At 36.7% G+C, this 115343-nt stretch carries 85 protein-coding genes, 7 tRNA genes and 8 pseudogenes (1 of these 100 cut by a window edge); 23 read left to right on the top strand and 77 right to left on the bottom strand.

The features are described 5' to 3' along the window. Positions 1–663, top strand: partial view of a nucleoside triphosphate pyrophosphohydrolase gene (gene mazG / locus BscR1v2_RS02825; protein ID WP_078689678.1) — the 3' portion only. Its footprint begins 159 nt before the window's first position; only the last 663 of its 822 coding nucleotides appear in the window; its start codon lies beyond the left edge, outside the window; it ends in the stop codon at positions 661–663. A 49-nt stretch (positions 664–712) separates the two neighbouring features. Here mazG and BscR1v2_RS02820 read toward each other — a convergent pair whose 3' ends face one another. Beyond that, positions 713–1087 (bottom strand): iron-sulfur cluster assembly accessory protein, encoded by a 375-nt coding sequence (locus BscR1v2_RS02820; RefSeq protein ID WP_078689677.1) that lies wholly within the window; start codon positions 1085–1087, stop codon positions 713–715. 294 nt (positions 1088–1381) lie between these two features. On the opposite strand from BscR1v2_RS02820, the gene BscR1v2_RS02815 reads away from it, so the two are divergent. Next, positions 1382–1458, top strand: a tRNA-Pro gene (locus tag BscR1v2_RS02815). A gap of 407 nt (positions 1459–1865) precedes the next feature. Here BscR1v2_RS02815 and BscR1v2_RS02810 read toward each other — a convergent pair. Beyond that, the gene (locus tag BscR1v2_RS02810) at positions 1866–2366 is read right to left on the bottom strand and encodes an Hsp20 family protein (protein ID WP_010703674.1); all 501 of its coding nucleotides are present in this window, start codon (positions 2364–2366) and stop codon (positions 1866–1868) included. A gap of 637 nt (positions 2367–3003) precedes the next feature. On the opposite strand from BscR1v2_RS02810, the gene cpdR reads away from it, so the two are divergent. Continuing rightward, positions 3004–3366 carry a cell cycle two-component system response regulator CpdR gene (gene cpdR / locus BscR1v2_RS02805; protein ID WP_078689676.1) on the top strand — a complete coding sequence of 121 codons (363 nt, stop codon included), beginning with the start codon at positions 3004–3006 and terminating at the stop codon, positions 3364–3366. Positions 3367–3473: 107 nt separating this feature from the next. Then, positions 3474–3548: transfer RNA gene (locus BscR1v2_RS02800), tRNA-Val, on the top strand. Positions 3549–3728: 180 nt separating this feature from the next. Here the strand turns inward: BscR1v2_RS02800 and BscR1v2_RS08415 are convergent. From BscR1v2_RS08415 to BscR1v2_RS02785, 4 genes are all read right to left on the bottom strand, one after another. After that, positions 3729–3857, bottom strand: a complete 129-nt coding sequence (locus tag BscR1v2_RS08415) for a hypothetical protein (protein WP_257787980.1) — start codon at positions 3855–3857, stop codon at positions 3729–3731. 989 nt (positions 3858–4846) lie between these two features. Then, on the bottom strand, positions 4847–6223 hold the full coding sequence (locus tag BscR1v2_RS02795; RefSeq protein ID WP_078689675.1) for an amino acid permease: 1377 nt from the start codon (positions 6221–6223) through the stop codon (positions 4847–4849). Positions 6224–6680: 457 nt separating this feature from the next. Beyond that, on the bottom strand, positions 6681–8219 hold the full coding sequence (gene hutH / locus BscR1v2_RS02790; protein ID WP_078689674.1) for a histidine ammonia-lyase: 1539 nt from the start codon (positions 8217–8219) through the stop codon (positions 6681–6683). A gap of 668 nt (positions 8220–8887) precedes the next feature. Further along, a tRNA-Arg gene (locus BscR1v2_RS02785) sits at positions 8888–8964 on the bottom strand. Between the two features lie 224 nt (positions 8965–9188). Here BscR1v2_RS02785 and BscR1v2_RS02780 point away from each other — a divergent pair. Both BscR1v2_RS02780 and BscR1v2_RS02775 read left to right on the top strand, forming a co-directional pair. Then, on the top strand, positions 9189–9962 hold the full coding sequence (locus BscR1v2_RS02780; protein WP_078689673.1) for an NAD kinase: 774 nt from the start codon (positions 9189–9191) through the stop codon (positions 9960–9962). Positions 9963–10102: 140 nt separating this feature from the next. Beyond that, on the top strand, positions 10103–11515 hold the full coding sequence (locus BscR1v2_RS02775; protein ID WP_078689672.1) for a DEAD/DEAH box helicase: 1413 nt from the start codon (positions 10103–10105) through the stop codon (positions 11513–11515). Between the two features lie 76 nt (positions 11516–11591). On the opposite strand, the gene gltX (BscR1v2_RS02770) is transcribed toward BscR1v2_RS02775, so the two are convergent. The 6 genes from gltX (BscR1v2_RS02770) to rpiA form a co-directional block, all read right to left on the bottom strand. Further along, the gene (gene gltX, locus BscR1v2_RS02770) at positions 11592–12974 is read right to left on the bottom strand and encodes a glutamate--tRNA ligase (RefSeq protein WP_078689671.1); all 1383 of its coding nucleotides are present in this window, start codon (positions 12972–12974) and stop codon (positions 11592–11594) included. Positions 12975–12984: 10 nt separating this feature from the next. Continuing rightward, positions 12985–14661 (bottom strand): NAD+ synthase, encoded by a 1677-nt coding sequence (locus tag BscR1v2_RS02765; protein ID WP_078689670.1) that lies wholly within the window; start codon positions 14659–14661, stop codon positions 12985–12987. 122 nt (positions 14662–14783) lie between these two features. Further along, positions 14784–16163, bottom strand: coding sequence for a class II 3-deoxy-7-phosphoheptulonate synthase (locus BscR1v2_RS02760; RefSeq protein ID WP_078689669.1), 1380 nt, complete (start codon positions 16161–16163; stop codon positions 14784–14786). 74 nt (positions 16164–16237) lie between these two features. Then, positions 16238–17626 carry a glutathione-disulfide reductase gene (gene gor / locus BscR1v2_RS02755; protein ID WP_078689668.1) on the bottom strand — a complete coding sequence of 463 codons (1389 nt, stop codon included), beginning with the start codon at positions 17624–17626 and terminating at the stop codon, positions 16238–16240. 193 nt (positions 17627–17819) lie between these two features. Further along, complete coding sequence (locus tag BscR1v2_RS02750) at positions 17820–18374, bottom strand: DUF2059 domain-containing protein (RefSeq protein ID WP_078689667.1); 555 nt, start codon at positions 18372–18374, stop codon at positions 17820–17822. A gap of 89 nt (positions 18375–18463) precedes the next feature. Beyond that, a complete protein-coding gene (gene rpiA, locus BscR1v2_RS02745) occupies positions 18464–19168 on the bottom strand; it encodes a ribose-5-phosphate isomerase RpiA (protein WP_078689666.1) in 705 nt (234 codons plus the stop codon). Between the two features lie 531 nt (positions 19169–19699). On the opposite strand from rpiA, the gene bfr reads away from it, so the two are divergent. After that, on the top strand, positions 19700–20182 hold the full coding sequence (gene bfr / locus BscR1v2_RS02740; RefSeq protein ID WP_007477650.1) for a bacterioferritin: 483 nt from the start codon (positions 19700–19702) through the stop codon (positions 20180–20182). A 90-nt stretch (positions 20183–20272) separates the two neighbouring features. Here the strand turns inward: bfr and BscR1v2_RS02735 are convergent, their stop codons facing one another. Continuing rightward, entirely contained in the window at positions 20273–22570 is a 2298-nt protein-coding gene (locus BscR1v2_RS02735) for a ComEC/Rec2 family competence protein (protein ID WP_078689665.1), read from the bottom strand. Positions 22571–22681: 111 nt separating this feature from the next. Between BscR1v2_RS02735 and gltX (BscR1v2_RS02730) the strand changes: the two are divergent. From gltX (BscR1v2_RS02730) to BscR1v2_RS02705, 6 genes and pseudogenes are all read left to right on the top strand, one after another. Continuing rightward, positions 22682–24108: pseudogene (gene gltX, locus BscR1v2_RS02730) on the top strand (glutamate--tRNA ligase). 261 nt (positions 24109–24369) lie between these two features. Further along, entirely contained in the window at positions 24370–25659 is a 1290-nt protein-coding gene (gene gltA / locus BscR1v2_RS02725; RefSeq protein WP_078689664.1) for a citrate synthase, read from the top strand. A 415-nt stretch (positions 25660–26074) separates the two neighbouring features. Next, the gene (locus BscR1v2_RS02720) at positions 26075–26827 is read left to right on the top strand and encodes a transporter substrate-binding domain-containing protein (protein ID WP_078689663.1); all 753 of its coding nucleotides are present in this window, start codon (positions 26075–26077) and stop codon (positions 26825–26827) included. Between the two features lie 71 nt (positions 26828–26898). Continuing rightward, positions 26899–27612, top strand: coding sequence for an ABC transporter permease (locus BscR1v2_RS02715; RefSeq protein ID WP_010703653.1), 714 nt, complete (start codon positions 26899–26901; stop codon positions 27610–27612). Positions 27613–27616: 4 nt separating this feature from the next. Further along, positions 27617–28324 carry an ABC transporter permease gene (locus tag BscR1v2_RS02710; RefSeq protein WP_078689662.1) on the top strand — a complete coding sequence of 236 codons (708 nt, stop codon included), beginning with the start codon at positions 27617–27619 and terminating at the stop codon, positions 28322–28324. A gap of 80 nt (positions 28325–28404) precedes the next feature. Continuing rightward, positions 28405–29184: an amino acid ABC transporter ATP-binding protein gene (locus BscR1v2_RS02705; protein ID WP_010703651.1), complete on the top strand. Its 780-nt coding sequence runs from the start codon at positions 28405–28407 to the stop codon at positions 29182–29184. Positions 29185–29202: 18 nt separating this feature from the next. On the opposite strand, the gene lpxB is transcribed toward BscR1v2_RS02705, so the two are convergent. The 13 genes and pseudogenes from lpxB to BscR1v2_RS02640 all read right to left on the bottom strand — a co-directional run bounded on the left by lpxB (position 29203) and on the right by BscR1v2_RS02640 (position 43384). Continuing rightward, entirely contained in the window at positions 29203–30387 is a 1185-nt protein-coding gene (lpxB, locus tag BscR1v2_RS02700) for a lipid-A-disaccharide synthase (RefSeq protein ID WP_078689661.1), read from the bottom strand. Further along, positions 30380–31252 (bottom strand): LpxI family protein, encoded by an 873-nt coding sequence (locus tag BscR1v2_RS02695; RefSeq protein WP_078689660.1) that lies wholly within the window; start codon positions 31250–31252, stop codon positions 30380–30382. Before BscR1v2_RS02695 ends, lpxB begins: the two co-directional genes overlap by 8 nt. A gap of 2 nt (positions 31253–31254) precedes the next feature. Next, entirely contained in the window at positions 31255–32079 is an 825-nt protein-coding gene (lpxA, locus tag BscR1v2_RS02690; protein WP_078689659.1) for an acyl-ACP--UDP-N-acetylglucosamine O-acyltransferase, read from the bottom strand. A 10-nt stretch (positions 32080–32089) separates the two neighbouring features. Beyond that, on the bottom strand, positions 32090–32569 hold the full coding sequence (gene fabZ, locus BscR1v2_RS02685) for a 3-hydroxyacyl-ACP dehydratase FabZ (protein WP_078689658.1): 480 nt from the start codon (positions 32567–32569) through the stop codon (positions 32090–32092). Between the two features lies 1 nt (position 32570). After that, positions 32571–33617, bottom strand: coding sequence for a UDP-3-O-(3-hydroxymyristoyl)glucosamine N-acyltransferase (gene lpxD / locus BscR1v2_RS02680; protein ID WP_078689657.1), 1047 nt, complete (start codon positions 33615–33617; stop codon positions 32571–32573). A gap of 68 nt (positions 33618–33685) precedes the next feature. Then, positions 33686–36082, bottom strand: coding sequence for an outer membrane protein assembly factor BamA (gene bamA, locus BscR1v2_RS02675; protein WP_078689656.1), 2397 nt, complete (start codon positions 36080–36082; stop codon positions 33686–33688). A gap of 230 nt (positions 36083–36312) precedes the next feature. Next, the gene (gene rseP / locus BscR1v2_RS02670; protein WP_078689655.1) at positions 36313–37464 is read right to left on the bottom strand and encodes an RIP metalloprotease RseP; all 1152 of its coding nucleotides are present in this window, start codon (positions 37462–37464) and stop codon (positions 36313–36315) included. Between the two features lie 16 nt (positions 37465–37480). After that, positions 37481–38296: a phosphatidate cytidylyltransferase gene (locus BscR1v2_RS02665; RefSeq protein ID WP_078689654.1), complete on the bottom strand. Its 816-nt coding sequence runs from the start codon at positions 38294–38296 to the stop codon at positions 37481–37483. 827 nt (positions 38297–39123) lie between these two features. Then, on the bottom strand, positions 39124–39684 hold the full coding sequence (frr, locus tag BscR1v2_RS02660) for a ribosome recycling factor (protein ID WP_078689653.1): 561 nt from the start codon (positions 39682–39684) through the stop codon (positions 39124–39126). A 36-nt stretch (positions 39685–39720) separates the two neighbouring features. Continuing rightward, positions 39721–40440 (bottom strand): UMP kinase, encoded by a 720-nt coding sequence (pyrH, locus tag BscR1v2_RS02655; protein WP_078689652.1) that lies wholly within the window; start codon positions 40438–40440, stop codon positions 39721–39723. Positions 40441–40588: 148 nt separating this feature from the next. After that, complete coding sequence (tsf, locus tag BscR1v2_RS02650) at positions 40589–41512, bottom strand: translation elongation factor Ts (protein ID WP_078689650.1); 924 nt, start codon at positions 41510–41512, stop codon at positions 40589–40591. A 106-nt stretch (positions 41513–41618) separates the two neighbouring features. Continuing rightward, positions 41619–42394 (bottom strand): annotated as a pseudogene (gene rpsB / locus BscR1v2_RS02645) (30S ribosomal protein S2). A gap of 165 nt (positions 42395–42559) precedes the next feature. Next, positions 42560–43384 carry a cell envelope integrity EipB family protein gene (locus tag BscR1v2_RS02640; RefSeq protein ID WP_078690299.1) on the bottom strand — a complete coding sequence of 275 codons (825 nt, stop codon included), beginning with the start codon at positions 43382–43384 and terminating at the stop codon, positions 42560–42562. A 153-nt stretch (positions 43385–43537) separates the two neighbouring features. Between BscR1v2_RS02640 and BscR1v2_RS02635 the strand changes: the two genes are divergently transcribed. Beyond that, complete coding sequence (locus BscR1v2_RS02635; RefSeq protein WP_078689648.1) at positions 43538–43999, top strand: RidA family protein; 462 nt, start codon at positions 43538–43540, stop codon at positions 43997–43999. A gap of 146 nt (positions 44000–44145) precedes the next feature. Continuing rightward, positions 44146–44568, top strand: coding sequence for an HIT family protein (locus tag BscR1v2_RS02630; protein ID WP_078689647.1), 423 nt, complete (start codon positions 44146–44148; stop codon positions 44566–44568). An 8-nt stretch (positions 44569–44576) separates the two neighbouring features. Here the strand turns inward: BscR1v2_RS02630 and clpA are convergent. Further along, positions 44577–46935: pseudogene (gene clpA / locus BscR1v2_RS02625) on the bottom strand (ATP-dependent Clp protease ATP-binding subunit ClpA). A 13-nt stretch (positions 46936–46948) separates the two neighbouring features. After that, entirely contained in the window at positions 46949–47308 is a 360-nt protein-coding gene (gene clpS / locus BscR1v2_RS02620) for an ATP-dependent Clp protease adapter ClpS (protein ID WP_153301972.1), read from the bottom strand. Between the two features lie 234 nt (positions 47309–47542). On the opposite strand from clpS, the gene BscR1v2_RS02615 reads away from it, so the two are divergent. Then, positions 47543–48892, top strand: coding sequence for a D-alanyl-D-alanine carboxypeptidase (locus BscR1v2_RS02615; RefSeq protein WP_078689644.1), 1350 nt, complete (start codon positions 47543–47545; stop codon positions 48890–48892). 32 nt (positions 48893–48924) lie between these two features. Then, complete coding sequence (locus BscR1v2_RS02610) at positions 48925–49203, top strand: hypothetical protein (RefSeq protein ID WP_078689643.1); 279 nt, start codon at positions 48925–48927, stop codon at positions 49201–49203. A 472-nt stretch (positions 49204–49675) separates the two neighbouring features. Here BscR1v2_RS02610 and BscR1v2_RS02605 read toward each other — a convergent pair. The 14 genes and pseudogenes from BscR1v2_RS02605 to BscR1v2_RS02540 all read right to left on the bottom strand — a co-directional run bounded on the left by BscR1v2_RS02605 (position 49676) and on the right by BscR1v2_RS02540 (position 66879). Further along, positions 49676–51072 (bottom strand): annotated as a pseudogene (locus tag BscR1v2_RS02605) (L-serine ammonia-lyase). Positions 51073–51425: 353 nt separating this feature from the next. Then, positions 51426–52103: a nitroreductase gene (locus tag BscR1v2_RS02600; protein WP_078689642.1), complete on the bottom strand. Its 678-nt coding sequence runs from the start codon at positions 52101–52103 to the stop codon at positions 51426–51428. Between the two features lie 683 nt (positions 52104–52786). Next, complete coding sequence (gene rpoC / locus BscR1v2_RS02595) at positions 52787–56998, bottom strand: DNA-directed RNA polymerase subunit beta' (protein ID WP_078689640.1); 4212 nt, start codon at positions 56996–56998, stop codon at positions 52787–52789. A 171-nt stretch (positions 56999–57169) separates the two neighbouring features. Beyond that, positions 57170–61318 (bottom strand): DNA-directed RNA polymerase subunit beta, encoded by a 4149-nt coding sequence (rpoB, locus tag BscR1v2_RS02590; protein ID WP_078689639.1) that lies wholly within the window; start codon positions 61316–61318, stop codon positions 57170–57172. 282 nt (positions 61319–61600) lie between these two features. After that, the gene (rplL, locus tag BscR1v2_RS02585) at positions 61601–61972 is read right to left on the bottom strand and encodes a 50S ribosomal protein L7/L12 (protein WP_078689638.1); all 372 of its coding nucleotides are present in this window, start codon (positions 61970–61972) and stop codon (positions 61601–61603) included. A gap of 103 nt (positions 61973–62075) precedes the next feature. Further along, complete coding sequence (rplJ, locus tag BscR1v2_RS02580; protein ID WP_078690298.1) at positions 62076–62594, bottom strand: 50S ribosomal protein L10; 519 nt, start codon at positions 62592–62594, stop codon at positions 62076–62078. Between the two features lie 358 nt (positions 62595–62952). Continuing rightward, entirely contained in the window at positions 62953–63651 is a 699-nt protein-coding gene (gene rplA, locus BscR1v2_RS02575) for a 50S ribosomal protein L1 (protein WP_078689636.1), read from the bottom strand. Between the two features lie 4 nt (positions 63652–63655). Further along, entirely contained in the window at positions 63656–64084 is a 429-nt protein-coding gene (gene rplK, locus BscR1v2_RS02570) for a 50S ribosomal protein L11 (RefSeq protein WP_010703624.1), read from the bottom strand. A 154-nt stretch (positions 64085–64238) separates the two neighbouring features. Continuing rightward, entirely contained in the window at positions 64239–64769 is a 531-nt protein-coding gene (nusG, locus tag BscR1v2_RS02565) for a transcription termination/antitermination protein NusG (protein WP_034990066.1), read from the bottom strand. A gap of 17 nt (positions 64770–64786) precedes the next feature. After that, entirely contained in the window at positions 64787–65002 is a 216-nt protein-coding gene (secE, locus tag BscR1v2_RS02560) for a preprotein translocase subunit SecE (protein ID WP_078689635.1), read from the bottom strand. A gap of 220 nt (positions 65003–65222) precedes the next feature. Next, positions 65223–65298, bottom strand: a tRNA-Trp gene (locus tag BscR1v2_RS02555). Between the two features lie 47 nt (positions 65299–65345). Next, positions 65346–66521, bottom strand: a complete 1176-nt coding sequence (gene tuf, locus BscR1v2_RS02550) for an elongation factor Tu (protein WP_007477058.1) — start codon at positions 66519–66521, stop codon at positions 65346–65348. A 174-nt stretch (positions 66522–66695) separates the two neighbouring features. Then, positions 66696–66769 (bottom strand) — tRNA-Gly (locus tag BscR1v2_RS02545). A 26-nt stretch (positions 66770–66795) separates the two neighbouring features. Then, positions 66796–66879, bottom strand: a tRNA-Tyr gene (locus BscR1v2_RS02540). A 204-nt stretch (positions 66880–67083) separates the two neighbouring features. Between BscR1v2_RS02540 and BscR1v2_RS02535 the strand changes: the two genes are divergently transcribed. Next, the gene (locus BscR1v2_RS02535; RefSeq protein ID WP_078689633.1) at positions 67084–67914 is read left to right on the top strand and encodes a TrmH family RNA methyltransferase; all 831 of its coding nucleotides are present in this window, start codon (positions 67084–67086) and stop codon (positions 67912–67914) included. Here the strand turns inward: BscR1v2_RS02535 and BscR1v2_RS02530 are convergent. From BscR1v2_RS02530 to BscR1v2_RS02500, 7 genes are all read right to left on the bottom strand, one after another. Then, positions 67904–68641, bottom strand: coding sequence for a rhomboid family intramembrane serine protease (locus BscR1v2_RS02530; RefSeq protein WP_078689632.1), 738 nt, complete (start codon positions 68639–68641; stop codon positions 67904–67906). The two genes, BscR1v2_RS02535 and BscR1v2_RS02530, sit on opposite strands and share 11 nt — an antisense overlap. A 121-nt stretch (positions 68642–68762) precedes the next feature. Beyond that, a complete protein-coding gene (locus tag BscR1v2_RS02525) occupies positions 68763–69230 on the bottom strand; it encodes a hypothetical protein (protein ID WP_236829011.1) in 468 nt (155 codons plus the stop codon). A gap of 157 nt (positions 69231–69387) precedes the next feature. Next, positions 69388–69813, bottom strand: a complete 426-nt coding sequence (locus BscR1v2_RS02520) for a DUF2155 domain-containing protein (protein WP_078689630.1) — start codon at positions 69811–69813, stop codon at positions 69388–69390. A gap of 83 nt (positions 69814–69896) precedes the next feature. After that, positions 69897–70292: an NADH:ubiquinone oxidoreductase subunit NDUFA12 gene (locus tag BscR1v2_RS02515; RefSeq protein WP_078689628.1), complete on the bottom strand. Its 396-nt coding sequence runs from the start codon at positions 70290–70292 to the stop codon at positions 69897–69899. Between the two features lie 196 nt (positions 70293–70488). Further along, on the bottom strand, positions 70489–71988 hold the full coding sequence (gene gatB / locus BscR1v2_RS02510) for an Asp-tRNA(Asn)/Glu-tRNA(Gln) amidotransferase subunit GatB (RefSeq protein WP_078689627.1): 1500 nt from the start codon (positions 71986–71988) through the stop codon (positions 70489–70491). Between the two features lie 122 nt (positions 71989–72110). Then, positions 72111–73538 carry a trigger factor gene (tig, locus tag BscR1v2_RS02505; protein ID WP_078689626.1) on the bottom strand — a complete coding sequence of 476 codons (1428 nt, stop codon included), beginning with the start codon at positions 73536–73538 and terminating at the stop codon, positions 72111–72113. A 132-nt stretch (positions 73539–73670) separates the two neighbouring features. Next, positions 73671–73753 (bottom strand) — tRNA-Leu (locus BscR1v2_RS02500). 177 nt (positions 73754–73930) lie between these two features. On the opposite strand from BscR1v2_RS02500, the gene trmFO reads away from it, so the two are divergent. Next, a complete protein-coding gene (gene trmFO / locus BscR1v2_RS02495) occupies positions 73931–75331 on the top strand; it encodes a methylenetetrahydrofolate--tRNA-(uracil(54)-C(5))-methyltransferase (FADH(2)-oxidizing) TrmFO (RefSeq protein WP_078689625.1) in 1401 nt (466 codons plus the stop codon). Between the two features lie 475 nt (positions 75332–75806). Here the strand turns inward: trmFO and BscR1v2_RS02490 are convergent, their stop codons facing one another. The 7 genes and pseudogenes from BscR1v2_RS02490 to BscR1v2_RS02460 form a co-directional block, all read right to left on the bottom strand. Next, positions 75807–76085: an HU family DNA-binding protein gene (locus BscR1v2_RS02490; protein ID WP_078689623.1), complete on the bottom strand. Its 279-nt coding sequence runs from the start codon at positions 76083–76085 to the stop codon at positions 75807–75809. A 245-nt stretch (positions 76086–76330) separates the two neighbouring features. Next, a pseudogene (gene lon / locus BscR1v2_RS02485) lies at positions 76331–78753 on the bottom strand (endopeptidase La). Positions 78754–78925: 172 nt separating this feature from the next. Continuing rightward, positions 78926–80200, bottom strand: a complete 1275-nt coding sequence (clpX, locus tag BscR1v2_RS02480; RefSeq protein ID WP_010703611.1) for an ATP-dependent Clp protease ATP-binding subunit ClpX — start codon at positions 80198–80200, stop codon at positions 78926–78928. 216 nt (positions 80201–80416) lie between these two features. After that, complete coding sequence (gene clpP, locus BscR1v2_RS02475) at positions 80417–81049, bottom strand: ATP-dependent Clp endopeptidase proteolytic subunit ClpP (protein WP_034990064.1); 633 nt, start codon at positions 81047–81049, stop codon at positions 80417–80419. Positions 81050–81987: 938 nt separating this feature from the next. After that, positions 81988–83364, bottom strand: a complete 1377-nt coding sequence (trkA, locus tag BscR1v2_RS02470) for a Trk system potassium transporter TrkA (RefSeq protein WP_078689622.1) — start codon at positions 83362–83364, stop codon at positions 81988–81990. 3 nt (positions 83365–83367) lie between these two features. Further along, complete coding sequence (gene ntrX, locus BscR1v2_RS02465) at positions 83368–84723, bottom strand: nitrogen assimilation response regulator NtrX (RefSeq protein ID WP_078689621.1); 1356 nt, start codon at positions 84721–84723, stop codon at positions 83368–83370. Positions 84724–84762: 39 nt separating this feature from the next. Next, a complete protein-coding gene (locus BscR1v2_RS02460; protein WP_078689620.1) occupies positions 84763–86976 on the bottom strand; it encodes a sensor histidine kinase NtrY-like in 2214 nt (737 codons plus the stop codon). A gap of 169 nt (positions 86977–87145) precedes the next feature. Between BscR1v2_RS02460 and rirA the strand changes: the two genes are divergently transcribed. Both rirA and BscR1v2_RS02450 read left to right on the top strand, forming a co-directional pair. Then, positions 87146–87559, top strand: coding sequence for an iron-responsive transcriptional regulator RirA (gene rirA / locus BscR1v2_RS02455; RefSeq protein ID WP_078689619.1), 414 nt, complete (start codon positions 87146–87148; stop codon positions 87557–87559). 67 nt (positions 87560–87626) lie between these two features. Then, positions 87627–88820 carry a bifunctional 2-C-methyl-D-erythritol 4-phosphate cytidylyltransferase/2-C-methyl-D-erythritol 2,4-cyclodiphosphate synthase gene (locus BscR1v2_RS02450; protein ID WP_078689618.1) on the top strand — a complete coding sequence of 398 codons (1194 nt, stop codon included), beginning with the start codon at positions 87627–87629 and terminating at the stop codon, positions 88818–88820. A gap of 449 nt (positions 88821–89269) precedes the next feature. On the opposite strand, the gene BscR1v2_RS02445 is transcribed toward BscR1v2_RS02450, so the two are convergent. The 13 genes and pseudogenes from BscR1v2_RS02445 to tpiA all read right to left on the bottom strand — a co-directional run bounded on the left by BscR1v2_RS02445 (position 89270) and on the right by tpiA (position 102613). Then, positions 89270–89731 carry a type II toxin-antitoxin system RatA family toxin gene (locus tag BscR1v2_RS02445; RefSeq protein ID WP_010703604.1) on the bottom strand — a complete coding sequence of 154 codons (462 nt, stop codon included), beginning with the start codon at positions 89729–89731 and terminating at the stop codon, positions 89270–89272. An 11-nt stretch (positions 89732–89742) separates the two neighbouring features. Further along, entirely contained in the window at positions 89743–90696 is a 954-nt protein-coding gene (gene lipA / locus BscR1v2_RS02440; RefSeq protein WP_010703603.1) for a lipoyl synthase, read from the bottom strand. 76 nt (positions 90697–90772) lie between these two features. Then, positions 90773–92233: a dihydrolipoyl dehydrogenase gene (lpdA, locus tag BscR1v2_RS02435; RefSeq protein WP_078689616.1), complete on the bottom strand. Its 1461-nt coding sequence runs from the start codon at positions 92231–92233 to the stop codon at positions 90773–90775. 216 nt (positions 92234–92449) lie between these two features. Then, positions 92450–93777: pseudogene (locus tag BscR1v2_RS02430) on the bottom strand (pyruvate dehydrogenase complex dihydrolipoamide acetyltransferase). A 16-nt stretch (positions 93778–93793) separates the two neighbouring features. Continuing rightward, positions 93794–95146, bottom strand: coding sequence for a pyruvate dehydrogenase complex E1 component subunit beta (locus BscR1v2_RS02425; protein ID WP_078689614.1), 1353 nt, complete (start codon positions 95144–95146; stop codon positions 93794–93796). Between the two features lie 16 nt (positions 95147–95162). Beyond that, positions 95163–96203 (bottom strand): pyruvate dehydrogenase (acetyl-transferring) E1 component subunit alpha, encoded by a 1041-nt coding sequence (gene pdhA, locus BscR1v2_RS02420; RefSeq protein WP_078689613.1) that lies wholly within the window; start codon positions 96201–96203, stop codon positions 95163–95165. Positions 96204–96331: 128 nt separating this feature from the next. After that, positions 96332–96661, bottom strand: coding sequence for an FtsB family cell division protein (locus tag BscR1v2_RS02415; protein ID WP_078690297.1), 330 nt, complete (start codon positions 96659–96661; stop codon positions 96332–96334). Positions 96662–96817: 156 nt separating this feature from the next. Next, positions 96818–97216 (bottom strand): TM2 domain-containing protein, encoded by a 399-nt coding sequence (locus BscR1v2_RS02410; RefSeq protein ID WP_078689611.1) that lies wholly within the window; start codon positions 97214–97216, stop codon positions 96818–96820. Positions 97217–97336: 120 nt separating this feature from the next. Next, positions 97337–98605: a phosphopyruvate hydratase gene (gene eno, locus BscR1v2_RS02405; protein ID WP_078689609.1), complete on the bottom strand. Its 1269-nt coding sequence runs from the start codon at positions 98603–98605 to the stop codon at positions 97337–97339. A gap of 79 nt (positions 98606–98684) precedes the next feature. Further along, the gene (gene kdsA, locus BscR1v2_RS02400) at positions 98685–99518 is read right to left on the bottom strand and encodes a 3-deoxy-8-phosphooctulonate synthase (protein WP_078689607.1); all 834 of its coding nucleotides are present in this window, start codon (positions 99516–99518) and stop codon (positions 98685–98687) included. Between the two features lie 36 nt (positions 99519–99554). Beyond that, the gene (locus BscR1v2_RS02395; protein WP_078689606.1) at positions 99555–101183 is read right to left on the bottom strand and encodes a CTP synthase; all 1629 of its coding nucleotides are present in this window, start codon (positions 101181–101183) and stop codon (positions 99555–99557) included. A gap of 129 nt (positions 101184–101312) precedes the next feature. After that, positions 101313–101768, bottom strand: a complete 456-nt coding sequence (secG, locus tag BscR1v2_RS02390) for a preprotein translocase subunit SecG (RefSeq protein WP_078689605.1) — start codon at positions 101766–101768, stop codon at positions 101313–101315. A gap of 86 nt (positions 101769–101854) precedes the next feature. After that, the gene (gene tpiA / locus BscR1v2_RS02385; RefSeq protein WP_078689604.1) at positions 101855–102613 is read right to left on the bottom strand and encodes a triose-phosphate isomerase; all 759 of its coding nucleotides are present in this window, start codon (positions 102611–102613) and stop codon (positions 101855–101857) included. A gap of 151 nt (positions 102614–102764) precedes the next feature. Here tpiA and BscR1v2_RS02380 point away from each other — a divergent pair, with 151 nt between their 5' ends. Further along, positions 102765–104651 (top strand): peptidyl-prolyl cis-trans isomerase, encoded by a 1887-nt coding sequence (locus tag BscR1v2_RS02380; protein WP_078689602.1) that lies wholly within the window; start codon positions 102765–102767, stop codon positions 104649–104651. A gap of 102 nt (positions 104652–104753) precedes the next feature. On the opposite strand, the gene BscR1v2_RS02375 is transcribed toward BscR1v2_RS02380, so the two are convergent. The 8 genes and pseudogenes from BscR1v2_RS02375 to BscR1v2_RS02340 all read right to left on the bottom strand — a co-directional run bounded on the left by BscR1v2_RS02375 (position 104754) and on the right by BscR1v2_RS02340 (position 113661). After that, complete coding sequence (locus tag BscR1v2_RS02375) at positions 104754–105614, bottom strand: phytoene/squalene synthase family protein (protein ID WP_078689601.1); 861 nt, start codon at positions 105612–105614, stop codon at positions 104754–104756. Beyond that, positions 105611–105997 (bottom strand): Mth938-like domain-containing protein, encoded by a 387-nt coding sequence (locus BscR1v2_RS02370; RefSeq protein ID WP_010703589.1) that lies wholly within the window; start codon positions 105995–105997, stop codon positions 105611–105613. The genes BscR1v2_RS02375 and BscR1v2_RS02370 overlap by 4 nt, the downstream gene beginning before the upstream one ends. Positions 105998–106440: 443 nt before the next feature. Then, positions 106441–106899 (bottom strand): preprotein translocase subunit YajC, encoded by a 459-nt coding sequence (gene yajC / locus BscR1v2_RS02365; protein WP_078689600.1) that lies wholly within the window; start codon positions 106897–106899, stop codon positions 106441–106443. Positions 106900–108033: 1134 nt separating this feature from the next. After that, positions 108034–109200: a M23 family metallopeptidase gene (locus BscR1v2_RS02360; protein WP_078689599.1), complete on the bottom strand. Its 1167-nt coding sequence runs from the start codon at positions 109198–109200 to the stop codon at positions 108034–108036. A gap of 191 nt (positions 109201–109391) precedes the next feature. Beyond that, positions 109392–110051 carry a protein-L-isoaspartate(D-aspartate) O-methyltransferase gene (locus BscR1v2_RS02355; protein WP_078689597.1) on the bottom strand — a complete coding sequence of 220 codons (660 nt, stop codon included), beginning with the start codon at positions 110049–110051 and terminating at the stop codon, positions 109392–109394. 133 nt (positions 110052–110184) lie between these two features. Continuing rightward, positions 110185–111462: a serine--tRNA ligase gene (gene serS, locus BscR1v2_RS02350; protein ID WP_078689596.1), complete on the bottom strand. Its 1278-nt coding sequence runs from the start codon at positions 111460–111462 to the stop codon at positions 110185–110187. Positions 111463–111501: 39 nt separating this feature from the next. Beyond that, positions 111502–111861, bottom strand: a pseudogene (locus BscR1v2_RS08180) (twin-arginine translocase subunit TatC); the annotation flags it as partial. A gap of 766 nt (positions 111862–112627) precedes the next feature. Next, positions 112628–113661, bottom strand: a pseudogene (locus BscR1v2_RS02340) (glycoside hydrolase family 3 N-terminal domain-containing protein). 830 nt (positions 113662–114491) lie between these two features. Between BscR1v2_RS02340 and BscR1v2_RS02330 the strand changes: the two are divergent. Beyond that, positions 114492–115343, top strand: a complete 852-nt coding sequence (locus BscR1v2_RS02330; protein WP_078689594.1) for a 23S rRNA (adenine(2030)-N(6))-methyltransferase RlmJ — start codon at positions 114492–114494, stop codon at positions 115341–115343.

Raw genomic sequence — 115343 nt, 5'->3', positions numbered from 1 at the left:
AACCGAATAGATCTTTGTGACGAATTGGGTGATCTTCTCTTACAGATAGTTTATTATGCTGCGATTGCTAAGGAGGAAGGTAGCTTTTCTTTTGATGATGTTGTTTATGCTATTACTGCAAAAATAATTCGCCGCCATCCTCATGTTTTTGGAAATGCAGAACAAAGAAACTTAGATTTTCCAGAGAATGCATGGGAACATATCAAAAAAATAGAAAAAGCTGAACGGAAACAACGGCTCAAAGAGGCAGGTTTACCAGACGATACACCAACAGGCTATCTTGCACAAGTAAAGCAAACTCAACCAGCAGATCGAGAAGCACTTGCTTTACAAAATATGGCTGCTAAAGTAGGCTTTGATTGGCGTAAGAAAGATAAAGTCTTCAAAAAAATAAAAGAAGAAATCAATGAACTTAAAGAAGCAATTAAGGCTGATAAAGCTTTAGAAATAGAAGCTGAATTTGGTGATCTTTATTTTGCCATACTTAATCTTGCACGCCATTTGAAAATTGATCCCCAAAAGGCATTAAAAAAAACAAATATAAAATTTAGAAATCGCTTCACCTATATTGAAGAAAGTCTATCAAATCAGTCAAAAAAATTGATTGACGTATCTTTAAAAGAAATAGAAGCTCTTTGGAATGAAGCTAAAAATACACAATAAGAAAATAAACTAACGGCCCCCTACTTTACTAAATGCAATCTCACAAAACTCAATGAGTTTCATATATTTCATTCAATTTATTTTGTGAAGCAGGACGAATTTCTACTGATTCACCGCACCCACATGCTGAAATTTGATTGGGATTGTTGAATATAAAACCAGAACGAAGTGTGGTTACTTCATAATCTACCTGTGTTCCTAATAAAAACAATATTGCATCGCGCGCAATAAAAACGCGAGCACCATCAATTTCAACAACATCTGCATCGTGCATTTCTTCTTTTGCGAGAGTAATTGTATATTCCATTCCCGCACAGCCACCTTTTTTGATGCCAATAAGAATACCACACGCATTTTTTGTTTTCATAATATCTTTAATGCGATCTATTGCAACTTCTGTCAAACTTATTACCGAACGACCCATCGTTCACTTTTCCCTTACCAAACAAGTATTTTTAATGACTTTATCTACGATAATTTCATTTTTTGATACATTAAAAACAAAATAACAAGACACAAATTGGAACGTTTAACCCTTTCTGTAAACTTGAGCTTTGATTTCTTATTTCAAATCTACTCCGAGATGAAGTATCAAAATCTCATTTTTACTTTTTTAAGCTTTTTCTCAAAGCAGAAAAAAGGCGTTTCATTAGATTTTACTCTGTTTGTTTTTTCTCTTGCCTTTAAAGAGACAGTCGTTTAGTCGTTTTGGACAGTTCGGAGCGTAGCGCAGCCTGGTAGCGCACTTGACTGGGGGTCAAGGGGTCGTGGGTTCGAATCCCGCCGCTCCGACCATTTTTATGCTCTACTTATAAAAAGTAAGAAATATACATTTTTTCAAATCAGAATAATCGTTTTGATACCTACTTTAGTATATACAATAAACACGCTTACTCTAATCTAATATCTTGCTGCCTTATCAAACATTCTATTGAACTATCAAAAAATCGTTGCTCATATAAATAGCTATTAGGAAGTAAGTTATAATATTTATCACAGTTACTAATTGATCTACAGAAATCATCCTGCCTTTAGCTACATTTAATCCATCTCTATTATCTTGTATTATTGAAAATAATGCTATTATTCACAATCATTATTTACGCAACAAACACTTTTAATTAAATAGCTTTTTTATCAGCAGAAAATAAAAAACGCGAGACTTTTGCCTCGCGTTTTTGAATATCTTTAAAAATTATAATTTATTCTGTTGTTTCAACTTCTAAACTCGCTTTATGTATATTATGACCATTGCTACTTTTAGCAACAGATGGCGACGCTTGTTGTACAACTATCTTCTTGGGTTTTAATTCAGCTGGCATTTCTCTTTTAAGCTGGATATGAAGAAGACCATCTCTTAATTCTGCTCCTATGACCTTAACATGATCAGCTAAATGAAAACGCCTTTCAAAAGCACGCGAAGCAATTCCTCGATAAAGGAATTCTCGCCCTTCATTATCATTTTCAGGTATTTTCTCACCTTTAATAGTTAGCTGGTTACAATGCGTTTCAATATCGATTTCATTTAAAGAAAAACCAGCAACAGCCATAGAAATCCGATAAGAGTCCTCACTTAAACGCTCAATATTATATGGTGGATAAGAAGAAACATCATCCGGTTGTGTTCTGGAATCAAACCAGTTTAAAAGATGATCAAAACCTACTGTTGAACGATAGAATGGTGAAAAATCTACTTGACGCATAATTGCCCTCCTTTAGAGCGACTATAATTAATTTACAAAGTCTCCAAATGGCAGACTTTCTTACAAACCAACAATCCCATCATGGCGATTGTGATATTTATTTGGTAATCAATCTTTTCCATTTCAACTCTTTTGTATTTTAATTCATAAAAGAGAGCAAAAATAAGGATAACTGTTTTTTATTTCTTCATCACCATCACAATTTAGTATTAAGTTCCTTTTTGTTAGTATTAAATGCTTTCTTGGTTTTAACGCTATTGATAAGAGAAATATAGCTTTTTGCATTGATTTAAGAACTTCAGTAAGAAAGTTTTTTACCTATCTTTTTCTCTTTGAATAATCAAAATTCGGGAGGAAAAATGAGATTAAACGCATATATCTTACAATTTACATTACTAAAAACAGGTAATACCGACAGTTCAAAATATATAAAATACCCAGTCTTCTTCCAATGTCATACATATTTTAAATTGAATTCAACTAAGAACAACATTATGTATCCTTGACAAATATGCAACAGTTAACCATTTTGCTATTCATTCTAATTATAAAATATTTTACCGCTTTTTTATAAATACTTTATATCGTATACACTAGTATAGCGAAAAACTGATAAATGGAGCAATTGGACATAATCATGAAACGAATCTTGCTCGCGGAAGATGATAATGATATGCGCCGCTTTCTAGTAAAAGCACTAGAACGTGCAGGTTATGAAGTCATCGACTTTGATAATGGTGCTAGTGCATATAAACGTCTACAAGAAGAGCCATTTTCTCTTCTACTCACTGATATTGTGATGCCAGAAATGGATGGAATTGAGTTAGCACGACGTGCCACTGAAATTGATCCTGATTTACGAGTTATGTTCATTACAGGTTTTGCAGCAGTTGCTTTAAACTCAAATAATGATACCATTCCTGATGCTAAAGTGCTCTCTAAACCGTTTCATTTGCGTGAATTAGTTAGCGAAGTTGAAAAAATACTTATAGCTGCTTAACAGAACATTTTCTGTAAATTATCTGCATTTAACCAAATAAAAAATTAAATCAGACATTGACGTTTATAATTCTATATGCAGTATGCGCGTATACACCATCGTTGAATGGGCGTGTAGCTCAGCGGGAGAGCACTACGTTGACATCGTAGGGGTCACAGGTTCAATCCCTGTCACGCCCACCATTTATTTTTACGTTTCTACATTCGTTTGATTTTATTATTGTTTTTAAAGGTCCTAGATAAATAATAAGGTTAGGGAATAAGATTTTCTCAACATAAACTTGTTTTGTATTACATCACAGTTACAAGATGAATAGAAGATCTAATAACGGAAAAAATTCCAGCTTATATTGCTAATGAAATTCAGGAGACTACAGTTACTGTCATCAAATCCACAGGTCTTACTACATCAGATGCGTGTGGATATTCATGACCAGCATTGCTAGGAACAAGTGTTACCACTTGATTTCTTCCAATCCATCCCTGAAACATTACACAAAGCTATTAAGTTGCTAAAACAAATCGTGTTGAACGTACATCATTAAACAGTTTACGAAATATGATCCGCGACGACAAAGCTAAAGAAGCTTACGAAGCAATCTTAGTTAGCTATGTGGAAAATCGTTTATATTCAATCATTCTGCAGAGACCTTAAAGGCAAAAGTAGGTATGTCAATAATGCATTAGAGGTGGATTTGTCGCTTGTGACTAAAGCATTAGCAAAAAATAAACCACTAAAGATATACTAGCGAAATCATGCATTAACGATCAAAGGTATAAGTGTTGTAATTATCATATCAAACCAGATTTGATTTTGATCTATGGAAAGCCAAACATTAAAACACTCAGAATTCCAACGGCTTGGTTTTTACTTTGAATTATATTTATAACGAGATCCAAATCTATGGAAAATTTTATACCGATAATAGCAGCATATTCATCTAAACACTGCTTTTACCTGTTAGCATATAGTCTTTAAGTTATCATGAACCAATAAGCTTAGCATCATACAAATAAGCTCAACTAATGCAGCATATTATGATGTAATAATTGTATAAATGCGTTAGATAACAGAATGAACATAAATTCTACTATAACAATTCAAGTGGTAATTAGTTATTCCCCTTTTTATTTAAGGTGATTATCTTAATATGGAAGCAAGAAAAGTTAAGATGCGAATTTGATATATTTGTATGAGGGTTGTAAATTTATAAATAATAATTATGCCCTCCTCAGCTATTTAAAACATTTTATGAAAAAATTCATTTAAATGAATATAAATAATACATAAAATAACTTTCACATATACCATAATATGCTAATTTTATCAGTAATATAGAATTTCCATAAAGTAGATTTTCACTCACTCAATCACAAAAACTCGGTTTGCCAATGAAATTGGTGCTTATAATATTTACCGCATTTGCAATGACTATGTATCAATAATAGCAAAAGTTCCTTGTTATTAATAAATGAAAAACTCAATTTTTACAGATAGTTTTTTTACTTTTTTTATTTAAAAAATTAAGTATGTAAAAACAAACTACAAGCCAACTAATCCAAGCTACTCCTATGATTAAAACTGGTCGTGTATCACCAAAAAAGCATAACAAAATGAAAACAAAAATCATAAACAAAATAGCAAAAATCGATCCTATTGGCCAAAATGGAATCGGAAATTTCAGATTATGCTGTTCTTCTCTGGGCATTTTAAGTCGCATAAAAATTTGCGAAAGCAAAATCATCACCCAAACGAAAACTGTCGCAAATGTTGCCATTGCTGCAATAAGAAAGAAAAGTTGATCGTGATAAAAATAATTAAGAACAACACCAAAAAGAAATATGACAAATATTAGTAAAATAACAAAAATTGGTACACCGTTTTTTGACAAACATTGAAATTTCTTAAATGCATAGCCTTCTTGTGACAGCCCATGAATCATGCGGCTAGCACCATACATCTCGCTATTAATGGCTGAAACAGCTGCTGTAACAACCACAACGTTAAGAATATTAGCTGCTGATGAAATACCAAGATTTTCAAAAATTGAAACAAAAGGACTATCAATAAAACTAATTTTATTCCAAGGATAAAGTATCATTAAAACCGTTAAAGTCATAACGTAAAATAGTAAAATTCGAATCGGAATAGAATTAATTGCTTTTGAAATAGTTTTATTAGGATCTTGCGTTTCCATAGCCGCTATTCCAACAATCTCTACCCCACCAAAAGAAAAAACAACAACGCTAAAGCAAGCTAAAAAACCAAACCAACCATTGGGAAATATACCACCATTTTGCCATAAATTATGAATGGTGGGTTGCGCCCCCATATTCCAATTAAATACAATAATTGCTAGACCTAAAACAATCATAACAATAATAGCAATTACTTTGATAGAAGACAGCCAAAATTCTAGCTCACCATATACTTTTACTGCCGCTAAATTAATAGCAGTAATGATAAGTGTAATGCTCAATGTCCAGATCCAAGGAGAAACACTAGGATACCAAAACCCCATATAAGTGGCAAAAACTGTGATATCAGCTAAACCAACAAGAACCACTTCAAAAACATATGTCCACCCTGTTAAAAAACCAGCCAAAGGTGATATATGATTTGCAGCATAACGGGCAAAAGAACCTGGCAAAGGATTATGAATAATCATCTCACCTAGAGCCCGCATCACCATAAAAACAGCTAAACCCGCAACACAATACGCAATAAGAACACTTGGACCAGCAAGATTAATTGCTTGTGCAGACCCGTAAAAAAGACCTGTTCCGATAGCAGACCCGAAAGCTAAAAATATAACCTGACGTTTATTCATACCTCGTTTAAGTTGGTTTATTGACATTTTTTTCCTTTTTCAAATGCTATATAATCCTTATAAAGGCGCAAATTTTCAGACTAACAAGCACCGAAGCCGACTGAAATGCAAAAAACCTTAATGGATCTGAAAGATTTTGAAATTTCTATTTTTTCATCTCATAAAAAATATAATATCATAACGGTTAAAATGCATAATCATTATATATGACGATGCAATTTGCACTGTTCATAACAAAAAATTATATTCTTTTTGTTCTCTCAGTTTTAAGAGGTGTTGATAATAAATAATGCCTTTTTTATGATGCTTTCGATGTATTGCCATTACATTATTACAAATCCAATCATAGAAATGATGAATACGCTCGTTTAACTTATAAATCGTCTCTACTTACTTAATCGGTTTAATATATCATCTGACACAAAACCTATATGAGGAAAGCCTAGAAAATATAATGAGCTTTTGCTTAATCTTAAAATAAATATTATTTCAGCTCCAATTGTGGAAAAATTGTTTCTAGTAAAACAGATAACAAATGTCCCCCACTTACAAGTACATGCACCTTTTCAAGATCTACAGCCATATAACGATCCGCTTTAAGAGTGGTGATATTCTTACGTAAATATTCCATAACAGACTGCAATAAAGGGCTTGTTTTTAGAGGAGAACGGCATTCAATTCCCTGTACTGCAACAAGTGTTTCAATACCAATAATAGTAAAAAGATTGTCGCTCATAGCTAATAATCGACGAGCACCATGGCAAGCCATTGAAACATGATCTTCCTGATTTGCTGAAGTTGGTGTTGAATCAACCGAAGCGGGATATGCCATTTGTTTATTTTCAGACATTAAAGCAGCTGCTGTTACTTCAGCGATCATGAAACCTGAATTAAGGCCTGCGTTTTGTACTAAAAAAGCAGGAAGCCCATAGGAAACTGCTGGATCAACCATAAGAGCAATACGTCTTTGAGAAATTGAACCTATTTCACATAAAGCAAGCGCGATCTGATCAGCAGCAAAAGCCACAGGTTCAGCATGAAAATTTCCACCCGATACAACTGCACCGTTGCTTAAAATTAATGGATTATCTGTTACTGCATTTGCTTCAATAATTAGTGTTTTTGCTGCTGCTGTAAGAATATCAAAACAAGCACCCATAACTTGTGGTTGGCAACGTATACAATAAGGATCTTGAACACGTTTATCATCATGCAAATGCTCTACCCGAATTCCTGAACCTTCTATCAGTTTTTCTAATGTTTGCGATACAACAATTTGCCCATGATGGCCACGTAAAATGTGGATATCGGGATGAAATGGAGCCGTTGAGCCCATAATGGCATCTGTAGACATTGCGCCAGAAAGAAGCCCTCCACACAATGCCCGATAAGCGTGAAAAAGACCTGCAAGTGCAAGTGCTGTTGAGGTTTGAGTGCCATTGATAAGAGCTAAACCTTCTTTTGCTTCTAAAACAATAGGCGATAACCCTGCTTTTTCTAAAGCATCTGCTCCACTCATACGAATATTTTGAAAGAACGCTTCTCCTTCACCTATCATAACAGCTGCCATATGAGCAAGTGGAGCTAGATCACCTGATGCACCAACTGATCCCTTTTCAGGAATGACAGGAATAACTCCCTTTTCAAGCATATTTTCTAATAAATGCACTAATTCCAGACGAACACCAGAAACCCCTCGTCCAAGCGAAATAAGCTTTAATGTCATTATCAAACGTACAATATTTTCAGCTAAAGGAGCCCCTACACCACAACAATGTGATAAAATAAGATTTCTTTGTAAAATGACCATATCATCTACATCAATTTTAATGGAAGCTAACTTTCCAAAACCGGTATTAATGCCATAAACTGGCTCATCACCCGCAGCAATTTCAGCAATGCGTGCCGCCCCCTTCTTGATAGCTAGGTGGGTATCTTCATGAAGTTTGCTTATTTTACCACCCCAATAAACAGATTCAAGTTCGCTAAGTGTTACCTCGCCTGGCTTGAGTATAATCGTCATAATCTTCTTTCTTATTAATCTAGTATAATGTAAGATTAGCGTCTTGCTTATGAAAAAATATCACAGCTCTATACAGCTTGTATTTATTTTATCAAAAATAATACTAGGTCATTAAAATTTAATATCAAATATTATAGTGAATATACCTAATCTATAAGCATGATTTTTAAACGTCTCAATAATAAAATGCCTATAAAATGCCGCGTAAATAGAGATAATTATTATGAAGTTAAAAACTAACAATACATCAACGAAAACTGTTGCATTAGATTAGAATATCTTAGCCAGTTTTATAATTAATTGATGACAGCAAATATATTAAAATAGCGTCATCAATTGTAAAATTGGTGCTTTAATATAATGAAACTAATCTACTATTTTACTAATGAATATTAATTTTAACAAAAATATTGTTAGAATAATTTGTCTATTAATATAGTTCTGTAAAGTATTATATTTCAGATATTTTGCAGATACAAAAGCTTCAAAACTTTATAAATAAAAACTTTGCTTAGTTTTTTATAAAATAACAAGCACACAATAAAGAAAAATTTCCTTATATTTTTAAGCAGCGGCTGTTCAATCTTTATTTAAGTACATAAACTAACGGTAATATTACTTATACGGTATATTACTTATAATGATATTCAATAGTATTGAAAAAAGTTTGGTGCACCCGACAGAATTCGAATCTGTGACCTCTGCCTTCGGAGGGCAGCGCTCTATCCAACTGAGCTACGGGTGCCGAAAAACTATTTTAAACCAGTTGAGGCCTTTTAACTGATCATGCTCTTAGCTTCAATGGTGAATTACCATTTTGAAAAAAATTGCAAAAAGAAAAATATTGTCCCACAATAGATTAACTTTTCATACAAAATTCCTTCTTTTTGCAAAAATGGTGCTTATATAAAACTTCCAAATTCTAAAAAATACATTAAAAATATACCGAAAATACCAGGACAATTCTCAATGCCACCATTACCAAGTCGCTTTCATTTCATTTCTGCTGAAACTGAAGAGGCTATTAAAGCCACCAATCAATTAATCTCCGTTTATGGACATTCTTCTCTTGAAGAAAGCGATGTAGTTGTTGCACTCGGCGGTGATGGAACAATGTTACGAGCGGTGCGAGATGTTATGAATACTGGAAAACCTATTTATGGCATGAATCGAGGTTCAATAGGATTCCTTATGAATGAGTTTCATGAGCAGAAATTGCCAATCCGCATTGCTGCTGCGCACAAAAAAGAAATTCACCCCCTACGCATGATTGCAAACACTGAATGTCAACAACATATTGAAGCACTTGCAATTAATGAAGTATCTTTATTTCGTCAATCTTATCAAGCTGCTAAGATTCGTATCAGCATTGATAACAAAGTACGCATGGAACAACTCAATTGTGATGGTATCCTTGTTGCCACACCAGCAGGATCTACCGCATATAATTTGTCAGCACAAGGCCCCATTTTGCCTCTCATGGCACCTCTTATGGCCCTCACCCCTGTTAGCCCTTTTCGCCCTCGACGCTGGCATGGAGCATTACTGCCCAATACGGTAACAGTGCGTTTTGATATGCTCGAAGCAAACAAACGCCCTGTAAATGCTGCCGCTGATAATGTGGAAGTTAAATCTGTTCATTCAGTTATCATTTCATCAGCTTCAGATGTAACAGCTTCTATTCTTTTCGACCCTGACCATTCATGGGATGAACGTATTTTATCAGAACAATTTCGTTATTAATTATTTTTATCGTTGTTTTCTTATACATATAGAGTAGTTACAGTTGACTTTTTTGCAAATGCGTCTTAACCCTCTTCATAATATGGGATGCGAACCAACCTAACTAACTAGGTTAAAATTGCAGAACAATCGATAGAAAAATGACACCACCTTTGAATAGTTTTGACGATTTAGGCCTTTCCGAAAAAGTTATTAAAGCTGTAAGATCAGCAGGATATACGGCTCCAACACCTATTCAGAGTGAAACAATTCCTCATGTGCTTCAACGTAAAGATGTGCTTGGGATCGCTCAGACTGGTACTGGTAAGACAGCCTCATTCGTTCTCCCTATGCTTACATTACTGGAAAAAGGCCGCGCAAGAGCAAGAATGCCTCGTACTCTTATATTAGAGCCAACGCGAGAACTTGCAGCCCAAGTTCAAGAAAATTTCGATAAATATGGATTGAATCATCGTTTAAATGTCGTTCTTTTAATTGGTGGAGTTTCTTTTGAAGATCAAAATCGCAAACTTGAACAGGGTGCCGATGTTCTTATAGCAACACCAGGACGTCTTCTTGATCATTTTGAACGTGGTAAATTGCTTTTGATAGGTACTGAAATTCTTGTCATTGATGAAGCCGATCGTATGTTAGATATGGGGTTTATTCCTGATATTGAACGTATCTGCAAACTAACTCCGTTTACTCGTCAAACTTTGTTTTTCTCAGCAACAATGGCGCCAGAAATTACAAAATTGACAGAGCAATTTTTACATTCACCCATCTGTGTTGAAGTTACAAAAGCGTCATCAACAGCTACAACAATTACGCAACGTCTTGTCAAATCTGGAAGCAAAGCGTGGGATAAAAGAGCTGTTTTGCGAGAGCTTATTGATAATGAAGGTGATGAACTTAAAAATGCTATTATTTTCTGCAATCGGAAAAAAGATATTTCTGAGCTTTTTAGATCACTTACCAAATACAATTTTAGTGTAGGTGCACTTCATGGTGATATGGATCAGCACTCACGCATGAATACATTAGCTGATTTTAAAGACAACAAACTCACACTTCTTGTTGCTTCTGACGTTGCCGCCCGAGGGCTTGATATCCCAGATGTCAGTCATGTTTTCAACTATGATGTACCAACACACGCCGAAGATTATATTCATCGGATTGGTCGTACAGGGCGTGCAAAGCGTAGTGGAAAAGCTTTTACCATTGTTACACACGATGACCAAAAATACATCAGCGCCATTGAAAAAATAAGTAAAGAAAAAATTGAATGGCTTAATGGGGATCTTTCTACTTTATCTATCAGTGATCAGACAAATGACTCTAATGACTCTATTGTAAAAACAAAATCTGCAAAACTTTCAAAAAAATCCACCCCTAAAAAACACACTGCTCACACTAAAAAAGCATCAAAAGAAGATAAAACATCTCATAGTAAAACTACAAAAAATAAAATAAATTCACCCGAGTTATCCCATTCAGAGAAAGATCAAAATCATACTCCCCTTGGGTTTGGTGCCGATGTTCCAGCATTTATGCTCATAAAAACCCGCTCTTAAATCGCAAGTCTGATTATTGAGAATAATGATAAGATCGATAAAATATTTTTAAATTGTTCTTTACTGAGTGGTTTTTCTAAACAGTCAATCTATTTACGACTTTTTCACGCCCTAAAAGCTGCAAAAGTTTGCCCATTTCAGGACCATGTTCCATTCCAGTAAGCGCCTGACGCAATGGCATAAATAAAGCCTTCCCTTTACGGCCTGTTTTTTCTTTTAATGCTGTTGTCCAAATTTGCCAGCTTTCATCATTTAATACACCTTTCGGTAACAAATCAACAGATTGACGTACAAATGCATGATCTTCAGGAGAAATAGCCTTGAAATTCTGATCACCATGCATATCACCATGAATAATTGTCCACCATAAAGCTGCATCATTCACTTTATCAATATTGTTTCTTATCGCATTCCAAAACTCTTCTACCTTTTCTCCATCAATAGAAAGCTTCTCAAGCCGTTCTTTGACATCCTCATATGTCAACTCATGAACAAGGTGACTATTTAGAGAAAGGAGATCAACAGAATCAAATTTCGCAGCTGATTTTGATGTGTTTTGGAGATCAAAATGCTCTAAAAGAGCAGCCTGATTAGGATAAATCTGCACATTTTGTGATGTTCCAGTCAAAACAGAAAGACATTGAACAGCCATCGATTCAAATCCTTCTTGTCGTAAAGAACGGACAGAAAGGTCATTGTTACGTTTTGAAAGCCCTTTTCCTGAAATCGTAGTCAACAAATTAATATGCCCTAAAATCGGCGGCTTTACACCAAGAGCTTCAAAAATAGCGATCTGTGCACCTGTATTGGTAATGTGATCATCACCACGAATAACATGTGTAATAGCCATATCTATATCATCAACTACAGAAGGCAGTGTATAAAGATAGCTCCCATCCTCACGAATTAAAACGGGATCTGAAATAGAAGCTAAATCAATCAGCTGCTTTCCCTTTACAAGATCATCCCAATGAATTTCTGTCCGCTTTGTTTGAAATGGATCATTTTCAAAATTAGGTAAAAGAAAACGCCAATGGGGTTTACGACCTTGAGATTCAAAGTTTCTTCTATCTTCTGGGGTTAATTTTAACGCTTCACGATTATAAACAGGAGGTAGCTTGCGCGAAAGCTGGATTTTGCGGCGCCGGTCTAATTCTTCCGCCGTTTCATAACAGGGGTAAAGAAGACCACGTTGTTTAAGAGTTTCTGTAACCTCATCATATCGACTAAATCGTTTAGATTGATAATGAATTTCATCTGGCCTAATACTAAGCCACTCAAGATCAACCATAATACCATCAATATATTCCTGTTTAGAACGTTCAACATCTGTATCGTCATAGCGTAAAACAAATGTGCCATTACATGCTTGCGCATAAAGCCAGTTAAATAAAGCAATACGGGCATTGCCAATATGAATATAACCTGTTGGAGATGGGGCAAAACGAACTTTTATCATTAAACAATGCTCAACTTTTATCGCGAAAACGATTGATAATAGGATAACGACGGTCACGTCCGAAGCTTTTAGAACTGATTTTTACACCAGGTGCGGACTGTCGCCTTTTATATTCAGCTAAATAAAGCAAGTGTTCAATTTTCTCAACCGTTTCTCGCAAATGCCCACATTGAACAATCTCACCAACACTCATGTCATCTTCCACAAGAGATTGTAAAATATCATCTAAAATAGGATAAGGAGGAAGAGAATCTTCATCTTTCTGATTTTCTCGTAACTCCGCAGAAGGTGCTTTCATGATAATATTAGATGGGATGACAACTCCTTTTGCCCCTAATAAATTCTGCAAGTGATTTTTATTACGCCATTTTGCCAATGCATAGACCTGCATTTTATAAATATCTTTAATAGGGTTAAAACCACCGTTCATATCACCGTAAAGTGTTGCATATCCAACTGCCATTTCTGACTTATTACCTGTTGTAATCACCATTGAACCAAATTTATTCGAAAGAGCCATTAAAATAGTTCCACGTGTACGACTTTGAAGATTTTCTTCTGTAAGATCAGGTTTCAATTGTGAAAACGCAGGTGCTAGTGCATTCAAAAAGCCCTCAACAGGTTGAATAATTGGTATAACCTCGTAATGACACCCTAAAAAACGTGCGCAATCTTCAGCATCTCTCAACGATTCTTGTGAAGTATAATGATAAGGCATCATTACAGTACGAACTCTCTCAGCGCCAAGAGCATCTACTGCCATTGTTGCGCAAAGTGCTGAATCAATACCCCCTGAAAGACCAAGAATAACATCTTGGAAACAGTTTTTGTTAACATAATCTCTTAAACCTAAAACACAAGCTTGATAATCAGCAGCTAGTCCACTTAAAAGTTCTTCATTAGGACCAGAAATACATTGCCATCCGATAGATTGTCGTTGCCAGTGACTTAAAGCAATATGGCTCTCAAAATGTTTCATCTGAAATGCCATTTTGCCTTGTCCATTCAATGCAAAAGATCCTCCATCAAAAACTAACTCATCTTGACCACCAACTTGATTAGCATAAATAATCGGCACACCCGATTGGATAGCTTGCGCCCGAACAATATCTAAACGTTTGAGTGTTTTATGACGCGTATAAGGAGATCCATTAGGAACAAGAATAATCTCAGCTCCTTTATTGCTAAGCTGTGCACAAATAGAAGAATCACTCCAAATATCTTCACAGATCACAATCCCGAGTGTTATTCCACGGTAAACAATAGGCTCAAGAAACGGATCAGAAGAAAATACCCGCTTTTCGTCAAATTCAGCGTAATTAGGCAAATCAAACTTTAAGCGTTCCGCAACTATTTGCCCATCGTTAAGGAGCATAACACCGTTATAAATAGCATCATCACGTCTTAGTGGAACACCAATAACAATACCTGGTCCATTTTTTGTCACTTTTGCTAATCTCTGCACAGCATTTTCACATGCCTTTATAAAAGCAGGCTTAAGCACAAGGTCTTCCGGTGGATAAGCACTTATAAAAAGCTCAGTTAATAATACAAGATCAGCACCTTGTTCTTGAGCTTTCTGATGGGCCATTATTGCGAGAGCAAAATTTCCTTCAATATCACCGATAACAGGATTTAATTGGGCAACTGCAATCCGAAAATCATTCTCTATAAGTTGTTGTGTCATTAAATTAATTTAGTGCGACTATAACTCAGTTTCAATCACCAAAGCATTCCTTTTCTTAAAAAGCGTTTAATTTCACAAATAGAAAAGCATTAATTATAAATTACGCTAAGTGATTTTCCTCTTTACGTATTTGACTCAACAGTTAATAAATTAGCATCATGATTCTTTTTAAGAAGTTCAGCAACAAGAAAAGCTAATTCTAATGCCTGATTCGCATTCAATCGTGGATCACAATGAGTATGATAGCGATCAGAAAGATCTTCTACTGAAATAGCATATGTACCACCTGTACATTCAGTCACATCACGACCAGTCATTTCAATATGAATGCCACCTGGATAAGTTCCTTCCCTCTGATGTATAGAAAAAAAACTTTCGACTTCTTTTAAAATATGATCAAAGGGGCGAGTTTTATAACCATTCGCCATAATTGTATTGCCATGCATTGGATCACAAGACCATAGAACACTGCGTCTCTCACGCTCAACTACACGAATGAGCCTAGGAAGATAATTCTCAATCTTATCATAACCAAAACGTACAATGAGAGTAAGCCTACCTGGCTCATTCTTAGGATTAAGAATATCAATTAACCTCAAAAGCTCATCAGGATCAATAGAAGGACCACATTTTAATCCAATAGGATTTTTAATACCGCGGCAATATTCAACATGTGCATGATCAAGTTGGCGTGTACGATCACCTATCCATAACATATGGCCAGATGTCGCATACCAATTTTCAGAACTTGGATCAATTCGTGTTAAAGGTTCTTCATAGTTAAGCAAAAGTGCTTCGTGGCTTGTATAAAAAGACGTTGTGTACAATGAAGAATTTGCTTTGGCCGTAATTCCTATTGAACGCATAAAATCTATTATTTCAGAAATACGTTTTGCCAACAATTCATAACGTTCACCTTGTGGGCTATTGGAAATAAAACTCAACATCCATTTATGAACATTTTCTAAGTTAGCATAGCCACCTTGTGAAAAAATACGTAACAAATTAAGCGTTGCAGCCGATTGACGATAGACCATTAACATTCGTCGCGGATCAGGAATACGAGAATCTTTGTCAAATTTAATGCTATTAATAATATCACCCCGATAAGCAGGAAGCTTATCTTTACCTTTGCTTTCCATATCGCAAGAGCGTGGCTTTGCAAATTGACCAGCAATACGACCAATTTTAACAACTGGCTTAGAATTGCCAAAAGTTAAAACAATCGCCATTTGCAAAAACACACGAAAAAAATTACGAATATTATTAGCCTCATATTCTGCAAAGCTCTCTGCACAATCACCACCTTGTAACAAAAAAGCCTGACCTTTAGTAACTGCTGCTAATTTATCTTTCAAATCACGAATTTCACCAGCAAAAACTAAAGGAGGATATCTGCGCAGCTCATTTTCAATATTTGCTAATAGAGATTGATCTGGATAAGTTGGAACTTGCTTAATTGGCCTTTCTCTCCAAGATCCAGGTGCCCATTTTTTTACCATCGTAACTCTCTCTAAAGCCCCTCCATGCAGATTATAGCAAAAGCCTTAAGTTAGTTCACCATAGTATCCAACGTTTAGTCTTCTAACTTCTTTCCATTTTCATATATATAATTTGGTTCATACATCGTTACCAGTTCTTCTGCTGCTGTTGGATGGACTGCCATAGTTGCATCAAATATATCTTTTGTCAGTTTTCCTTTGAGAGAAATTCCAATAAGCTGCGCCATCTCACCAGCGCCTTCGCCTAAAATATGTGCACCAACGACGATACGGCTTTCACCATCAACAACAAGCTTCATAAACACTTTTTCTGAATTACCAGAAAGAGTATTGCGCATAGGGCGAAATAACGTACGATAAATTTCAACACGTTCATAACAGCGTATTGCATCCTCTTCTGAAAGACCGACTGTCCCAATCTCCGGTTGTGAAAAAACAGCTGTCGCAATTAAATCATAATCAGGTATAGTTGGAGTATTCTTAAATGCGGTTTTAATAAAACACATTGCCTCATGGATAGCGACAGGTGTTAATTGACGACGACCAGTCACATCACCAACAGCCCAAATATGGGGTACATTTGTGGTCATTTTTTCATCAACAATAACTGCACCAATTTCATCAAACTTAACCCCTGCCCGCTGAAGCTCTAAACCTACAGTGTTTGGTACCCGCCCCGTAGCAAACATAATCTGATCAACACTGATAGTTTGTCCATCTGACAAGATAGCATCATAGCCATTACCGTTGGTTTTAACTTGAGAGATTGTTGTCCCATAGACAATAGAAATCCCCTTTTCAATCATTGCATCACTTAATAACTGCCGCAAATCATGATCAAAATTACGAAGAATTAAATCACCACGATGGAGCAATGTTGTTTTTACACCTAATCCATGAAAAATATTAGCAAATTCAACACCAATATACCCCCCACCAACGATCATTATTGATTTTGGTAACTCTTTAAGATCAAAAATCTCATTAGAAGTAAGACATAAATCGCTACCTATTGTAGTATTGGATAAAGTTTTTGCCCCTGTTGCGATTAAAATCTTTTCTGCTGTTACTCGTTCACCTGTTGCAGAAAGCTCTAATGTATGATTGTCAACAAAAACAGCACGGCTTTCATAAATATGAACATTATTATTTTTTAATTGTCTTCGATAAAGTTCTTCTAGTCTTGATATTTCTTTATTTTTAGCTGAAACTAATTTCTCCCAATTAAAAATTGGATCAGTACATTGCCAACCAAAACCAACGCTATCACTAAATTCTTGTGCGTACTTTGACGCATAAACAAATAATTTTTTGGGGACACAACCACGAATAACGCAAGTACCCCCTATGCGATATTCTTCTGCTATAGCTACACGCTTACCAAGCCCCCCGGCGAGACGAGCAGCACGCACACCACCAGAACCGCTCCCAATAACAAATAAATCAAAATCAAAAGATGCCACAAATTATTCCTTCCCATACACTTTATACCGTACAGGTTATTAATCTTTATCACTGAATGAAAGTCTTTTTTGTCTTTAATAAAATTTTTGTACAGATACGATACTTAAAAAGCGCTCATTTTCATTGAAAACGACGGTAAAACCGCCGCTTTAATTAGATAAAAATACTGATAACTCTATACTACCAATAAAACTATTTTGAATCCGTTGAAGAATTAGGCTCTGAAGTAATGGGTTTATTCAAACCGAGTATCTCAACCATTTCTTTTTCTACATTTTGTACAAGATCTTGCATGACAGTAGAACGCCACTTATCAAAGACAGAATAAGAGTCACGCGCGACATTTGGAACTTCTGTTAAAAACTTTTTACCAGCAGCAGAATTATAAAATGCTGCAATTGTATCTAGTTCTTCCTGACTAAAATGTTTTACATATACATGAGCAATTTCTTCTTCCAAATCAGCACGTCGTTTAGCCAAAATAAGTGCTTGCTTATCAACAATTTCAGAAATAGTTGTTGCTAAATTTGGATCGCCACTTATTAGCTCATTTTTAAGGTTATATGCAGCACTTGGCAAAAAACTATCAAATTGATCGGTCGCTTGAATGGCTTTGATCATCTTTCTTGCTGAATCTAAATGTTGGGCTTTCACATCTTGTGCATAAACCATTCCGATATTCACAATAAAAACAGCAACTACACCAAGCAATACCACAAAGCGTTGGAGAGAAAATATAGTTCTCATTCAATTATTACTCCATAATTATATTATTTCTATTCAAAATTTTAACAGCCTTTTATTATAACCAATACATCAAATATAACTTATCTCATTTAAAAGTCACATGGTTCTAAAATTTTTATTGTACCATCTGCCATCGCTATAATTGAACGTGAAGCCAACCCCAAAAAAAGACCGTGCTCAACAACACCAGGAATTTCAAATAATGCATCTGATAATATTTTTGGCTGCATAATGCACCCCCAAAATGCATCAAGAATAAAATGGCCTTCATCTGTCTTAAAAGGAATATTGCCATTCATCCGTAACCTAATTTCCCCCGAAAGCCCTAAATCATCAGCTACTTTTTCAATTGCTTTGCGTGTAACGCTCATACCAAATTGATTAACTTCAATTGGCAGAGCAAAAGAACCAAGCGTTTTTACCACTTTTGTTTCATCTGCAATAACAAGCATTGTACGAGATGCTGCTGCTACAATTTTTTCACGCAACAATGCCCCACCCCCTCCTTTAATTAAGGTCATATTAGGACCAATTTCATCAGCCCCATCAATATCAAGGTCAAGTTCAGATATTTGTTCTAAAGTAGTGACAGGTACTCCGTATTTAAGGCATAATTGTTCAGAATAATGAGAGGCAGCAACACCAATCACACGTAGACCATTTGCAACACGTTCACCAAGTAGACGAATAAATTCATTAACTGTAGAACCAGCGCCTATACCAAGTCGCATATCATTTTGAACAAACTCAAGTGCTTTAGTAGCCGCCATTTTTTTTAATTTTTGAGCATCCATTGAATCACTTTTCCTGTTACCGATTATCTTTATTCATTACGAATTAATAACAAAAAAGCGCTCTGTTTTCCCAATTCTCACAGACTTATTTGCCATTTTCTGTTTAAAATATCAGTTTATTATAACAAAACATATCACTCTATAGAATACAATGATTAACTACAGCTCCTTTGAAGTTTGTTTATATTTTCTTCATTTAGTAAATAATCTTAGCATCAATTTTTATCATTAAAAATTTATAGTGATCATACATTCCTGCAAAACTATCAGCGATTAAGCAGTTAGATAATGAAAAATCATCCCTTTTCTTTTTAAAAAGAATGTTGGTCATTGATTACAGCTCATAAAAAATTATATAATTTAATGAAGTAATCTAAGAAATGTTGAGGTTATTTTTCTAATATTGTAGAAATTATTATTAAGGTAATAGAAAATTATTCTCGTAAACATAATTAGGCAGAATAATGCGTTATCCTCTTATTTTAGTTGTGTCCGCCCATTAAAGAAATCAATATAGGGAAATTAAATACCATGAAAGGTCATCCAGAAATTATCAAGCAGCTCAATGAAGCCCTTGCTCTTGAGATTAGTGCCGTTAATCAATATCAGTTGCATTCTTGCCTGACAGAAAGTTGGGGTTACACAAAATTAGCTGAAATAGAACGTAAAGAAGCTACAGAAGAAATGAAACATGTAGATAGAATTGTTAAGCGTGTAACTTTTCTTGAAGGGCACCCTAACCTCGAATTCCCTGCGCCATTGCGTATTGGAAAAAACCTTAGAGAAGTTTTAGAATATGATCTTAAAAGTGAATATGATGCTCGAGAATCCTACCTTAAGTCGCGCGAGATTTGTTCTAAGCTCTCTGACCATGTTTCAAAGAAGTTATTCGATGAATTGCTTGAAGATGAAGAGAATCATATTGATTTTCTTGAAACTCAGATTCAACTTCTTAACACTATTGGAGAAGAAAGATACAGTCAGCTTAGTGTGAGTTTTTCTGAATTAGAATAAAATTTGCCTTCAATGTATTTTTCATAAAACTAGCTGTTACGTTAGAATGTTCTTGAAATATAACTCTATTTTAGAGTTTCTAAAATAGAGTTATATTTTTTTGATACGATCGCTCCGTGGTCTTTGAGAATTTTGTCTATGTATGTTCCAAGGTCTATGAAACCCATTAGAAGACCAAATAATATTTCCGCTTTTAGTCATTATAACACTTCCTCGTGATAGTAATTGTTGAAGTGTAAATGTTATAGGTGCAATCTTATCGCATATTTGGTTTCTTATTGTAGATGCTTCAATTACGATATCTGCGGTTATACACTGATCTGTTTTCCCATGTAAAACAGCAACTTTTAACTTGTTTTCTAAAAAGGCTGTACAAATATTATCATTACAAATAAATTGTCCGTTGAGTGATGGACCAGTTTCTGTTGGTTTTATAGCATTTTGCGCGTGGAATGAATTTTCCCATATAGATAGTGTAAACTTAGAGGCATAATAACGATCAATATATAATTTTCTTTCATTTATGATCCCCACAAGGCTCATATTATTCGCTATGATTAGTTGCACGGGTGAAGACACCATACAAACAAAAATACCTATAAAAATAAAAATACTAAAAAAGAATCTGATAGGTGTTTTTAAAAAGGTAAGACCAACTAAGCCTAAGCTTAATAAAACCAATGCAGATAATGGCATAAATCCAGGATGAAAAGCAGGAGAAATAGCTGTTACAGCATAAGCAATTTTTGTTACAAGAGAGATACCAAAACCCATAATCTGTAGTGGCAACGATTCAAGCCCCACAAGCATTGCAAATGCTGCTATTAGCCCAAATGGCATAACAAAAATGAAGACAATAGGTAATGCTAAAATATTACTGATCATGCCAAGTGGTGCTACATTTGCAAAATGGTAAGCAGCGTAAATTCCACTAGCAGAGCCTGCCACAAGTGAAGATACGCAGATTAAAATAAGTGGTGATAAAACAAGACGAAGTACTCCACCTCCAACATAAGAAGGTGTCGTTCTTCCTGTATAAGAAGATCGCCTTTCACTCCACCAACCAAAAACGGCAATCAAAGCCGCGGTTGCAGAAAATGACATTTGAAAACTGGGACTTAATATCGCATGCGGAATAGTAGCTACAGTTACCAAACCAGCAATAGCGAAATTGCGCATTGTCACAGCAGAATGATTACATAATACAGCAATCAACAGAACAGAAACCATCACAAAGCTTCTTTGCGCCGCTATATTCATGCCAGATAACACCAAATAAAAAGCTGTTATTATTAATGCAACGACAGCAGCAAATTTCTTAGCTGAATAATAAGATGAAAAATTAGGAAAAAGCGCTAAAAAACTACGAATAACGATAAGAACCATACCGCTAAGTAGAGCCATATGCAAACCTGATATTGACAAAATATGAGCTAACCCAGCTACACGCAATGCTTTATTAGTGTCCTTTGAAATACCACCCCTTTGCCCAGTTATCAAAGCAGCAGCAATTTGTCCTTCCTCTCCGCCAATTGCTGTATTGATTTTTTGAGTCATTACTATTCGTAAATTTTCAATTTTTTGTAAAACTCTATCTAATATTGTATCGGGGGGTGTAACTGATATCTTAATTGGTTTTCCAAGATAAATTCCATGAGCACCAATTCTTTTAAAATAATTATAGAAACTAAAATCATAACTTCCTGGACGTACAGGTCCAGATAAAGCACGAAGCCTTACTTTCCCATATAATCCATCACCGGAAGCTAATCCATCTGGCAAATGTTTTGCTATTAAACGAACACGATCAGGTGCATGACGTAATATTGGTTTTTCTGTGTTTAAGACATCTACATTTAAGCGGAATCCTCCTTTTTCTATTGGTTCTATAGAAACAATTCTCCCTGTTAATGTAGTGGAAACATCGCTGTCCAACATTGTTGTAGACATACGCCAGGTTTCTATCTTTGCTGCTAAAGCACCCAATATAATACAAAATAAAAAACCAGTTATGAGCCACATTCCTCGATAACGGCGTAAAATATACAACACTCCAAGAAATGTACTAATCAATATAATAAATGGCTTCCAACTTGGTTCTCTATCCAAATTGAAATAAAAAATAACACCTGTGGAAAAAAATATTAAAATTAGTAAGAAAGGCAGTCCAAAAGAAATTTCCTTTTGTATGCAGTCTGTCAACCACTTCCAGAAGATAATTATATTTTCTTTTAAAAATGTGAGTAAATAAATGCTTTGCCTAGTACAAATGATATTATCTACGCTATTACGAATAGAAAGATCATCCTGTTGTATTAGATCCAAACTTTTCTCTTTCGAGAAGATTCTCCTTGATAGACTATCATTAACTTTATTTGGACCTAACATCCGCAAATCCCCACTTTACTCGCAATGCGGCTATTGCACACCCTATTGGCTATGCTAACATAATCTTTTAGTAAAGTCCCAGAAATAACATCTTAATCAAAGGATATATCCGTGCCTGTTATCACCCGTTTTGCCCCCTCACCCACAGGTTTTCTTCATATTGGTAGCGCCCGCACTGCTCTGTTTAACTGGCTTTATGCAAAACATAACGGTGGTAAAATGCTTCTACGTATTGAAGATACAGATCGAGAACGCTCAACAGAAGCAGCAGTTAAAGCTATTATAGACGGTTTGCACTGGATGGGACTCAGTTATGATGGAGTTCCTATCTCACAATTTGAACGAGCAGAACGCCATCGTCAAATTGCTGAACAATTAGTCAAAGATGGTAAAGCTTATTATTGTTATGCTTCACCTGAAGAATTAGCTGAAATGCGTGAAATTGCTCGTGCAGAAGGCCGACCACCACGTTATGATGGGCGTTGGCGCAACCGTGATGCATCTGAAGCTCCTAAAGGGATTAAGCCTGTTATTCGCATTAAAGCACCACAAGATGGTGAAACAATTTTACACGATCGCGTTCAGGGGGATATTCGTTTTCCTAACAAAGATTTAGATGACTTTATCATTTTACGTTCTGATGGCACCCCAACCTACATGCATGCCGTTGTTGTTGATGATCATGATATGGAAATAACACATATTATTCGGGGGACGATCATCTCACCAATGCAGCCCGTCAAACAATTATCTATAATGCAATGGGATGGGATATCCCCATTATGGCGCATATTCCACTTATTCATGGTGAAAATGGTGCAAAATTATCAAAGAGACATGGTGCATTAGGTGTCGAGGCCTATCGAGCAATGGGATATCTTCCTGATGCTTTACGTAATTATCTTGTTCGTTTAGGCTGGAGCCATGGCAATGATGAACTTATCTCTACAGAAGATATGATTTCTTGGTTTGATATTAATGATATTAACAAAGGTGCTGCTCGTTTTGATTTCAAAAAACTAGATGCCATTAATGGGCATTACATTCGTATGAGCAACGATCAAAGCCTTTTTGATGCAGCTCTTAGTATTTTGCCAGAAATTGAAGGCGGTTTAGAAATCATGAAAAAACTAGATGAACACAAACGTGTCCAATTTCTAACTGCAATACCAAATTTGAAAAAACGTTCGAAAACACTGCTTGAGCTTATCAATGGTGCCTCCTTTATCTTTACACAACGACCATTACCTCTCGATGAAAAAGTCAAAATACTTTTAAATGAAAATGGTCGAACCATTTTAAAGGGAGTCTATTTTGCCTTAAAAGCTTGCTCTCATTGGAATTCAGAAACGCTGGACGAAACTCTTCGAAACTATGCACAAACACAACAGCTCAAATTTGGAGATGTCGCTCAACCGCTGCGAGCAGCTCTTACAGGATGTGCATCATCCCCTGGGGTTTTTGATGTTCTTATTCTATTGGGACGAGACGAATCTCTCAATCGCATTAATGATCAAATTGTTTTATCTGAATGTTAATTCATATGAATACAAACATAGTGAACACAATAAAGATCGAAAGTACAAATGCCTTAATGCAAAATGAAATTATTTTTTAATTTAAAAAATTGAAATACATATTTATTAAAACTGAAAATAAAAATATTTTTAGATTGCATAAACTAACTTTTAAAGTAAATCTATTCTTAATATAAGTAGGAAAATCTTTAACTATATACCTCCTTATCCGATAAAGCGGCGTCTCAACTTCAGAGATGAAGGATCTGAAAGGAATATTTAATGTCTGAGAATAAAGCATATATTATCGTAAATGATAAAAAAATAGAACTACCAGTGCATAAAGGAACCATTGGGCCTGATGTAATTGAAATTACTTCTCTTTATAAAGAAACTGATAGTTTTACTTATGATCCTGGGTTTACCTCAACCGCTTCTTGTGAATCAAAAATTACTTATATTGATGGCGATGAAGGAGTATTACTTTACCATGGTTATTCTATCGACCAATTAGCTGAAAACGGAGACTTTCTCGAAGTATGTTATCTTTTACTTTACGGTGAATTGCCAACTAAACAAGAAAAAGATGATTTTGATCGCCGGATTATGCACCATACAATGGTGCACGAACAATTTTCACGTTTTTTCCATGGATTCCGTCGTGATTCTCACCCTATGGCAGTTATGGTTGCTTGTCTTGGAGCCATGTCTGCTTTTTATCATGACTCCATTGATATTACAGATGCAAAACAAAGAATGATCGCTTCTATTCGTCTTATTGCAAAAGTTCCAACTCTTGCTGCTATGGCTTATAAATACAGCATCGGACAACCTTTTGTTTATCCACGTAACGATCTTGGTTATGCTGCAAATTTCCTTCACATGTGCTTTTCTGTTCCTTGTGAAGAATACAAAGTTAATCCAGTTCTTGCGCGAGCTATGGACCGAATCTTTACTCTACATGCAGATCATGAACAAAACGCATCCACATCAACCGTACGTCTAGCAGGTTCATCAGGAGCAAATCCGTTTGCGTGTATTGCAGCAGGTGTTGCGTGCCTTTGGGGGCCAGCTCATGGTGGTGCTAATGAAGCATGCTTAAAAATGCTGCAAGAAATAGGTTCTATTGAAAAAATTCCTGAGTTTATCGCACGTGCAAAAGATAAAAATGATCCTTTCCGTCTTATGGGCTTTGGCCACAGAGTTTATAAAAATTACGATCCACGTGCAAAACTTATGCAAAAAACCTGCCATGAAGTTTTAAAAGAACTAAATATTAAAGATGATCCACTTCTTGACATTGCTATGGAGCTTGAAAAAATTGCCTTAAGTGATGAATACTTTATTGAAAAAAAGCTTTATCCTAATGTTGATTTCTATTCTGGAATTACATTAAAAGCTCTAGGCTTTCCTACTGAAATGTTTACTGTTCTTTTTGCATTGGCACGTAGTGTTGGTTGGGTTGCACAATGGAAAGAAATGATTGAAGATCCAGCGCAAAAAATTGGACGCCCGCGCCAACTTTATACAGGTCGTGCTGCACGTAAATATGTTTCTTTAAATGAGAGATAAACTTAAACAATAAAAAACTAACCAATAAAGCCTCAATTCACTGAGGCTTTATTTTTGAATATTAAAGATTTTATAATTGCTCAAACAGCATTAAGGCCGAAATAGCTACCAAACTTTAATTAAAAATCTTTTTGCAAAAGTATAATGCCATTGTTGAAATCATACTCGCTCTACGTCATAAAATAACAGATTTTAACTACTTCAGATCAACAATTTATACCACTGTAGATTTATTATAATATGTATTTTAATACACTGATATTTAACAGAGAAAATAAAAACTCTTATGATAAATATTTTATACTCGTAACAAAGCAAATACCAATAAATTTTTGCATTGCTCTCAATAGAGTTTACAGATTATAAAAATATGTGATGATTTGACATCTTGCTATGCATTCAACAGGAGAACATAATGAAGTTATTAGCAATAATTCTTATGGTAAGTGTAACGCTATTTACCCAATTGGTGAATGCTAAAACACTAAAAATTGCAACTGAAGGTTCTTATCCTCCTTTTAGTTATATTGATTCAAACAATAAACTTCAGGGGTTTGATATTGATATATCTTATGCACTTTGCGAAAAAATGAATGTTGAATGCTCAATCATTCTTCAAGATTTTGATGGAATCATCCCCGGTCTTCTTGCAAAAAAATATGATGCTATCATTGCATCCCTCGCTCCTACACAAGAGCGATTACAAAAAATTGACTTCACAGATGCTTACTATAGAACAGCATTAGCTGTAATTGTTCCTAAAGATTCACAGATTAAAGAAATCTCAGCGGAAGCATTTAAAGGCAAAAATCTTGGTGTACAATCAAATACGACACAATCTATGTATGCAGAAGATAATTATGCCTCTAAAGGAGTGAATATTAAACTCTATCCTACAGCAATAGAAGTAAACCGTGACCTTTTAAGTCATCGCCTTGATGTTGTTATTCTTGATAAACTACAAATATTAAGCTGGCTTGAAAATGAAGGGAAGGAATGTTGCCGACTTTTGGGAAGCATTGAAGAAACACAACTGCCCATTGCCATTGGCATACGTCATAACAATGATGACCTTAAAAACAAGTTTAATGAAGCTATAAAGGAAATCCGTATGGATGGAACATATGATAAAATTAGAAAAAAATATTTCGAGGTTGATATTTATTAAAAAATGGACATTGAATTCACTATTTATTCTTCCAGAAAATAATTATCCATACCTTTATTAGGAGCACAGAAATGATCGAAAATTTGGCATTGCTATCACTTAGCAATGGGGGGTGGGGTGTGGTTATACTTTCTAGTGCAGGAATAACACTGTCATTAGCTTTATGTAGTGTACTTTTAGGACTTCCTTTAGGTCTCCTAAATGCAGTGATGATTCAATCTAATATCAAGATATTTAAAGTTATAGCTACTCTATTTTCATCAGTATTCCGTGGATTACCAGAACTTTTAACCTTATTTCTTGTTTACCACGGTTTACAAAATCTGATCCAAGCTATATTTAACTATTTTTATATTGAAACAACATTTAGCATTAACGCTTTTACCGCTGGTGTTCTTGCACTGAGTATGGTTTTTGCAGCTTTTTCTTGTGAAGTTTGGCTTGGAGCATTCAAAATTTTTGATAAAGGTCAATATGAAGCAGCTAAAGCTTTAGGTTTTTCGTGTTTTACTACATTTTTTCGGATTGTTTTTCCTCAGCTCACTCGCAATGCCTTACCAGGGCTTTCCAACACTTGGCTCACTTTGCTTAAAGATACATCTCTTGTTTCAACTATCTCACTGGTTGATCTAATGCGACAAACTAATTTAGCAGTTGCTGCAACCAATAAACCCATGTTTTTTTATTTTGTAGCGTGTTTACTTTATTTATTATTTTCAGCAGTTTCTTCTACAATCCTACGTTATTTAGAAACATACACTCAAACAGCCTATCAAAAGGTCTAATCTGATGTTTCCTGAGTGGCTCCATTTTCCTTTCAACACTGAGTTTCTAAACCATTACGGCCCAAGATTCATTGATGGCCTTATTATTACTCTTGAGCTAACTTTTATTTCTTGCTTTATTGGCTTTTTTCTTGGGATACTTATTACGCTTGCACATCTATCAAGCAATAAGCCCTTACAGTATTTATCACGTGCTTATACCTACTTTTTCCGTGGTTCTCCTTTATTGGCGCAATTATTCCTCTTTTATTATGGCCTTGGATCAATGAGCGACTTTTGGCAAAAAATCGGTTTATGGTGGTTTTTTCAAAGCGCATGGTATTGTTGTCTTTTCATTTTTGCGCTCAATTCAGCTGCATATCAGGCTAAAATCTTTATAGGAAGTTTTCAATCTGTAGCAACTGGACAACATGAAGCATCAAAAGCTTTAGGGCTGAGTAATTCTACAACATTTTTTAGAATTCTCATTCCTCAAGCAATGATTCTAGCATTACGCCCCTTAGGAAATGAGTTTATTTTAATAATTAAATCCAGCGCTATAGCTTCATTAGTAACTATTTATGATCTAATGGGTATTGCTAAACTAATTTACGCACGCACATTTGATTTCCAAGTTTATGTTTGGGTTGCTATTATTTATCTTTTTATCGTTGAGCTTATTCATGGTTTTATCGTTCTTATCGAACGCCGTCTAACCCGACATTTACGTTAAATGAAACATGGCACAAAATTTTCACCTAACCTAAGATGCTAAATGAATTGAGTAATTCATCAATAAGAGAACCCAATAAAATGAATCTGGAAAATAAAAAGAATAAACCTGTAAATACCGCTAAAGATCCAATTATTTCTATTCAACATTTAAATAAATGGTATGGAACCTTTCAGGTATTGCATGACATCAATCTGCATGTAGAAACTGGTGAACGTATTGTTATTTGTGGCCCTTCTGGATCAGGAAAATCAACCCTAATCCGTTGTATTAATCAATTGGAAAAAGCACAAGAAGGCTCAATTCGCATTCATGATGTTGATATTCATACTGCTCCCATACAACAACAAAAAGCTGTCCTACGTACAATAGGAATGGTCTTTCAGAACTTTAACTTGTTTCCTCATATGACTGTTATACAAAATTGTATTTTAGCACCTATGACAGTTCAAGGGCTCTCTAAAAAACAAGCAAAAGAACGGGCAATTCGTTACCTTACGCATGTTGGTATTGAAAAACATTGTGACAAATATCCTTTACAACTATCTGGCGGGCAACAGCAACGCGTTGCTATTGCTCGTGCACTTTGTATGGAACCTAAAGTGATGCTCTTCGATGAGCCAACATCAGCTCTTGATCCAGAAAGTGTCGGAGAAGTTTTAGAGGTTATGGCTCAACTAGCAAATACAGGGATAACGATGCTCTGTGTTACTCATGAAATGAATTTTGCCCGTGAAGTTTCAGAAAGAATACTTTTTCTAGAAAACGGAAAAATTATTGAAGATACAGCATCTAATATATTTTTTACTAACCCTAAAAGCCAACGTGCTCATGAATTTCTTGCTAAAATTAAACATTAATTATTAGCATTATTTTATCTACACTTCTAAATGCCCCGATTTTTTCTTGAGAAAGTTTGTGATCACTTGAGCCGCGATAATTCCTGATGGCAACTCGGTTTTCATTTTCTCTTCTATCATATCAAAAGCATCTAACTGCGCTTGTCGTAATAAACGATTATACAAAAGTTGCTCTATCTGTCTTGCTAACATACCAGGTCGCAAAAATTCATTGAAATATTCTGGAACAACAGGTTTATCAGCAATAATATTTGGAAGAGCAGCACTCCATAACGTTATCTTTGGAAAGATGAATAATTTAGACAAATAATCAAGTTTATAACAAAGTACCATTGGAATTCTTGCTAAGGCTAATTCAAGGGACACCGTCCCAAGTGCTGCAAGTGCAACATTAGCATCCGTAAAAGCACGCCATTTTGCATCTTCACCAGCAACAATCTCAACTTCGCTTTTCCAAGCTTGCGCTAAAAAACGAACTTCATCCATCAAACGTGGTAAAGTCAAGACAACAATCCTTAAATTAGGGATGCGTTGTTTAATAATTTCCACTGTTCTTCCAAAAATAGGCATTAAATGACGAATTTCCGAACTGCGTGATCCCGGCAAAACAATCATTGTAGGTAGTGATACCTGTTCAAAAGGCAAACGTTTTTTTTCTGATTGAACAGTCAAGAGCGGTGGGTAAGTTAAAAGGCGATGCCCAACATAGGTAGTAGGTGGCCCTTCTAAATCCCTCATAATATTTTTTTCAAAAGGAAAAACGGCTAAAATATGATCAACAAATTTGCGTATAGCTTTTGCACGTTCTGGTCGCCATGCCCAAACAGTTGGTGCAACATATTTAATAATAGGAATAGAAGGCGCTAAAATGCGCACCTTTTTTGCAACACGATGGGTAAAATCAGGGCTATCAATAATAATTAAACAATCAGGTTTTTCCCGTGCAATAAATTTGGATAAATTATGAATATGTGCTAATAATAATGGCAATTTTTTTAAAACCGCCCCCAAACCTATTAAAGCAAGATCATCAGAATTAAAAACGCTTTTTAAACCTAGTGCTTTTAAATGCCTGCCCCCAACACCAATTAAATGAATATCACGCCCTGTCTTATAAGATAAAGAAGAAATCAAATCTGCTCCGAGTAAATCACCAGATTCTTCGCCTGCAATAATAGCAATTTTAAAAGAACGATCATTCATCATCAAACTTTTCAAATGTTTCTATAAACAACGAATGCTTGTTAGCTTCCTCTATTGTTTCTTTTAAAGACAATATCAAACTTCTATTTGCTTCTACTGCAATGCCAACCAATCCACTTTTTGCAACATTAATTACTGTTGTAGGCCCAATTGATGGCAAATCAACCCGATGATCTTGTTGTGGTTTTGCCGACTTGACAAGAACACCACCTTTTAACGGAATTTGCTTTCTTTCCCGCATTTCATGAACCCGCCGCAACATATCATCGGTTCCTTCTGCACCCTCTAATGCAACAACTCGGCCATTAATAGCTACGGCTGCTTGCCCAACATCTAATTGACCTAAAAGTCTTGTTGCCTTAGCCGCTAATTGAATATCCACATTTTCCTTTTGAGTAGCGCGCCGCGATGTTAAATTAAATTCTATCGGAGCTAATAGATCTGGTAGCACTTCATGAGCACCAATAACTTGAAAGCCATGCGCTTCAATAACGCGTATACAGGCTTTCAATAATGAATCATCCCCACTCCCTAATGCTTTAAACAACTTAGGCAAAGCCAATAAAGTTGTCCAATCAGGTCGTAATTGTAAAAGAGTCGGCCGCTTTTTTACACCACCTGCCAAGATAACATTGCAAATCGCAGCTTTTTTTAAAGTTTTAAACAACCGCGCTAACTCTCCAATCGATAGTTCGCAATGTTCATAGTTATATAATGCAGCGTCTGCTTCATCACGCAAAAGTACAAGAAAAGGCTTTTGTCCTCTTTCTTCAAGTGCCCGAGCAACAGCAACGGGTAAAATACCATTTCCCGCTATGATGGCAACTCTACCGGAAAGAAAACTGCTGGCACCGGAAAAAGACATTTTCAACTCTTATTTGAGCTCATTGTATCACTTTCAAATCGAGGTGTACAATAAAAGCGTTTTCCTCCTTCTTGAATAAAATTAACTATATCAACTACAGATTGAAATGTAGAATAAGAAGAAAAAACATCATTCACGCGTTCTTTAAGTGGTTTATAATGATCAAAAAGCATATTAACTGCATGACGTAATGTATGAATTTCTTTACGTTTAAAACCAGCACGTTTCATACCGACAATATTTAATCCCGAAAATTTTGCCTGCACACCAACAGCCATTCCATAGGGAATTAGGTCACCAACCAATGCAGATACACCACCAACAAATGCATGATGTCCAATACGAACAAACTGATGAACACCAGAACCACCACCGATAATAACATAATCGCCAACGGTAACATGACCACCGATCATCGCATTATTTGCAAATGTTACACAATTTCCCACATGGCAATCATGTGCAACGTGTGCATAAGCAAAAAATTGACAATCATTACCAACAATCGTGGTACCTATACTTGAATCAGACCCCCTATGCATTGTTACACCTTCACGAATCGTGCAATTTCTACCAATAGAAAGCGTTGTATCACCACCTTTATGTTTATTATTTTGTGGATCTCCACCTAAAATTGCATGTGGAAACACTTTACTATTAGCACCCAACGTTGTCTTTCCCATTATTACAACGTGACTCATCAAATTGCATCCATCGCCAATAACAGCTTTGGGACCAATATGACAAAATGGTCCTATTGACACATGCTCACCAAGCTGTGCTCCCTCCTCTACAAAGGCAGTCGGATGAATTTTTGTACCAGACATTTTTAAACCCCTATTTCATTGTTTGCTCTGATTCGACAATCATCGCAGAAACTTCTGCTTCAGAAACGCGAATACCCTCTACTTCTGCAACACATGAAAAACGTCTAACACCGGATCGCTTTTTTAACAGTTGAACATGAAGCTTTAGTTGATCACCAGGTACAACTGGTTTACGAAATTTTGCATTATCAACAGTCATAAGGTAGACTAAACCTGTTTTTTTTTCATCTAATTTTAAAAGTGAAATAGCTCCTGCTGTTTGCGCCATAGCTTCTAAAATTAAAACACCAGGCATAACTGGTTTTTCAGGAAAATGCCCCATAAAATAGGGTTCATTAATTGTCACATTTTTAATACCAATAGCTTTTTGATCGCCATCAATTTCAATGATACGATCAATCAATAAAAACGGATAACGATGCGGTAATATTGACAGTAATTTATCAATATCCACAGTTTCTAGACTTTGGATCTCTCCTGTGTTGATCATATCAACGTTTCTCCCTTTTGACTTTACCAATACTACGCAGTGCCGCCACTTCACGAAACCACTGTTTAAATGGTCGTGCTGGAATGCCACCCCATTTTTCACCATCTGGAATATCATTCATGACGCCACTGCCAGCAGCAATTTGAACACATTCACCTATTGCAATATGATCTGCAACTCCAACACTTCCACCAAGCCGAGACATATCGCCTATAGATGTACTTCCAGCAATCCCACATTGAGCAGCAATAAGGCAATAACGACCAATTTTTACATTATGAGCAATTTGTACTAGATTATCGATTTTGCTTCCCTCACCAATAATTGTATCTTCAAGTGTTCCGCGATCAATTGTTGTATTTGCACCAATTTCTACATCATCTTGAATGATCACACGACCAAGATGTGGAATTTTTTCAATTCCAGCAACACCATTAACATAGCCAAAGCCATCCTGCCCAACACAAACACCAGGATAAAGATAAACCCTATCACCTATTAAAGAGTACTGAATTGTAACTTTAGGAGCAATATAACATTCACGTCCAATACGGCAATTTTCTCCAATAACAGCAGTTGATGAAACAAGTGTACCCGAACCAATTTCAACATTTTTACCAATAACAGCCCCAGCTTCAACACACACATCGTGTTCAAGTTTAGCGCTTGGATGAATATATGCATGTGGTGAAATTTCTTTTTTACCAAGCCAAGGTATTGGCTTAACAGAATCAGGAAATAAAATGCGTCCAATCTGAGCAAAATCACGTTGCGGTGTTGATGTCACTAAAATTGCAATAGATTTAGGAATTTTAAGAGCGATATCATTTGTGCACAAAACAGCAACTGCAGAACTTCCTAATAAAGCATCAGAAAATTTTTGATTCTCTATAAAAACAAGAGAACCTTCCTCAGCACTTTCAATAGAAGAAAGAGTATTTATAACTGTATTAGAAAACTCTGGATTAAGAAGTTTTGCACCTGTCAGCTCTGCAACATCAGCGACTGTCAACCGCCGAGAGGGCGTAAAAAAAAATGCACCCGCCATTACAAACACTCTTTCCTAGCCTATTTATTTCTTAATGAAATTTCCCCTCCTCCCAGAGAAAATTCAAATTAGAACTTAGTAGAAATACCAAACTCAAATTTCTGCACTTGATCACCTTTCTTCTGAGTTATTGGCCAAGCATAATTAATACGAAGAGGACCAAACGGGGATTCCCACATCAAACTAACACCTGCAGATGTACGCCACGCACTCCCTGTATCTGTAACCGGCATTTCATTTTCAAGAACAGGTTTATAGTTATGGCCATAGAGCGTTGCAGCATCTGCAAATATAGCACCACGGAAGCCTAAACTTTCAGGTACAACAGGTATAGGAAACTGTAATTCAGCAGTTGCATTCATATATGTTTTACCACCTAAGAAATATGCTTCACCACTATTAGAAACCTGACGAGGACCAATTCCGTTATATTTGAACCCCCTGATCATATCAGTATCGCTTTTAAACATATCAAAGATACGGACACCATCTTTACCTATTGGATGAATATAACCACTACCAACAGAAAGCAGACTGACAAGATCCATCTCATCAGAAAGTGTCTTATACATCATTGCTTTACCAGTTGTTTTTAAGAATTGAGCGTTTCCACCTAGCCCTGCATATTCCTGCATAGCGCGAATGTATAAACCATCATGCGGATTATTCATATCATCAATAGAATTATAGGTTAGACCATAAACAATGGACGAACGCTTCCAAGGGCTATGTTTTGCAGCTTGAACAATCGCACCAGAATATTTTCCATATAATTCTGCTATGACATCATCATTAGTTAAATCATAGCCTTTACCAAAATCATATTCTTCTTGCACATAAGAATAACCTAAATTAGCAGACAATTGCTCAAAAATTGACACACCAAACCGGAGTGACCCTCCTGTTTGTCGTACATCATATGCATTATCAGCACGATAAGTACTACGGAAAATATCAACACCAGCAGACAAACGATAACCCAAGAAATGAGGTTCAACAAATGACAAATTATAATTACGAGACTTCTCTTGTCCAGCACCCAAACTCAACCGAACATATTGACCACGCCCACCAAGGTTGCGCTCGGTAACAGAAACCTCAAGAGACATACCTGGAGTATTACCCCCCGTTGTATAACCACCCGAGAAAGAAAGATCTCCTGTTGGAACTTCTACGACATCTACAACCAATACAACCTGATCAGATTCATCAGTTGGAACCATCGAAATATTAACCGTTTTGAAAAAACCTAAATTTTCTAGTCGACGTTTTGCTCGTTGTACTAACGTTTGATTATAAGCATCCCCCTCATTTAAATCAATTTCACGACGAATAACATAATCTCGAGTTTTTTCATTACCACGTATTTCAATCCGCTGAACATAAACCCGAGGGCCTTGTTCAATATTATAGACAAGCGAAATTGTACGATTTGCAAAATCACGATTTCCTCGTGGATCAACCTTAGCAAACGCATACCCAGAATCAGCAACCCTATTATTAATAATTGCAACAGATTTCTCAATATACGCCGCGTTATAAATAATACCTGGACGGGTTTTAAGCGCCTCTTTTATAAATTGGGTATTAATCCCCTCAATATCACTTTCAACCTGAACATCGCCAATTGTATAGCGTTCCCCTTCATCAAGAATGAAGTTGATTTTATAACTATTACTCTTTTCATCAAAAACTACTTTAGATGAAACAATCCGAAAATCTGCATAACCACGATTATAATAAAAACGACGCAATGCCTCTTCATCTGCGGCTAAACGCTCCTCATTATAAACATCACCTCTCAGCAATAATGAGAATATTCCTGAAGGTCTTGTTGAGATGACATCGCGCAAGCGGCGCGTTGGAAATGTATTATTTCCTTCAAATGTAATATCTGCAATTTTCGTCTTCTGACCTTCAACAACGTTGAAAACTACATTCACACGCCCTTTTCCTAAATCAATAGTCTGAGCTGTGACTGCAACATTCTTTCGACCAACAGTGCTATAAGCCTCACGAATTATCCTTATATCAGCTGAAAGCTTAGCAGAACTAAAAGTTTCATTTGGTTTCAAAGAAATAAAACGTTTAAGATCAGGATCTTTGAGTGTTTTATTACCTTGAAACAATACCTGATTAACTACTTCATATTCTTTAACTGCAACAATCAGCTTATTACCCACTTGATTTATTTTAATGTCATAAAATAAACCTAATGCAAAAAGACGTTTTACTACAGCATCAACATCGTCACTTGCTAAACTTTTTCCAATTACGATTTGTATATTATCCCGAATTATCTGAGAATCCACAAATTTATTACCATGAACCTCAATAGAATGAACGACAGATGCCTGTGCTTTTTCAACCATCGAAATTGACGTAATAGCTACTGTTGGAGCAACTATAACCATAGTTAACACCAACATAGATGCTGCGTTAAGAAGTTTCGAATTTATAGTCATTAATTTCTTTACCTTAATCTTTTTTCTTTAAACATGACATCTCAAAAAATATGTATAAAATAACTTTTTATTCAACGAAACTCTCATGTTCTATCCACTTATTTTTTTACTGACTATAGCATATAATGCCATAATATTTTGCAGATATAGTAAATCTATGGATATGGTAAACAGCTTTTAATCTCCATTTCTTCACCATTATCTAATTTACAAAACATTTTCCATAATTTTTAATAACCAAACCAACAGAAATAATCATTAAATAGTGCAAAAATCATAAACATGAACACAACAAAGAAACCTATGTAGAAAATGATTTCCTGAATTTTAATTGGTACTCGCCTTCCGGCAATAGCCTCAATGACATAAAATAATAAATGCCCACCATCAAGCGGAGGAATTGGAAAAAGGTTAATCAGACCAATACCAATTGAAAGAAAAGCTGTAAAATTTAAAAGAGAGATAAATCCTGACTCACTAATCTGCCAAGCAATCTTAACAGTTTTAGAAGGGCCACTTAACTGGCAACGATCTCCTTGCCCCTCCATTAAACGATTAACAAAAAAAACTGTTTGAGTAATGATAAACGCTGTGCGTTTTGACGCCTCTCTTACTGCTTCTAAAAGATTATAGTGAATATGTTTCTTATAAGCTTGATCCAAACGCATAGGATTAACTGGATCAACAGGTGCTCCAACACCAATCATGCCCACCCGAATTCGATTACCAAATCCATCATCCCTCTCAGTTATTGTTGGTGTAATAACTGTCTTAAACACTTGCCCCATACGTTCTAGTTTAAACTCTATGGGATCTTCACTATGAAAAGTCACATAAGTTATTAAATCTTCAAAACTTTCAACCCGCTGACCATCCATTTCAACAAAACGATCACCTAATACCAAACCTGCTTGAATAGCAGGAGCATTTTCCACCAATGACCCAACAACAGGTTCAATGGTGACACGTCCATAAGAAAAGAAAAAAAATGTTAAAACAACAATACTAAAAAGGATATTAAATAAGGGACCTGCAAAAACAGTTGCTGCTCTTTTCCAAGCATGAGCACTCGCAAATGAACCACACACTTGTGGAAACGATTGTGATGACAGCATACTTGTCCCATCTTTATCTCCTACAAATTTCACATATCCTCCCAAGAGAATAAGTGCTAAACGCCACTGTGTGCCGTGTTTGTCTGTATAACTGAATATTTGTGGCCCAAACCCAAGCGAAAAAACTGATACCCTAATACCGCACCATCGCCCAATAAGATAATGTCCCATTTCATGTACAAAAATGATAACCATAATAACGAAAACAATACCTAACCCCCTTAAAAACAAATCACCTACACTAAATATATGATGAAAAAATTCCAAAATACCCTCCCCAAATTTAAATCATATAAAAGAAGTTAAAAGGTGTGTTCATACCAGACATAAACGAACCAATAATATATAGAAGAAAAGCGGCACCAATTAAACCATCCATACGATCCATAAATCCGCCATGTCCAGGCAATAAAGAACTAGAGTCTTTAACAGAAAATCGCCTTTTCAGCCATGATTGCCCTAAATCGCTTATTTGTGAAATAATTGACAAAACTAAAGCAAGTAATAGCATAAAAAAATTTACTAGGCTTTTGTCAAAAGCCCAAAAAGCAACTAATATACCCCCCAAAATTCCAGCAAGTGTACCACTAATCGCTCCTGACCATGTTTTATTAGGCGAAAACCGCGACGCTAATTTGGGACCACGAAATGCACGACCTCCAAAATACGCAACAATATCTGTTCCCCATACGACCACAAATAAAAAAATAACCACCCAAAATCCTAATACTTCATGACCTCGTAAAAAGGATAGAGCCACCACAGGAACAGATGCATACAAAAAACCACAAAAAACCCAACCAATATTCCCAAGAGATCCAATACTTAACAGTGCTGCTAAAACTATTAAAACACCAAAGATCAATAAAGCAGGTGCACCCAAAATTAAAAACAAACCAAAAACCAGATAAAAAATCCCGGCTAATATTTTTTGTAAAGTGCTCCATTTTTCTTTAGTAATATTAACCCATTCATAAAGGATGAAGCCTCCAATTCCCCACACAAATAAAAAAAATAAAACCCCTCCAAACCATGTCAAGCACAAAGCAATAGTGCCAAAAACAAAAGCTGTCAGAATACGAGAAACAAGATTAGACAAAACGATCTCCAAATAATTCAAAAAGGGTATAAAACAAAAATCAACATGAAAAATTTTCTACCCATGCGATATGTATATATTCATATTTTTTAAAGTTTTACCGACACTGATTACAAATTATTTCAGCATATTAAGTAGTGCCTATTAAACCAATAATCTCAAGCTATAGTCGCCTCAAAAGTTTGTTCATCAAAATCAAACAAAAACAAAATACAATTCAGAACATACTGCCTGATACGAAAAATTAGAAAATTGTTATTCACTACTTTTGCAAATAATTAAATCAAGGCCCAACATCTGTTTCATATCCAGATCTTTTTTCTGCCAAACCATCTGTAATATACTCAGGAGATCAAAAAACATCAGAAATTAATCTGGACGAGATAACAGCGTATTTAACTTATTTTATTGTACTCCCCGTTTAAAAGTAACGATAAGATTTAGACATTTAATATTGCGCTATATACTCTGTATTCACAAGCACTGCTAAAACACCTTATGAAAAACTTAATCGATTACCCATAATATAAGCACGAACATTCCCTATGATGCAGATCAATAAGACACACTTAATAAAAATTTTTAATAATTTCATTGAGAATTTAGTTAGTAACAGATGGCCTTATTTAATTTTCAGATAAAAACCAAAAACTATCAACCATTTCAGACCTATCCTTCTTGCAGAGTATACAATACAACAAATAAAGAACGTCTATTTTTGATGTTTTGTTATCAAAGTTAATTGTTATACGTGCCTATCAATTCTTTTGCGTTCACAACAATGACGATATAATGCAGATATGACATTATTTTTTTACAAAAATAAATTAAACTTGCATAATATCTGCTTCTTTCACACCTAAAATCTTATCGATATCTGTAATGGTTTCATCTGTAAGTTTTTGAACTTTTTCAGATAAATTACGGGATTCATCTTGGCTAATTTCACCTTCCTTTTCTAATTTTTTCAAATTATCCATACCATCACGACGAACATGACGAGCGGCAACACGAGCTTGTTCTGCATATTGATGTGCAATTTTTACGAGCTCCTTACGGCGTTCTTCATTTAATTCAGGTATAGGAATACGCAAATTCATACCATCTGTAATGGGATTGAAACCAAGGCCAGAATCGCGAATAGCGCGCTCCACAGCCCCTACCATCGTTTTATCCCATACAGAAACTGAAAGCATACGCGGCTCTGGAACAGAAATATTGGCAACCTGTTGTATAGGCACAGTAGAACCATAAGCCTCAACTGTTAATGGCTCTAATAAACTGGCTGAAGCTCGCCCAGTTCGTAAACCACTCAATTCGTGTTTAAAAGCTGAAACTGCGCCATCCATTCGACGTTTCAGATCATCCATCATCGATGTAACATTCATATTTCTGTCTCCTTTAATTACGCCCTGAAAATTATTTTATTCCGACACTATTGTAAATCGACCCGTGCCATTCAACACCTTAATCAAACCACCTTTTTCATGAATAGAAAAAACAATAATCGGTACATTATTTTCACGCGCTAAAGTTACCGCTGTCGTATCCATAACAGATAATCCCCATTTTAAAATCTCAACATGTGTTAATTGATCAAAACGCTTAGCCGTAGGATCTATCTTTGGATCAGCAGAATAAATGCCATCCACTTGCGTTCCTTTCAATAAGACATCCGCTCCAATTTCTGCCGCACGCAAAGTAGCAGCAGAATCAGTCGTAAAAAATGGATTACCCGTACCACCAGCAAAAATAACAACTTTCTCCTGATTCATATAACTTATTGCTTTACGCTGCGAAAAACTTTCACAAATTTGCGGCATCGTAATCGCAGACAGTACAACCGCCTCAACCCCCAATTTCGTTAATGATGTTCGTAATGCTAAAGAATTAATAGCTGTGGCAAGCATTCCCATATGATCGCCAGTTACACGATCCCCACCCCGTGAAGCAACAGCAACCCCACGAAAAATATTGCCACCACCTATAACAATAGCGACTTCCACACCCATTGCCCGCACTTCAGCAATATCGGAAGCAATACGATCTGCAACTGAAACATCAATTCCAAAACTTTGCCCCCCCATAAGTGCTTCACCAGACACTTTTAATAGAATACGTTTATATCGAAGAGCTAACGTCATCTATGATCTCCTAAAGAGCACATTTATTTTCTTACCTTCGATACACTAAGGGCACCACCTTGTCACGTGATGCCCTTTAAATTAGCCATATTTTTTCATATTAATGGTATAAATTTTAGGCTTCCGCCCAACAATTTTACAAAAACAATTAGCTCTTTGCTGCAGCCGCAACTTCCGCAGCAAAATCAGTTTCTTCTTTTTCCACACCATCACCTAATGCAAAACGAATAAAACCAGTGATCGTTGCTGGTGCCCCAATTGATTTTCCAGCATCCTTCAAAGCAGCCTCAACAGTAACATCAGGATTCATAACAAAGGCTTGAGAAAGTAAAACAACCTCTTCGTAAAATTTACGCATACGCCCTTCTACCATTTTTTCGATAATATTTTCAGGCTTTCCAGATTGACGTGCTTGATCTGAAAAAATCGCTTTTTCACGCTCAACAGCACTAGCATCAACATCCTTTGCAGTTAACGCTAATGGATTTGTTGCAGCAATATGCATTGCAACCTGACGACCAAAAGCAACAGCAGCATCTTTATCTCCTGAAGTTTCAATAGCAACGATAACTCCAAGCTTGCCAAGACCATCAGCCACACTATTATGAATATAAGTAGCAACAACACCATCTTTAACAGATAGTTTAGCCGAACGACGCAATGTCATATTCTCACCAATTGTGCCGATTGCGTCTTTAATTGTTGCATCTATAGTTTTTTCAGAGCCTGGATAAATAGATGCAGATACAGATTCAACGCTACCTTGTGTATCCAAAGCAGCAACTGCTACATTACGCACAATTTCCTGAAAAGCATCATTGCGCGCAACAAAATCTGTCTCAGAATTTACTTCAACCAAAACAGCACTTAAACCCTTCGATACTGCACCAATTAACCCTTCAGCCGCCGTACGTCCAGCTTTTTTATCCGCTTTGGCTATCCCCTTTTTACGAAGCCAATCAACCGCAGCTTCCATATCACCATTAGTTTCCGCCAGAGCTGTTTTGCAATCCATCATACCAGCCCCTGATAATTCGCGAAGTTCTTTTACTTGTAAAGCAGTAATGCTCATATTAGCCTCTTTATCCTATAATGGCAAAAGCACGCACAGACGAAACCCCTCTGCACGCTCATAACCTTTCATTTAGAAAATAAATGCCTCAACAGGCGTTTTTAAATCATGATTCCACAACCGAAACCGCATCTTCCAAAGCAGGCTCCACAGGTACATCAGCCTGAGCTCCTACATCAATATTCATTGCACCTTGTTGACGAGCAATACCATCAAGAGCAGCACGTGCAACAAGATCACAGTAAAGAGAAATCGCACGCGAAGCGTCATCATTACCTGGAATTGGATAATCAATACCATCAGGATCACAATTTGTATCAACAATAGCAATTACAGGAACACCCAAACGCTTTGCTTCTTGAATGGCAATATTTTCCTTATTTGTATCAACAATAAACATAAGATCTGGAACAGACCCCATATCCTTAATACCACCTAGTGCACGATTCAATTTCTCACGATCACGCTCAAGATTTAACCGTTCTTTTTTAGTAAAGCCCTGCGCTTCAGTAGTTAGAATTTTATCAAGTTTACGCAAACGGTGTATTGAATTAGAAATTGTTTTCCAATTTGTCAGCATACCGCCAAGCCAACGCGCGTTAACGTAATATTGAGCCGATCGACTAGCTGCATCAGCGATAATATCAGACGCCTGCCGTTTGGTGCCAACAAATAGAACACGCCCCCCTGCGCAACCGTATCTGAAACAAGTTTAAGCGCTTGATACAAAAGAGGAACAGTCTGAGCAAGATCAATAATATGAATATTATTACGCTGACCGTAAATATAGGGAGCCATTTTTGGATTCCAGCGCTGTGTCTGGTGACCAAAGTGTACACCTGCTTCTAAAAGCTGGCGCATAGTAAAGTCTGGTAATGCCACAATTTTATCCTTTCCGGTTTAACCTCCGCGAAAAAAGTAAAAAAACTTACTACCGGTGGACACTTGATAGTTTTTTCCTATAAGTACCCGAATTTCGCGTGTGGAATAAAAATATCATACTAATATTTGATTTTTTTTCAAGTCATTTTCTGCATAATCATTTATTTAATGATTGCAAGTATCAGAATTCTTTCCAAGATCGAGTAGTTCAAAATTTTTCAATTTTGCGCGTATCGAAAAACCCCCATAATCTATGAGCAAGTCTCGCATAATACCGTTTTCATATAAAAGAAAGCTGGTACGATAAAGAGGCAAACCATCTTTATTTTTTTTATCATCAAAATAAGAAATTGTAACAGGCCAATGGCTTTCCTCACTTAATTTTCCCAAGTTTTTTGTTTCAGAATCAGATGTTAGCTTCTTTTTGTCTCCAATAACTATGCTTTCTTTTATCACTTCATTTGCACCATCTGTTCCATCAAATACAGCTGTGTGATAAAAATGACGAGCTGCTTTTGCCTGCTGAATAATAGTTTTCAATTGCATAATTGGAAATTCAGCTGTTGCAAGTTTATAGACATCCTCTTTTGGCTTTTTTAATTTAACTATAATTCCATCTTTAGTGCGCTCAGCCACCCCTTCGATATTATCTGAAACGTCTTCTCCAATCTTATTTTGAACATTAAAACGAAATTCATGACTATTAGCTGTTTCATAACTCGTTATTTGTTGATCTGTTAAACGTATTGGTGCATCTTTCATATAAATACGGTTCACAAAACGAGACCTTGTAGTATAACCATGACATGCTGAACCTGTAAGCTCATAAACCATCCGCCCAGAAACTCCTAGGATCGACATTTCATGAGAAACACTTTCAAGTTGAAAATCGTAAATAGCTCGATGAGGTACCAAAAAAATAGGTTTTTCAGCTCCTGCGGAACATAGAAGAACATTGTATAAACCTATTATAAATAATGGCTTGATTATTTTTGACTTCCAATTTTTTATTCTGCACACAATCATATAAAAAACGACAAACCTCCCCTTAAATCACTTCAATACATTACATTTCTTTAAGCTAGAAAATAGTTTATGAGACACATTATATCACTATATCATAGAAAATATGGAAGTTAAAATATGACCAACTTAATTGAAAGTCGTTTAAAAAAATTTGGTATTGTTATTCCTGAAGCAATACAACCCATTGCAAATTACATAACAACATCACAAATTGGTAATCAACTTTTCATTTCTGGCCAGCTACCACTGTCTTGTGGAAAACCAGTAGCAATCGGAAAAGTTGGCGCAACTGTCAGTGCTGAACAAGCAAAAAAGTCCGCAGAAGTATGTGCTCTTAATATCCTTGCACAAATAAAATTAACCCTTGGTGATTTAAGTAAAATAAAACGCATAATAAAAATTACTGTCTTTGTTGCAGCAGATCCTAATTTTACCGATATACCCCTTGTTGCTAATGGAGCTTCTGATCTATTTGTTAATATTCTCGGTGACGCAGGTAAACATGCTCGTTCTGCTGTCGGGGTCTGTTCTCTGCCTATGGGCGTTCCTGTAGAAGTAGAAGCTATTATAGAAATCTAGCTCTTTCATAAATATCAACATTTGCGCAAAATAGAATATTATAAATTGTTTTGAGTTTATATTTTCAAAGAGTTTACATTTTTTAGTCTTTAAAAAACAGCGTGAATGAATTTTATTTCTAGATAAATACTGAAAGAAAATGCTTTATGAAACAATTATATGACGATAACAATATTTTTGCTAAATTGATTCGTAACGAAATTCCTTCTGTTCGTGTCTATGAAGATAATGATGTTATTGCATTTATGGACATCATGCCCCAAGCTCCAGGGCACACACTGGTTATTCCCCGAAAAAGCTGTAGAAATTTATTAGATGCAGATACGGAAATATTGTTTCCGGTCATTAAAGTTGTTCAAAAAATTGCTAATGCTGTTAAAAAAGCTTTTCAAGCGGATGGTGTAACAGTCATGCAATTTAATGAAGCAGCTAGTCAACAAACCGTTTACCATCTTCATTTCCATATTATACCACGGATGGAAGGAGTAGAACTTAAACCCCATAATAATGTCATAACGCCTACAGAAATACTCAAAGAACATGCACAAAAAATCCGATCAGTTCTTTAAAAATGGTTTTAAGTTGTAGAGCTCTTTTTTCTTATATATTTTGCAGAATTCAATAAGCTCTTGTGAGCTTTGCTGCCATTTGAGCCAACAGAAGGGGCAGGAGATAAAATTTCTAATTCTAGTTTTTCTCTACCATTGTTTAACTTGTGCGTAAACACGCGAACTATGCCACCGGTGCGCAACTTCCCAAATAAAATTTCATCAGCTAACGGCTTTTTTATATGTTCTTGTATGACACGACTCAACGGACGTGCTCCCATTTGAGCATCGTACCCTTTACGAGCAAGCCATACCATTGCAGATTCACTGAGTTCAAAAGAAATTCCTCTATCAATTAATTGTGCTTCAAGTTGAAAAATAAACTTCTGCACAATTTGATTAATTACTAATTGGGATAAAGGTGCAAATGGAACAATAGCATCTAACCGATTACGAAATTCTGGTGTAAATAATTTATTGATAGCTTCTATATCATCACCATCACGATGTATTTTACCAAATCCCACAGCCGACTTTGCCATATCCGAAGCGCCAGCATTGGTTGTCATAATTAAAATGATATTGCGGAAATCAATTTTTCTACCATTATGGTCTGTTAATTTACCATAATCCATCACCTGCAATAAAATATTAAACAATTCTGGATGAGCCTTTTCAATCTCATCTAACAACACAACCGCATGAGGATTCTGATCAACAGCATCTGTGAGAAGACCACCCTGATCAAACCCTACATAGCCTGGAGGAGCTCCTATCAAACGTGCTACTGTATGCCGTTCCATATATTCTGACATATCAAAACGCAACAACTCAATTCCCAAAGAAGATGCCAGTTGTTTTGCAACTTCAGTTTTCCCAACACCTGTTGGTCCTGAAAATAAATAACTTCCTATCGGCTTTTCTGACTCACGTAATCCCGCTCGTGCTAACTTAATGGACGATACAAGTACTCCAATCGCCTGATCTTGCCCATAAACAACATGTTTGAGCTCTTTTTCAAGATTTTCAAGGACTTTGCGATCATTATTAGAAACTGTTTTTGGTGGAATCCTTGCCATAGCTGCAATTGTAGATTCAATTTCTTTAACACCGACACTCTTTCTTCTTTGTTTTTTTGGCAAAAGCATCTGCGCAGCACCACTTTCATCAATAACATCAATTGCTTTATCGGGTAATCGGCGGTCAGCCATATAACGTGAGGATAATTCTACTGATGCTATCATTGCTGCATCGGTATATTTAATTTGGTGAAATTCTTCGAAATAAGGCTTCAATCCTTGCAAAATCTTAATTGCATCAGCGACAGATGGCTCATTAACATTAATTTTCTGAAAACGACGCGTCAAAGCTCGATCGAGTTCAAAAATTTTTCTATATTCCTTATAAGTTGTCGAACCAATACATCGAATCATACCTGAAGATAATGCAGGTTTTAAAAGATTTGCTGCATCCATATGCCCCCAGACGTAGCTCCTGCCCCAATCAGTGTATGAATTTCATCAATAAATAAAATAGCGCCAGGATATTGTTCTAATTCTTTAACAACCTGCTTTAATCGTTCTTCAAAATCACCACGATAGCGTGTGCCAGCAACAAGCCCCCCATATCAAGAGAAAATATTGTTGCATTTAATAAAACTTCGGGCACCTTTTCATCAACGATGCGTTTAGCCAACCCTTCAACTATAGCCGTTTTTCCAACACCAGGTTCGCCAACCAACAGTGGATTATTTTTTGACCTTCGACATAAAACCTGCATCATTCGTGAAATTTCCACATCACGACCAATTAATAAATCAATTTTTCCACTGCGCGCTTTACAATTCAAATTAACACAATAAGTAGCAAGCGCACTGGCCACTTTGTCATTGTTTTCCAAAACATGTTGATCTAACTGCTCTTCAAGATCTTCAAGTAATAGGGATAACCCATCATCACGCACAATACCGTGTGAAATGAAACGCACAGCATCATAGCGCGTCATTCCCATTTCTTGAAGAAAATATGCTGCATGACTTTCACGTTCAGAAAAAATTGCAACAAGAACATTTGCCCCTGATACTTCATCTTTTCCTGCTGATTGAGCATGAATCACTGCACGTTGAATAACACGCTGAAAAAATGCTGTTGGTTTTGTATCCTTATCGGTTTTAATTTGTGCATCCAATTCCGATTGGATATAATTAGTCAAACGTTCCCGTAACTCTTCCAAATCTACCTGACAAGCGTGGATTACTGAGCTTGCATCAGCATCATCTAACAAAGCAAGTAAAAGGTGCTCTAATGTTGCGTATTCATGCTGCGCTTGAGTAGCAATTGTTAATGCACGATGCAAAACTTCTTCAAGGCTGGGCGTAAAAGACGGCATAACCCTCTCTCTTTTATTCCATTACACATTGTAATGGATGTTCATTTTGACGTGCACACTCCATAACTTGCACAACTTTCATTTCAGCCACTTCATAGGTATAAACACCGCATTCACCTACCCCATTTTGATGAACGTTTAACATAATACGAGTTGTTTCCTCAAAACTTTTTTTAAAAAAGCTCTCCAAAATAAAAACAACAAAATCCATAGGTGTGTAATCATCATTCAGCAAAAGAACACGGTATAATTTAGGCTTTTGAAATTTCGGCTTAACTTGAGGTATAACAATAGTATCATATTTATCTTCACTCCAGCCCTTGCCCTTTTCATTTTGCATAGTATGAAGTGCGGGTTTTTCAGTTAATATCATTATCATTTTCCATGTAGTATACTTTTTATTAATTTAAAATCCTCTCATAACCATCGCAATATTTGAGTATATGAAGAATAAATTTTCTTTTATGATCAAATTGTAAGTCAAATGGAGAGACTTACAAAATGATTTTATAAATAAATTAGTAACACCATTCATCTAAATTGTGTTAAACTAACTGCAACAAGAAAGATCTTGATGCGATTATTTGGCATAAATAAGGTATTACACGTGTATATTAACTGGCGAAAAATTGCACCTTTCTACAAAGGAATAGTGACTACTTTTATTGTTCTAACTATTTCTTACTCTTCAGCAAAAGCTACTCCTAAAGAAGCTTACCCCGATAAATATGCGGCTATTGTTATAGATGCACACACAGGAAAGACCTTATTTCAAGCCAATGCAACTTTAAAACGTTATCCTGCCTCTTTAACAAAAATGATGACGTTGTACATGCTCTTTGAAGCTATGGAAGTACGTCGCGTAACGCCAAACACACCCATTCCTATTTCAGCTTACGCAGCTGCACGCCCACCAACGAAAATAGGCTTTAAAGCAGGTCAAACAATTTCTGTAGAAGAAGCTGCTAAAGCTCTTATTACCAAATCAGCAAATGATGTTGCTACTGCTGTAGGTGAATATCTTGGTGGCAGTGAACCAAAATTTGCTCGAATGATGACAGTGAAAGCCCGTAAACTTGGTATGACAAATACTCGTTTTGCAAATGCTTCAGGTCTTCCAGATGCACGCAATTACTCTACAGCAAAAGATATGGCCACTTTGGCATTAGCTTTACGTAAACATTTTCCCCAGCAGTATAAACTGTTTAAAACAACAAGTTTCTCTTTTCGTGGCAAAACAATTAACAACCATAATAAATTAGTAAAAACAATAAAAGGTGTTGACGGAATTAAAACAGGCTATACACAAATGTCAGGTTCTAATTTAGCCACGTCAATGCATATTGAAGGACGATCCATTGTTGCCGTGGTAATGGGAGGAAAATCATCTACAGAGCGTGATATTCACATGACTAACTTGTTGAACCGATATTTGCCAAGAGCAAGTCGTAAGAAAACAAATGGATATTTAGTAGCTGCAGTGTCTTATAATTTACCTACCGGAGCAGCCACCCCTATACCTGTCGCTAAAACAAATCTAACTGATTTAGATGATGATGTTTCTGCACTTCTAACAGCACTTGCTGCACAACCTAATGAATTAAACACAGCTATAGCTGCCGTAAATCAAGTGATTATACCAACTCCTAATCCTCACAAAACTACATCTGGGGAGATAGATAAGATCATTACTGCTTCTTTATCTACAACTGGTGGATGGGCCATTCAAATCGGTTCTCTTCCCAGTAAAGAACAGGCAAACTCTCTGCTTTTAAAAGCCAAGAATACAGCTTATTCAGCTCTAAAACATACATCTGCACATATGCAACTGTTTGAAAAAAGTGGAAATCGTTATTATCGTGCTCGATTTGTTGGCTTTCAATCAAAAAAAGCTGCGCACGATGCTTGTTCTACCCTAAAGAAAGCAAATTTTAACTGCTATACTGTAATCTATTAAAAGTTTTTGAATTCTGTATTAAGGACAGTGCCATGACATATAATGTTATTTCCCCATCTCTTGAAAAGGGAAAGCAGTCAAAACAATCGTCTCTCCTCTCATTACGTTCTCTTCACGATGCTGCAACTAAACTTGCCAATTTAAAGCATACCCCAATGGTGCCAAACACACATTCTCTTGTTAGTCTTCTTATTTGTCAAACAAATCGAAACCGTCGTTTAGCTACGCCTCCTGTACGTATTCATTTACGAGTTGCAAGTCGCACAGGAAATATACCTGTCAAACTTCGTTTAGGAGCAACTAATACTTAATTTATCAGCTATCCCTTATAAGAGATACTTGATTGATAACAAAATACTTATTCACTATGTGAAATTTTAAAGAAATTTAAGTGCGTGGTTTTTTATCTTAAATTTACAGAAATTCCAGCGTGAATTTCTATTTTTATTATTTAACATTTATAGTGTTTAATAACACTGTTCTTAAAAGACGCAAAAATACCAAAACTATTAGTATCAATACAGAATCTAACATTAAACGGTATATTGCTTACACATTCGTTATAGTAAAAAAATATCTATGAAACGATAATAGCAACACTGAATATTGATACTAATGGTTTACTAAAAAGAAATTCTTCCGATCGTTTGCTTACTTCACTTAAACGATATTTCCTTATTAAAATCACATTCTTTCAATGCATAAAGCACTCTTAAGAAAGTAGTGCTTCTCTTTATGCATAAATAACCCGACAATTTTATCAAATAAAGTACCTTTATTTAGCTAACATGATGTAACATTGCGTGCAAGGCCGCCTTTACTTGTCTCTTTATAGCGCTCACTCATATCATGGCCTGTTTGACGCATCGTTTCAATACAGGCATCAAGAGAAACAAAATGTGCTCCATCACCATATAAAGCAAGAGAAGAAGCTGTTACAGCCTTAACAGCACCCATAGCGTTGCGTTCAATACATGGAACCTGTACAAGGCCCGCAACTGGATCACATGTCATTCCCAAATGATGTTCAAGAGCAATTTCAGCAGCATTTTCAATTTGAGCGGGCGTACCACCCAATGCTGCTGTCAATCCTGCAGCTGCCATTGAAGATGCTGTTCCCACTTCACCTTGACAACCAACCTCTGCACCAGAGATAGAAGCATTATGTTTAATGATACCGCCTATAGCTGCTGCCGTTAATAAAAAATTATGCACCCCTTCCCGATTGGAACTATTATTAAATTGCAGATAACAACGTAGAACAGAAGGCACAACACCAGCTGCACCATTCGTCGGTGCGGTGACAATACGGCCACCTGCTGCATTTTCCTCATTTACTGCTATAGCGTATACAGAAAGCCAATCATTGATCCAAAGTGAGTGATTACGATTTTTTTTCTGATCTTCTAAAAGCTCTTTATACAGTTTTTTAGCACGTCTTGGAATACGCAAACCGCCCGGTAACTCACCTTCTTGTGCAAGCCCCCTATCAATGCAATCTGACATAGCTGAACAAATCTCATCGAGCGCAGCATCAAAAGCAGTACGCTCCATTTTTGTTTCTTCATTAATGCGCTTCATTTCAGCAATTGAAAGGCCTGAATTTTCCGCCATTAGCAACATTTCACTCGCTGAGTCAAAAGGATATGGCACCTGAGATGTTTCTAATTTTGTATTATAATTCACATCATTTAATTCATCTTCGGTTACCACAAAACCACCACCGATAGAATAATAAACTCGCCGTAAGAGGATGTTTCCGTCACAATCAAGCCCTTCAAATGCAAGACCATTAGCATGCCCAGATAAAACTTTTTTTGTTCAAAAATAAGATCATTCTGCAAATCAAAATGATAAGCAGGATGACCTATTGGTTGCACCTTTTTTTCATGTTTAACTTTTTCTAAAAGCATCCCCATATTATTAGGATCAACAGTAGACACTTTTTCTCCCAACAACCCTAATATAATAGCTTTATCTGTAGCGTGACCAACACCAGTAAAAGCCAACGAGCCATGAAGATAAACACGAATATGAGAAACTCTCATATGAGATGAACAAGATAAATCCTTTGCAATAATTTCTTGCAAAAACATATTAGCAGCTGTCATCGGCCCCATTGTATGAGAACTAGAAGGGCCGATACCAATTTTAAAAAGTTCAAAAACAGATAGAAACATCACTTACCCCAAAACAAAATGCAGATTTTGAGTATAAGTTCTTTTATTATTTTTGTCTCATTTAAAATCAAATTGTAAGATAAGCTAAAAAAATGACAGCAATAAATACCAATGTTGCGCGCCTTGCTACCACCCAACAATTTTTTTCTATACTATCTTCCATTTTCAACCTTTGAGGAATTAATTGGTTATCCAAAATACCGCTATTTTAGCGTGATGAGTTTAGTAAAATAAATGTTAACATGCAATGTTAAAATAAAATGGAGGTTATAAATTGTATTGAGATATTTCTTATAATACCTCAAATTTTAAAATTAACCATCCAATACACAAGAACATTTCATTAGCACAAATCAAACAAAACGTACAAAATTTTCGATCGGTTCGCGTTCAGTTTCAAAATTGTTTTCTGGAGCATTTGCATCGCGATAACCAAGCGCCATACCACATATAAGACGTTGCTCAGAAGACACTGATAAAAGTGTACAAACTTGCTTATGATAATCAGCAAAAGCTGCTTGAGGGCATGTGTCTAATCCAAATCCACGCGCTACTAACATAATTGTCTGCATAAACATACCTAAATCAAGCCAACTACCAATTTCCATATCTTGATCCATTGTAAACAAGAGTCCAACAGGTGCACCAAAAAATGAAAAATTTCGCGCATGTTGGCGAAGCATTTTTTCCTGCTCACCTTTCTGGATTCCAAGACTTTTATAAAGATCCAAACCAACTTTTCGACGCCGAGAAAGATAAGGCTCCCGCCATTGGCGAGGGTAATAATGATATTCACGCTCTCCTTTTACACCTGATAGTACAAGCTGTGAAAGTTCTTCCCCTACTTTCTGCAACATATCCCCTGTTATAACAATTACTTGCCAAGGCTGAAGATTTGCTCCAGATGGTGCTCGCGCTGCGAGTTTTAAAATTTTCTTGATTGTTTCCTGCTCAACAGGCTGATCAGTAAAAGCTCTAATTGATTTTCGTGACAAAACAGATTGAAAAATATCAAAAGTAGAATTAGCCATTGTTTTTACTTTCCCCCTACAAGAAGATAAACTGAAATACCATTGCTGTTTAATAGAAAAAATTTTCTATGGCACAAGAAAAACCAATGCAATGTAATTAAATAAAACACACTCGCTTCCCAAAATTTGAGTTCCCAAATAGTCATGACTTTAATTAGCATGAAATATTACCTAAGCCTAAGATTTGAGTTATGTTTCACATGTTTTTCCACTATATCAACTCATGAAAATCTATAAATTCTTATGCATTAAGAGCATATTTTATTTTTTTGCTGGCTTTAACTTTTAACCCTTCCATCATAATATCACTCTAGCACCTTTCTGGAAAAAGATAATACAGAATTGATCTAACAAATTACTTCTCTGACATCCCCTAAAATCAATCATTTTAGATCATTTGAGACAATCTGTCGCTCTCTACCCCCTCTCATGACCTTTTATAGAAAATATCAGTCGACATGAATTTTCATTTGGTTGCACAACAATTAAAACTTTACAGCTAAACAATAAGCATTGCCAATATCATTATCAATGAATGTAAAAACAAAGCAAAACTATAATTGCTTATAATTTTACAGTTATACTTATTAGGAATAATCCGCCATTTCTGCATTTAAAAACCAAAAAAAATGCCTGAATTTTACTCAGGCATTTTCCTATTACTCTTTGGCGTTTAATCAAAATTATTCAACAGCAGCATTCGCCGTCATATCCGTCAACATAGCTTTACTTTCTTCACTATGACTAGACTTACGCTGTTCATCTACAATCAAATCATCACGAATCGTGGCAATACGACGAATTTGAGCGATTGTGCCACCTGTACCTGCAGGAATAAGCCGGCCAACAATAACATTCTCCTTCAACCCTTGCAAAGTATCAATCTTTCCTGAAACTGCTGCTTCAGTAAGCACCCGAGTTGTTTCCTGAAATGACGCTGCTGAAATAAAGGATGGTGTCTGAAGAGATGCTTTCGTAATCCCAAGAAGTATAGGATTACCAGATGCAGGCTTTTTACCTTCCGCAATTAAATTATCATTGATTTCATCTAACTCAATACGGTCAACATTGTCACCTGGAATATAACCAGAATCTCCAGATTCTGTAATTTCAACTTTTTGCAACATCTGACGAACGATCACTTCAATGTGCTTATCATTAATCAAAACACCCTGTAAACGATAAACCTCTTGAATCTCATTAACAAGGTAAGACGCCAAAGCTTCAACACCCTTAATTGCTAAAATATCATGAGGTGCTGGGTTGCCATCAAGAATATAATCACCTTTTTCAATTTGATCGCCTTCTTGTAAATGAAATAGCTTACCCTTTGGAATTAAATATTCTACTGGCTCAAGATTTGCATCATTTGGCTCAATAATAATACGGCGTTTATTTTTATAACCCCGACCAAATCGAACTGTACCACTAACTTCAGCGATGATAGCGTGATCTTTCGGACGCCGCGCTTCGAAAAGTTCAGCCACACGTGGTAAACCACCCGTAATATCTTTGGTCTTAGCACTTTCCAGTGGCAAACGCGCAATAACATCACCCGCCTTAACGTAAGAACCAAGCTCAACAGAAAGGATAGTATCCACTGACATCGTGTAACGAGCTTCCCCCCCTTTGTGCAATTTAGCAATATGCTCACCTTTCTTATCTGCGTGAATGATAATTGCTGGCTTTAGCTCAGCACTGCGTGGATTAGCACGCCAATCAATCACCAAGCGCTTCGTAATCCCCGTAGATTCATCAGCTGTTTCAGTTACTGATAAACCATCAATCATATCTTCAAAACCTATATAGCCATCAACTTCAGTAAGAATTGGGCGTGTATAAGGATCCCACTCTGCTATACGTTGTCCACGTTTAACAACATCACCATCATCAACAAAAATGCGTGAACCATAGCTAATACGATGCACAACACGCTCTTTACCAGTCTCATCCTTGACAATAACAGCCATATTGCGCCCCATAACCACCAAGTGGCCTTCAGAGTTGCGAACTACATTACGATTACGTAGTTCTACTGTACCTTCATAAGACGCTTCAAAATAAGATGAATCAACAACCTGCGCCGTTCCTCCTAAGTGAAATGTACGCATGGTAAGCTGCGTTCCTGGCTCACCAATTGACTGAGCCGCAATCACACCAACTGCTTCACCTTGATTGACTGGCGTTCCACGTGCCAAATCACGACCATAACATTTAGCACAAACACCAAGACGCGTTTCACAAGTCAGAGCAGAACGAATCTGAACAGACTGAATTCCAGCTTCTTCAATTTTAGCGACATCAGCCTCTTCAATCATCGCACCACCCTGAAGAATAACCTCACCAGAAACTGGGTGCAAAATATCAAAAAGTGCTGTACGACCAAGGATTCTCTGACCAAGCGATGCAACAATCTGTCCTGCATCAACGATTGGCTGCATAGTAAGACCTTTTACAGTACCACAATCAACCGCTGAAATAATAGCATCCTGCGCAACATCAACAAGACGCCGTGTTAGATAACCAGAGTTAGCAGTTTTTAATGCAGTATCAGCAAGCCCCTTACGAGCACCATGGGTCGAGTTAAAGTATTCGTTAACAGTTAAACCCTCTTTAAAATTAGAAATGATCGGTGTTTCGATAATTTCACCAGATGGTTTTGCCATTAATCCGCGCATACCAGCTAACTGCCTCATCTGATTAGCAGAACCACGCGCACCCGAATGCGACATCATGTAGATTGAATTCATTTGCCGCTGAGAACCTGTCTTTGGATCAAATACAACAGCTTGAATACGCTTCATCATTTCATCCGCAATGCGATCAGTACATTTACCCCAGGCATCCACAACTTTGTTATATTTTTCACCTTGTGTAATCAAACCATCATTATATTGCTGCTCATATTCCTTAGCCAAAGCTTCCGTTTCTGCAACCAAACGTGACTTGCTATCGGGGATAACCATATCATCTTTACCAAAGGAAATACCAGCACGACAAGCATGAGAAAAACCAAGTTGCATAATACGATCACAGAAAATAACCGTTTCTTTTTGCCCACAATGCCGATAAACTTGATCAATTATTTTAGAAATGTTCTTTTTAGTCATCTCCTGATTAACAATATCAAATGAGATATTCGGATTTTTAGGCAAAAGCTCGCCAATAATCAAACGACCAGGCGTTGTATCGTAAAGCTTGGCAACCTCTTTACCATTTTCATCTATATTTTTAAAACGGCCTTTGATCTTCGTATGAAGAGTCACAACTTTATTCTCTAAAGCATGATACAGCTCACCCATATCAGCAAATGCCATTCCTTCACCTGGTTCTTTATCAGAAACAATTGAAAGATAATAAAGACCAAGAACCATATCTTGTGATGGAACAATAATCGGTGCACCATTGGCTGGATGTAGAATATTATTAGTCGACATCATTAAAACACGAGCTTCAAGCTGAGCTTCAAGTGAAAGAGGAACGTGCACTGCCATTTGATCGCCATCAAAATCCGCGTTAAAAGCTGTACACACCAATGGGTGAAGTTGTATCGCCTTTCCTTCAATCAAAACAGGCTCAAAAGCTTGAATCCCTAGACGATGAAGCGTTGGTGCACGATTTAACAAAACAGGATGTTCACGAATAACTTCATCCAAAATATCCCAAACTTCCGGATGTTCTTTTTCAACAAGCTTTTTTGCTTGTTTTACAGTTGATGAATAGCCCTTTGCATCAAGGCGTGCATAAATGAATGGCTTAAACAATTCGAGAGCCATCTTTTTAGGAAGACCACATTGATGCAATTTCAATTCAGGCCCTGTCACAATAACTGAACGACCTGAATAATCAACACGCTTCCCAAGTAAGTTTTGACGGAAACGCCCTTGCTTACCTTTTAGCATATCTGAAAGTGACTTTAATGGACGTTTATTCGCCCCAGTAATCACGCGTCCACGGCGACCATTGTCAAATAATGCATCAACCGCTTCTTGTACCATACGCTTTTCATTGCGTACAATAATTCCAGGAGCACGCAGCTCAATTAGTCGTTTTAAACGATTGTTACGATTTATAACACGTCGATAGAGATCATTTAAATCCGATGTTGCAAAACGACCACCATCAAGTGGAACCAATGGACGTAAATCTGGTGGAATCACCGGAATTGTTTTCATAATCATCCATTCCGGTTTATTACCGGATTCAAGGAAGCTTTCAACAATCTTGAGCCGTTTAATCAGTTTTTTTTGTTTTAATTCCGAAGTCGTTTCAGCCAATTCAACGCGTAAATCATTCGCTATTTTATCCAACTCCATTGCAGCAAGAAGCTCATAAATAGCTTCTGCACCAATCATAGCAGTAAATTGGTCCTCTCCAAATTCATCAATAGCCAACATATACTCTTCTTCGGAAAGAAGCTGGTGCATTTTGAGCGACGTCAGACCTGGTTCGGTAACAATATAATTTTCAAAATAAAGAATTCTTTCGATATCCTTTAAAGTTAAATCTAAAAGAGTAGAAATACGACCCGGTAATGATTTAAGGAACCAAATATGAGCGACTGGCGCTGCAAGTTCAATATGCCCCATGCGTTCACGGCGCACACGTGAAAGAGTAACTTCTACACCACACTTTTCACAGATAATGCCTTTATATTTCATACGTTTATATTTGCCACATAGACATTCATAGTCTTTAATAGGACCAAATATACGCGCACAAAAAAGACCATCACGCTCTGGCTTAAACGTCCGATAATTAATAGTCTCTGGCTTTTTGATCTCGCCATATGACCAGGACAGAATCTTCTCAGGACTCGCAATTGAAATACGAATAGAGTCAAATGTCTGCGTTGGTACCTGAGGATTGAAAAGATTCATGACCTCGTGGCTCATGCTGTTCTCCTTCAAAGATTTTTAGAATCCGCTGCGATGGCTCTTTTTTATCACAGTCTTATTTAAAACCTATTTCTACTTTTTAAATCAGCTTTTACTACCTTAATAGAATTTTTATTATAGCCTTTCAAAGTGATTAGAGCGCACTGTTTTTCTGTGCGCCCTCATTCATTACTCTGTTGCATCAGACAACGCCTGGTGCGCTACAAGTCCGCGTGCATCATCAAGTTCTACATTAAGACCAAGTGAACGCATTTCTTTTACCAACACATTAAAGCTTTCAGGTATACCTGCCTCAAATGTATCATCACCACGAACAATCGCTTCATAAACTTTTGTCCGACCAGCCACATCATCTGACTTAACTGTCAACATCTCCTGCAAAGTATACGCAGCACCATAAGCTTCAAGAGCCCATACTTCCATTTCACCAAAACGCTGACCACCAAATTGCGCTTTACCACCCAACGGTTGCTGAGTAACAAGTGAATAAGGCCCTATTGAACGTGCGTGAATTTTATCGTCAACAAGATGATGCAATTTAAGCATGTAAATATAACCTACTGTCACCGGACGATCAAAAGGCTCTCCCGTACGACCATCGTAAAGCGTCACCTGTCCTGAACTATCTAAACCAGCATCTTCCAACATCATGTTGATATCAGCTTCATGAGCACCATCAAAAACAGGTGTTGCAATTGAAACACCATCTTTCATCTGAAGCGCCAATTTAAAAAGACTTTCATTATTATACTGACGCACTGGTTCATTACGGTCATTATCAGGAATGAGATTCTCAATACACTGACGTAAAGGAAGTATATCCCCAGTCCCCTGATAAAGCTCAACCAAATCACCAATTTTTTTACCCATCCCTGCACACGCCCAACCAAGATGCGTTTCAAGAATTTGACCAACATTCATACGACTAGGCACACCCAGTGGATTTAACACGATATCAGCATGCGTTCCATCTTCAAGAAAAGGCATATCCTCTACAGGAAGAATGCGCGATACAACACCCTTATTACCGTGGCGCCCTGCCATTTTATCTCCTGGTTGGATTTTGCGCTTTACAGCCACAAAAACCTTTACCATTTTCATGACACCAGGAGGCATCTCGTCGCCCCTTTGAACTTTCTCAACCTTATCCATAAAGCAACGTTGCAACGTTTCTTTTGATTCATCATACTGCTTACGTAAAGCTTCAATTTCATTTTGAATCTTTTCATCATCAATAGCAAATTGCCACCATTGCGATCGTGGATAAGAATCCATTATTGCGCTATCAAGCTTCTTGCCTTTTGAAAACCCTTTCGGACCTTCTATTGCAACTTTATCTTTCAACATATCTGCAAGACGTGCATAAACATTTCGATCAAGAATCGACTGCTCATCATCACGATCTTTGGCTAAACGCTCGATTTCCTCACGTTCAATCGCCATTGCACGTTCATCTTTTTCCACACCATGACGATTAAAAACACGCACCTCAACAACAGTACCAAAAGTTCCAGGAGGCATCCGCATAGAGGTATCACGGACATCTGAAGCTTTTTCACCAAAAATCGCACGCAAAAGCTTTTCTTCTGGCGTCATTGGACTTTCACCTTTTGGTGTAATTTTACCAACTAAAATATCGCCAGGCTGAACTTCAGCACCAATATAAACAATACCAGCCTCATCAAGATTCCTTAATGCCTCCTCTGCAACATTAGGAATATCACGAGTAATTTCCTCTGGTCCAAGTTTAGTATCGCGTGCAGCAACTTCAAATTCTTCAATATGAATCGAAGTGAACACATCATCAGCAACAATACGCTCAGAAAGCAGAATGGAATCTTCATAATTGTAACCATTCCAAGGCATAAATGCTACAAGAACATTTCGCCCAAGAGCTAAATCACCAAGATTAGTTGATGGACCATCAGCAATGATATCACCTTTTTCTACCCGATCACCAACATGCACGAGAGGACGCTGATTAATACAAGTCGATTGATTGGAACGCTGAAATTTCTGTAAACGATAGATATCAACACCAGATTTTGAAGGATCCAAATCTTCTGTTGCACGAATAACAATACGTGTTGCATCAACCTGATCAACAATACCACTACGTTTTGCGCCAATAGCAGCACCAGAATCACGAGCAACTATCGATTCCATACCTGTACCAACAAATGGTGCCTCAGCACGTATAAGTGGAACCGCTTGACGCTGCATGTTTGAACCCATCAATGCACGGTTTGCGTCATCATTTTCCAAAAATGGAATAAGAGCAGCAGCCACTGAAACTAACTGTTTTGGTGAAACATCCATCAAATCCACATGATCACGTGGAGCCATCAAAACTTCACCTGCGTGACGGCAAACTACAAACTCTTCCGTAAAACGCCCCTCTGAATCTAATGAAGAATTAGCCTGAGCTACATAATGTTTTGATTCTTCCATTGCAGAAAGGTAAATCACCTCTGTTGTCACTTTACCGTCAATAATTTTGCGATATGGACTTTCAATAAAGCCATATTTATTAACTCGTGCAAATGTTGCTAAAGAATTAATAAGACCAATATTAGGACCTTCTGGTGTTTCAATTGGGCAAATACGACCATAATGCGTAGGATGCACATCACGCACCTCAAAACCTGCACGCTCACGTGTTAAACCACCTGGCCCAAGAGCAGAAAGACGACGCTTATGGGTAATTTCTGACAAGGGGTTAGTTTGATCCATAAACTGCGACAATTGCGAAGATCCAAAAAATTCACGAACCGCTGCCGCTGCTGGCTTTGCGTTAATCAAATCTTGTGGCATAACAGTATCGATTTCAACCGATGACATACGCTCTTTTATTGCGCGCTCCATACGAAGCAAGCCAATCCGATACTGATTTTCCATCAACTCCCCAACTGATCGAACACGACGATTACCGAGATTATCAATATCATCAATCTCACCATGGCCATCACGTAGTTCAACTAACATCTTAACAACGCCAAGAATATCCTCCTGACGCAGGGTACGAACCGTATCAGGGCAATCAAGCCCCATACGCAAATTCATTTTAACACGACCAACAGCTGAAAGATCATATCGTTCAGGATCAAAAAACAACGAAAGAAACATAGCCTCCGCTGTATCTATTGTTGGAGGCTCACCTGGACGCATTACTCGATAGATATCAAACAGTGCGTCTTGCCGACTTTCATTTTTATCCACCTTTAAAGTATTGCGGATATACGCACCAACATTCATATGATCAATATCAAGAACATCAATTTGATCAGCATTAATATCAAACAAAATCTTCAATGCTTTGTCGTCAATTTCATCACCGGCTTCAAGATAAATCTCACCCGTTTGATAATTAACAATATCTTCTGCTAGATAAGACCCTAGCAAATCATCTTCACTAACTCTAATCGCTTTTAGACCTTTTTCTGCCAAAAGTTTTGCAGTACGAACTGTGAGTTTTTTACCCGCTTCAGCAACTACCTCACCACTATCTGCATCAATAAGATCAGAAACCAGCTTCATTCCCTTAAAGCGATCAATTGAATAAGGAACACGCCAACCATTTTCAACACGCTCATAGGTAATTTTATTATAAAATGTTGATAAAATATCTGACGCATCCATACCCAACGCCATCAAAAGACTCGTAACCGGAATCTTACGCCGCCGATCAATACGGGCATAAATAATATCTTTAGCGTCAAACTCAATATCAAGCCAAGAACCACGATAAGGAATTACACGAGCCGCAAAAAGTAATTTTCCTGATGAATGCGATTTCCCCTTATCATGATCAAAAAACACCCCTGGAGAACGATGCATTTGCGAAACAATAACACGCTCTGTACCGTTAATGACAAAAGTACCATTACTCGTCATTAAAGGCATATCGCCCATATAAACGCCCTGCTCTTTAATATCTTTGATATCTTTCGAACCTGTATCTTCATCAATATCAAATACGATTAAACGCAATATTACCTTTAACGGAGCTGCGTAAGTCAAATCACGCTGACGGCACTCTTCAACATCAAATTTTGGTAAATCAAATTCGTAACGAACAAATTCAAGCATAGCTGTACCAGAAAAATCCGAAATAGGAAATACTGATTTAAAAACAGCTTGCAAGCCTTCATCTGGACGCCCACCTTCTGACTCCTCAATCATGAGAAATTGATCATATGATGCTTTTTGGACCTCAATAAGATTCGGCATTTCTGCCACTTCAGGAATCTTACCAAAAAACTTGCGTACGCGCTTACGACCATTGAATTGAGACATCATCGCTAGGGTCTGAGCCATCATCGTTCCTCGATCTTTACTATTCAAGGCAGACTAAACCTTGAAAGCTCCATACCATTAGCCTGCATACACAGACCAGTTTATTTGATACCCTGTGAGCACCGTTTACTTTCATACATATAACCAAATATTTATCCTATTTAGTTCTGTTACTAAAGTTCTCACAGATTAAACCCACTCCTCTTACAGCTACTAAACTGTCAGAAAAAAGCTATATCAATCAAGCCTTTTCCCTAAAAAGAGGAAGTCGATGGACATAAATGCCCACCGACACAATTAAGACTATTTAAGCTCAACCTTAGCACCTGCTGCTTCGAGCTGAGTTTTAATTTTTTCTGCTTCGTCTTTCGAAACACCTTCTTTAATAGACTTAGGCGCCCCTTCAACCAAGTCCTTTGCTTCCTTAAGACCAAGACCAGTAAGAGCACGAACTTCTTTAATAACATTAATTTTTTGAGCACCACCATCAACAAGAACAACATCGAAATCTGTTTTTTCTTCAGCAGCTGGAGCAGCTCCACCACCAACAGCAGCAACCGCCACAGGAGCAGCAGCGGAAACACCCCATTTTTCCTCAAGTAATTTTGAAAGCTCAGCAGCCTCTAAAACAGTAAGGTTAGAAAGATCTTCTACGATCTTTGTTAGATCAGCCATTTTTAAATTCCTTCAACTAAAAGGTTTGAATCATTGTTTAAAATTTATCTCAAAAACAGAAAAGCATTAAAACCTTTCTGCAATTGTGAAACACAAAACAGTACTAAGCCGCTTGGCCCTCCTGAGCATATGCACCAACAACACGCGCAACTTGACTCGCAGGAGCATTGACAACCTGAGCAACACGAGTTGCAGGAGTGGAAATCATACCTACAAGCTTTGCCCGCAATTCGTTTAATGAAGGCAACGAAGCTAATGATTTCACAGCATCAACACTCAAACTTGTTGCACCCATTGAACCACCAAGGATGACAAATTGCTCATTTGTTTTTGCAAAATCAACAGCAACTTTCGGTGCTGTAATCGGATCTTCTGAATAAGCAATAAGCGTCTGCCCAGTAAACAGATCTCTCATTGATTCAGAATCCGTGCCTTGAAGGGCAATTTTAGCAAGGCGGTTTTTGGCAACTTTAATAGCACCACCTGCTTCGCTCATTTTTGAACGAAGATCGTTCATCTGCGAAACCGTTAAACCAGAATAATGCGCAACAATGACAGAACCAGACTTTTGAAAAGCCTCGTTAAGCCACGTGACAAATTCGCGTTTTTCCGCTCTATCCACTGTTTCTCTCCATTTAACAGGCACATTTGAAACAAACCTGCTGGTTACCTTTGATAACATAAAATCATTCTTCTATGCTACCGACGAGGATCCTGCCCCCTTTCACGCATAAACGATCAAAGGCAACCTTGGCTCAAACCCTTTAAGTCTCTTAACTTAAAGCTTTTACCCTAGTCTCATGCAGGCTTTCTTTCGATTAAGATACCCAAAGTATCACCCACAATCTCGGACAGGACATCCCGGAATTTCTTCCGGTATGACCTAAGCTTAAAAAAAGCTTAGATAACTGGATGCCGAATGAACCCGACAACCAAAAACTGCAATAATTATTTACAGTAAAATCATAAGTTTGCTCAACCTACTCTGCACAAACTGTTGCAGGATCAATCTTAACCCCAACTCCCATTGTTGAAGAAACTGCAACTCGCTTAATATATTCACCTTTTGCACCTTGCGGCTTAGCTTTAGTAACTGTATCAGCGAAAGCTTTAATATTTTCCACGATTTGATCAACCCCAAAAGAAGCCTTACCAATACCAGCATGTACAATACCAGCTTTTTCAACACGAAACTCAACAGCACCACCTTTAGAAGCTTTAACAGCAGCAGCAACATCAAGCGTTACAGTACCAACCTTTGGATTTGGCATCAAACTCCGCGGACCAAGAACTTTACCAAGACGACCAACAAGAGGCATCATATCTGGCGTTGCAATACAACGATCAAAGTCAATAACCCCAGCATTAATAGTCTCAAATAAATCTTCAGCACCTACAATATCAGCACCAGCAGCCTTAGCTTCTTCAGCCTTGTCACCACGTGCAAAAACAGCAACACGGATATTTCTTCCTGTCCCATTAGGTAAATGAGCAACACCTCTAACCATTTGATCCGCATGACGAGGATCAACACCTAAGTTCATCGAAATCTCAATTGTTTCATCGAACTTAGCAATCGCACGCTCTTTAACCATTGAAACAGCATCTGTTAAGGCATAGAGTTTATCAAAATCAATACCTTCACGAATTTTTTTTATTCTCTTTGCTACTTTTACCATAACATTAGCCTACGACTTCTAAACCCATCGAGCGAGCAGAACCTTCAACCATACGCATCGCCGCTTCAATGTCATTTGCATTAAGATCTTTCATTTTTGCTTCCGCAATCAAGTGAATCTTATCACGAGAAATAGTCCCTGCAGATACCTTACCAGGCTCTTTTGAACCAGATTTCAAATTTGCCTCTTTCTTCAAGAAAAATGATACAGGAGGAGTTTTTAGAGAAAACGTAAAAGACTTATCTTGATAATAAGTAATAATTACTGGAATCGGAGCCCCCTTTTCCATTTCCTGCGTAGCCGCATTAAACGCCTTACAGAATTCCATAATATTGATACCACGCTGACCAAGAGCAGGTCCAATTGGAGGAGAAGGACTAGCCGCCCCCGCTGGAACCTGCAATTTTAGCTGCCCTGCATTTTTTTTTGCCATAATAATCTGCCTTTAATTTAAACTGGTAAACTGGCAATTCATCACACAGAATACCCGCTGCAGTTGGGTAGTTCGGATCATTAAGCCGGCAAAAACCATAAAATCACCTTCTACCTATTATTTTTAAAGCGATCAAACATCACTTTAAGTTCAATCAGAGCTTTTCAACCTGACTAAATTCTAAATCAACAGGTGTAGGACGCCCAAAAATTATCACCTCAACCTTAAGACGAGAGCGCTCTTCTTCAACCTCTTGAACAATACCATTAAACGAAACAAAAGGCCCATCAGCTACCCGGACCTGCTCACCAACCTCAAACAAAATGGAAGATTTAGGAGACTCAACACCTTCTTGTACCTGTTTAAGAATATGCTCAATCTCCCGATCAGAAATAGGAACAGGCCGTGCATCCGAACCCAGAAAACCTGTTACTTTAGGAGTATTTTTAATGAGGTGATAAACCTCATCTGTTAATTCGGCACAAACCAAAACATAACCCGGAAAAAATTTACGCTCAGAATCAACCCTACGACCCCGACGAACCTCAACAACACGCTCAGTTGGAACAAAAATCTTTTCAAATAAATGATCAAGCCCTTTTTGTTTTGCTTCTTTTTCAATAGCTTCCGCTACTTTTTTTTCAAAGTTTGAATACGCTTGAACAATATACCAACGAGCAGCCACAGTCACACTTCCTTGCACTATCGACCAAAAAGGTACTTTAGAAGATCAATACCTTGCCACACACCAAAATTTATAACCTGATCCACAACAAAAAAGAAAATCGAAGCAAACGCCGCCAACACCAATACTATAACAGTAGAGACTACTGTTTCACGCCGCGTAGGCCATTTTACTTTAGCTGTTTCCGCAAAAACCTGCTTAAAAAAAGTAATGGGATTGGTTTTAGACGCCATAAGTTACACTACATTCTTTCTAAACTTACCGTAAATCATACAACAAAACACATACAATAAAAACCTGAAAAGCCATAATCAACTTTACGCAGTCTTTTCTATTTTATTTACTCAATACCGATTCATACACAAAAAAACAAGCCCTGTATAAAAAAAAGCAAGAAGGAAGTTCAAAAAAAAACCTCCTTCACCAACAATGTGATTAAAAACTATAACTACATGGCAGGGGCAGCAGGATTCGAACCCGCGACCTGCGGTTTTGGAGACCGCCGCTCTACCAACTGAGCTATACCCCTAATCTTTGAAGCCCCTTCCTTCAAAGCCTTCACATAATTTATTGATATTATTCAATAATCTTAGAAACGATACCAGCTCCGACAGTACGCCCCCCTTCACGGATAGCGAAACGAAGCTTCTCTTCCATTGCAATCGGAACAATCAAAGAAACATCCATTGCAACATTATCACCCGGCATAACCATTTCCGTACCTTCCGGAAGCGTAACAATTCCTGTCACATCCGTGGTGCGGAAATAAAACTGTGGACGATAATTCGTGAAAAACGGTGTATGACGACCCCCTTCATCTTTCGTCAAAATATAAGCCTCAGCTTTAAACTTGGTATGCGGCGTAACAGAACCAGGCTTCGCCAAAACTTGTCCACGCTCAATACCTTCACGATCAATACCACGAAGCAATGCACCAATATTATCACCTGCCTGACCTTGATCTAAAAGCTTACGGAACATTTCAACACCTGTAACCGTCGTCTTAGAAGTCGGGCGAATACCTATAATCTCGATTTCTTCACCAACTTTAATAATTCCACGCTCAACACGACCCGTTACAACCGTTCCACGTCCAGAAATCGAAAAAACATCTTCTATAGGCATCAAAAATGGTTGATCAACCGGACGCTCAGGCGTTGGGATATAATTATCAACCTCATTCATCAAACGACGAACTGCATCTTCACCTATACTTTTATCTGAATCCTCAAGAGCTGCTAACGCAGAACCCTTAATTATCGGTATATCATCACCAGGGAAGTCATATTTCGAAAGAAGCTCACGAACTTCAAGCTCAACAAGCTCTAAAAGCTCAGCATCATCAACCTGATCAACCTTATTTAAAAAAACTACAATCGCAGGAACACCAACCTGACGTGCTAACAAAATATGCTCACGTGTCTGAGGCATCGGGCCATCAGCTGCTGAAACAACCAAAATCGCCCCATCCATTTGTGCAGCACCTGTGATCATGTTCTTCACATAATCCGCATGGCCTGGACAATCAACATGCGCATAGTGACGTTGCTCTGTCTCATATTCAACATGCGCTGTTGAAATGGTAATTCCACGAGCACGCTCCTCAGGCGCCGCATCAATTTGGTCATACGCTTTAAATTCACCAAAATATTTCGTAATCGCAGCTGTTAATGACGTCTTACCATGGTCAACGTGACCTATCGTTCCTATATTAACATGCGGCTTCGTACGTTCAAATTTGCTCTTTGCCATCGCAGTCGTTCTCTTGTCTTTTCCGTACCTGAAAAACAGGCCTTTAGAAGTGAATCCCATCGACCTGATATATCAAGCCGATTACTACAACTTTAAGACGAAAATATTCGCCTCATTTATTATGATGAAAGCATACTCCCATCATAGTTATTCGCCTAACCACTAACAACTATTTGGAGCGGGTAGCGGGAATCGAACCCGCATATTCAGCTTGGAAGGCTGCTGCTCTACCATTGAGCTATACCCGCCCATACACCGACTTTACTAAAATGAATGGTGGAGGGGGTTGGATTCGAACCAACGTAGCATACGCAACGGATTTACAGTCCGCCCCCTTTAACCACTCGGGCACCCCTCCATTCCATCATCGGTAAAGTTGCGCGATAAGGCATTATAGCAACCAATTTTCTCTTATTCAATTCAAACTGGCCGCGGGGCGGTTATGACGATTACTAGCGTATCTGTCAACAGAATAAATACGGTTCTGTACAAATTTCCTACTAATTTTTTAAACTTTATGTTTTTTCTACTACATTTACTTTGAACACGCTATAAGAAAAATATGAAAGAAAAAATATCTAAAAATTCTTATTTTCCTCATCCTCGTCGCCAATATCGCGATATAAAAAGCGCCACTCGTGTGTCTTCAACACACCTAAAGCACCGATCTGCTCCATTAATACAAGGTACAGTTTACCTTTATGGTATCCATTCAGTTAAAGAAGCACTTAAAAATCCCAAGAGAGTTTTCAATCATCTCTATGCTACACCCAATGCCTTAAAACGATTAAATATAACCGAATCAGACGTGCCTTGTCCTTTAAAACTATACCCACCTAAAAAACTTGATACGCTTGTTGGAAAAGACGCAGTTCATCAAGGTGTTGTCTTAGAAACTGAAGTTCTAAAACCACGACATTTATCTGAACTTACAAATACTAACCTTATCATTGTAATGGATCAAATTACCGATCCACATAATGTTGGCGCTATTATGCGTTCTGCAGTTGCATTTAAAGCTGGAGCAATTATCACCACTTATCGTCATTCACCACAAGAAAGCGGTGTGCTTGCCAAAGCAGCTTCTGGAGCTTTAGAGCTTATCGATTACATTACCGTACGAAACCTTGCTGAAGCACTTAAAGAGATTCATCAAGCAGGTTTTAATAGCCTTGGGCTTGATTCAGAAGGTGAATTGCCTTTAGAGACAGCATTAACAGGTAAAAAAATTGCTCTTATCCTAGGAGCAGAAGGCAAAGGTTTGCGCAAGAAAACACGCGAGACTGTTCACTCATTAGCACGCCTTAATATACCTGGAGATATTAAATCATTAAATGTATCGAATGCAGCAGCAATAGCACTTTATGCGGCTCATAATTATCTTAAACATTAATTTTTGATTTTTTCCATGGACTATCAAAAAAACTAATCAATATAAAACCTGAAATAAGTCCACCAACATGAGCTTCCCATGCTATTAAAATATCACTGTCTCCAAATAGATATGGAAATATACCTGTGAGACAGTTAATTATAAGCCACATACCAATATAAACAAGAACAGTCTTTGAACGAAGTGCTTTCTTGATAGGCCAAACAGGACCTAAAAATCTCTCATTGTGTATATTGGAATTAAAGACAATAAAAAAACCATAACGCGCAATAGCGCCCATCATTCCAGAAATTGCGCCAGAAGCCCCAACAAGTGGTACCATACTATCTTGATGAAAAATAAAATAGGTCAACGCAGAAATACCTGCTGTTAACATCCAAAAAAGCAAAAAACGTAAATTACCGAAATGCTTTGCTAAAGGAGACCCAAAAACTAAAAGCCAAACCATGTTCATAGCAATATGCCCAAAACTGCCATGCATGAATGAGTAACTAACAATGGTGTAGCAAAACATTAAAGGCTCAGCTTGAAAAAACACAGGTATAAACGAAAAAAGAATAAGACTTCTCATATATAGCTGATCAGAAAGGAAATATTGAGGAATAATATAACCGAAAAAACAAAACGCTATCAAAACAATTATAATAAATGGAACATTGAATAATGGTTCTTTAAGTTGTTTTGATAATAACGGAGAGTTATTATGTTGAGGAACAAAATCCCACATTTTTTAAAATCCCCATCTTATTTATAAATCAATAGTACTTTGCAAAACCCAAATATATCAACTATTATAAATGAAAAACTAAGCTTTGTATTCTTCTAGTGTGCATTCTAAATGCCAAATATTATCTACGTGATAATGTTTGCATCTGTGGTAATGTTTGCATCTTATACAAAACACGCTGAAAAGCACGAGCATTAAGAAAACCATCTATAGAATTGCTACGCCCTATTAATTTAAATGTGAAGCCTGTATGTGCATATGTACGGAATTCATCTTCAGGAATAAATAAACGCCCCTTTTCAGATACCGTACAACCAACGACGCATACTAGTGACGATTTTCCACCTGAAACATACCTATAATTGCGATTTTGTGACCATGCTAAATTTAAATCAAGATTATCTAAAGCAATCGAAGTTGTTACGATATCAACAACATAACCTTGATTGCTTATCCATTTAGCTCGCATTTCAAGTAGAATTAAAGGGTTATCGGTATAATAAAAAACTTCAGAACTGATCTCTGTAACTCGCGTATAATCATTATGCTTGGTAGTTGGCTGACTTGAAAACTGACACCCCGCTAACACAATTATAAATACGAAAGTAAATAATCTGCTTGTTAAACGCAAAGGTGAGAACATAAGAGAACCTGTAATTTCACAATCTGATTATTACAGTTTAGAAAACTATTCTTGCGCCAAGCTTATATAAAAATACCCACAAAAAACAAAGAAATTATTTAAATTATTGAACTGAAGGAATATCAGAATTCTGTTTGCAATCTTTTAACCATATATCGTAGATAGGGTGCTCTACAGCATTCAAACCAGGACTATCTGCAAACATCCATCCTGTAAAAATACGTCGCATTTCTTTATTTAATGTTATTTCATCTACTTCAACAAAACCGTTAGTGCGAGTTGGTTCACCTTCAGAACTTGTATAGCACACCCGCGGTGTTACTCGTAAAGCACCATATTGATAAACTTCACCAATAGAAACTTCAAAACGAATGGTCCGGCCAGTAATCTTATCAAGACCTGCAAAAACAACAACTGCATTGCTAACACGTTCAGCTTGCACACCATTAACGGAGGACAAAATTACTATAATTCCTATTAAATAAGCACAAAAAAGACGTCTTACTTCTAACTGTAGGAAAAACTTCATAAAACTAAATCAACTGCATTAACAAAACTACCTATAAGATAGTGCAACATTTAAAAAACAACACATCATACAAAAAAAATACTTTATTTTTTAGGTGACCATGCATGATAATCCTTACGAACAATATGTTCATCATTATAGCCAATAGAACCTTTTGGCCGATAAGCTTTGCTTGTCCCTGTCATGTTTGAAATATGGGGCTTTTCCCATTCATGCGATTGATAATTTTCTTCCGTAGGTGGTGTATTACAACGATGATGAATCCAACCATGCCAACCTGGAGGAATGCTAGAGGCTTCAGAATAATCTTTATAAATCACCCAACGGCGTGGATAACCATCCTTATGATAACCACCTTCATAATAAACATTTCCTAACTGATCTTCCCCTACACGCTTACCTTTGAGCCACGTAAAAAAACGTGTGTTGATAGTATTACCATTCCACCATGTAAAGGTTTGTTTTAAAAAACCAGCCATTTCCGATTCCACTTCTTTAGCACACCTATAACCTTACCCCTTAGAATAAATTGTTACGATGCCTGAAATTACAAAAAAATAAAAAAACTATCATAAAACTTAATCGTACCCCCTTTTGAAAAACGAATTCTTATTTCATATACTTCATATCACAAATAAATATCATATCGATAAACTTTCCTCCACCCTATAATATCTAATCTATTTTTAGTTTCGTTTTAACCAATTCATTGACAGCCTGAGGATTTGCTTTGCCTCCTGTTGCCTTCATAACTTGTCCAACAAACCAACCAATTAAAGCGGGCTTTTCCCTTGCTTGAGCAACCTTATCAGAGTTATTGGCAATAATTTCATCAACAACGCCCTTAATAACTTCTGTATCCGTCACTTGTTTCATGCCACGCTCTTCTACAACTTGACGTGGATCTCCACCTTCATTCCAGATAATCTCAAATAAATCTTTAGCAATTTTTCCAGAAATAACCCCCTCTTTAATAAGATCAATAATCGCCCCTAATTGATCTGGAGTAACTGGCGTATCTTCAATTTCACGATTATCTTTGTTCAAAGCACCTAAAAGGTCATTAATCACCCAATTGGCAACTATTTTTCCATCACGTCCACGCGCTACTTCTTCAAAATAATCAGCAATTGCTTTTTCTGTTACAAGAATGGATGCATCATATGCAGTCAACCCCATCTCATTGATAAAGCGTAGTTTTATATCATCAGGAAATTCCGGTAATTCTGCAGCTAAAGCATCGACAAATGCTTGATCAAACTCCAATGGCAAAAGATCTGGATCAGGAAAATAACGATAATCATGCGCCTCTTCCTTTAAACGCATAGATCGCGTTTCACCTTTAGCGGCATCAAAAAGTCGAGTTTCCTGATCTATTACACCACCATCTTCTAAAATCGCAATCTGACGACGTGCTTCATATTCAATCGCCTGACCAATAAAGCGAATGGAATTAACATTCTTAATTTCACAACGAGTTCCAAAAACCTCACCAGGACGGCGAACTGATACATTCACATCCGCACGCATGGAGCCTTCATCCATATTACCATCACAAGTACCCAAATAACGAACAATAGTGCGTAATTTCGTCATATAAGCTTTGGCTTCATCTGATGAACGCATATCCGGTTTGGAAACAATTTCCATAAGAGCTACACCAGAGCGATTAAGATCCACAAAAGACATTGTTGGGTGCTGATCATGCATGGATTTGCCTGCATCCTGTTCAAGATGCAATCTCTCAATTCCAATTTCAATATCTTCAAATTGACCATTCGAATCTGGCCCAACAGAGACAACGACTTTCCCCTCCCCTACAATCGGATACTGAAATTGCGAAATTTGATACCCTTGTGGCAAGTCTGGATAAAAATAGTTTTTACGATCAAAAACAGATCTTAAATTAATTTTAGCCTTTAACCCTAAACCAGTCCGAATAGCTTGGCGAACACATTCTTGATTAATAACAGGCAACATACCAGGCATAGCTGCATCAATAAACGATACATGATTGTTTGGCTCAGCACCAAATTTAGTTGATGCACCCGAAAAAAGTTTTGAATCTGATGTAATCTGCGCATGGACCTCCATGCCAATGATAACTTCCCAATCGCCTGTAGCTCCGGAAATAAAACACCTAGGATCAGGGGTACGAGTATCAACGATTTCCATTGCCAATCCACTATCAATATTAAAAATACACTCAAGCCGGTTTAAAACTACTACAAGTGCAAACTTTAAGAATATAAGTCTAATAAAACCCTGGTTTTATTAGACTATTTTATTATATGCAATTAATCCTTTTTAGGTGCTTTCTTTTTAGCTGAAACTTTTTTTACACCTTTTTCTTTCACTGCGGATTTTTTCTTAGTTACACTCTTCTTAGTTAAATCTAATTCGTCATCCTCTTTCATTAACTCTTCAACAGTCACTTTTTTATCTGTGACTTTTATCTGTGCCAACAAATAATCAATGACTTTTTCTTCAAAAATCGGTGCACGTAGACTCGCTATAGCTCCCGGTGTATTCCGGAAAAAATTCATAATTTCTTTCTCTTGCCCAGGATACTGACGAACCTGATCAAAGATTGCTGCTTGTAACTCATCTTCGCTTACCTTAACATCGGCTCGCACCCCAATTTCAGAAAGTACTAGACCAAGACGAACACGACGCTGAGCAAGCATCTGATATTCTTGCCGTGCTTGTTCTTCTGTAGTGCCCTCATCTTCAAAACTGCTACCAGCTTTTTGTAAATCGTTATTAACCTGACCCCATATGTTATTAAATTCAACATCCAAAAGGCATTCAGGAATCTCGAAATTATAGTCAGCATCTAATGCATCAAGAATTTGACGCTTAACTTTTTGACGTGTCATTGAACCATATTTACTTTCAACTTGCCCACGCACAATTTCACGTAAACGATCAAGAGACTCTACACCAAGCTTTTGAGCTGATTCATCATTAATCTCTAATTCATCTGGTTTGAACACAGCTTTAACAGTGACATCAAACACAGCATCTCTACCAGCTAAGTGTGCAGCACTATAATCATCAGGAAATTTAACAGAAATTGTTGTTGTATCGCCTGCCTTTACACCAACCAATTGCTCCTCAAAACCAGGAATAAATTGTTTCGAACCAAGAATCAATTGTGCATCATTACCTGCTCCATTATCAAATGGAACATCATCAAATTTACCAATATAGTCGATTGTAACGCGATCACCTTCTACAGCAGGAGCATTTTTTTCAGAATAATTACGAGTAGAAGAAAGAATATTCTTTACCTGTTCATCAATCTCCTTTTCAGGAATATCAGCAAGCTCACGGGTAACTTTTATGTTCTTAAAGTCTTTAATGTCAAACTTTGGTAAAACTTCATACTTCAAATTAAAAACAAAATCAGCCTTGCCATCCAAAACTTCTTTATCTTCTTTTATATCAATGTGCGGCTGTGTTGCAGAACGTTCATTGCGGTCAGCCAAAATGGAGCTTGGAGCATTCTTAATAATCTCATTAAGAACATCAGCCATAAAAGATTTACCATACATTTTCCGCAAATGACTAGCGGGCACTTTACCGGGACGAAAACCATTAAGCTTAATCTTATCTTTGGTTTCATCCAACCGTTCATTCAATTTTATTTCCAAATCTTTTGCTGGAACCACGATTTTAATTTCGCGCTTCAGTCCTTCATTAAGCGTTTCGGTAACTTGCATCGAACAACTTTCATATTTCTGAGGAATGGATAAATCCACTCCGGTAACAATTACACCCCAACACTGTAGTGTTAGATCTACATGAAGCGGATTTTCACATACGCAAAAACCCATGGTATGTAAGGATTATTTTGGTGCGGATGGAGGGACTCGAACCCCCACGGTCTCCCGCCAGAACCTAAATCTGGTGCGTCTACCAATTTCGCCACATCCGCTTAAACCCGTTAACCAATAACCTCATATAAGCGGCGTTTCTATACCACTCAATCCCAACCAATTAAAGCAAAAAAGAAAGTAAATACATTTAAAAACTCAAATATATATACTTCTTATAAATTACAGAAGTAAAATCTATGCTTTTCAGATAGCACTACTTCCATTAAAAGGAGATTATGTCAAATAAATTTAACATTCCAATTCATATCATCGGTGGTGGTCTTGCTGGCAGTGAGGCAAGTTGGCAAATTGCCCAATCAGGAATCCCTGTCATTTTACACGAAATGCGACCAAAAAGAAAATCCGATGCTCATAAAACAGACAAACTTGCAGAACTTGTCTGTTCAAATTCATTTCGTTCAGATGATTCATCCACAAATGCCGTTGGTCTTTTACACGCTGAAATGCGATTAGCCAAATCCCTAATTATGAAGGCTGCAGATGCTAATAAAGTACCCGCAGGAAGTGCTCTTGCTGTTGACCGTGATGGATTTTCCCAAACTGTTACAGAAGCACTTGAAAATCATCCCCTTATAACTATAGAACGTGAAGAAATTCATAACCTTCCTGAAAACTGGCATAATATTATTATTGCAACAGGTCCGCTTACTTCACCAGCACTTGCACAAACAATACAAGAAATAACAGGAACAGAAGCACTTTCCTTTTTTGATGCTATTGCACCTATCATTTATACTGATAGCATTAATATGGACATCTGTTGGTATCAATCTCGCTATGACAAAATCGGCCCTGAAAAAACTGAAAAAGATTACCTTAACTGCCCCCTTAATAGAGAACAATATGAAACATTTGTTCAAGCACTGAAAAGTGCAGAAAAAATAGAATTTCGTCAATTTGAAAAGACACCCTATTTTGATGGATGCCTACCAATTGAAGTGATGGCTGAACGTGGCTTTGAAACCCTCAGATATGGGCCAATGAAACCTATAGGACTAACGAACGCTCATAACCCTACAGTTAAACCCTATGCCGTTGTTCAATTACGTCAAGACAACACACTTGGCACTCTTTACAATATGGTTGGCTTTCAAACGAAGCTAAAATATGGTGAACAAATTCGTATTTTTAGAACAATACCTGGACTTGAAAAAGCAGAATTCGCACGCCTTGGTGGTCTTCACCGCAATACTTATCTCAATTCACCAATCATTCTTGATAAAAGCCTTCGCTTAAAACAAAAGCCCCAATTACGTTTTGCTGGACAAATCACAGGTTGCGAAGGTTATGTAGAATCATCTGCAATTGGGCTTTTAGCTGGGCGTTTTGCTGTTGCTGAATATAATCATACTTGTCCTTCTTTACCGCCAAAAACTACAGCATTTGGAGCTCTTTTAAACCATATTACTGGTGGACACATTGCAACTCAAGAAACAGGCAAACAATCTTTCCAACCAATGAATATCAATTTCGGTCTTTTTCCACCTGTTGACTGCGTTCATCACTCAGAAAAACGTTTATCTAGCAAAGAAAAAAAACTAGCGAAAAAACAAGCTATAATTACACGAGCCTTAAATGATTGTATTCAGTGGTTAACACATGAAGAATCAAAATAATCTCTAAACTAATCATTATCTTTTTAATCTTAGTAAAGCACTGATTGCTTCTGTCTTTAGCCCATTAAACAAACTTTTATTAACCTTAAAAGTGGGGCATTCTGTACATTGTAGTGCTTAAATAGAGTTAAAATCTATTCTAGATCTGCTTATAATTTAATATTTCAGTACTTCAACAGATCTAGCTTGTATGAATAAACTCGTGATAATTATTAGCCTAACTTGAATTATCAACTCTTATTCACGACAGATATCTAACTTGTAATCGAGCACTTTATTTAAAATGTGGGGTAAATACATTTTGAATATATAGCTATTATCCCATCTCAGCTATTTAAGAGAACCTTTTTTAATAAATAGCCCTATCGTATAATAATATAAATTGCCCTTGCTTGTGCAAAGTCGCGTAAAAGTATTTTAAAAAAACTAAAAAAACCCGATTATACATAAATCGGGTTTTTTTCATGTAGCTCAATTATTTTTTATTAACGGCCTCTTTAAGGCTTTTACCTGCAGAAAATTTAGGTACAGAGCGCGCTGGAATATGAATTTCAACACCTGTTGAAGGGTTGCGCCCTTTTGTAGCAGCACGTTTAGAAACTTCAAAAGAACCAAAACCTGGAAGACGAACATCACCTCCTGAAGCCAAAGCTTCTGTTACAGAAGCGATAAAAGCATCGAGAATTGAACCAGCCTGTGCTTTTGAAACACCTGCTTTTTCAGCAATAGAATTAACCAATTCACTTTTATTCATTGAGTATTTCCTTTCCCTATATTAGTCGGACAATATAATTCATCCGATCGTCAATAAGTTTATTGAAAAGCGCAGCAAACAGAAGTTTTATTTTCTTTGAAAATATTGTTTTTTAGCATTAATCACAGTTATTCACGGAATTTTTCATTTTTTTCTAAAATAAATTAAAGTAGTAACCCCAAAAATGGACTTCATCGTCTTTAAAATTTGGAAATTATAGAACAAAATAAGAATCAATATAAGAATCAGTGCGCTACCGGTACCCCTTCATTATCGCTTTCCGTTCTGATAGACGTAGACACTGTAGAAGGCTCTGTCCATTCAATTGCTTCAGGAAAACGAACTAAAGCGTGTTTAAGAACTTCACTCACATGATTTACTGGAATAATCTCCATATTATTTTTGACGTCATCAGGAATATCAATCAAATCTTTTGCATTTTCCTCAGGAATAAGTACCTTTTTAATACCTCCCCGAAGAGCCGCAAGCAATTTCTCTTTCAATCCACCAATTGGCAAAACGCGCCCACGTAAGGTAATCTCACCAGTCATAGCAATGTCCTTATGAACAGGAATCTCTGTCAATACTGAAACAATTGCCGTTACCATTGCAATTCCAGCTGATGGACCATCTTTTGGCGTAGCACCTTCTGGAACATGAACGTGGATATCACGCTTATCAAAAAGAGGCGGCTCGATACCAAAATCAACAGCACGGAAACGCACATAAGATGCTGCCGCAGAAATTGATTCTTTCATGATATCTCGCAAATTCCCGGTAACAGTCATTTTGCCTTTACCTGGCATCATAACACCTTCAATAGTCAACAGTTCTCCACCAACTTCGGTCCATGCAAGCCCAGTAACAACACCAATTTGATTTTCACCCTCAATCTGACCAAAGCGATAACGCTTCGTTCCCAAAAAATCATTAATATTATCTTCTGTAATTTCTATAGACTTTTGATTTGTTTTAAGAATTTTTGTAACCGATTTACGCGCCATCTTCATTAATTCACGCTCAAGATTACGAACACCGGCTTCACGTGTGTAAAACTGGATAACCGATTTTATAGCACCATCAGAAACACTAAACTCTTTTTTGGATAAAGAATGATCTTTCAATGCTTTTGGCAAAAGGTGCCGCTTAACAATCTCTACCTTTTCACACTCAGTATAACCAGCAATACGAATAATCTCCATCCGATCCATTAGCGGCCCTGGAATATTAAGCGTATTTGCAGTTGCAATAAACATCACATCAGAAAGATCATATTCCACTTCTAAATAATGATCAATAAATGTGCTATTTTGTTCAGGATCAAGCACCTCCAACAAAGCTGAAGCAGGATCTCCACGGAAATCTTGGCCCATCTTATCAATTTCATCAAGTAAAAAAAGAGGATTAGTCTTTTTAGACTTCTTCATAGACTGAATAATTTTTCCAGGCATAGAACCAATATAAGTTCGGCGATGCCCACGAATTTCTGCCTCGTCGCGAACACCCCCCAATGAGATGCGGACATATTCACGGCCTGTTGCCTTTGCAATAGAACGTGCAAGTGATGTCTTTCCAACACCTGGAGGACCTAAAAGACAAATAATAGGACCTTTTATTTTTGATGATCGACTTTGTACCGCTAAATATTCAACGATTCGTTCTTTAATTTTTTCAAGACCAAAATGCTCATTGTCCATGACTTTTTCAGCAAAGTTCAAATCATTCTTAATCTTTGACTTTTTACCCCAAGGTATAGTTAAAAGCCAATCAAGATAGTTACGTACAACTGTTGCTTCCGCAGACATGGGAGACATATTACGTAATTTTCTAAGCTCTGCCCCAGCCTTTACACGCGCCTCTTTTGAAAGCTTTGTTTTTTTGATACGATCCTCTAATTCAGACAACTCATCACGGCTATCATCACCCGCTCCTAGCTCTTTCTGAATAGCTTTCATTTGTTCATTGAGATAATATTCTCGTTGAGTTTTTTCCATCTGCCGCTTGACATGTGAACGAATACGTTTCTCAACTTGTAAAACAGAAATTTCCCCTTCCATGAAGAAAAGTATGCGTTCAAGACGATCACGAACAGATAATAATGCCAAAATTTCTTGTTTTTCTGAAAGTTTAATCACCAAATGTGAAGCAATAGTATCAGCAAGCTTAGAAGGATCATCAATCTGGCCGATAGCACTTACAACTTCAGGAGAAATTTTCTTATTAAGTTTTACATAATTTTCAAAATAAACAATCACTGACCGAGAAAGAGCTTCAATCTCAACTTCATTCTCTTCAGACTCTTCTATAACAGTTGCATAAGCTTGATGATAACTTTCATTTTCAGTAAATTGGTTAATTTTTGCACGCGCAGTCCCCTCAACCAAAACTTTTACAGTGCCATCAGGAAGTTTTAAAAGTTGAAGAACATTGGCAAAAGTACCAATATCATAAATATCTTCCGATTTTGGATCATCGTCAGAAGCATTTTTTTGTGTGGCTAATAATATCTGCTTATCTACTATCATCGTCTCTTCAAGAGCGTGAATTGATTTCTCTCGACCAACAAAAAGCGGAACAATCATATGTGGAAAAACAACAATATCACGAAGCGGCAAAACAGCGTAAAGCTCTTCTGTTACCTTTTTGTCTTTTCATCAATATGTTGCATATTTTTCCTTTCTGGAGCCTATAATTCACCCCCACATAAGCTTATCTCTAGAAAATAGCAGCTTCTCTATAATAAATGAAGTAGTAATTACGAATAAATAAATCAAGCATTACGCTATAATACTTCAGAAGATCCACTAAAATAGTACTCATTAACGATATTTACTATAACGTCATGCTGATACGTTTTCTTTATCTTCTGTACACTCCGAATAAATGTAAAGAGGGCGAGCTTTTCCTTCAACTACATCACTTGAGATCACCACCTTTTGGACCCCTTCAAGAGTTGGCAATTCAAACATAGTATCAAGAAGAATTTTTTCCATAATGGAACGTAAACCGCGTGCTCCAGTTTTACGCTCAATCGCTTTATTGGCGATAACGCGCAAAGCATCTTCATGAAATGTTAATTCAACATTTTCCATCTCAAAAAGACGTTTATACTGCTTAACCAATGCATTTTTTGGCTGCGATAAAATTTGAACAAGCGCATTAATATCTAAATCTTCTAAAGTAGCTATAATAGGAAGACGGCCAATAAACTCTGGTATTAAACCAAACTTTACAAGATCTTCAGGCTCTAAATCATGAAAAATTTCACCAACCCGACGCTCATCGGGAGCCTTCACAGTAGCAGAAAAACCTATTGAAGTTTTTTCACCACGCCCTGAAATAATTCGCTCTAAACCAGCAAAAGCACCTCCACAAATAAATAAAATATTTGTTGTATCAACCTGAAGAAACTCTTGTTGTGGATGTTTACGCCCACCTTGGGGAGGAACAGAAGCTACTGTCCCCTCCATAATTTTCAACAATGCTTGCTGAACCCCCTCACCTGAAACATCTCTTGTAATAGAAGGATTGTCAGCTTTACGAGAAATTTTATCAACTTCATCAATATAAACAATGCCACGTTGTGCACGCTCAACATTATAATCTGCAGATTGTAGAAGTTTTAAAATAATATTCTCAACATCCTCACCCACATAACCTGCTTCAGTCAAAGTGGTTGCATCTGCCATAGTAAAGGGCACATCAATAATGCGTGCCAATGTTTGTGCAAGATAGGTTTTACCGCATCCCGTTGGGCCAACAAGAAGAATATTCGATTTAGATAATTCAATATCACCATTCTTAGACTGATGCGCAAGACGTTTATAATGATTATGAACAGCAACAGAAAGGACACGTTTTGCATACCGCTGACCAATAACATAGTCATCAAGAACTGTTAAAATTTCTTGTGGAGTAGGAACACCATCACGTGCTTTGACCCCTGAAGATTTACTTTCTTCACGGATAATATCTGTACAAAGTTCTACACATTCATCACAAATGAATACAGTAGGCCCTGCAATGAGCTTACGCACTTCGTGCTGACTTTTGCCGCAGAATGAGCAATAGAGAGTATTTTTTGATTCGCCCCCACTATTGCTAACTTTGCTCATCTCATTTTCCTTTCACCTCAATATCTGAACTTCATCTTCTTAAAGAGGTTTTTTATAACAACAATCCCAAATATATCAAAACTACGATTATCACAATATTCTTGGGTGTTTTCTTATTATTTTATGACAAATTTTATAAAACTTATATTTTAAAATAGCTATTTTAAAGGCAATTTTTATGTACTTAACAATTAGCTACTTTTTCTATAAAAATTCTTAATCTGTTTCTTCTTTTTCAGTTACCGTGCGATATTGTATAACATCATCAATTAAACCAAAATTTTTAGATTCTTCTGCTGTCATAAAATGATCGCGATCAAGAGTTTTTTCAATAATTTCATAATCCTGACCTGTATGTTGAACATAAATTTCATTTAAACGTTGTTTCATCTTTATAATATCTTGCGCATGCCGTTCAATATCAGAGACCTGCCCCTGAAAACCACCAGACGGTTGATGTACCATGATACGTGCATTTGGCAACGAGAAACGGTGACCTTTTGCTCCAGCTGTTAAAAGCAATGACCCCATAGATGCTGCTTGCCCCATGCATAAAGTAGAAACAGGAGGACGAATAAACTGCATAGTGTCATAAATGGCCATTCCAGATGTTACCACACCACCTGGTGAATTAATATAAAGGCTGATTTCCTTTTTAGGATTTTCCGCTTCTAAAAAAAGCAATTGAGCGCACACAAGCATTGCCATACCATCTTCAACAGGGCCATTAATGAAAATGATTCGTTCTTTCAGAAGACGGGAAAAAATATCATAAGCACGTTCACCACGATTAGTCTGTTCGACAACCATAGGAACCAAATTCAGTGCTGTTTTTATTGGATCGCTCATATTTTTACTTCCATTAATAAAAATTGCTATTGACGCATATAATTGTATTAGTCATAGGCTAGCAATACTCCCTGACGCAAGCCACAATCAACCATGATAAATAGAATTAAAATTCCAATAGTTAAAATAGTTATAAAAACTCTACTCAAACAAATTCTGAGCATCAAATATGCGCAATTTTGCTTAATGCCAAAAACTTTCTTCTTAAATAAGATACTTCTAACATTTTGTATAATGAAACTCTATACAAAATAGCTTACTCATTATTTTAAAATTAAAAGCTAAATTAAAAATCCTCCCAGTTTTGCCACCTTGTTTAGTAATAAAATTTTCTTGTTTATGAAAAAAACACATTATTTAGTTAATTACACAATATCATCATTACTAGATATTGTTATTCCAAACCTTCTTAGTAGAATTAGGAATTTTTCTTTTTATTAATTATGGCTTTCAGATGCAGTGCTTAAAACTCCAATTAATATCAGAAATAATTTTTGAGCTTGCAAAATAACCTTCAAACATTTTTACCATTGGGATTACCGGATAAACAATAAAATGCTAAAATTCTCACTCTTTTAGCATTATTTTTGCTAACCACATTTGAATTGCTATTAGATGAAACCATTTTCAAGATAAATACTTAGATCTAACCAAACACTTTATTAAGTTGGACATTAATATAACACAAAAAAAATCTGAAAATTGAGTAATTTATATAATTGTGCTCATAACTTATGAAAATTGAAGCTAAAATAATAGTGTATTAAATACAATAGAATTGACTCGGCCTTATATGATTAACACCAACAGGTAAAAGTGCATTTTTTCATCATTAAAACTTAAGATACTAACCGGTTTCAATTTTTGATTGCCTAACAAAAACCAGTTAATAGGTTTTATTATGCATCACACTAAAAAATACAAATATCCTAGGTAATTTAAAAATATTCTAAGCTTACACGAAATAATTGTTCAACATCACGAACACTATCAGCAAGAGCAAACATTACTACTCGATCACCCGGTAAAATACGTGTATCAGCTAAAAGCTGTATAATTGTATTATTGCGATAAATTGCACCAATCCTTAAACCATCTGATAACTTGAGCTCTGATAATGACTTACCAATCAGTGAGGAAGTCTGCATTGCTTCAGCTTCAATAATTTCTGCAGCACCATTAAAAACTGAATGAACAGCACGAATGCGTCCCCGACGCATTTGTTGTAAAATTTTTGATACAGTAACACTACGAGGATTTAAGTGCGCATCTACACCAACTGTACGGCTAAATTCCTGATAAGTAACATTATTAATCAAAACCATGTTGGCTTTGCACCCTAATCTTTTAGCTATAATAGCGCTTAAAAGATTAACCTGATCTTGATTGGTTAATGTAATCATCAAGTCAGCTTGGTCAATTCCAGCTTCTTGAAGAATTACCGGATCTAACACATTGCCATATAAAACAGTTGTTTTTTCGAGTTGATCGGCAATTGTTAGTGCTCTTTCCTTATCTGCCTCTATAATTTTCAATTTTAACTTATGCAGACGCTTTTCAATAGCCTGAGCAACGTATAAACCAATGTGACCACCCCCTGCAATAATTATGCGATGTGCCTCCTGTTCTTTATGACCAAAAAGTCCAACTGCACGACGTACCTGATCGCGAGCCGCAATAAGATAAGTAACATCACCAACGCGCAATTGCGTATCTGAATGCGCTACCAGTAATTCTGAACCACGTTTAATAGCAGTAACTGTTGTTCGAAGATCGGGAAAAAGCTCCGTTAACTGGCGTAAAGGTGTATTAATGACTGGGCAATCCTCCATACACTCCAAAGCAAATGCAACGATATCATCATTACAAAAATAGAGAACATCTATCGCCCCAGGCAAGGCAATCCGCCGTAGAACCATTTCCCCAACTTCAACTTCCGGCGAAATAACTACATCAATAGGAATATTTTCCCTTGCAAACAAAGTTTTATAACGTGGATCTAAATACGATTGTGAACGAATACGAGCTATTTTAGTTGGAATATTAAATAATGAATGTGCTACCTGACAAGCCACCATATTGACTTCATCAAATAAAGTTACTGCGATCAGCATATCAGCTTCATCAGCACCTGCAGCCAAAAGAACTTCAGGGTGTGAACCATGACCAACAAAACTTCTAACATCTAATGCATCGCGAATTTTTTCAACCAATCTCGCTTCAACATCTATAACAGTTATATCATGATTCTCAGCAGCAAGACGCTCTGCTATCCCATAACCGACCTGCCCTGCCCCACAAATAATAACACGCATAATTTATGAAACTCCAAGAGCTTTAAGTTTACGATGTAAAGCTGAGCGTTCCATACCTATGAATTCAGCAGTACGAGATATATTCCCACCCAAACGTCCGATCTGTGCCACTAAATACCTCTTTTCAAATAATTCACGCGCCTCACGCAATGGTAAATCCATTATATTCTCATCTGTATCTATTTTAACACGTGGAAAAGAATCACTCACTTCAACAGGAAGTAACTCTGTTGTTATTGGTTCATCATCACGCACAAGAATGAGGAGACGCTCAATATTATTACGTAATTGACGCACATTACCTGGCCACGTATGTGCTTGCAAAACAGCTATAACATCATCACTGATTTCACGTGGTTTAATACCAAGTTGATGTGATATGACTTTAACAAAATGTCGAACAAGCTCGGGAATATCTTCACGACGTGCAGAAAGCGGTGGAACAGTAATGGGAACAACTGCAAGACGATGAAAGAGATCTTCTCTAAATCGCCCATCAGAAATTAAATTTTCAATATTTTGTGCTGTTGAAGAAATTACACGAACATCCACTTTGACACGCTTTGTACCACCAACTCTCTCAAATGTTTGTGTCGTTAATACCTGAAGAATCTTACCCTGAGTTTCACGCGGCATATCAGAAATTTCATCAATATATAATATCCCACCGTGAGCCTCTTCCAATGCACCGATCTTGCGTTCACTGCCCTCTATTTCATTGCCAAATAATTCTATTTCCATTCTTTCGGGAACAATCGTTGCAGCATTTATCGTAACAAATGGTCCATTAGAACGTGCTGAAAGTGCGTGAATAGTACGCGCCACCATTTCTTTCCCTGCACCTGAAGGACCAGTAATCATAATACGACTATTAGTCGGCGCCACTTTTTCTATAACTTGGCGCAAATGTTTCATAACAGTCGATGTTCCAAGCAACTCTTGTATCTCACTTGAGCGTTGTCGTAATTCTAAAAGCTCACGTTTTAATTTTGAGTTTTCAAGAGTTCGTTCAGCAACCAAGATAAGGCGATCAGTTTTAAAAGGCTTTTCAATAAAATCATACGCACCTCGCTTTATAGCAGAAACAGCTGTTTCAATATTGCCATGACCAGAAATCATCACTACTGGAAGAGAGGGGTGTCGGGCTTTGATTTCATCAAGCAATGCCAAACCATCAAGACGACTTCCTTGCAACCAAATATCTAAAAAAATCAGCTTTGGAACACGCTCATTAATTTGTGCCAATGCCTCATCAGCATGACACGCAACACGTGTTTCATAACCTTCATCATTCAAAATACCAGCAATAAGCTCACGAATATCTGCTTCATCATCAACAATTAAGATATCTGCTACCATCTCATTCCCTTATCTTATGATTTGTGCCACACTTCTTGCTCAAACCGCCGGAAATACCATACGAATCATCGCACCACGACCTTCATAAAAACTATCTAGTGCATCATGCAATTCCATGTAGCCACCATGATCTTCAATAATTTTGCGGACAATAGCTAAACCAAGCCCTGTCCCTTTTTCCCGCGTTGTTATATAAGGCTCTAATAATTTTTGTCTTTGTTCTTTAGGAAGCCCTTTACCATTATCAATAACATCCACAACCAAGTGTTCTCTTTGACGATAAGAACGTATCAAAATATGGCCATGAACACCTTTTTCTCGCGCAACTGCATCAATCGCTTCACTCGCATTTTTAATAACATTACTGAATGCCTGAACAATAAGACGATTATCAAACTCACCTATAAGCGGTACATCTCCCAAATCTCGTTCAAAATGGATATCATGTCGTGCAACTTCTATCAAAAAACACGCCTCATGCAGTAATCCACGTACATCAGAAAAACTCATGTGTGGTTTGGGCATACGTGCAAAAGAAGAAAATTCATCAACCATACGCCCAATATCCCCAACTTGTCGAATAATTGTATTAACACATTGATTAAAAACCTCCTGATCTTGCGTAATAACTTTGCCATAGCGTCTACGAATACGCTCAGCCGATAACTGAATAGGTGTAAGTGGGTTTTTGATTTCATGCGCAATACGGCGTGCAATATCTGCCCATGCTGATGAACGTTGTGCTTCTACAAGGTCTGTAATATCATCAATTGTTAGAACCCAAGATTGCCCTTGCCCATCATCTTCCTCCATCGTAATTTGTACATTACAGACGCGCTCTTTCTCTGCAACATTTAAAGTCACCTGCTCACGATGGTTTTTGCGCCCTGACGAACGAACAAACTCAAAAACCTTCCCGATTTCAGCACTTAATGATAAAAGGCTGTGTCCTATAACTTGTTCAGAATTAATACCAAACATTGCCTCAACAGATCTATTAATAATTGTAATATTCCCATTATCATCAATTCCAGCCACACCTGCTGTTACACCCGATAAAACAGCTTCAGAAAAACGCCGCCTTTCGTCGATTTGATCGCGAACTGCTATCAACTCATTGCGCCGACTCTTAAGTTCGCTGACCATGTAATTAAAAGTTTTTGATAATTGGGCAATATCTCCATCCTTCGCACGTACCGGCACAAAAACTTCCATATTTCCAGAGGCCACATCATCAGCCGCACCTATAAGAAGCCGAATAGGACGTACCAAACGATCAGCAACAGCGATACCAGCCCAAATAGCTGATAGAAATAAACTTAAAAAAAGACATAAATAAAGCATACCAAAAGCAATTTGCGTTGGCAGGCGATTTTCATTCAAACCACGATAACGATCTGTATTGATTTCCGTTAAACGCAAAGCAGATAATACATCTTTATCAACATCACGCACCAAATATAAAAATGTATTTGAGATATTCGTAAATTTCAAAACAATACCAAAATAATCATGAACTCCCGGCTGAAAAGAAAAAGGTCTTTCACTGGTTGCTTGAGCAATAAGATGGGATGGTGGAATGGGCAATTTATCTTCATCACCAAGATCGCTTGAAGCAAAAATAGCCCCTGTCGAGCTTAACAAAAACGCACCACGAAGATTACGACCTGCAGCATGACGTGTTAATTGTAACCGATATTCAACTGGATTGTGTGCTAGGAGCTTTTTATTATCAAGCGCAAATGCCATAGCATAAGATAAATTTTTCAAATTTTGGAGCATTTCATCCGCATAAGCATTAGCTAAATCGATAGAAGAACCCACAATTTGCCGAGTTGTTGTATCAAACCACCGATCAAGCCCCAAATTAAGAGCAGGCCCTGAAACAAGAGCAACAGCAACAGCCGGCAATGTTGCTACAAGTGCAAACAATGAAATAAGACGCACATGAAGACGTGAAGCAGCACGCCTTGACCGCCACGCACGCATAATAGGAATTATTTCATATAGAACAATAACTCCCAGCCCCACAATCCAAATACTATTAATTCCTATAAGGACTAATGTTACAGCTCTATTAGGTACAATAGAGGTTAACCCGACAAGAATAACAAATGAAACAGAAGCTGTTAGCAAAGCTAATACAATAATTGTGATACCCCAAAATGTATACACATTACTTAAACGACGCGACTCATCGCTATAAGTATTTTGGTTTATATCCTGGATATTTGTCACAGATGTTGTATTCATGGTGATCTTACGTTACTTATCTCCTTGTTCTCACACAACCCTTTGTGATAAAAATTGGCAATGCTATGTTTAAAATATAACTAATTCAGAAAATTAAGAAAGAATTTCTACATTTTTGAAACAGTTTTAAAATAAAGTATGTCTGATTAATACTTTTCAAGGAGATGTCATGCGATTAACAAAAAAAACAAATTATGCTCTCCGAATACTCATGTACTGCGCATCTAATCAAGATAGTTTAAGTTCTATCCCTGAAATTGCTAAAACATATGCCATTTCTGAGCTTTTTTTATTTAAAATCCTTCAACCATTAGTGGAAGCAGGTTTTTTACAAACAGTACGTGGACGCAATGGTGGCATCAAATTGGCTAAACCAGCAACAGAGATCTCGGTGGCTGATGTCGTAAAAATAATAGAAGACAATTTCTCTATGGCAGAATGTTTTGATAAAACAGAAGTTAATTGCCCACTGGTTAATTCCTGTAACTTAAATATCGTACTCAAAAATGCATTAAATGCTTTTTTCGATGTGTTATCAACAACATCCATTTCTGATTTACAACAACCATTATTACAACGTTAATAAAGAATTGATTATAGAAAAAATAATAAAACAATTAGCCTAAACCAAACTTTAAAAGGAATTAAGTATTTCTATTGCAGCTATAATATTAGCCGCCGGACGTGGCGAAAGAGCAGGATCTTTACAAAATAGTCCAAAACAATACCGACTTTTAGGGCAAAAGCCGGTTATTTATCATACTGTGCGTTGTTTTTTGCAACATTCAGCTATCACAACCATTATTTTGGTTATCCACCCAGATGACCACCAAATATGTGAAAATGCTATAGCTGATTTTAAGAAAGATCTCATCATTGTAGAAGGGGGCACTACACGTCAACTCTCCGCTTTATACGGGCTTCATGCACTCAAAGATATTAAACCAGACTATGTTCATATTCATGATGGTGCACGCCCTTTTGTCGAAAGCAAGCTTCTTGAGCAAATTCATAATACTGTCAACCATCAAGAAGGTGTTCTGCCTGTTCTTCCTATTTCTGATACTCTTAAACGTGTAAATAATGCACATTATGTTGTAGAAACAGTTCCGCGTACCAATTTCTATAGTGCACAAACTCCGCAGTGCTTTCCATTTGAACTTATTTTAGCAGCTCATGAAAAAGCAATACAATCTTGCAAACAAAATTTCACCGATGATTCAGCAATTGCCGAATGGTTTGGTATTCCTATGCGAATCATTCCTGGAAATTCTAATAATATAAAAATTACATGGCCGGAAGATCTTGAAACCGCACATTCATATCTCCAGAAAAGAGCACCTATGTTCCCCGATATTCGTACTGGAAATGGTTATGATGTCCATTCTTTTATAGATGGTGATTATGTCACATTATGTGGCGTAAAAATCCCTTTTACAAAGAAATTAAATGGGTATTCAGACTCTGATGTTGCTCTTCATGCACTAACAGATGCTCTTTTAGCTACTCAAGGTGCCGGAGATATAGGCACTCATTTTCCTCCCTCTGATCCCCAATGGAAAAATGCATCATCAGAAATCTTCCTACGCCACGCTGTTAATATTATTAAGAAAGCAGGCGGTCGTATTGCTAATGTTGATATCACACTCATTGCAGAAAAACCTAAAATCAGTCCTTATCGTCATAGGATGGTAACACACCTTATGAATATACTCACAATTTCAGCTGATCGTATTTCTATTAAAGCAACAACTAACGAAAAACTAGGGTTCATAGGCCGTGAAGAAGGCATTGCCTCTCTTGCAACAGCTACTGTCATTTACCCAGGAGAAATTTTAAAATAATATGTATTTGTGAAATGCAGTCTCATGTAGTTCTAACGACTTGTCTTTCAAAAGGTCTATTACTCACAACCGTAGCATTTTTATAAAGAAATCACCGTTACAAACCCTACCGATATTATAAATATCATTGGATAGATCCGATTAGCAAATTCATTGTTTATTCAAAGAAATTAAAATAAATCTGGTAGCTATATGCACTGAATTTATAAACGCACTATGTCTTTTACAAAAATTTGTTCTTACAATAATTGAAAATAAAAAATACTTAAAAGACTATAATTTCGATTTTTGTTATAAACATGAAAAATTTTGAAAATAGCACCTCAATAAATCTATAAGATTTGTGCATTTTCATAATATCTCCCTGCATTCAATTTTTAGTTTTTGGTCTTGTTATAATGCAGCCTGCAAAATGCAATATTTATTACGCATCCAAGAAAACTCAACTATTATATCTCTAAAACACCGTAAATCTGATGAGCACGTTTCTCAAAAGCATTTGTAAATTTATGAAAAGCAATATCAAACATCGATCCCGTGAGTAGTTCTAACATTTTGCTCTTAAATTCATAATTAATAAAAAACTCTACATTACATGCATTCATATTTTGAATTTGGTGAAATACCCAATGATTTTCAAGATATTTAAATGGACCATCAATATATTTAACCTCAATAAGATTTTTCTTAGGTTGAAGAAGTACCTGTGTCGTAAACATTTCTCGAATCATTTTATAACCAACTGTCATATCAGCAAGGAGCAATGTCTTTTCCTCATACTCCTTCCGAGAACGTATTATTAAAGCCTCACACATTGGTAAAAATTCAGGATAAGACTCAATATCTGCAACAAGATTAAACATTTCATGAGCAGTATGGGCAATTTGCCGATGTGTTGTAAAAGTTGGCATAACTCTCTCTATCAAGCAAATTTTTCAGCACGTGCTTTTTGTAAAGCTTTAAAGTCATCTCCAGCGTGATGAGATGAACGTGTCAGAGGATTAGAAGCCATATGTAAAAAACCTTTTGCCTTACCAACCTTGGCAAAAGATTCAAATTCATCAGGAGTTACAAAACGAATGACAGGATGATGCTTTCGCGTAGGCTGCAAATACTGCCCAATTGTCATAAAATCTACATCAGCAGAACGCAAATCATCCATCAATTGAAAAATTTCATTCCGTTCTTCCCCAAGACCAACCATAATTCCCGATTTTGTAAAAATTGTTGGATCAAGCTCTTTGACGCGTTGTAACAGTCGAATTGAATGAAAATAACGTGCCCCTGGGCGCACCTTCAAATATTTAGATGGAACTGTTTCCAAATTATGATTAAAAACATCAGGTTTAGCAGCAACTACAATTTCTAATGCATTATCCTTATGGCGAAAATCAGGTGTAAGGACTTCAATTGTTGTTGTAGGAGTCTTTTGACGAATAGCGTGAATAACTTTCGCAAAATGCTGTGCACCACCATCAACCAAATCATCACGATCAACAGATGTAATGACAACATGCTTTAACGCCATCTGTGCAACAGCATCTGCCACACGCTCTGGCTCATCATCATCAACTGCAAGTGGAATACCTGTTGCAACATTGCAAAAAGCACAAGCTCGCGTACATATTTCACCTAAAATCATAAAGCTAGCATGTCGCTGACTCCAACATTCACCAATATTTGGACAACCAGCTTCCTCACATACTGTCACCAATTTATTGGAACGTACAATACTATGGGTTTCCCTATAAATTTGTGATGTTGGTGCTTTTACACGAATCCAATCTGGTTTTTTTTGAATGACCGTATCTGGACGATGCACCTTTTCAGGATGACGGACACGTCTATTCGTAACTCTATCAACCACCGTAACCATCTAAGATCTCTGCCTTCTCAAGAGCAACCGCCGATGAAAAATCATAAAATATAAAATTTTTCATATAACCTAATTATCAAGCATTTAAAACCTGATCGTACGCATCTAATACACTTTCTTTCATCATCTCTGATAATGTCGGATGTGGAAAAACAGTGCTCATTAATTCTTCTTCAGTTGTTTCAAGATTCATGGCAATAACAAAACCTTGAATGAGTTCTGTTACTTCTGCTCCTACCATATGGGCACCAAGAAGCTGTCCTGTTTTTTTATCAAAAATAGTCTTAACCAACCCTTGATCTTCACCTAAAGCAATTGCCTTACCGTTAGCTGAAAAAGAATAACGACCAACACGTATATCGTAGCCAGCCTCTTTTGCCGCTTTCTCTGAAAGTCCTACAGAGGCAACCTGTGGTGTACAATAGGTACATCCAGGAATTTTTCCTTTATCAAGCGCGTGAGCACTTTTCAGGCCTGCAATACGTTCAACGCAGATTACGCCTTCTTCTTCTGCCTTATGAGCCAACATAGGGGGACCAGCAACATCACCAATAGCATATATTCCTTCCACACCCGTCCAGCTCCATTCATCAGTTACAATGCATCCACGATCAGTTTTGACACCTAATGCTTCTAAACCAAGATTTTCAATATTACCTTGAACTCCAACAGCTGAAATCAATCGGTCAGCTGTTATTGTTTCTGTTTTACCTTTAACATCGATATGCGCCGTAATAGAATCAACAGCTTTTTCAACCTTTGTCACTTTTGCATCAGTCAAAATACGTATGCCTTTTTTCTCTAACTGTTTACGCGCAAATGTTGAAATTTCAACATCCTCAACCGGCATAATTTGAGGCATCATTTCAATGACAGTTACTTGAGAACCCATATCATGATAAAAAGAAGCAAATTCAATACCGATTGCTCCAGACCCCATCACCAACAGTGACTTTGGTAGTGTATGCGGTACCATCGCTTCAAAATAAGTCCAAATAAGTTTTCCGTCTGGTTCAATACCGGGAATAGAACGTGGACGGGCACCCGTCGCAACAATTATATGTTTTGCCTGATAAGTCCCCTCACCTAATGTTCCCTTAGGAACTGGATTTTGTGGTTGCACAATTGCTTTGGATGATGGAGAAACCACAATTTCTGCAAGCTGGCTACCTTTAGCTGCCTTAGTTAGCTTTGCTTCACCCCAAATAATATCAATCTTGTTTTTCTTCATTAGAAAACCAATACCAGCATTTAAACGTGCTGAAACCCCACGCGAACGCGCTACAACATTTTTAATATCTACTTCAATTGAACCATTAAGTTTTAGCCCATAATCTTCTGCATGTTCAGCAAAATGCTTCATTTCCGCTGAACGCAAAAGAGCTTTTGTTGGGATACAACCCCAATTTAAGCAAATACCACCCAAATGTTCACGTTCAACAATTGCAGTCTTGAAACCACATTGTGCCGCGCGAATTGCAGTTACATATCCGCCCGGTCCTGAACCAATCACAATTATATCATAAAGATTTGCCACAGTAATCCCTCCATGGACATAAACAAAACGGATCCAGACTATCCGAGCTTAAAACAGAAAACTAACAGGATAAATTTTTTTCGTATATCCTGTTTTAAGAATACATATAAACACCTTCATTAACTACGAAACTATTATTAAGACTATTCAGATCTACTTTTTCCATATCACCACTTTTGCCACATACACAATTTATGTGAAGTACTTTAACAATCACTACATCAACATTGCTAGTGGATTTTCAATCAGCTTTTTAAAGGCCTGAGCAAGTTCTGCTGCTAACGCACCATCAACTGCGCGGTGATCAGTGGAAAGTGTAACTGACATCATAGTAGCAATCGCTAATGCACCATCCTTAACAACTGCTCGCTGTTCACCTGCACCAATCGCAAAAATCGTTGCATGCGGTGAATTAATAATGGCAGAAAACTCTTTCACACCATACATACCCATATTCGATACTGCTGTTGTCCCCCCTGATATTCTTCTGGTTTCAACTTACGTTCACGAGCACGCGTTGCAAAATCCTTCATCTCATTAGAAATAATAGGCAAAGACTTTTCTTCTGCATGGCGAATAATTGGTGTAATTAACCCATTTGGAATAGAAACAGCAACACCAACATCACAGTGTTTGTGATAAAGCATTCCACCTTCAAGCCATGACACATTGGCATCAGGTACAGCTTTCAAAGAAAGTGCAATAGCTTTAATAACCATATCATTTATGGACAATTTATAAGCGGGTTTAGTACCTTCTTGCGTTTTAACCATTGGAGCAGCAGCATTAAGTTGCGCACGTAACGCCAACAGTGCATCAAGCTCACAGTCTACTGTTACGTAGAAATGCGGCACCATTTGTTTTGATTCAGTCAAACGCTTAGCAATTGTTTTACGCATACTATCATGAGGTGTAAGTGTATATTCACCTTCTCTAAATAGTTTTATTATTTGTTCGTCCGCAATACCAGTTGCCATTGGCTGACCAACTTGTAATGAACAAGAAGCTTTAAGAGCACCATCACTTAGAACTTTCTCTACATCACGCTTAATAATCCTCCCATGAGGGCCTGTGCCAGAAATAAGTGATAAATTAAGGCCTTCTTGAGCCGCTAACCTCCGTGCCAAAGGTGATGCAAAAAGACGTATATTATTTTCATGTTTCTGCACTGATAGCTGAGCTTGTGGCGCATTAGAAACCTGTATATCCTTTGATATCACCTGTTTTTCATCAACTGGCGCTCTCTTTGAAACAGAAGAAGACTTATCTTCCGCGATTTTAGCCACTTCACTTAAGTCTTCACCTTCTTCTGCCAAAACCATGATTAAAGTATTAACTTTAACTCCCTGCGTTCCAGCAGGAACAACAATCTTTGCAACTGTTCCTTCATCAACAGCTTCTACTTCCATCGTTGCCTTATCTGTCTCAATTTCAGCAATAACATCACCTGCAGAGACCTTATCACCTTCCTTGATATTCCATTTCAGCAAATTTCCTTCTTCCATTGTGGGAGAAAGCGCAGGCATTGTAATCTTAATAGGCATAGTGCTTTTTCCTTCGTTATGCTCGATAAGTCACAGCCTTAACAGCTTCGACAATTTCAGTAATACTCGGTAAAGCCAATTTTTCAAGATTGGCAGCATAAGGCATGGGAACATCTTTGCCAGCAATTGTAGAAACTGGTGCATCAAGATAATCAAAAGCCTGCTGCATAACACGTGTTGCTATTTCAGTACCAACAGATGATTGAGGATATCCCTCTTCAACCGTTATTAAACGACCTGTCTTTTTAACTGAAGCAAGAATTGTTGGAAGATCCATTGGGCGAATAGTACGCAAATTAATTAATTCAACATCAATGCCAAGCTTCTCAATTTCTGGCAATGCCTGAACTGCATAATGCATTCCAATCCCATAAGCAACAATTGTCACATCCTGACCAGATTTATGAATATGCGCCTTACCAATAGGTAAAACAAAATCATCCATTTGAGGAACTTCAAATTGATGACCATAAAGAATCTCGTTTTCAAGAAAAATAACAGGATTATCATCACGAATAACAGCCTTTAGCAAACCTTTTGCGTCAGCTGCACTATAAGGCATAACAACTTTGAGACCCGGAATATGGCTATACCATGCAGCATAACATTGTGAATGCTGAGCTCCAACACGTGCTGCAGCACCATTGGGACCACGAAAAACCATAGGAGTAGACATTTGTCCACCAGACATATAACGAGTTTTTGCTGCTGAATTAATAATCTGATCAATCGCCTGCATAGCAAAATTAAATGTCATAAACTCAACAATAGGACGCAAACCTCCAAATGCTGCACCAACACCCAACCCCGCAAAACCGTGTTCTGTAATTGGTGTATCAATAACTCTGCGCGTACCAAATTCTTCCAACAAACCTTGGCTGACTTTATAAGCACCTTGATATTGCGCTACTTCCTCACCCATTAAAAAAACCGCCTCATCGCGTCGCATTTCTTCAGCCATAGCTTGATTAAGTGCTTCACGTACTGTCATCGTAACCATTTCAACATCCGCAGGGATATCAGGATCACTTCCAACATCAAAAACAGGACGAACCGGCATTGATAAAGAAGAAGAAGCTTTCTCTATTTTTTTAGTTGTGGTTTGTGAAATGTTTGTAACATCTTCACCCTCTTCCAACAATACTGCAATAGCAGTATTAACCTTCACACCTTCAGTACCTTCAGGGACTAAAATTTTACCAATAGTACCTTCATCAACAGCTTCTACTTCCATTGTTGCTTTATCAGTTTCAATTTCAGCAATCACATCACCAGAGCTGACGTTATCACCTTCTTTCTTGAGCCACTTAGACAATTTACCTTCTTCCATCGTTGGTGAAAGTGCTGGCATCAAAATATCAATAGACATATTCACGTTCCCCACTTTAAACTAGAATATCAGTATAGAGCTCAGAAGCATCTGGCTCTTGATCATTTTGTGCAAAATCTGCTGCATCAGCGACAATTGCACGGACTTCTTTATCAATAGACTTCAAATCGTCTTCACTAACCCAACCTTGTTTAATAACGTGTTGTTTTATTTGATCAATCGGATCTTGCTCTTCTTTTATTTTTTGCACTTCCTCTTTTGATCTATATTTTGCTGGATCAGACATGGAATGACCACGATAGCGATAAGTCTGCATATCAAGAATGATCGGCCCCTTCCCCGAACGTGCCCAAGCAATTGCCTCATCAGCAGCCCCTTTTACTGCATGAACATCCATACCATCAACGACAATGCCTGGAATTTCAAAAGAAAGGCCACGACGGGAAAAATCAGTTTCCGCAGATGCACGAGAAACTGACGTCCCCATAGCATATTGATTATTTTCAATGATATAAACAACAGGAAGCTTCCAAAGTGAGGCCATGTTAAAACTTTCATAAACTTGCCCCTGATTTGCAGCACCATCACCAAAATAAACCAATGTCACATTATCTTTACCAAGATACTGATTCGAAAAAGCCAAGCCTGTACCAATTGGAACTTGCGCACCAACAATGCCATGCCCACCATAAAAATTCTTTTCTTTGGAAAACATATGCATTGAGCCACCTTTTCCTTTGGAAAAGCCTCCCTGACGCCCTGTCAATTCTGCCATAACACCACGCGGACTCATACCAGCTGCTAACATATGGCCATGATCACGATAAGATGTGATGATCTGATCACCTTCTTTTGATGCTTTTAATGTGCCAACAACAACAGCTTCTTGCCCAATATAAAGATGACAAAACCCACCAATTAAGCCCATACCATAAAGTTGACCTGCTCTTTCTTCAAAACGACGAATCAAAAGCATTTCGCGATAAACGGCAATTGTTTCATCTTTTGTAAAACTAGCTTTCTTCGCTGTTTTGGTAACGTTTGATAATGTGGCTTGCATTACCGGCGCAGATTTTTTTTTAGCCCGTTCTGCCATATTAAACTCCCTTCGATGATTATCTAGAAATAACCTTTACGAACAAAAGTTACAAGTATTATAAAATCAGTTCACATTTCATCGTAAGTGACTGTTTTAAATTGTTTTTTTAGATTAACCGATTGCAGTTAATTTTTAATCTCGTCAGGAGAAATTAAAATTGTCAATTCATTTGGCTTGGAAAAGTTTAAATTTTTCCTCACATATTCATCCAACATATCCTTTTCAATATGCCCATCACGTAAAAGAGAAATACGTTTTTCAATAGACATTCGCTCAACTTCTATTTTATAAAGCTCCTCCTTCAATTCAGTAATATGCTGAATAATTTTGCTGCGTGCAGAAAGCCCGTAGTCACCATGATAAATATGATAACCAAAATAGCTTAAAACCCCAACCGTCATAAATGGTAGAATAAAGCGCGCTGTAATTGATCTACGTTTTTGTTTTGTCCACATAACAGTCATGATCTTTTTAAAATATTCTATTTAATTTATGCATGACTTTGATTAACAGCTTATTATCAAAACAAATCGTACGTAGCTTATTTTTATACTTTATATTACCCACAACAATAAAAATATCACACTTTATGGCGAAATATAAAACATCCGCTAACTTCTGATTTTATTTCCATCTTTGTCAGTAAAACCTCCTGTTAAAATGACGATAAAATCAATGAGCGCCCAAACTACAGAAATAGCTAACCCAAAAACAGATAAAGATAGAACAAGCATAAAAACACCAGTCCCAGTTTTACCAACTACAAAACGATGAATACCCAATATACCCACAATCCAACAAATAAGTGCGAGAATTAATTTTGAATGTTGTTGTTTCACCAATGGAAAAACAGAAGTAGCAGCACCATCCTTACCAACAAAGTCAAGATAATCACCAACTTTTGGTGAGCTTTTTCCTAACCAATCACAAAGCGCAAATCGGTAACGTTCACCATCATCACCTGAAATAAGGTATGTCCCCTGTTCCTGACTAATAATTCTTCCTCTCATCACAACCACCTATAAAATTATTATTTACTTATTATTAATAAAACCGTGAAGCTATTAATAAAATAGTAAAATTAAAAAATGCTGTTAATATAAAGAATATAATATTTTGTTTAACAGCTATTAACGATGCAAATTGCCCGCATAAAGGGCCTGTGTTCCTAACATTTCTTCAATACGAATAAGTTGATTATATTTTGCTAATCTATCTGAACGTGCAAGTGAGCCAGTTTTAATTTGCCCACAATTTGTTGCAACCGCAAGATCAGCAATAAAAGAATCTTCCGTTTCGCCTGAACGATGAGATATAATAGCACGATAACCTGCTTTGTGCGCTGTTTCTATAGCATCAAGCGTTTCGCTTAATGTGCCAATTTGATTGACTTTAATAAGAATAGAATTGGCAACACCCATTTTAATACCATCGCGCAGACGCACTGAATTTGTCACAAATAAATCATCACCAACAAGCTGGCATTTTTTGCCGATCGAATCAGTAAGAAGCTTCCAACCTTCCCAATCATCCTCAGCCATTCCATCTTCAATCGTTATTATGGGATAAGCATCAACAAGCTGAGCTAAATACTCCACCTGTTGGTGTACATTACGACACTTACCTTCACCTTCATAAAAATATGAACCATTCTTATACAACTCTGTTGAAGCACAATCTAAACCAATAGCAATTTGTTCACCTGGTTTATACCCACATGCAGCAATAGATTCCATAATAAAATCAATTGCTTGTTCAGCACTCTTAAAATGAGGTGCAAAACCACCTTCATCACCAACATTGGTATTATAACCTGCATCCTGTAAACGTTTTTTTAGTGTATGAAAAATCTCAGCACCATAACGAACCGCTTCTTTCAGTGTTGGCGCCCCTACTGGAATAATCATAAACTCTTGAAAATCAATTGGGTTATCAGCGTGCACACCACCATTAATAATATTCATCATTGGTGTAGGAAGAAGGTGAGCTTGCGTCCCACCAATATAACGATATAAAGGCAGACCCAATGATGTTGCAGCCGCTTTTGCAATTGCCAATGAAACACCCAAAATTGCATTAGCACCAAGACGCGCTTTATTAGGTGTTCCATCCAAAGCAATCATTGCTTGATCAATTGCCATTTGATTTCTTGCATCTCTCCCACCAAGTTCTTGAAGAATTTCGCCATTAATTGCAGCAATAGCATTTTGAATACCTTTGCCTTGATAGCGCGTACCACCATCACGAAGTTCCACTGCTTCATGCGTACCAGTCGACGCCCCTGAAGGAACCATGGCACGACCAAAAACTCCATCTTCCAAATAAACATCAACCTCTACAGTTGGATTACCACGGCTATCAAGCACTTCACGCCCAATGATATCTACAATTACAGTCATACGAATTCTCTTTTACAATGAATATTTTGATTCACATTATTCTTAACGTCATTCATAGAAATTATCTATACTCGAATATTCAATGTTTTTTTGCCAAACAATCAAAATCCATTAAAATTTCAAGCAACCTTTGTAAATTATCAATTTTAATCATATTAGGCCCATCAGATGGCGCATTATCTGGATCTTGATGTGTTTCTAAAAAAACACCTGCAACACCAACAGCAACAGCCGCACGCGCTAATGCTTCAACAAACTGCCGCTGCCCACTAGATGAATCACCCTTTCCACCTGGTTCTTGAACAGAATGTGTCGCATCAAAAATAACAGGCGCTCCAAATGAACGCATAATTGGCAATGAGCGCATATCAGAAACAAGACGGTTATAACCAAATGAAGTGCCACGTTCACAAAGCATAACATTAGGATTGCCGCTCTGAGTTATTTTTTTTAAGACATTCTCCATATCCCAAGGAGCTAAAAACTGACCTTTTTTAATATTGATTACACGCCCCGTTTTAGCGGCTGCAACTAAAAGATCTGTTTGACGACACAAAAAAGCTGGTATTTGCAAAATATCTACCGTTGAAGCAACAGCCTCACATTGCTCTTCTGTATGCACATCAGTCAATATCGGAAAGCCAAATTCTTTCTTAAGATCAGAAAAAATAATCATTGCTTTTTCAAGACCAATACCACGCGCCGCATTAAGAGACGTCCTATTAGCTTTATCGTAACTAGATTTATAAACAAACCCAATGCCAATTTGATCAGCAATTGCTTTAAGCCGACCCGCTATTTCAAAAGCGTGATCTCGACTTTCCATCTGGCAAGGACCTGCAATTAAAGAAAGAGGCGCATCATTAGAAAAAACAATATTTCCAACTTTAACAGAAGTATTTGGTTTAGACATTGGATTCCTCAAAAAGTGAGCACGTAATTTATAAAGCTAAACCAACCTGCTCTGTTCTAAAGTAGCCTCAATAAAAGAGGAAAAAAGTGGATGCGGATCAAATGGACGTGACTTTAACTCTGGATGATATTGAACACCAATAAACCATGGATGATCTACATATTCTATTGTTTCTGGTAAAATACCATCTGGACACATACCAGAAAAAATAAATCCAAGTTGTTCCAGCCTTTCTTTATAATGAATATTGACTTCATAACGATGGCGATGCCGCTCGCAAATATTTGTTGTTCCATAAATTTTGGAGATATGGCTACCTTCTTTTAATTGAGCTGCAAAAGAACCAAGGCGCATTGTTCCACCAAGATTTCCAGATGTTGTACGTTTTTCAAGCAAATCCCCCTTAAGCCATTCCGTCATTAAACCTACAACCGCATCCTTTGTCTCGCAAAATTCACTTGATGAAGCATTTACAATATTTGCAATATTGCGAGCAGCTTCGATACAAGCTAATTGCATTCCAAAACAAATGCCAAAAAATGGAATTTTACGTTCTCGTGCAAATTGAATTGCTCGAATTTTACCTTCTGCACCACGCCCACCAAAAGCACCAGGAACCAAAATCCCATGAACTTTTTGTAAATAAGGCGCAGGATCTTCTTTTTCAAAAAGCTCTGCTTCAATCCATTCAATATTGACCTTCACTCTATTAGCTAACCCACCGTGCGCAATTGCTTCAATAAGAGATTTATAAGCATCTTTCAGGCCTATATATTTCCCAACAATTGCAACCGTTACTTCCCCTTCAGGATGGTGAATGCGATATGTAATATCCTCCCAACGATCCATATTTGGTTGAGGTGCTGAATTAATTCCAAAAGCAAAAAGAACTTCTGAATCTAAACCCTCTTTATGATATGCTATGGGAACATCATAAATAGTCAGAACATCTAATGCCTGAATAACTGCACTTGGACGAACATTACAAAAAAGTGATAATTTGCGCCGTTCTGATTCTGGAATGGGTCGATCTGCACGCACTAATAAAATATCAGGAGCAATACCAACTGATTGCAACTCTTTAACAGAATGTTGTGTCGGTTTAGTTTTTAACTCACCTGCAGAAGCAATATAAGGCATTAATGTAAGATGCATATAAACAGCACTTTGCCTTGGCAACTCATTACGCAGTTGACGAATTGCTTCCAAAAAAGGCATTGCCTCAATATCACCAACCGTTCCACCTATTTCACATAAGACAAAATCAAATTCTTCATTTCCTGTAGTAATGAATGCCTTAATTTCATCTGTAACATGAGGAATAACTTGAACTGTTTCTCCTAAATAATCACCGCGACGCTCCCTCTCAATGATATTGCGATAAATACGCCCTGCCGTGATACTATCCTGGTTATTAGCAGAACGCCCAGTAAAACGTTCATAATGACCAAGATCAAGATCTGTTTCTGCACCATCATCGGTAACAAATACTTCACCATGCTGATAAGGCGACATCGTGCCTGGATCAACATTTAAATAAGGATCAAGCTTACGGATCCGTACACGACATCCTCGTGCCTGTAATATCGCAGCTAAAGCTGCTGCAGCAATGCCTTTTCCAAGAGAAGAAACCACACCACCAGTAATAAAAACATAACGTGCCATGGGCTTACGGTAATAAGCAGTTTATTATAATTTTTCTAGTCAAAAAAATGCTAAAAAGAAATTTTTATCTTCGCAAAGTAAAAAAAGATGCAAAAACAATTTTTTACAATCTAAACTTTATTTTTAAAATTAGTTGACGCCATTATCACTTGGATTTTCAATTGGTGATGGAATCGGATTTTCAACTGCAGGAGTATCAGGTTTACTTTGCTTTTGAGAAGGTGTCGAAGCACCACCTAATTGTTCAAGAATAGAAGGCTTGGAACTTTGATTAGATGATGGTTTACCTTCCTCTGTCGTATTTTTGTTTACCGGATTTTGTTCTGAATTAATTGGAATGCGATTAAGAATATCAGAATCAGAGTTCGATATATTTCCAACCACAACCAGTACAATGGACATTGTAAAAAAACAAATTGCCAAGATAGTCGTTAAACGTGTCAACATGTTTTTGGTCCCACGAGCACTCATAAACCCTGAGCCACTACTTGTACCAAGCCCGCCACCTTCTGAGGGCTGAATCAACACAACGCCAATCAAAGTAATAACAATCAAAAAATGAATTACAATTAGTACTGTTTGCATAAACTCTGCTCTTTATAAACATTTATAGTTATTTATATACAAATTGCGCATAATCCAAGAGATAATTATGAATTCTCTTCTTATAATTAACGATAAACATCACAAATAGTTAAAAAATCAACCGCTTTTAAACTTGCTCCACCAATTAAAGCACCATTAACATGAGTAGTACTCAAAAGTTCAAGTGCGTTTGATGAGTTGACAGATCCACCGTAAAGCAAGCGTATGTTATATCCCTCGTTACCAAAACGATAGCTGATCTTATCACGAATAAAATTATGCACTTGTGCAACATCCTCTGAAGTAGGAGTTTTACCCGTACCTATAGCCCATATAGGTTCATAAGCAATAATTATATTCTGTGCTGTCGCGTTATCTGGTAAAGAATTCTCAAGCTGGTGTGCGATTACATCTAATACTCTGCCATTCTCACGCTCTTCCAATGTCTCACCGATACAAACAAGAGCAACAAGATTTGCCCGCCATGCAGCCTGTACTTTAGCATAAACAATCGCATTACTTTCATGATAAGCTGTACGACGTTCTGAATGCCCAATAATAACGTGACTGGCCCCTGCTTCTTTAAGCATAGCAGCTGAAATATCCCCAGTATAAGGACCACTATCACTGAAATGACAATCCTGCCCCCCTAAAAGCAACTTTTCACCACTCACCATATCAGAAGCACGTGATAAAAGTGTTGCTGGAACGCAAATAAGCGCTTCAAATAAACAACCCAAATCAGAGCGAATACCAGTAGCGATGGCATGTAACTCTTTAAGAGATTCACCCATTCCATTCATTTTCCAATTTCCAGCAATTAAAGGCCGAATATTTGGAGTCATGTCTTTACCTCAAGAGCTTTTAAAAAAATTTATCGCTTTAAGTACCAAATTATGAAACGAAAGCAAGTCTTTAAGCTTGCATCTTGCGCATCTTTATTGCAAATTCGATCACTGCTTTGATAATCATTGTGTATATAAATGGAATTAAACGATGCTTGATACCCTAAGAAGCGCTAAAAATTCTTGGTTTGCTAGGCTTTTTTTTGCTATTTTACTTTTATGTTTCATTTTTTTATGGGGTATACCACAGTTATACACACAAGGTGAGAGAGATTTACTCACTTCTGGCAAGTCGACAATAACTGTTGATACTTACCGCCTTGCACTTGCTGATCAAAGTTTACGTTTAGCGCTCAATTCCCATCTTGGACGAATGTTTACCCCAGAGGAAATACAGCAATATAGAATCTCTGCTTTTGTCCTTAATCAGTTACAACAAGATGTACTTTTTAATGAACAAGCACGTAAAATGAAAATTAATCTTTCAAAAGACATGATAGCCCAGGCCATTAGTGCTGACAATATTTTTCAGGAAAATGGAGCCTTTAGTCGAGATTTATTTCTCAATTTTCTTCAGCAATTACGTGTTAACCAAAATGATTTCTTTGATTATTACACTCAAAAAGAAAAGCGCAATCAGCTCACTCTAGCTTTACTATCCGGTATGAAGGTACCAGACCTCTTCTATAAAGCCTTTGCTATTTATCAGGAAGAAACACGTATCGCTGATTATTTCATTGTCAATTTAAAAGAAAAAGAAAGTACTGCCGATCCCGATCAAAAAACTTTGCAAAAATGGTTTGATACGCACAAAAATGCATTTCGCGCCCCAGAGTATCGTACTGTCTCTTTATTGTCTATAACACCAGAAAAGTTAGTGCAATTAGAAGATATTTCTAAAGATGAAGCTAAAACCTATTACACTCAAAATATCTCACGTTTTACAACTCCTGAAAAACGCATAATTGAAGAATTACGCTTCCCTACACGCAAAGCAGCTGATGAAGCTGCCAAAAAAATAGCTGATGGTTTAAGTTTTGATGACTTAGTTAAAGCTGAAAAAAAGACTCTCAATGACATTAAAAAAGGCCCCTTAGTAAAAAGTGAACGCCCTAATTACCTAGAATCTGAGATTTTTGAACTCAAAAAAGGACAAGTTAGTACTGTCATTGATGATCTGCAAGGTCCTGTAATTATTCGTGTTATAGATATTACACCTTCAAGTCCTATTCCTTTTGAAACTGTAGAAAAGAATATTCGCCAAACACTTGCGCAAAACCGTGCTGCTACTGATATGCATAATAAGTATACAGAAATTGAAAATGCCCGTTTTGAAGGAGCCTCTCTTAAAGAAATTGCCGACCAATATAACTTGCCTCTGCGTAAAGTCACTATCGATAAAAAAGGAATAACAATTGAAGGGATAACACTAACAGATTTACCTGAAAAAGACATCTTGTTAGATGCCATCTATCAAGCAAATGTAGAAACTGAGCCTGACCTTCTCTCTCTTCAAGAAGGAGGGTATCTCTGGTATCAAGTAGATACGATCATCCCTTCCCGTGACAGGGCACTTGAGGAAGTAAAACAAGATGCCATTGCTCAATGGAAAAGTGAAGAAATCCAACGCCTTCTCGATGAAAAAGCTGAAAATGCTCTCAAACAGCTCAATAAAGGAAAAAGCCTTGATTCTCTTGCTGCTGAATTTGGCGTAAAAAAACAAACGACTCAAGCTTTACGGCGCCAAGATTCATCCGAAGTTTTTGGATTTGAAGATATTAAAGCATTATTTTCTAAGCCTAAAGGTCACTATGGCATCGCAAAAGGTACACTCACAACAAACCGTATCGTCTATAAAATAACAGCCTCAGCAATACCTGACAATATCACTGCTCAAACCATTTCATCTGATGTCCGCAATAATCTGGATATGATGATAAGAGAAGATTTAAAGCTAGAAATACTCCAAGTCGCGAATAAAGAACACCCAGTAAAAATTAACAATTCTAACTATAATCGCATCTTCAATACTTTTTAGTGAAATTTTATGAACGATTTTACGTATCTAATGATAAAATTGTATAAGCGTTTTTTTTACAATGGAAAAAGTTAAATAAACTCCTTCCTGGATGACATTGATTTATAATAATTTTGGAAAACGGCCATTCATCGCTGCTTTTGTTATCAACCAATAACGATGAAGCTGCGATAAAGTTGCATCCTCTTGAAAAACTTTCTCTCCTAATTGCATCGTTCTTTGAAGAGATGCTGGTGTAATTGACAATGGAAGGAATGCTGGTTTGAGTGTTTTAGGTAAAGTGATAGAATGTTCGTAAAACTTGAGATAATGGTCTTTTGATAGCGCTACCATAGCTTTAATGATCTTATGTTTTTGCTCATTATTGATGTGATTGAACTCCAACTCTTCCCTTTCCATCCCCATAGCCTTTAACATATCAGAAGGGAAATAGCGTTGATATCGTGATTGCATAAGCGATAAAAGACGCAATATACCACTCAATGCTTGAGCAATTCCTCCATGTTCGTATGCTTTTGTAAAATTTTGCGCTGCATCAAAATCTAATATCTGGCATGCAAGCTGTAAAATTGTACTTGCTGTCTTACTACAATAAGCTTCAAGATCATGAATGGTTATCATTGGATCATTATAAAGATCAAAAACCCGCGCATCACAATAATGTAAAAAAGCTGTCTTAGGTAAATTAAACAAAGCTATTGTTGTCAATAAATCATCCAAAATTGGATTATGTTTATTATTTTTTATTTCACCATTGGCAATAGAATCATACCACCAACGTAATCGTATCTCACCAATAAGTGGATCGTGCACACTTTCACGAATACGAGCAATTTCTGCATTAAAAGCGTAAAGAGCAGCTAATGCCCAGCGCTTTTTTTTGGGTGCAAATAAAACTGATATATAGCGATCACGGTCTGTAGCGCGTAAAATATCAAGACAATAAGGGAGAAAATTTGTCATTCTACTGCAAACAACACTGCAGCAACTGCACGATTTTCAGCTAAAAGAACATTAAATGTACGCACTGCTGCCCCTGTACTCATAGTATCTGTTGAAATATGCTTTTCTCGTAAAAGTGCTCGTAATGTTTCAGGTAATCGCAATAATTCGACTCCAGTACCCACTAATAAAACTTCAATCTGATCTGCTTCTTCTAAAATACGAGAAATATCATCCTGAGTGGGTATAGGCTCTACCATATTAATACCGTAAACGCCCGATGGTACACACATAATAGAACCCCGATGTGACATATCAGCGAAACGAAAACCACCATTTCCATAAGCATCAATAGGTGCGCGTCCCGGAAAATGTGCTTCACGGATTTGAATTGCATGAAACATAATAAGCACCTTTTTTAAAACAAAACTGTCCTTTTTCCTCCCCCCAAAAACTAACAAAAGACCAATAATAAATTTAAGCCGCTATAATAGCTCTTATAACAACACTGACACAAAATCTTTTATCAATATTATCAAACAAAACAGGTGAATATACAAAAAAATATTACAACTGATATTTAAACAACTATGCCCAAAAGGAAGACTTATTTTAGTCTGTTTTCTTAAAAAATAAGTAATTTCAGTCATATAGCAATTATATTAATAGCTAAAACCATTCTAATCTTTTATTAATTTAACAACGACTATTCAAAAAAATATACTCTCATAGAATAATAATCAAAGATACAATCTTTATTATTGATTATAAATACCCCTAAAATAAAATGGCTTTTCTATGAAAAGCCATTTTGCCTCTATAAGGGTGAAAAATTCTACAAATGCAATTACAGTTTCGGTTTACTCTCCTTTGGTGCAACTTTCTCCTTCTTCGTTACTACCGTACTTGCTTTTTTTACAGTTTTAGCCACAGGTTTTTTAGGTGCCTTTACCTTAGCAGTAGATTTTGGCTTTTCTTCCGAAAGTGGCTCACCTTTAATACGAACATCAGCCAAAGTTGAACGAACAACACGAATGCGTACACTATCATTAATTTCAACCTCTAACTCACCCTGCTCATCATAAACCTTTGTAACTTTACCGATAATACCGCCACCTGTTACAACTGTATCACCACGGCGTACAGCATTAAGCATTTCCTGCCGCTTTTTCATTTGCGTACGCTGTGGGCGAATAATCAAAAAATACATAATAGCAAAAATCAGAATGAAAGGAACAAAGGTAATAAGCGACGACCCACCAGAAATGCCGCCTGCAGCCTGAGCATAAGCGTTAGTAATAAACATTTTGATCTCCTATAGATTAAACTTCATATATTTCCCCTCTACTAAAATAAGCTTTTGGCTTAGAGAAAGAAAAATTTCTTAGATACTATATATCCTAACCACTACATCATACAGTTTTAGCTTTTCCAAAGGAAATAAAACCTTAAAAGCTAAAACACAACAAATAAATACTTCTAAAAAACGATTTCATTCTGTCCAATACATACAAAAAAATATAAGATCTCTCATAAATTGAAAAAACAACTAATGTAAAATAATTTTTTGTTTCCAAAATTAGATCAATTGATCGCCAATTTTAATCGTATAATATCTTTCGCTTAAATGCTACCTGAGCTGATTATTTCGCTAAATTCCAGTAAATTATATTTCGGGCTTGTTAATAACGTCAATTGAGTTGACATAAACTTTATTTGCAATCTTTAACATAAAGAACATCTCACTGAAAACATGTAACAATCTGTTAAAGGACAGCCCATTTTATGGGGCTGTAGAACATATACAACACAGGCTAGTCATTAATGATTTAATAAATTATATAGTGTAATCAAAATACACTGGATATCGAAAAAACTCTTAAACTTATTGAAAATACTGTTTAAAAGCGTCACCCTTCTTACTTTATGACCCCCTTTAAAATAAGAAATACCACCTTATCATCTTCTGTAATAGTTTTTATTTATTATAATTAAAGCTTTAAAAACTACTTTGATAATAGTGTCAAAAACACTTTCAAAGTATCATGTTTCATGCAACATCAAAAAGGTACCATCTATGGCTACCATATATAACTGACAGGCAAGTACCTTATAGTTATTACTATTTCTGCACGACTATAAAAGATGATTCTCTAATCATTCTAGCTTTTAGCTTTTTTATAAATTGCAGTAAAAAATTACATTATAATGTGATGGATACTTACGGTACTCTTTTTATAATAGACTACAAAATAATTTAAAAAACTCATAATCACATCTTAGAATGAGCAATAACATACGAAAATCATTCTAATATTATAAAAATAGCAAAATTATAACAGATAAGAACTTGAACAACGACCTAATAAGCCGTTGTTTTAATACACAATCAAAAACAACTTAGAGAACCTTGAATTTTATATAATCAAATGACTCTTCGTTAATTTTCTAAATATTTGATAGGGTCAACAGGCACTGTGTCTTTACGGACTTCAAAATAGACGCGCGGCGTTGTAGCATCTCCTGAAACACCAGACTTAGCAATTTCATCACCACGTCGTACCTTTTGCCCTCTACTAACAACAAGTTTATCATTATGCCCATAAATAGTAATAATATTGTCTTCATGCCGAATCATGACAACATTGCCAAGTTCTTTTAATCCATCACTTGCATAGATAACGACACCATTTTCCGCTGCCTTTACTGATGAACCTTCAGGTACAGTAATTTCTATCCCTCGACTAACTACTGTTCCTTTCTTTTGACCAAAGTGACTTAACAAACGCCCTCGTACCGGCCAACGCATTTTAGAAATCCCTGTTGCTTGTGGAGCAACAACATCATCTGAATCAACCACTGTATCTGATAAAGCAGTTGCAGGTTTTTGCAGAGAAGAATCCTGCTTAACATTTGAGGGATCAGTCTTTGTCACAGATGTAGTTGTTACAGAAGTTCCATACGCAGATGATGGATCCTTTTTACTTTCAACAGAGGATACAGCTTTAGATGGAGTTGGAGATGAAGTTTGTGATGTTACTTGAGTATTATTGGGAGCATTTGGAGATATATTTGAAGATACACTTGCGCGTTCATTTGGGATAATGAGCACCTGACCAACATGGATAGAATGATTATTCATACCATTTGCTAATTTTAACGCCTCAACACTAACTCCTATTTGCCGTGCAATACTTAACAGGGTATCACCACTTTGTACAATATAAGACCCCTGCCTAGAAGTAGGAGGATTATTCACTTGTGAACGAGAAAGTGTTCCAAGATTTTGCGGTGGAGAACCCATAATTCGCCCATCAGATGAAAATTCTCTGTGCTTATCAGAATAAGATGTGGCTCCCTGTTCTAGAGAATCATACGAACTATCATTAACTCCTAAATCATAAGGTGACTCCACAGGTGGTAGCTCACTGCTTTGTATTACTCCACCTTCTGATAACATTTGTGGATCATCAGACATTGTTGTGAGTGTAGTCGATTGAGCAGGACCTTTATAAAAACCATCATAAAAACGCTGTGTACCAGAACTACAACCCGTTATTATCGTTACTACAACCCAAAGAACTATCCCCTGAAGACTATACCGCATAATGTTACTCAAAAATTCAAATATATGGTTTATTTATTGGCCAATACCCAACTCATTCTATTAAATCTTGCTAATATTACCTAAGAGTTAAAGATTGAATATTTTACCTATAAAAATTTCACAAAAAGACCAAAATGAATTTGTTATAAATAGAGCACATAGGTTTCTTCACAACCTCTTAACCTTAAAAATCAAAGTATTTCTGCAACGTTTTCAATAAAGGGTTGATAACGCACTTGAAACATTTCTGAACGTTCAAATTGGCTACCAATTTTCGTATAACGCATAACAGTTTGCACCCCTTCATCTGGCCCAATAGCTTGAATGAGAATTCCATTCCCGGCTAAAATTTCTAAAAATTCTTCCGGTTCATCAGAGCGTGATGGCCAAATAAGAATACGATCAAACGATCCAAAACTCGTAATACCTTTACTTGCGTCAATCTGCTGTACAACAATATTGTCAAGCCCTAAAGTTTGAAATCTTTGCCGTGCCAATTCAACAAGTGTTTTATAACGATCAATCGTTATCACTCGATCACTAAGACACGCCATAAGAGCAGTACAAAAACCAGAACCTGTACCAACTTCTAAAACACGGTGTTTTTTTTTCAACGATAACGCAGCGAGAATTAAAAGCTGTTCTTCTAAACGCTCAATATATTCACCACACTCAATTGGAATAATTTTATTATCATATGCACTCTTAAGCCAAGGAACAGCTACAAAATGATGACGTGGAATTTTCTCAAACGCAGCAAAAAAGCGCAGATCATCGACCCCTTTACTGCGCATTTTCAGTACAAGGCTTGCCAATTCTTCACGAAATTGTAAATTTTTCTTCTGCTCCATAATATCATTCGATTTTTAATGTAACGATTACTCTATTTACACGTGCATTACTTTTTAAAAGCATTCAAATTTTCTGATAAACGCTATTATCATTTATCGATAATAAACGTGTATTGGTGCTTATTCACACAAGTTAAATAGTAAGACGACTTATTCCCTTCATATAAGGCTGCAAAACATCTGGGACAATAACTGATCCATCAGCCTGCTGATAATTTTCAAGAATAGCAATAAGGCAACGACCAACAGCTGTGCCAGAACCATTCAGAGTATGCACAAAATGTAATGTTTTTTCACCTTTTGTACGATATCGAGCATTCATACGTCGCCCCTGAAAATCTCCACAGACTGAACAACTTGAAATTTCACGATAGCACCTCTGGCCTGGAAGCCAAACTTCAATATCATAGGTCTTACGGGCAGCAAACCCCATATCACCAGTAGAAAGAAGTACAGTACGAAAAGGCAACCCAAGTCGCTTCAATACATTTTCTGCACACTCTGTCATACGTTCCAATTCAATTAAGGATTGTTCCTCAGTGGTAATCGATACCATTTCTACCTTCCAAAACTGGTGCTGACGCAACATCCCACGTGTATCACGCCCAGCCGCTCCTGCTTCTGAACGAAAACAAGGTGTAAGAGAAGAAAACCGCAGAGGTAAATCTGATATATCAAGAACTTCACTATTTACTAAATTAACTAATGGTACTTCTGCTGTGGAAATAAGCCATTTGCCATCTGTAGTCTGAAAAAGATCGTCAGAAAATTTTGGTAATTGTCCTGCTCCATAAACAATTTCATCACGCACAAGAAGAGGTACTGAAACCTCTGTATAACCATGTTCATCCACATGCATATCAAGCATAAATTGGCCCAATGCACGCTCAAGACGCGCCAATGCCCCTGAAAGTACTGTAAAGCGTGCACCAGACAAACGACTTGCCTGCTCAAAATCCATCTGTTGAAGATTCTGACCAAGATCAAAATGTTCCTTCGGTGTAAAATCAAACGTCGTAGGTGTACCAAAGTGCCGAACGACAACGTTAGCGCTTTCATCTTTACCTTTTGGAACATCATTTAATGGAATATTTGGTATAGCTGAAAGAGTTTTTTCAAGATTTTCAGTCAATTGCTTTTCTTCCATTGAAGCAGAAGAAAGAAAATCTTTAATTTCTTCAACCTCTGCTTTAATACGTTCAGCATTTTTCTGATCACCCGCAGCTAATGCTTGCCCTATTTCTTTTGAAGCCACGTTGCGACGTTCTTGTGCACATTGTATTTTTGCAACGTGTGATCGACGTTCAAGATCAAGCTCTATCAACCTTTGAGCTTGTGGTTCAATCCCCCTATTTTTTAGAGCTGCGTCTAATTTTTCAGGATTTTCACGGATCCATTTAATATCGAGCATTAGAACTCCTTATTTGTATCGTTTCTATTTGATTGCTTATCATACAAAATATAAACTTCTATTAAGAGGATTTCTTTTTCCTATCCAGCAAGCAATTAAAATTGATATTTCATAAAGAATTATCGTCGGTAAAGCTACTGCAAACATAGAAAAAAATACGACGGTTTACCATAACCACAATTATAAAAGAAATCAGGATGACCCACTTTCATTTGGACGGCAACATATGAAATGTCAACAATCCAACTTTTGTTAACAAGCTAGCAATAAGAGGTAATTGAAAAATCAAACCAAAAATCCAGATAAATGGTGCATAAAGCTCAGATAATCAAAGATATGCGCTGTAAACTCTATTCTTTAATGAAGATTTAGAGAGAGGCTAAACTGAAGTATTATAGGCTATAGCTCATGACTATGAACAACAGATACCCTTAACTTTTTATCTCAATGCTTTTTTATCGCATATAAAAAACGTTTTTATCTTTTTCCAATTTATGAAATATCGTATTTACATCAAGACTGTCGTGAACATCCTTCACTACATCATGAATTGAATCAAAAACTTTCGTTAATTCTTTGTAAGGAATAAGAATTTTTGTTATCTGATAATGTCTTTTGCAAATCATTCAATTCAGTTTATTTCATTGTGTCATCAAACTGATGTCGAGATTCATTGGCTGTCGAATGTATATATTATTAGCCTTTATGATTACCTTAAAATGTTAGGCTAATCTTTTAATTTAACTACAATAATGAAAACAAGTAAGATAATTAAAAACTCTGCCCTATTAATCCTACATCCCACACATTGTTTATACTCGACTTCCTCACTTAAATGATTGATGCTAAATTATGATTTCGTCTTTGTGATTTCATATTATTTTTTAGAAACAGGCTTTTTCCTCTTTTAACAAAAGAAGAATTTCTTTTGGCATTTGACTTGCAAGTTCTACTGATAGTAATTGAATTTGTTGAGACCAACATCAATTTTATAGCATGAATGCTCAATATAAGTGATATTTCAAATATAATTATATTTTATTTGTATATTTCCTTCCTGAATGAAAGGTAACAAAACATCAATTGTCTCAAATTAATATTGTTACGCCATTTTCACTCTTATTCAGCAATATTTAATAAATCAAGCTAACTCAAAATTACGTATTTATTTAACAAAAGCTAAGAGACTTGAAAATTCTTCTCTTAAAGCAACCTCATCTGATAAATCAGGCTTCCCAACCCTAGCATGGGCATTATAAGCACGCTCTAATGCTTTTCCTGATAAAAACGGGGTAGCATGAGCAATGACAAGCATTTCTTCCAAATTACCATTACAATGAAGAACAATATTACAACCAGCTGCAAAAATTTTATGTGTTAAATCTGAAAGATTGTTCGAACATGTACTCTCTGAAAGAGCTTTCATTGACACATCATCTGTCATTAAAAGGCCATCAAAACCAATCTTTTTACGAATAATATCCTCTACAACTTTTTTAGACAGTGTTGCAGATACTTTATCGTCAATTGCCTCATAAACAATATGAGCAGTCATTGCAGCTGGAAAATCCGCTAAATTTCTAAAAGGCATAAAATCATACTGTTCTAAAATATCAAGGGTTGCATCTACGCGTGCCATTTTTAAGTGCGTATCGCACAATGTCCGACCATGTCCGGGGATATGTTTCATTACTGGTAAAACACCACCATCTAAAAGCCCCCTAGCAGCTGCACGCCCCAAAGCAGTAACCGTTTCTGGTTCCTGAGCATAAGCGCGCGTTCCAATAACATCATGAGCCCCTACCACTGGCACATCTAACAGTGGAAGACAGTTTGCATTAATGCCAAGTTTCATCAAATCAAAAGCATGAAGCCGTGACATAATCCAAGCAGCACGAAGCCCTGCTTCCTGATTTTTTTATAAATAGCTCCTAAAGTTGCAGCCGTTGGATAATTAGGTGCTAAAGGTGGGTGCAAGCGTTGCACCCTTTCCCCTTCCTGATCAATGAAAATAAAAATATCATCACGTCCGCTAACTTCACATAAAGATGCAGTAAGTGCTTTGATATCGTCTGCAGTGCTAATATTACGCGCAAATAAAATAAAAGCCCAAGGCTTATGCTCAGTAATAAATGCCTTTTCATCATTTGTTAGAACCGGACCTGAAATACCGGTAATCATGGCTTTCATTTCTAACATTATTATGAAACCTTAATGTTTATTTGATAATGATTCATCAATAAATTTTGAGTGAATTGAAAAGATTCTTTTTCCAAATATGATTTCATAAGTTTAAAAAACATTCTAACAAAATAATTCTATTTTTGTTTTACAAGCATTAATATTTTTCTATTGGAAAGCCAAACTTGCTTGTAATTATTTATTTGTATTCATCACTAGATATTTTCTAACGTTCTAAATTTTAAAACAACTAAAAACTCCGAATATTTTTCGCTATTAAAGTTTCTATTATAGAAAATTGTAAATTACAGATGATGAAAGAAAAAAGGAGGTAATTATTATTTTTAATAACATTTCACCAATCTGATATGGTTGAAATTTAATTATAAAGTTTAAGAGAGAGTATTCCCTTAGAAAAATGATTTTGAAAATCTTATTTATTCAAACATTTATAAAATAATAGAACTATCTCTATCATCCATGATGATTCACTATCTTTTGCTATAACTTTAAGCTTAGTGATAATAAAATTACTTAACCCTATAAATTAACACCTCAATTGGGATGACTGAGCTTGTACCTCTTAATTTTTCATTGGGTTGGTAAATGATCTCATTAACAATAAATCTGGTTTATATAAATAGCATTGATGTAAAGAATAATTTAATGGATAAATGCCAATACATAGCATTAAAGTTTTCCAGATGTATCAGCCTTTTTAATCAATATATGGCTTTTATAATAGAGCTCTTATTGATACACAAATTTATTATTTTACATCAAAAAAAGATTTTAAAAGAAATAAAAGAATCTTGGTCAGTCAATTATATATATGATAAAATTTTATTATGAATTATCGGCATATTTATCATGCTGGCAATTTTGCTGATGTTTTTAAACACATTATTGTCACACGCATTGTAGAATACCTCAAACGTAAAGAAAAAGCTTTTCGTGTTATAGATACGCATGCAGGAATTGGACTTTATAATCTCTCTTCCCTAGAAGCACATAAAACAGGAGAATGGCGTGATGGCGTGGGAAGGCTTTTGTCAACACCCATTCCGGAAGATGTGAAAACACTCTTACATCCATGGTGTAATGTTATCTATACAATGAATAAAGGAAACAAAGAGCTTATATTCTATCCTGGATCACCTATTTTTATCCGTCAACTATTGCGTAAGCAAGACCGGCTCACTGCAATTGAATTACACAAGGAAGATTACCAAACCTTAGCAGAAAACTTTGCCGGCGATTATCAAACAAAAGTTTTGCATTTAAATGGTTGGCTCTCTTTAAATTCTCACTTACCACCAAAAGAAAAACGTGGGTTTATTCTTGTTGACCCACCTTTTGAAAAACCTGGTGAATTTTCTCGTCTCATTGATGGGGTGGTGAAAGCATATCGACGTTTTTCTGGAGGTACTTATGCTTTATGGTATCCTGTTAAATACAATAAAGAAATTGAGAATTTTCTTCACGCTCTACATAAAACAGGAATTCCAAAAATTCTCCAGATTGAAATGCGTATTAGAAAAAAATTAACACCAACTACAATGAATGGGAGCGGTATGATTCTTATCAACCCTCCTTATCTTCTGGAAGAAGAAATCCAAAAACTTAGTCCTTTTCTTATCAACCGCCTTGGACAAGATAAGAGTGCGCAAATTACCTACAAATGGCTAGATAAAGAATAG

Origin of the sequence: Bartonella schoenbuchensis R1, assembly GCF_002022685.1 — a bacterium.
GTDB lineage: Bacteria > Pseudomonadota > Alphaproteobacteria > Rhizobiales > Rhizobiaceae > Bartonella > Bartonella schoenbuchensis.
This window is presented reverse-complemented; position numbering and strand designations above follow the sequence as displayed.

Coding starts and splice junctions, on each gene's coding strand:
- BscR1v2_RS02810 (WP_010703674.1), bottom strand. CDS start 2,366: ATGCGTCAAGTAGATTTTTCACCATTCTATCGTTCAACAGTAGGTTTT.
- BscR1v2_RS02380 (WP_078689602.1), top strand. CDS start 102,765: ATGCTTGATACCCTAAGAAGCGCTAAAAATTCTTGGTTTGCTAGGCTT.
- gltX (WP_078689671.1), bottom strand. CDS start 12,974: ATGATAAAAGTTCGTTTTGCCCCATCTCCAACAGGTTATATTCATATT.
- clpS (WP_153301972.1), bottom strand. CDS start 47,308: ATGATATTAACTGAAAAACCCGCACTTCATACTATGCAAAATGAAAAG.
- BscR1v2_RS02820 (WP_078689677.1), bottom strand. CDS start 1,087: ATGGGTCGTTCGGTAATAAGTTTGACAGAAGTTGCAATAGATCGCATT.
- lipA (WP_010703603.1), bottom strand. CDS start 90,696: ATGGTTACGGTGGTTGATAGAGTTACGAATAGACGTGTCCGTCATCCT.
- tuf (WP_007477058.1), bottom strand. CDS start 66,521: ATGGCAAAGAGCAAATTTGAACGTACGAAGCCGCATGTTAATATAGGA.
- bfr (WP_007477650.1), top strand. CDS start 19,700: ATGAAAGGTCATCCAGAAATTATCAAGCAGCTCAATGAAGCCCTTGCT.
- BscR1v2_RS02765 (WP_078689670.1), bottom strand. CDS start 14,661: ATGACACAACAACTTATAGAGAATGATTTTCGGATTGCAGTTGCCCAA.
- hutH (WP_078689674.1), bottom strand. CDS start 8,219: ATGACGATTATACTCAAGCCAGGCGAGGTAACACTTAGCGAACTTGAA.
- secE (WP_078689635.1), bottom strand. CDS start 65,002: ATGGCGTCTAAAACCAATCCCATTACTTTTTTTAAGCAGGTTTTTGCG.
- BscR1v2_RS02705 (WP_010703651.1), top strand. CDS start 28,405: ATGAATCTGGAAAATAAAAAGAATAAACCTGTAAATACCGCTAAAGAT.
- BscR1v2_RS02515 (WP_078689628.1), bottom strand. CDS start 70,292: ATGGCTGGTTTTTTAAAACAAACCTTTACATGGTGGAATGGTAATACT.
- tpiA (WP_078689604.1), bottom strand. CDS start 102,613: ATGACTCCAAATATTCGGCCTTTAATTGCTGGAAATTGGAAAATGAAT.
- BscR1v2_RS02410 (WP_078689611.1), bottom strand. CDS start 97,216: ATGAGAGGAAGAATTATTAGTCAGGAACAGGGGACATACCTTATTTCA.
- rpoC (WP_078689640.1), bottom strand. CDS start 56,998: ATGAGCCACGAGGTCATGAATCTTTTCAATCCTCAGGTACCAACGCAG.
- BscR1v2_RS02425 (WP_078689614.1), bottom strand. CDS start 95,146: ATGTCTATTGATATTTTGATGCCAGCACTTTCACCAACGATGGAAGAA.
- BscR1v2_RS02610 (WP_078689643.1), top strand. CDS start 48,925: ATGACATATAATGTTATTTCCCCATCTCTTGAAAAGGGAAAGCAGTCA.
- BscR1v2_RS02445 (WP_010703604.1), bottom strand. CDS start 89,731: ATGCCAACTTTTACAACACATCGGCAAATTGCCCATACTGCTCATGAA.
- eno (WP_078689609.1), bottom strand. CDS start 98,605: ATGACTGTAATTGTAGATATCATTGGGCGTGAAGTGCTTGATAGCCGT.
- yajC (WP_078689600.1), bottom strand. CDS start 106,899: ATGTTTATTACTAACGCTTATGCTCAGGCTGCAGGCGGCATTTCTGGT.
- pdhA (WP_078689613.1), bottom strand. CDS start 96,203: ATGGCAGAACGGGCTAAAAAAAAATCTGCGCCGGTAATGCAAGCCACA.
- lpxA (WP_078689659.1), bottom strand. CDS start 32,079: ATGTCTGGTACAAAAATTCATCCGACTGCCTTTGTAGAGGAGGGAGCA.
- rpiA (WP_078689666.1), bottom strand. CDS start 19,168: ATGGATGCTCAAAAATTAAAAAAAATGGCGGCTACTAAAGCACTTGAG.
- BscR1v2_RS02760 (WP_078689669.1), bottom strand. CDS start 16,163: ATGGTAAAAAAATGGGCACCTGGATCTTGGAGAGAAAGGCCAATTAAG.
- BscR1v2_RS02715 (WP_010703653.1), top strand. CDS start 26,899: ATGATCGAAAATTTGGCATTGCTATCACTTAGCAATGGGGGGTGGGGT.
- BscR1v2_RS02415 (WP_078690297.1), bottom strand. CDS start 96,661: ATGTGGACAAAACAAAAACGTAGATCAATTACAGCGCGCTTTATTCTA.
- BscR1v2_RS02695 (WP_078689660.1), bottom strand. CDS start 31,252: ATGTCTTTTTCCGGTGCCAGCAGTTTTCTTTCCGGTAGAGTTGCCATC.
- rpoB (WP_078689639.1), bottom strand. CDS start 61,318: ATGGCTCAGACCCTAGCGATGATGTCTCAATTCAATGGTCGTAAGCGC.
- BscR1v2_RS02460 (WP_078689620.1), bottom strand. CDS start 86,976: ATGAATACAACATCTGTGACAAATATCCAGGATATAAACCAAAATACT.
- clpX (WP_010703611.1), bottom strand. CDS start 80,200: ATGAGCAAAGTTAGCAATAGTGGGGGCGAATCAAAAAATACTCTCTAT.
- secG (WP_078689605.1), bottom strand. CDS start 101,768: ATGCAAACAGTACTAATTGTAATTCATTTTTTGATTGTTATTACTTTG.
- BscR1v2_RS02375 (WP_078689601.1), bottom strand. CDS start 105,614: ATGACAAATTTTCTCCCTTATTGTCTTGATATTTTACGCGCTACAGAC.
- BscR1v2_RS02360 (WP_078689599.1), bottom strand. CDS start 109,200: ATGCGGTATAGTCTTCAGGGGATAGTTCTTTGGGTTGTAGTAACGATA.
- gltA (WP_078689664.1), top strand. CDS start 24,370: ATGTCTGAGAATAAAGCATATATTATCGTAAATGATAAAAAAATAGAA.
- tsf (WP_078689650.1), bottom strand. CDS start 41,512: ATGAGCATTACTGCTTTACAAGTAAAAGAACTTCGCGAATTATCAGGG.
- rplL (WP_078689638.1), bottom strand. CDS start 61,972: ATGGCTGATCTAACAAAGATCGTAGAAGATCTTTCTAACCTTACTGTT.
- kdsA (WP_078689607.1), bottom strand. CDS start 99,518: ATGTCTAAACCAAATACTTCTGTTAAAGTTGGAAATATTGTTTTTTCT.
- BscR1v2_RS08415 (WP_257787980.1), bottom strand. CDS start 3,857: ATGTTTCAGGGATGGATTGGAAGAAATCAAGTGGTAACACTTGTTCCT.
- pyrH (WP_078689652.1), bottom strand. CDS start 40,440: ATGACGTTAGCTCTTCGATATAAACGTATTCTATTAAAAGTGTCTGGT.
- BscR1v2_RS02490 (WP_078689623.1), bottom strand. CDS start 76,085: ATGAATAAAAGTGAATTGGTTAATTCTATTGCTGAAAAAGCAGGTGTT.
- clpP (WP_034990064.1), bottom strand. CDS start 81,049: ATGAGCGATCCAATAAAAACAGCACTGAATTTGGTTCCTATGGTTGTC.
- BscR1v2_RS02795 (WP_078689675.1), bottom strand. CDS start 6,223: ATGTCAATAAACCAACTTAAACGAGGTATGAATAAACGTCAGGTTATA.
- fabZ (WP_078689658.1), bottom strand. CDS start 32,569: ATGATCAACACAGGAGAGATCCAAAGTCTAGAAACTGTGGATATTGAT.
- BscR1v2_RS02720 (WP_078689663.1), top strand. CDS start 26,075: ATGAAGTTATTAGCAATAATTCTTATGGTAAGTGTAACGCTATTTACC.
- lpxD (WP_078689657.1), bottom strand. CDS start 33,617: ATGGCGGGTGCATTTTTTTTTACGCCCTCTCGGCGGTTGACAGTCGCT.
- BscR1v2_RS02750 (WP_078689667.1), bottom strand. CDS start 18,374: ATGAGAACTATATTTTCTCTCCAACGCTTTGTGGTATTGCTTGGTGTA.
- BscR1v2_RS02600 (WP_078689642.1), bottom strand. CDS start 52,103: ATGGCTAATTCTACTTTTGATATTTTTCAATCTGTTTTGTCACGAAAA.
- BscR1v2_RS02330 (WP_078689594.1), top strand. CDS start 114,492: ATGAATTATCGGCATATTTATCATGCTGGCAATTTTGCTGATGTTTTT.
- BscR1v2_RS02780 (WP_078689673.1), top strand. CDS start 9,189: ATGCCACCATTACCAAGTCGCTTTCATTTCATTTCTGCTGAAACTGAA.
- BscR1v2_RS02775 (WP_078689672.1), top strand. CDS start 10,103: ATGACACCACCTTTGAATAGTTTTGACGATTTAGGCCTTTCCGAAAAA.
- gatB (WP_078689627.1), bottom strand. CDS start 71,988: ATGGAAATCGTTGATACTCGTACCCCTGATCCTAGGTGTTTTATTTCC.
- BscR1v2_RS02535 (WP_078689633.1), top strand. CDS start 67,084: ATGAAAGAAAAAATATCTAAAAATTCTTATTTTCCTCATCCTCGTCGC.
- BscR1v2_RS02530 (WP_078689632.1), bottom strand. CDS start 68,641: ATGTGGGATTTTGTTCCTCAACATAATAACTCTCCGTTATTATCAAAA.
- rplK (WP_010703624.1), bottom strand. CDS start 64,084: ATGGCAAAAAAAAATGCAGGGCAGCTAAAATTGCAGGTTCCAGCGGGG.
- serS (WP_078689596.1), bottom strand. CDS start 111,462: ATGCTCGATATTAAATGGATCCGTGAAAATCCTGAAAAATTAGACGCA.
- BscR1v2_RS02735 (WP_078689665.1), bottom strand. CDS start 22,570: ATGTTAGGTCCAAATAAAGTTAATGATAGTCTATCAAGGAGAATCTTC.
- BscR1v2_RS02370 (WP_010703589.1), bottom strand. CDS start 105,997: ATGTTTCATGCAATTCAAATCCGTGAAGCACATTTTCCGGGACGCGCA.
- BscR1v2_RS02635 (WP_078689648.1), top strand. CDS start 43,538: ATGACCAACTTAATTGAAAGTCGTTTAAAAAAATTTGGTATTGTTATT.
- rplA (WP_078689636.1), bottom strand. CDS start 63,651: ATGGTAAAAGTAGCAAAGAGAATAAAAAAAATTCGTGAAGGTATTGAT.
- BscR1v2_RS02355 (WP_078689597.1), bottom strand. CDS start 110,051: ATGGAGCAGAAGAAAAATTTACAATTTCGTGAAGAATTGGCAAGCCTT.
- trmFO (WP_078689625.1), top strand. CDS start 73,931: ATGTCAAATAAATTTAACATTCCAATTCATATCATCGGTGGTGGTCTT.
- tig (WP_078689626.1), bottom strand. CDS start 73,538: ATGCAAGTTACCGAAACGCTTAATGAAGGACTGAAGCGCGAAATTAAA.
- trkA (WP_078689622.1), bottom strand. CDS start 83,364: ATGCGTGTTATTATTTGTGGGGCAGGGCAGGTCGGTTATGGGATAGCA.
- BscR1v2_RS02710 (WP_078689662.1), top strand. CDS start 27,617: ATGTTTCCTGAGTGGCTCCATTTTCCTTTCAACACTGAGTTTCTAAAC.
- bamA (WP_078689656.1), bottom strand. CDS start 36,082: ATGACTATAAATTCGAAACTTCTTAACGCAGCATCTATGTTGGTGTTA.
- BscR1v2_RS02520 (WP_078689630.1), bottom strand. CDS start 69,813: ATGAAGTTTTTCCTACAGTTAGAAGTAAGACGTCTTTTTTGTGCTTAT.
- frr (WP_078689653.1), bottom strand. CDS start 39,684: ATGAATGTTACATCGATGATGGATGATCTGAAACGTCGAATGGATGGC.
- BscR1v2_RS02395 (WP_078689606.1), bottom strand. CDS start 101,183: ATGGCACGTTATGTTTTTATTACTGGTGGTGTGGTTTCTTCTCTTGGA.
- BscR1v2_RS02630 (WP_078689647.1), top strand. CDS start 44,146: ATGAAACAATTATATGACGATAACAATATTTTTGCTAAATTGATTCGT.
- rirA (WP_078689619.1), top strand. CDS start 87,146: ATGCGATTAACAAAAAAAACAAATTATGCTCTCCGAATACTCATGTAC.
- cpdR (WP_078689676.1), top strand. CDS start 3,004: ATGAAACGAATCTTGCTCGCGGAAGATGATAATGATATGCGCCGCTTT.
- lpxB (WP_078689661.1), bottom strand. CDS start 30,387: ATGAATGATCGTTCTTTTAAAATTGCTATTATTGCAGGCGAAGAATCT.
- ntrX (WP_078689621.1), bottom strand. CDS start 84,723: ATGGTAGCAGATATCTTAATTGTTGATGATGAAGCAGATATTCGTGAG.